We start from the raw sequence: 115,343 nt of genomic DNA on the forward strand, positions 1-115,343 counted from the left end.
TCAGTCGTGAAACCGCTCAGCGCCGATGGTAGTGTGGGGCTTCCCCATGCGAGAGTAGGTCATCGTCAGGCCCTTATCGAAACAAGCCCCGAGCACCGAGTGTTCGGGGCTTTTTTATGTGTTCGGCCTGTGTCGGCGGCTCGGGCGATGGCTCGCCTGAGACACCGAGCCGCGGCCGCCCCGCGGGCAGTGAGCGATGACGCTGACGCACCCGTGTCACGAATCTTCAAACTCCTTGCATATATATATCTGCTACTTTTCAATACAATGACTTGTGCGCAGGCACTGGAGTCAGAGCAACAGTCAAACTAGGGTCTAGGGTGCTGTTGTTGCTTTACTGCCAAGGATTATCTCAGGAGGAGATTGCTATGAAGACGAGCATGATTCGCAAGTTGGGTATCGCCCTATTGATGGCTCTGATGGTGGGTGGTCTTACCGCCTGCGATGGTGATGAAGAGCCCGCAGAGGAAACCGGTGAAGAGATTGATGAGGGTGCCGAAGACACGGGCGATGCCATGGAAGAGGGCGCTGAGGACACTGAGAGTACCATGGAAGAAGGTGCCGAGGAGGTCGGTGAGGAGATGGAAGAAGCCGGTGACGAAATGGCTGAAGCTGCCGACGAGGCGGGTGATGAAGTCGCTGAAGAAATCAATGAAATGGAAAATGCCGCTGAAGATGCCGGAGACCAGGCAGCTGACGACATGGATGCAGCGCAAGACGAAGTCTCCGAAGAAGCCGAAGACGCTGGCAATGAAATGGAAGATGCCGCGGAGAATGTGGAAGAAGAGACCGAAGAAGAAAACTGATCTGACAATCTGTTATCAGTAGGCAGTCAGGCCGGGCATTCGCCCGGCCTGCTTATTGACTATCTGCTGCTGAGGGCGTGATATACCATTCAGGCCTGCCCATGCTCAGTTGCAGCGGCGTCCCGGGTAAAAACGAGCGTGTTCCCTTCTGTCATAGCTGAGTTGAAGCGATAACCATCGAGATCAAAGTCCTTGAGGCCTTCCGGGTCGTCCAGGCGCTCGCGAATCATCCAGGAGCACATCAATCCCCTAGCCTTCTTGGCGTAGAAGCTGATGACTTTGTATTGTCCATTCTTCTCGTCTTTGAATATGGGGGTGATGACATCGGCAGTCAGTCGTTGGGTATCTATGGCCTTGAAGTATTCGTTGGATGCCAGATTGAGCAACACGGGACTGCCACTCCTGGCGACGGCCTGATCGAGCTCTGAGGTCAGCGTGTCTTTCCAGAAAGCATACAGGTCTTTCCCTGCCGGATTGGGTAACCGGGTTCCCATTTCAAGACGGTAGGGTTGTATCAAATCTAGGGGCCGTAACATGCCATAAAGACCTGAAAGTATACGTAGATGGTCCTGGGCAAATTCATTGTCGGCTTCATTGAAAGTGTCGGCTTGCAAGCCGATGTAGACATCTCCTTGAAAGGCTTGTGCCGCCTGCTTGGCATTATCCAGGTCGAAGGATGGATGCCACTCACTGTACCGAGCCGCATTGAGGCCCGCCAACTTATCACTGATTCCCATCAGCTTGGAGAGGTCCTGAGGCGAGTAATCGACGAGCACATCGATCAGTTGCTGGCTTTTTTCCAGAAAATCGGGCTGTGTATGGGTTGCCGTGGTTGGTGACGTCTCGAAATCTAGCGTCTTGGCCGGTGAGATCACGCTCAGCATAAAGGCTCCTGTCATTCACACTGTTTGTCACCAGTATACCAAGCTACCGCGGACGATGGGGGCTATCGACTCGATAGCCCATCATCTGTCAGGGGCAAGGGTTCGGGAATTGCTTGTGGACCTCCTCGATCGCGTCTATGACCTCCTGATCGAGGCGCAGTCCTTCGCTGGCTATGTTGGATTCAAGCTGATCCATCGTCGTTGCGCCAATGATATTGCTGGTCAGGAAAGGGCGAGAGTTGACGTAGGCTAATGCCATTTGCGCGGGGTCCAGGTCATGTTGCCGAGCAATTTTGACATATGCATGAGTTGCTTGCTCCGCGACATCGGACGTATAACGCTTGAAACGTTCGAACAAGGTCAAACGGCCTTTAGGAGGGCGAGCGCCATCGAGGTATTTACCGGAAAGCACTCCGAAAGCGAGCGGAGAATAGGCCAGTAGTCCTACCTGTTCTCGATGCGCAATTTCTGCAAGGCCGACTTCGAAGCTGCGATTCAGAAGGTTATAGGGGTTCTGTATGCTAGCAATACGTGGCACGCCCATGGTGTCGGCAAGCCGCAAGGATCGCATTACGCCCCACGGAGTATCGTTGGAAAGTCCGATAGCTCGGACCTTTCCCGCATCGACCAGTTCCTTGAGCGCGGACAGCGTTTCTTCCAGAGGAGTCGCATCCTCTTCTTCTTGGGGAGTATATCCTAGCTTGCCGAAGAAATTCGCATTGCGGTCTGGCCAATGCAGTTGATAAAGGTCGATATAATCCGTCGTCAAGCGGGACAAACTGTCATCGATTGCGCGATGGAGATGGCCGCGCGTCAGTCTTGGTCCACCACGGATATGATCTAGCCCTGGTCCTGCCGCTTTGGTCGCAAGAATCACATCATCACGGCAATTGCGACGCCTTAACCAACTGCCGATATAGCGTTCGGTACGCCCTTGAGTTGCGGCTTGAGGAGGAACCGGATACATCTCGGCCGTATCGATGAAGTTGATGCCAAAGGCAACGGCTCGATCCAACTGCTCATGCGCGTCGGCTTCTGAATTCTGTTCGCCGAAGGTCATCGTACCTAAGCACAGCCGACTGACTTCCATGCCGGTATCACCAAGGGGGCGGGTCTGCATCCATTACTCCTGCTTGAATGGGGTCAATTCATGAAACCGAATGGTAGCCGGGGTCGGGCTCGGCAGCAAATATCAGGGGGTTGAGTCGATCTTCAGGTGGGCGTATGCTTGCCATCCCATCGCCCCGGCGGCGCCGGTTGGCGGCTAGTGAAAGGCAGGACGACGGTGGGATCTCCCCAGCGTCTTTTTTCGCTAACAGAATTCCGGATTGTTCGTCATGTCCCAGGCATCGTCTCTGTTCACTCGCATCGAGTATCGCCTTGCAGAGCAGTTGTTCCATACACGCTGGTTGCCACGCTCGCCACGAACTCAGCGTCTAACCATGCACTTGTTTCAACGTTGCGCCGATGCCGGCCATACTGCTGCGTTGTCTCTTTATGGGCATATGTTGTTCCACCGGGCGATTAGCCCGCAGGATAGAGCCAAAGGAGCTCATTACGTGTTACAAGCGGCCCAAAGTGGTGATGGTGGCGCCCAGTACCAAGCAGGCTGTATTTTTGAACACGGTTGTACCCAATATCCGTGTCGGCACGATCATGCTGTTACCTGGTATGCCCGCGCTGGCGAAGCTGGCCATTCCTTGGCAGCCAGGCGGTTGGCCGATGCTTATCAGGATGGCGGATTGGGTTTGCCAGTCGATAACGAGAAATCACGCTATTGGAAAATGCTGGCGGACCGGAATGCTGGTAGTCCGGCCCTCGAATATCGGACTCAGCACTGACATTCGACCTGGGAGTCATGGGGCCTTACCCTAGACGTAATGTGAGTGGCGGCGACTTCGCATGGACTCGCCCCTGATCGCTTTCGAAACGAGGAGGAAGATGCCCTGTGACGTTGCCAGTACTACTCGACATCGAGGCTTCGGGCTTTGGGCGTGGTAGTTACCCGATCGAGATCGGTCTGGCGCGTGCTGATGGGAGTTGCTGTGCGTTTCTGATACAGCCATTGACGGAATGGACCCACTGGGATCCGAAAGCGGAGTTGCTCCATGGCATATCTCGTGACCGTTTGGTTCGGGAAGGCCACCCCGTGATTGAAGTGGCTCGTTGGCTCAATGATGAACTGGCCGATATTGGGGTGGCATACAGCGATAGCTGGGGATATGACAACACATGGCTGTCACTGTTGTTTCATCAGGCGGGGATGCTACCGCGCTTTCGTCTTGAGGCATTGCGTCGGCTACTGACCGAATCCCAGTTAGCTTCGTGGTCGACCACCAAGGAACATCTGATACAGTCTATCGGGATACAGCGTCATCGTGCGGGAGACGATGCACGCTTGCTGCAGCTTACCTACCAACGCACATGTGACGAACCCGGCACATTACCGGATCAGCAGTGAATCAGTTCACGTCTGAGGTTTGCAGATATACATTACCACTTGCGATCTCTCATGGACGCAAGATGTCCCTTTAAGTTGCCGTCAGACGATCAGGCTATCCTTGAACGTGTGATGACGACGGTACGATAAGTTATTACAGCATCGTTTCCACGGTATCAAGCAGGCCCTCGGGCGTCTCGTTGGAGCAAAGGGCGGCACGTGTTTGTGGCGCGAGAAAGCCATGTTCCACCGTGCCGTCCAGAAAACTCAGCAAGGAGGCGTAGAATCCAGCGACGTCGAGTATGCCAACTGGCTTGTCATGCAGCCCCAAGTACTGCCATGTCCAACTTTCGAATAGCTCTTCCAGGGTGCCAATACCGCCAGGCAAGGCGATGAAAGCGTCGGCATGTGTTGCCATCGTGGACTTGCGCTGGTGCATATTATCCACATGTATCAGTCGGGTCAGGCCATGATGTGCCTGTTCGCGTTCGATCAAGTGAGTGGGCATGACGCCAAGAACCTCGCCATTGGCGGCGAGAGCGGCATCAGCGATGACCCCCATCAGGCCGACCTTGCCTCCGCCATAAACCAGGCCATGACCGCGCCTAGCTATCTCCTGGCCCAGCATCTCAGCCGCCGAGCGGAAAATCGGCGTGTTTCCTTCGCGTGAGCCCAGGTAGACACAAATCCGTGCCATGGAAGCGTCCTTTCGAAGATGGAATGACGGACTCGGTTACGACAGACTGTCGATGACGGCAAGCTCGTTATCCAGCCATTCGCCAATAACATTGTCGCCACATAAATGATGGGCATACTGAGTATGCAGACAGCGGACCTGGTTCCAATTGCCCAGTCCGCCGATGCCGCGTGCCTCCAGCAAGGGGCGATACCCCAAACGCTCGACAGTCTCCTGCTGAGCAGTAGACATGTAATGCCAGCGCCGGGCGATATAGTCCTCATGACTTCGGTGATAGCCAGCCAAGAAATCTTGATCGCTCTGGAGACGCAATTCCAGTTGTTTGATGATGCCGCCGGCCTCCAGTCGGGAGAGTTCGATCTTGAGCCGTTTATCGCATAGCCAATACAGGGTTGGAAAGGGCTTGTCGTCGATGATCGGCGCCATTCTCAATACGAGTGGCATGCCGTTTTCATCGGTAGCGGCAATGGCTTCAGTCCCATGTGGGGTTCGCCCCAACTGTTCAGCGATAATCACTAACTGTTGTTGGCTAGGTACCTGATTGGTGCGGATCACCATGATGCGAATCTCTAACGAATTTCGTGGAGTGTCCAACCGCCAGGAAGAATGCCTTGTTGAGCTGGATCGGGGTTGGAACATACTGCCAGTGACGCTCGCAGTAGTCGGCTGCCCTGGCGATGAGCACATCATATAGGCGATTGAATGGCGCATCATAATCGTAAGGGTCTGCACCAAACAAGCGGATGTGCGGGTAGTCGGCAAACCGTTCCAGAAAATACTGCTCAAGATCGGCTTCCACACTACGGTGAAGCGCCTGGTTGTCAGGGTAGAGCCACAATGTATAGCGAATGGCCATTTCGGGTTCCTGCATCACGCATTCACATGACCTCACATCTTGGTCAAGGGCGATAGCGTGGCATCTGTCTGATGTATGAGATCGTTAGGGGCCAGGGAAATTTCCAGTCCGCGGCGGCCGCCACTGATATGGACGAGCTCCAGCGTTTTTATACTGTCATCGATGAAGGTTGGTAGTGGCTTTTTCTGGCCGAGAGGACTGATACCACCGACAAGGTAGCCTGTCACACGTTCAGCCTCGGACGGGTCGGCCATGACGGCTTTCTTTATAGAAGCGGCTCTGGCAAGCGCTTTGAGGTCCAGTTGATAGGCAACGGGTATGACTGCAACGACGAACCGGCCATTATCGAGTTTTGCTAACAAGGTCTTGAAAACTGATTGTGTCGAAACGCGTAAAGCCTCGGCGGCCTCGTCGCCATAGGCTGGTGCCTTGGGATCATGACTATATTCTGTCAGTTCGAAAGGCACTTCGGCTTGTATTAGCAGGCGTACTGCTGGCGTCATGGCGCTGTCTCGACCGTCGTTTCCTGAAGATGCTGTCCTAACGTGTCGCGCAATTCACCAGCAATGGGAATCGACTGTTTCCGGCCATGGTCATAGTTCACCAGTATGACGTTTCCGCGTGCTCCCAATGTTCCATTTTGCCACGCTTGCTGGGTGACAGTGAAAGAGCTTGTGCCCAGCCGTGTCAGATAAGTACGTATCTCTACATCATGGCCAAAGTAGAGCTCGGCATGAAATTCGATATCCAGCCTTGCCATGATGAGGGTCCATTTGGCCGGATCCAAGTCCGGCGTGAACAGCTTGAACAGATCATTACGTGCCCACTCGAACCACGCTGGCAACCGGGTATTGTTTATGTGGCCCAATGCATCGGTATCATAAAAAGCGGGTTCGATTGTCCGAACGAACATGTTGGCTTCCTAGTGTGATGTCTCATTCAGCATTACTTGGGAGGGGATGATCGGTCAAGCGTAATTCAATGCTGGTTGATACCCGTAGGATAAGGGAACGCATGACGTGTCCGACCATCGAGATGACGGAGATCCATCATGTCATCAGAGCATGAATACTCGCCGCCACCGCGCCCAGCTGGTTGCGAGCTGTGTGGCCGCACGGCATCACTGACCAAGCACCATATGATCCCTCGCGCTCTACATGGGAAACCGAAATATCGCAAGCGGTTCAGCCGCGTCGAGCGATTGACCTCAATACTCTGGCTCTGCCACGCATGTCATGGACATATCCACAATGTACTGAGCGAGCGTGAAATGGCCGAGCAATATCTAGGACGCGATGCACTGATGGCGCATGAGGACATTCGCGTTTTCGTTGAGTGGTTATCGACGAAACCCGCTGGTTTTCGGCCTAAGCGGCGGCGCCGCTGAGAGGCATGAGGAGCGGTTAGATAAGACGCAATCCTTCTTTATCGTGCCAGGCGGCGTCTAATGGTTCTGCCAGCGGTGTCTGCAAGTGGGTCGGTAGTGCGGCCTTGGCTTCGTCAAGCGTCTCGAAATGCCGGTTGCGTAGCCAACAATAGGCCCAGGCACATGCTTCAAACTCATCTTGAGGCATTGGCTTTCCGGGCATTTGCATCAGCAGAAAGGTGGCGGAACGGGCGGCCCATAATGGCGGTGTTGAGTCTCGGCTCCATGTTTGTAGTGTCGCCCCATTCGGGGTGTAGTCCGGTTCACCGAGCTTGGCCAAGCGTGCGGTATCAGCGAGAATCATGGCCAGGCGGTCCGGCGATGCATCACCCAGTAGCAGCCAGTGGCCGACCAGGCGCGTCGTACCGTGTATTGCCTTGGAGTAAAAGGGACTTTCAGCCATGTCCAATGAGCATCCTCATGAGTGTCGAGGGTCAGGAGAGTGAAACGCGTGACCGATGACAGCCAGCATTTCGATTTTGCCACGCCGATTGAGCGACGCCATCCCTGGCCGTCACAGAAATGGCAGCGATATGACCATGATGTGGTGCCGTTGTGGGTAGCGGATATGGATTTTGCCTCACCCCCGTCGGTGATTCGAGCTCTCCATCGGCGGATAGACCATGGTGTGTTTGGGTACGGCACCATTCCCGATAGTCTGCGCCATGTGCTTGTCGAATGGAGCGCCTCACATTATGGCTGGTCAATCGATCCCCAATGGCAAGTCTGGTTGCCAGGCGTGGTGCCTGCGTTACATTTAGCCTCTCTGGCGTTAACCGAGCCAGGGGAAGGAATACTGACCGTAACGCCCATCTATCCTCCCTTTTTGAAAGTTGCGACTCGTACCGGCAGATTATCTCAAACAGTACCTCTGGCGGAGCCAACGTCTTTCGGGGAGGGCTGGCAACTTGATGTCGGTGCATTGGAGGCAGCGATTACCGCGGAAACTCGCGTACTACTTTGGTGCCACCCCCACAATCCCACTGGACGCATATGGCATGAGCGGGAGTTGTTGGCGCTGTCCGAGATGGCGGAGCGCCATGACCTGATCATCGTATCGGATGAGTTGCATTGTGATCTGCTGCTCGATGAAGGGCGTCGACACCAGCCGCTGGCCAGTCGTTTCCCCGAATTGGCTGAACGTATCGTGACATTGTGGGCTCCATCCAAGACGTTCAATCTGGCTGGATTGACGTGCGCGTGTGCCATCATACCCGATACCAGGCTACGTAAGCGCTTTATCTCACAAATGCGTGGGCTGCAACCCGATGCCAACGTTCTGGGGTTGGTGGCTGCAGAAACCGCCTATGCTGAGGGCGAGAGCTGGCGTCAAGCGTTGCTTGACGTTCTCAGAAGGCATCGTTCGCTACTGCAAGATGCAGTCGCCGACTGGCCGGGGGTTTATATGAGTCGTCCGGAGGCAACGTATCTGGCGTGGCTGGATCTGCGTGATGCCGGGCTTGGTGAATCACCACCGAATGCGCTTCTGGATCAGGCGAGGGTCGCATTGTCCGATGGTGCCGAATTTGGCTGGCCAGGCTTTGCCAGGCTCAATTTCGGCACCACAACCGAGCAACTCACTACAGCACTGCAACGGTTAAGTCGCGTATTGACTTAACGTGATCAGTAGAGCATGGCGAACAACTTTCGCCGATAAGTGACCGTCAATGGGTGGTCGGCTCCCAAGGCATCGAAGACGCGTAATAATGTCTTGCGAGCCGCATCATCGCCATAGTCACGATCACTCTTCATCAAATCCAGCAGGCCATCCAGCCCCTTTTCATAGTGCCCGTCGGCGACTTGACGCAGTGCGCGTTTATAGCGAGCTTCGCTGTCGTCACGGCCTTCGAATGCGACAAGCTCTTCCGAGGTCGGGGCCTCTTCGCGGAATTCCAGACGCGCGCGAACACCTCGTGTATTAGGGGCATCACGGTGTTCCGGGGGCAGGTTGTCGAGCATGCTGCGAGCATCGTCTGCCTGCCCATCAGCCAGTAATGCGCTAGCCAATGCGATCTGATAGTCGTAGTGGCTGGGGTTATCCTGTACCAGTTGTCGATAAATGGAGACGGCCGTTGCGGCATCGCCTGAATCTAGCGCTGCTTGTGCTTGCTCTTCCGGGGTGGCTGGGGCCTCATCTGGGGACTGAATATATTGCGACAGCCATTCCCGAATCTGGCTTTCCGGTAGCGCGCCCTGGAATTGATCGTAAAGCTGTCCCTGCATGATCAGTTTGACGTCAGGGACCGAGCGGATGCCAAGCTGAGCGGCGATTTGCTGGTGATCTTCGATATTCAGCTTGGCCAACACGAAGGCACCTTGATATTCCTTGGCTAGCTTTTCCAGAACGGGCATCAGGTTCTTGCAGGGTTCGCACCAAGGGGCCCAGCAATCGAGCAGCACAGGAGTCTGCATGGAGCCTTCCAGGACCACTTGCTGGAAGTTAGTCATGTCGATGTCGACAATATAATCTGCCGGATCAGTGTTATTGCCCGTTGAAGTTTGTGTTTCATCAGGGCTGGTGAGTGGTGCGCCGCTGTTCGGGTCAATGATCGCCATGGGGTAACCTTCTATGAATTCCGGAATTTGCCGTAGTAATGCGGGCCACGATGCCCAGATTCAAGGGGGGAGGGCAGTGGAGACGCTCATTTCGGGCCGCAAGCGCTTGAACGATGCCATATGAAACGATTGACGACTATCACTCTGGCCGCGTTCCTGGTGATGGCCGTACTGCTGTGCGGTCCCCTGCTCATGTTGGCCAGCTCGCAGGTAGTCCTTGATCGGCATTGGTCCAGTGCGGACCGTTCTTCCGCTGGGCTGGCGCCGGCTGCTGATGAGGTCCATGACGCCGTTGTCCAGGTATACGCCGCCCGTGCGTATCATTGGCGTGGTGCTTTCGGAGTCCATACGTGGATAGCGACCAAAGCGGAAGGCGGGGGACAATACCGTACCTATCAAGTAATGAGTTGGCGCCGACCGACGGTCGTGGTCAGCACCGGTGTACCAGATCGTCGCTGGTACGGTAATGCCCCTAAGTTGTTGGCAGACTATCGAGGTTCGCGAGCACAGGCCATGTTGGCCGCGATCGATTCTGCAGTTGCGCACTACCCTGCCTCTGATCGATATCGAGCCTGGCCAGGACCAAATAGCAATTCCTTCGTTGCCTGGGTTGCACGGCAAGTGCCCAGCTTGGATGTTGTTCTGCCTAATACTGCCATCGGTAAGGATTATCTATTCGATGACGTCATCGCACCCACGACCAGTCGTAGCGGATATCAATTCAGTATCGGCGGTATATTGGGGGTGACCGCAGGTCTCGCAGAGGGGGTGGAACTCAACTTGCTGGGTCTGTCGTTCGGTGTGGATGTTCTGTATCCAGCATTCAAGATACCAGGTATCGGCCGTCTGGGGGTGGCGCGGCCTGTGGCTCGATGATCGTCATGCGATGGCTTTGTAGTGTGTTATGGAGCGACAAACTCGAACGGGGGCGGCATTCATCAAATGCCGCCCCCGTTCAGAAAGATGGTAGCGGGGACCGGATTCGAACCGATGACCTTCGGGTTATGAGCCCGACGAGCTACCAGGCTGCTCCACCCCGCATCAAGTTAAGCATATTTTCCATGGTTTTTTGCGCTGCGTCAATAGTTTATTCAACGGTCATGTAAGCGAGAGCAACGCATCCATACTATAGTTCCTGTGTGGGCTGATGCTGTTGACTCGGTACCAGTCGAATTCGTGACACCTCATGCAAAGGAGGCCTCTTATGACCGATACAGCACCCGTGGCCTGGGTCACCGGAGGCACCGGTGGCATCGGAACTGCGATTTGCCAAGCGTTGGCCAGGGAGGGTTACCAAGTCGTGGCTGGCTATCACAATCCGGACAAAGCCAAGGAATGGCTGGAGCATCAGCATGCCGACGGATATACCAATATCGCGTTATCAGGTGTCGATCTGACCAATTATGACGACTGTGTATCAGGGGTACGTGAAATTCGCGACACCTATGGGCCTGTCTGCGTTCTGGTCAATTGTGCTGGTATCACTCGCGACGGAACGCTTAAGAAAATGACCTCGGAGCAATGGCACGAAGTCATCGATACCAATCTCAACAGTGTTTTCAATACGTGCCGAAGTGTCATCGAAGACATGCTGGAAGCCGGGTATGGACGTATCGTCAATATCTCATCCATCAATGGCCGCAAGGGGCAATTCGGCCAGGTCAATTATGCAGCGGCCAAGGCGGGCATGCATGGTTTGACGATGTCGCTGGCGCAAGAGACGGCCACCAAAGGTATCACAGTGAACACCTTGTCCCCTGGCTATATCGCGACGGACATGATCATGAAGATTCCGGAGAATGTCCGTGAGTCGATCCGCGAGGGGATCCCGGTCAAGCGTTTCGGCACTCCCGAAGAGATTGCTCGAGCCGTCGTTTTTCTGGCAGATAAAGAATCCGGTTTCATCACGGGAGCCAACCTGGATATCAACGGGGGACAATTCATGGGCTGAAACCACTACCTACCGCCATACAGCAGGTTGGCAGCTCATGGAGGTGGTAGGCGTAGTAGGTTCGTGAGATGGGCGTCCAACTCCGGCGCTTCGCGGGCCCATGCTTCGGCCGCAATGGGTCCCGTGGCGAGCAATTCTCGCAACACATCATGCAACTCTTCGGCTTTGGAGGGCTCACTCCCGAAGTTGTCATTGAGCCTCTCGACCTGGATGGCCAAGCGTAGGGGGTCATCCTGGTGACCGACGCGGTGCCCTGCGAGTAGCGCTAGATGGACACGGAGCCGCATGAGTATGTGCTCGACATCCTGAGGGGGAGGCGGCTGGAGGCGTGCTTCATTGCGGCGTTGATGAGCCTCTAACATGTCATTGTTCAATGGGAAGCCGGCACTGTCGATTTGGCGCACCGCTTCGCCGTTGAGCATGGCGTTATCGGCCTGCAAGTGCTGCTCGAGCAGTGGCTGAATGGCTTGCCAGTGCTCTACCTCCTCGCTGACAGCCAGTCTGGCCAGACGCTCACGACGTGCACGCACGATGCCTGACCAGCGTCTCCTCATGCCTTCTGCGCGTCGCCCACTGGGGAGTGGCCCAATATCTTCGGCTTCGGCTATCGCCTGTTCCAGCACTTCGTCTTCTCCGCTGCTGACGGGCTGCCAGGTATCCAATCGGTCGATCAATGCCTGCATGGCTTCCAGGCGCTGCCTGTCATGTTGTGCCCGGTCATCACGCTCTATGTCGCGGTCAGCGAATATGCGGTCGCAAAGGGAGCGAAACTCTTTCCACAACTGCTGCTCTTCCCCTTTCGCTGCACGTCCCAGTGCGCGCCAACGTCGTTGTAGCGATTTGGTTTGTTCGGCTTTGCGCGTCGCCGGAAGGTCGGCATTGAGTAACGTTTGGGCATCATCGATGAGTGCCCGCTTGGCTGTGGCGATTTCCTGGGCTCGGCGGTCGATAAGTGCTTGCAGTTCATGGCGCAGGTGCCCGAAACGACGGCCAACGGCCTCGGCGTGATCGCGTGGAACCGGCGAGTGGTGTCGCCACTGTTCACGGGCTCGGTCACGAATCTGCCGTAACGCATCTGGGTCGGCGTTGGGGTCGGGCTGTTCCAGCAATTGTTCTAGTTGTTCGCACAACTGATGTCGAGCTTCCAGATGACGTTCGCGTTCCTGAGCGAGCTGGTCACGCCACGGGCGAAGACGCTCGTGAATGCGATCCGATGCGGCACGAAACTGGCGGGAGAGTTCTCGATCGGCAGCAGCATCGCCGAGCGCTTTCCACTCCTTGACGAGTTGGCGATGCCGTTTGTCCAGTTCCCGCTCGCTGAGTTGCTGGTCATCGGCTAATTCGTTAATGGCCTGATGCAGCTGCGATCGTTTCGGACCGGCCACGAAGCTGCGCCAATCACGGAGCTCGGCAAGTTGTGCACCTAACCGTTTCAAGGCTGCAGTATCGTCTTCGTTACCACCAGCCCCTAGTTGCTCGTGACGATGCCGCAGTGTCTGGTATAGGCGACTGGCACTCTTGAACTCACCGCGTTCCACCAGTTTTCCTAGCTCCTGGAGGTCTCTGGCGAACTGTTCGGAAGAGGCATGGAGGTCGTCGTTGTCCTCCTTCGGTTGAAGTCGCTGTTTCGCCTTGTCAAGCAGCGACGTCAAAGGTAGGTGATCGGGCCACTGACAAGCATCGAACTGCTGTTGCAAGGCTTGTTGGTCATCGTCATGGAGGGCACGTTGCAACTCAGATTCATGTTGCTTGAACCGTTCCCATGACTGCGCTATCTGGTCGTAATCGGCAAGCGCCTTGTCGTATCGCTGACGCAGGTCATCGTCTGGCGCATGATGGTCGGATAACTTTTGCCAACGGGTGGCGAGCAGTTGTTTCTGGGCACGCATGCTGGCGATGTCCTGAGCGCTCAAGCGGCTGCCTTGACGCAGACCAGCCAGGGTCTCCTCCAGGGCTTCCAGCAACTCTTCGCGCGCCAGGTCGGCATCTTCTCGCTGCTGATCGGCAGCATTGTGGGCGTGTTGCTGCGCGTCATGGTCAGTGATGATTTTTCGGCAACGTAAACAGGCATCCTGATAGCGACGCTCCTGGCTAGCGTCAGGCAAGTCACTTAGTTTTTCCCATTCACGTTGGAGGTGGCGGTAACGACCAGCGTACAGGGGTTCCCAGGATGTTCGTGCATGCTCTTCCAGTGCCTTGAGCAAACGCTCGCGCTCGGCCTTGGCGGCTTCTATCTGTGCACTGTCGGCTCGAAGTCTATTAAGACGTTCGCGAGCCATGCGAGAGACTTGCTTGTCACGTTTGGAGGAGCGTTTGGCTAATTGTCGTAATCCCGATTCGCTGGTGATCCGAGCGGCGGCCGCATGACGAACGGCAGCAATGCCATTGGTACAGGCTTGTTCAATGAGCGCCTCTTCATTCGTCAATCGTGCCAGGGCGGCCAATCGCAGTTGCTGATTGTCTCCCCGTGAGGCAATTTCCCCCAGTAGCGTGGCGTCATTGAGTTGGGTGACCAGTTCGAGACGAGTCTCGAGCGAGCCACTGGACTCACTGCCTGCGAGCAGTACCGCTAACCGATGTTGTAGTTCCGGGTTATGCTTGTCGGGGTCGTACTGCGTCAGCAGCCGGGTCGGGTCGGTCAGCTTGGCCAGTGCAGCCTGGCGTACGGCACCGTCCGGGTCCTGTACCAGCTGCTCTAGACGCGCCAAATCCGCGTCACGAGTCGGGTCGAACTTGTCGGTAGCACGCCGGCGCACACGTGGATCCGCGTGTTGCCAGCGTGGAGTGAACCAATGGCGTATCCAGCCTGACATCATATAGAGTGCATCCCTGTGAGCCTAGCTTGCAAAATACAGTCGCTAAAGCTATCTAACCATGTGCTGCCACGGTGGAAAAGTCTTTGCCATAGTGGCTCGTTGACTAGGTGTTGCCGTATGGAGACGCTGACAGTAGAGGTTGTTGATCGTATGATCGGTTGCAGGAGCGTCTACCCTCGCTTAGTTTTACTCTCATCACCCGACGTGGAGTTCGGCAATGAGTCTTAATGTGGACAGGGCGGGTCTAGCCTTCACCTTCAAGGGCGGTATGCTGCCCATGACGGTCATGGAGCTGACGAGCGCCGATCCTGAGCGAATTCGTGACCAGTTGGCTGGCAAGTTGAGTCAATCTCCGGCCTTTTTTCAGCACACGCCGGTCGTGCTGAATGTCGAGAAGCTGGATGAACCTCATCTTGCGCTGGAACGTATCTGTGCCGTATGTCGTGCCCATAAACTGTTGCCAGTCGCTGTGCGTGGCGGTCCCGATCCTGTCAAGCAATCCGCTTGGGCACTGGGGCTGGGATGGTTCCCTCCGCAGGAAATCAAGCCCCGCAACCTGGAAAGCGTTGCGGCTGATACTCAGCCTGCCAAGGAAGACACCTTTGCAGCGGCGCGGCATGAAGAAACACCAGCCTCCAACGGCGGTCGCATTTATCGTGGAACCGTTCGATCCGGACAGCAACTCACTGCTCCTGAAGGCGACCTGGTCGTCGTTGGGTCCGTCAATGCCGGGGCCGAAGTACTGGCGGCAGGGAATATCCATGTCTACGGTGCGCTACGTGGACGGGCATTGGCCGGCATTCACGGCGACCATGACGCGAGCATTTTCTGTCGTGAACTGCACGCCGAGTTGCTTTCCGTCGCCGGTAACTACAAACGCCTGGAAGATGTCGACCCTCGGTTATTGAGTCAGCCCGTGCAAGTGCGACTGAGTGATGACCAACTGAGCATCGCGTCAATGAGCTAGCTGGAATTGGCGGCGGGCAATGCCCTATAGCTCATGGAATATCGGAGCTTGCAAGGCGATGGGATCAGCGTCAATGATTGCCGCCGATAACCATGTCGATCTCCAATCAACAACAGGACGTTTATCTTGGCCAAGATTATAGTAGTGACCTCGGGGAAAGGCGGGGTTGGTAAGACAACGAGTGCCGCAGCCATTGCGACGGGGTTGGCTCTGCGGGGCAACAAGACCATTGTCATCGATTTCGATGTGGGGCTGCGTAACCTGGATCTGGTCATGGGGTGCGAACGCCGCGTGGTGTACGACCTGGTCAATGTCATTCAGGGCGAGGCCGGGCTCAACCAGGCCATGATCCGGGACAAGCGGGTCGACAACCTGCACATTTTGCCGGCGTCGCAAACCCGGGACAAAGAAGCGTTGACCAGTGAAGGCATCGAGCAGGTGCTGGATGAACTCGTCAAGGATTTCGACTATATCCTCTGCGATTCTCCTGCTGGCATCGAACAGGGAGCGCAACTGGCGATGTACTATGCTGATGCAGCCGTCGTGGTGACGAATCCTGAGGTATCGTCAGTCCGTGATTCCGATCGAATTCTTGGGTTGCTGGCATCCAAGACCCGTCGCGCCGAACGCGGTCAGGATCCAGTGAAAGAGCACTTGCTGATCACACGTTACAACCCGACACGGGTGGACGATGGTGATATGCTTAATCTTGAGGATATTCGCGAGATACTCGCCATCGACCTGATCGGCTTGATTCCCGAGTCCGAAGCTGTATTGAGGTCATCCAATCAGGGGATTCCGGTGACGCATGATCAGAGCAGTGATGCGGGGCAGGCTTATACGGACACGGTGTCACGCTTGCTTGGCGAAGATGTTCCGCTGCGTTTTCATGAATATCAGAAGAAGGGCCTGTTTAGCCGCATGTTCGGGGGAGGTCGCCGTTGAAACTTCTTGACTTTCTCAAGGGTGAGCGCAAGAAATCGGCTTCGGTCGCCAAGGAACGGCTTCAGATCATTGTTGCTCATCAGCGTAGCCAACGCGATCAGCCGGATTACATGCCGATGCTCGAGCGGGAACTGCTCGAGGTGATTCGGCGCTATGTCCAGGTGGATCAGGATGCCATCAATATCAACCTCGATCGCGATGAGGATTGCTCTGTCCTGGAACTGAATGTGACGTTGCCGCGTTCCTGACGACCGCTGAGGCGTCGTCACTAGCCTGGGCAGTAGTGGCAAGGGCTGAGTGGTGGCGTCGGTCTGTGCTAGGCTGTTGCTCCCTGGCAATGACAATTGGAGAGTACGCTCCATGGCGCAGCCCAATGCCACTCCACACACGTTCCTGTGGCACGACTACGAAACATTTGGCGCCGACCCCCGCCGTGATCGTCCCGCTCAGTTTGCTGCTATCCGCACGGACGCAGATTTCAATGAGGTCGGTGAGCCGATCGAGTTGTATGCCAAACCTGCCGACGATGACATCCCGCATCCTCAGGCCTGCCTGATTACGGGTATCACTCCGCAGCATGCAAGTCGTCATGGCCTTCCAGAGACTGATTTTGCGGGTGCCATCAATGCTGCCATGAGCGAGCCGGGGACCTGCTCGCTTGGCTATAATAGCCTACGATTCGATGATGAAGTCAGCCGCCACCTTTTTTATCGTAACTTTCTCGACCCCTATGCTCGTGAGTGGCAGAACGGTAATTCACGCTGGGATCTGATCGATGCCGTTCGCGCGTTTCATGCCTTGCGCCCCGAAGGGATCGAGTGGCCACTGCGTGATGATGGCGCTCCCAGCTTCAAGCTCGAAGACCTCACCGCGGCCAATGGCATCGAGCATGCCGGGGCCCATGATGCGCTTGCCGATGTGAGAGCAACCATCGCACTGGCCAGCCTGCTCAAGACATCCAATCCGCGCTTGTTCGCTTACCTGTTACGGCTTCGCAGCAAGCGTGAAGTGGCCAAGTTGCTGGATATTCCGGCAGGCAAGCCGATGCTCCACATCTCCCGCCGTTATCCTGCGAGTCGGGCCTGTAGCGCTCTGATCATGCCGTTGGCCGAACACCCGACTAACCCCAACGGCGTCATCGTCTATGACCTGGCCGAAGATCCCGCGCCATTGTACGAACTTTCCGCCGAGCAAATTCGCGAGCGGGTCTTCGTCAGTGCTAGCGAGTTACCGGAAGGCGATGTACGTATCCCGCTCAAGGTGGTACATGTCAATCGTAGTCCGGTGCTGATGCCTCTGACGGCAGTCGATGACCAGGTCGCCAGGCGAACCGGCATCGATCGTGACGCTTGCGAGCGTCATTGGCAGGCCTTGCGGGAACAGCCCGACATGGCTCGCAAGGTGGCGTCGGTATTCACGGAATCAACCAACAGTCACCCCGATGATCCTGATTTGATGTTGTACTCGGGAGGCTTTTTCTCTCCATCTGATCGTCAGGAGATGCAGCGCGTGAGAGAGGCCGATCCGGAGCAACTGGTGGATACACCATTCGCGTTTCAGGACCCGCGGTTGGAAGACATGCTGTTTCGTTACCGGGCACGCAATCATCCTGATACATTGACCCATGAAGAGCAGGCCAGGTGGGATGCTTTTCGCTGGTCGCGCATGAACGATGGCGCCCTGGCATCCATGACGCTGCAACAGTTCGCTCGAGAAATCGAGCAACTCAATCAGCAGTCCCTCGATGACTGGCAGCGACAGGTGCTCGAAGAGCTCGTAATGCATGTCGAGGCAATCATGCCGCCTCAGGCGTTCGAATAGCATGCGTCGTCTCGTGGCCGAGCCTCGGAGAGAACGTGGAGGCTCGGCGATCACCCCATCAGTGTTTCACTCTTCCGGCAGTGGCTTGAGATCCGTCGTGAGTTCTAGAACATCGGTTGGCTCATCACCGGGATCGAAAGTGACGTCGACAACGGCATCATTGCGCAATCTCTGCCACGCATCACGCAACTCTTCCTGCGTCACTTCCATTACTCTGGCGGCGAGACGTTCACGTCGGTCGAAGTCGGTATCACCATAGGCCAAGGCATACCATAGCCGATTGGTGCGTTCTCCCAGCGATGTATCGCGTTGCAGAAGTCTGTCGCGAACCGCTTGGCGGTAGACGTTCAGTTCTTCTTCACCCAACGTATCCAGACGCTTGCCGAATTCCTCGAGAAAGGCGTCGATATGCGACTGGATCTGCTCGCTGTCGGTATCCGGGGACTGAACCAATAGTGACAGACCCGGCGCATCCAGCATGGGAGAGTAGCCAGCATTGACGACATATCCTAGTTGTTGTTCGGTACGCAGGCGATCGTAGAAAGGTGTGTCGATCAACTGACCCAACACGGACACTATCGCTTGGCTGGCCAGACTTCTGTCCGCCCCTTGCAAGTACCTTAATACGACGGATTCCTCACGCGACGTTTGTGGATGCAGTTCCGGCAGGTCGTGATCGATGGCCAAGGGCACGAGTCGAGGAATATCCTGGGCGCCGAGTCGAGGTTCAAGCGTATCCGCGACAACGCGGGCCATACTGGCCGCTTGTTCCGCTGTAATATTCCCGATGGCCATCGACTCGATACGCAGATTGTCGAGGAAGTGGCGCCGGTATTCGCGGACATCATCGGCGTTCAGCTCGGAGATCGCGTCAAGCAAGTCATCTGTCGGCCATTGAGGGCGCACCAACGTCTGGCTCAAGGTGCGGTTGGCTTGTCGATAGAGCGCGTCCTGAGGTTCGTTGCGCCAATTTCGCTCCAGGCGGTGACGTACGCGCTCGACGCTGCTCGATTGGATCTCTCCTTCAACCAATTGGGACAGTGCTTCGTGCATGACGAGTTCCTGACGATCACGCCACCCCGAAAACGCGAGGGTGATACCGCGCGAATGGGCATAAGGGTCGAAGCTCTGGCCAGCCAGGCGAGCCGGATAAAAGGTTTCATTGAGACTATCGCCGAGCCAGCCGGCCAGCAGTCGTGCTAGCACCGCTTCTTTGGCACTCTTGGCTGCGTCGGGATGCTGCAGGCTGAATCGCCATTCGACCTTCGGGATGGAGAACGTGCTGTCAGCTTGGAGCCAGAAGGTAAAGCTCTCGTCGTCGATACGCTGTTGAGGCACGTCATCCTGCACGTCGAGCAGTGTCAGATCCTTGGCGATATATGGATTGGGGGGCGGGAGTTCGAGGCCGGATAACGCAGTCACAGAGGTATCGGTCCCGTTCACGATCTCATAAGACGCCTGGAACCAGGGGGATTGTTGGTTACCTTCGACATCCGGGCCACTATACAGCCGTATCAGGTTATCCGGTGTCAGAGCGTCCAGGTATGTCTCGATTTGTCCGGTATCATAGCCATCCATGCGATATGGTGCGTAGTTGACGTCCTCCAGAGGGTAGTAGGCCAGATTCATGGAGAGGCGCATGGCGCTTTGTAACGTTGAGCCATGTTGCTGGAAACGAAAATCCTGTTCGGCCAGACGCGCTTGTTCGTCATATCGCCACTCATCGAGTCCTTTCTCCTTGATCAGGTCGATAGTGTCGAACAGCGTTGCCTGGATTCGCGGCAGTTGCTCGGCGCCCTTGGGCGTCAGGCTGATATCAATGGTGAAGAGCGCGTGGTTGCCATCAGATCGTCCGGTCCCCGCAGAGAGTCCATCGGCCAGACCTGCATCACGGAGTTCCGCGAGTAGGCTTCCCTCCCCTTCATGCCCCAGCAGATTGGCCAGGTAGGCGGCCGGCTTGGTTCGATAATCCCTCTGGGGATCGGGAATGGGAAAGGCAAAACGCACGCTGCGACTATCCCTGAGTGAGTGCATGTTTGCAGCGATTGGAAGCTCGTCATCAACGGCCAGAGGTTCCTTGATTTCAACCCGTTCCCGATCATTGTCGGCAATACCGGCAAAGCGTGTTCGGGTCATCGTCTCGAGTTCATCGAGTGGTTGGGGAGCGACGATGGCCAACTGCATGACATTGGCATCGTAGAAACGGTGATAGAAGTCGATGACTCGCTCGCGCAGACTGGGCTCGCCTTCCGGTCGGTCCGCCAGTGTCTCGCGACTGCCCACGGAGAAGCCCGTGGTTGGATTGTGCGGATTTAAAAGTTGGTTCATGACATCGTTCGTGCGCCGGCCATCATCGCGCAGACGTGATTGGTACTCGGAATGCACTACATTACGTTCACTGCTCAATTGATCGGCATTGAACTTCGGCGCGATGAAGAAACGACTGAAACGGTCTAGCGCCCCACCCAGTGCATCGGGCTCGATGTCGAAGAAGTAATTGGTATCACGCGTTGCGGTGAACGCATTGTGATTGCCGCCATGTCGGCTGAGATAGCTCTGATAGGCATCGGGCGCCGGGTACTCGTCGGTTCCCAGGAACAACATATGCTCGAGCAGGTGCGCCAATCCTGCCAGGTCGTCAGGATCGTTGGCGCTGCCTACGCCGACGTTCATCGAGGCGGCTGCCTTATCCGCCTCAGGATCACTGACCAGCAATACCTCAAGGCCATTGTCCAACTCGAGAGTCCGGTAGTCCCGGCTATCGTGTGGGCTTACCTTGGGTGTTGCGACCTTGGTGACGCCTTCCGGCGTCTCTTCCTTGGCATGGCCGGTGCCCGGCCAGGTGGCGCCGGCGATGATAATGCCGGATATAGCAGCTGCGGCCAGATGATGAAGGATGCCTGCCAAGTGGTTGCCGGTGTGGCCATGGTGCCAAGAGTCGCGAAAAGTGGAAGGTAGCGTACGCATCATCTCTCCTGTGTGTGATGCTGACAAAGCATGGGGCCTGTGGGATGGGCACATGCCCATTCCTGACAAGCCGGATCGTTCACTCGCTTTGATACCGGAAAGGCGCCCAACAGTTCCCCCGCTGGTGGGTGCAACATCGATTCGACTTGCTGCCTGGACGTCTCGGGATGCAGCCAGTCCACTGCAGACTCCGGGGACATGAGGGCAGGGAGGCGGTCGCTCAAGGGGTCGAGAAACGGGGGGGATGCCACTGTGATCAAGGCCATGGAATCATGATAGTGATGGCCGGTCGTGGGGAAACGGCACCACAGACCCGCAAGAAGGAGAGGGCCTCGGTCGATGCGTGTCACTAGGAAAGGCTGTTTCATACGAGGCAGTGATTTCCAGATATAGACCCCTCCAACGGGAACGAGACAACGCTGTGTGTCGAGTGCCTCGGCAAACATCGGACGGGATGACAGCGTTTCCGCCCGGGCACAATGTTGAGCATGGTCCAGCACCTTTAGCCACGGGGGGGTGAACCCCCAGAATGCGTTGACCTGATGGGGATTGTGCGTCTCCCAGCGGACGATCGATAGCGGCTGGCGTGGAGCCAGGTTAGGGCTGCTATGCAATGGGGCATCGACCGTCAGGCCGGGTAGCAGGGTCTCCGTTGTCAATGAGGGAATATACAGACGGCCTGCCATGAGGGCTCCGAAAAGCGAGGTTGAAAGGCATCTACGGTTGCCAAATGCGCGTTGGTTGGGCTGCAGTCGGCCCGCGTTGGCGATGCGTTCTACAATGTAGGTCGAAAACAGTGTTCGATTGCGCTATTCTGGGCCCTGTCCGATAGTGTATCAACATGCGAGGTGATCATGGCACGTCCCAGACAGCATGCGCCAGAAGCGTTGCATGCCCAGGTCATGTCGGCATGTGATGCCTGGCTCAAGGACCATCCCGTACACTCGCTATCCTTGCGCGCCCTGGCCCGTGAGGTGGGATGTGCTCCCAGCACCTTGCTCAAGCTCTACGGTAGCTTCGGTAATCTCCTGCAACACGTCAATATCGAAACGCTTGCGCATCTGCGCAATGCGATAGAAGGCTTGAGCGATGCCGGTCCGGAATCCCGCTTGAAGGGACTGGCCACAGCGTATTGGCAATTTGCCCAGCAGGAGCCCTACCGCTGGCAGTTGCTGTTTGATTATCCCCTGGCCCAGGAAGGTGAACTCGACCAGCGTCAGAATCACCTGATAGAGGTTCTCTTCGTTCGGGTCGAAGGTACTCTCAAGGAGTACCAGCCTGCGTTGGATGATGCAGAAGCCAGACGACTCGCACGGACACTATGGGGAAGCGTCCATGGTTTGGTGCAGCTAGGCTTGAATGAGCGCCTGGGGTATTGGCAGGGACAGCAATTGGATGTCAGTGATTTGATCGATCAATTGCTGTCGACCATTCTCGCGGGCCTCGGGCAGGCATCGAGGGCAACGTGAGTTTGCGGGTGCTGCTCCAGCGCCGCTTTGCTGCTCTCTTCTTGACCCAGGTGCTGGGAGCGATAAACGACAATGTCTTCCGCCACTTCCTGATTTTGACCCTGGCTTATGCCGCAATTCCACGCCGTGAGTGGGAGTCGGGGCTGGTCATCAATCTCGCTGTCGTGCTGTTTCTGCTTCCTTACCTGCTGGTATCGGCCTGGGGGGGCGTGCTGGCTGATCGGTATGATCGAACGCTCTTGATTCGTCGACTCAAATTACTGGAGTTGGCCATCATCCTGCTCGCTGTGGCAGTGATCGGACTGGGCCATGAAGTGCTGCTATGGATACTGTTGCTGATGATGGGTGTCCAGTCGGCTCTCTTCGCTCCGGTGAAGTATGCCTTGTTACCACAGTTGGTATCACCAACCGAATTGCTGCATGGCAATGCCTGGATGGGGTTGGGGATTTTTGTGGCCATGCCTCTGGGGATCTTGCTCGTGGGTATCATGGTCTCCCTACCCGAGCCCTGGCAGCGTATCGTCATCATGAGCACACTGTTGATGCTAGCCGTGGCAGGAGTGGCGGCGAGTTTAATGGTGCCTCGTGTCGCTGAGCCCAGAGGGGGACACTCCGTCGCGCTCCTGGGCACCTCCCTTCCCCATCGTCTGATCCGGCAGGCGAGTCGTGAGCAGAAATTATTTCCGGCCATTCTGGGAATCAGTCTGTTCTGGTTTCTGGTCGTTGGCTATCTGGCTTCGCTGCCGAGCTGGGAAGCGCTGCCAGGCAGTGGTGCTGGTGAAGGCATGGCTGTCCTGCTGATGGCGTTTTCTCTGGGTGGGGCGGTGGGGGCCCTGTTCTGTGCTCGGATTTCAGCAGGACGCCTGGAAATGGGGTTGGTCCCAATGGGCGCGATATTGATGGGGGTGTCAGGCCTCTATTTGGCTGGATTGTCTACCAATGGCCGGTTGCCGGAGGCGTTGATGGACATTTCGCTTTGGCAATGGGGGGCCGGTTTTGCATTGGTGGGCGTCGGTGGCGGCCTTTTCGTCGTACCGCTGTATACGCTGTTGCAGATCATCAGCCGGGATGCGCAGCGGGGACAAATGATTGCCGCCAATAACATTGTCAATGCGGTGTCGATGGTAGTGGCCATGCTCTATGCCACTGCCATGATGGCGTGGCTGGATGTCGGACAACGACGGTTCGTTGCCAGCTTGGGCGTCATCGCCTTGCTGGTTGGCCTGGTGTTGGTTACGCGCCGTCCTCGGCCGGTGCTGCGACTGCTGGTGTTCACCTTGGTTCACCTCATCTATCGGCTACGCTTCCGCGGTCGCCATCATGTTCCTGCGCGCGGAGCCGCGCTTGTTGTCTGCAATCATGTCAGCTTCATGGATGCGTTGGTCGTTGGTGGTGCCAGCCCTAGACCATTGCGATTTCTCATGGATCGGCCAATCTATGAGTCGCCATGGCTGAATTGGTGGTTTCGCATTGTCGGTGCCATCCCCGTCGATGCTGATCGACGCGACCCGGGGAGTGTGCGTCGAGCACTGGATGAAGTCAGTCATGCATTGCGTAATGGCGAAGTGGTCATGCTGTTTCCCGAAGGTCGTTTAACTCCCGATGGCGACATTCACCCTTTTCGCCGAGGCCTGGATATCATCCTTGCACGTGATCCTGTGCCGGTCGTTCCTGCGGGGCTTGCCGGCTTGTGGGGGTCATGGACATCACACTATGGTGGGCGTGCATTGACCAAGGTGCCGCGACGTTTCCGTGCGCGGGTGGCACTGTATTTCGGCGAGCCCTTGACGCCGCAACAGGCGCGACGGGGGGAAGGGGAGGCACGTGTGCGCCGTTTGAAGGAGGAGGCGGAGCGATGGGTGGAGCCTGCTGCCGCATCCCTGTCTGATACCTGAATACGCGTGGCAGTCAGACCGCCTGTAGGGTGCGCCGTGCGTGCTGCCAGCAGCGGGCCGAGGTGATCAGCTTGTCGTGGACGTCGATGATTTCCATACGCGTGGTGCCTACCTGTAGACACGCGGGGCCATCGGGAAACGACTCCAGGTGTTCCAGGATCAAACCATTCAAGGTTTTGGGACCGTCGATGGGGAGTTGCCAGCCTAGCGTCTTGTTGAGTTCGCGTATGTTGGCGGTGCCCTCGATTACGTAGCTGCCATCATCCTGGGGGTGAATCTCTTTCTGCATGCCGGCGACATCGGTCGTGAATTCGCCGACGATTTCTTCGAGGATATCTTCCAGCGTGACGAGACCTTCAACGTCACCATACTCGTCGACCACGATACCAATGCGCCGTTTCTGCTGCTGGAAATTGAGTAGCTGTGTATGCAATGGCGTCGACTCCGGGATGAAATAGGGTTCCCGAGCTTCTTGAACGATCGCGGCTTTGGTGACCTGCTGACGCGACAGGAAGCGTGCCGCATTGCGTAAGTGGAGCATGCCGATGATATTGTTGATGTCACCCTTGTATACGGGGACTCGTGTGTGCTGACTGGTGCGGATCTGGGCCAGGATGCTGTCGAGATCGTCATCGAGATCGATCCCGGCGACTTCATGGCGGGGAACCATGATGTCATTGACCGTGACGTTTTCCAGGTCAAGGATGGAGAGCAGCATGGCCCGGTGGCGGTGTGGAATGAGGGTGCCGGCTTCGTGAACGACGCTACGTAGTTCGTCGCGGGTCAGACTATCGGCATTGCCATCGATGTGTTTCACCCCCATCAAGCGTAACAGGCCGTTGGAAATCATGTTGACGAGCCAGACGAAGGGGTAAAGAATTTTGAGCAGAGGTTCCAGGGCTATCGAGGCGGGAAAGGCAATGCGCTCGGGTTTGACCGCTGCAAAGGTCTTGGGGGTGACCTCGGCAAAGATCAGGATAGCAATCGTCAGTATGATCGTGGCTATTGCCGGCCCGGAGACTTCACCGAAGTAGTGTACGGCGATGATGGTGGCGATCGAGGCAGCCAGATTGTTGACGAAGTTATTGCCGATCAAGATGACGCCGATCAGCCTGTCGGGGCGTGACAGCAAACGTGTCACGCGCTCCGCAGCAGGCTCACCACCGTTGGCCTGGTGATTCAAGCGATACCGGTTGATTGACATCATGCCTGTTTCTGAACTGGAGAAAAAAGCCGACAGGCAGATCAGTAGAAGTAACAGACCGAATAGAAGTCCTAGCGGGAAGTCGTCGCTCAAGATCGATGGATCCTCGATGGCATGTCTGGCTGTTTGTAGGGATAACCGACCAACGTGTCAAGGTGACGGTTGTCTAAGAGCGCTGGAAAATGATCTCCAGAGCGAATTTGCTGCCAAAATAGGCAAGCAGCAAAAGCACGAAGCCGCCGAGTGTCCAGCGAACCGCAGTGAGTCCTCGCCAGCCCAGCCAGTGATGCCCCGCGAGCAGCAGCGAAAAGATCGCCCAGGCGGCCAAGGATAAAATCGTCTTGTGGGCCAGGTGTTGAGCAAACAGGTTGTCGACGAACAGAAAGCCGCTAATGATGGAGAGCGTCAGTAAGGCCAGACCTCCCCAGATGAGCTTGAACAGGGCCCGTTCCATGGTCGTCAGCGGCGGAAGTGCTTGTACGATCCCCACGGTATGATGGTGACGTAGCGCCTGATTCTGTAGCCCCAGAAGCATGGCTTGTCCCGCGGCGATGATCAGCACAGCAAAAGCCAGTACCGAACTGATGGCATGCAGGGCAATGCCCGGGGTCAGTCCATGCCCGGGCACGGGATCGTGCATGTCGGCAATTAGCAGCAGGCTGGCAGCGGCCAGCGGAAACAAGGCAACCGAGACGTTCAGCAAGGGCAGCATCAGGCTGACCAATAGCAGCAGGAAAACCACCACACCACTGGCGAAGACGACGCTGGAGGCCAAGTCCAGTCTCAGGCCACCGTGTTCGACAATCGTGCTGGTGATCACTAGCACATGGCATGATAGTGCCAGTAGACCGAGACTGCGCACGAGTATGGGGCGTTGAGATACGCGTCTTACTAGCGCCAGGCCTTGCCAAGTCGTGGCGCCGAGGTAGAGGATGATAGCCAGTAAAGCAAAAGGAAGCGCCTGCATCGATTGCTGTCCATGCGCCGTGGGTGTCGGCGTCGCGGTCGTGAAAACAGGGTAATAGAAATACTTACGCAAGCGAACACTATACCGAAGTCTCCGCCCCGCGCACAGCCGGTCGGAATCGATGCATCAGGATTGCATGGAGACTGGCCCAGGTAAGGCGTATAATCACCGAGCAAAGGCTAGGCATACCCGCCGGAGAGGCAACATGTTCGAGAGTCTGACAGATCGTCTGTCGAAAACACTCAAGTCAATCAGTGGTCAGGCAAAACTGACCAATGACAATATTCAGGATACGTTACGCGAAGTGCGTCGTGCCTTGCTCGAGGCCGATGTTGCATTGCCGGTAGTAAAGGCATTCATCGAGCGTGTGCGCGAGCGCGCAGTCGGTCAGGAAGTGTCCAAAAGCCTGTCGCCGGGGCAGCAATTCGTCAAGATCGTTCAGCAGGAACTCGAGGCGATCATGGGCGAGGGCAATGTGCCGCTCGAACTCAAGGCTCAACCCTCGGTCATTTTGATGGCCGGTCTGCAAGGTTCCGGCAAGACGACGTCGGTAGCCAAACTGGCGCGTTACCTGCGAGAGCGTGAAAAGAAGAAGGTGCTGGTGGTTTCGGCCGATATCTACCGTCCGGCTGCAATCGACCAACTGGAGTCGTTGGCTGATGAGGTGGAGGTGGACTTCTTCCCCTCGCAGAGCGATCAGCAACCGGTAGCCATCGCCAATGCGGCGATCAAGCACGCCAAGATTCAATTCCACGACGTCGTTATCGTCGATACCGCGGGTCGGTTGCACGTCGACGGCGACATGATGGAAGAGATCCGGGCGCTGCATAAGGCGGTATCTCCGGAAGAGACATTGTTCGTTGTTGATGCCATGACCGGTCAGGATGCTGCCAATACGGCCAAGGCGTTCCATGATACCCTCCCTCTGACGGGGGTTATCCTGACCAAGGCGGACGGCGATGCGCGTGGCGGCGCGGCGCTTTCGGTGCGTCATGTTACCGGCAAGCCGATCAAGTTCATGGGGATGGGGGAAAAGGTCGATGCGCTGGAATCGTTCCACCCTGACCGCGTGGCTTCACGAATCCTCGGCATGGGGGACGTACTGTCCCTGATCGAGGAAGCCGAGCGTACTGTCGACAAGGGGAAGGCCGACAAACTCGCCAAGAAAGTCAAAAAAGGGAAAGGGTTCGACCTCGAAGATTTCCGCGATCAGCTTCAGCAGCTCAAGAAAATGGGCGGAATGGGCGGTTTGATGGGCAAGCTGCCCGGCATGGGGCAAATGGCCGAGATGGCGCAGGGGCCAGGCCCTGAAAAAGAGCTCGGCAAGCTAGAAGCCTTGATCAATTCCATGACTCCCCATGAACGTCGCAAACCGGAAATCATCAATGGCTCGCGCAAGCGTCGCATCGCTGCTGGTGCTGGTTTGCAGGTCCCTGACCTCAATCGCCTGCTCAAGCAGCACAAGCAGATGCAGAAGATGATGAAGAAAGCGGGCAAGAAAGGCGGAATGGAGAACATGATGCGTGGCCTCCCCGGAATGGGCGGTGGTCCTGGGGGGCCTGGAGGAGGTCCCGGCGGCATGCCCTGGCGCTGATGTGGGCTGTCAAGGAAAAGGTTTCCAACTGGACGCGATTTCCGTAGAATACCGCGTCTTCGTGGCAAGACTGTGCGGTTGCGCGTAGTCCAATGCCCAGATATTCATTCTGCAAATCCAACTGAAGGACAGATAACGCAATGGTTACCATTCGTCTGGCACGTGCTGGCGCCAAGAAGCGTCCCTTCTATCACTTGGCGGTCAGCGATTCGCGTAATCCTCGTGATGGTCGTTTCATCGAGCACGTAGGCTTCTTCAATCCGGTCGCGCGGGGTCAGGAAGAGCGTCTGCGTATCGACCTCGACCGAATCAGCCACTGGCAGAATCATGGTGCTCAGGTCTCCGACCGCGTCGCCGAGTTGATCAAGGAAGCCCGCAAGCAAGCTTGATGCATCCCTCCGATGGAGGGACGCTACCCGGCCAGGCTGTTCGAGGCGTATGAGCGATTATGTCCAGTGAAAGATCGGCAATGACTACGGATCGCGAGTACGACGACTCGCCTGTGGGCGAACCGCAGCATGTGGTGCTGGGTCAACTGACCAGCCCCTATGGCACCAAGGGGTGGCTGAAAGTGTATTCGTACACCAGCCCGATGGACGGCATACTCGACTATTCGCAGTGGTTGTTGCGCCAAGGTGAGTCGATTGCCGCCTGGCGAGTCGTTGAGGGGCGGCGCCAAGGCAAGGGCCTAGTAGCCTGCCTGGATGGCGTCAATCGTCGTGAGCAGGCTGAGCAGTTGGCGGGAGCCGAGATTCTGCTGCCGACTGAGTCGTTGCCGGCCCTGGCAAGTGGCGAATACTACTGGTATCAGTTGGAAGGGCTGGAAGTCATCACGCGCGAGGGTGTTGCGCTGGGGCGTGTCGATTATTTGCTGGAAACCGGCGCCAATGATGTTCTGGTCGTCAAGAACCCTGGGGGCACGGAGCGACTGTTACCTTTCCTGCCCGAGCAAGTGGTGATCGATGTCGATTTGAACGCCAAGCGGATGACGGTCGACTGGGATCCCGACTTTTGACAGCGTAAGGCGGATGACCATGTGGATCGGCGTCGTGTCCTTGTTTCCGGAAATGTTCCAGGCGGTTACGTCTTATGGCGTGACAGGACGGGCCGTAAGGAATGGCCTGCTGAAACTCGCCTGTTACAATCCACGTGATTATGCGACGGATCGCCATCGCACTGTGGATGACCGCCCGTACGGCGGTGGTCCAGGTATGTTGATGAAGGTCGATACCCTGCGTCAGGCCATTCATGCTGCGCGTGACGACGCCGAGCGGCAGACCGGACTGAACGCCAAGGTGGTCTACCTGTCGCCCCAGGGGCGCATGCTGGACCAGCGTGGGGTACGCGCTCTGGCGGCGTCAGCGCCACTGATATTGATATCGGGACGTTATGAAGGGATCGATGAGCGTATTGTGGAAGCCGACGTCGATGAAGAATGGTCGATAGGCGACTACGTGCTCAGTGGAGGCGAGTTGCCGGCGATGGTCGTGATCGATGCGGCCGCCAGGTTGGTGCCTGGCGTACTGGGACATGAAGACTCAGCGGCCGAGGATTCGTTCAGTGAAGGCCTCCTGGATTGTCCCCATTATACGCGTCCGGAGTCCATTGATGGTCGTGAAGTGCCGAATGTGCTGCTGAGTGGCGATCATGGTGCGATCCGGCGTTGGCGTTTGAAAGCGTCATTGGGACGGACTTGGTTGCGGCGCCCAGAGTTGTTGCAGGGAAAAGTGTTGGATGCAGAGCAGCGCAAGCTGCTGGATGAATTCATTGAAGAATACGCCGATCAGGCGGAGGTGCAGGGTACCTCGATGTCACCATGATTCTCCGTGATCGAGGTGCGCCTGTGTCACTCATGAGACTCCCGCGTCATCGTGCCATGAGGCCGAGAGCGTCGGGATCACGACAGCCGGGGCAACCCGGTTGGCAAGAATTGACGAGGAGCTAGCAATGAGTAGCAAGAACAAGGTGATCCAGGCGATTGAAGCCGAGCAGATGACCAAGGAAATTCCGGCGTTCGCCCCCGGCGATACCGTTATCGTTCAAGTCAAGGTCAAGGAAGGTAACCGTGAACGCCTGCAGGCCTTCGAAGGTGTGGTGATCGGCAAGCGTAACCGTGGCCTGAATTCCGCCTTCACCGTGCGTAAGGTCTCCCACGGTGTCGGTGTCGAGCGCACCTTCCAGACATACAGTCCGTTGGTGGAGTCCATCGCGGTCAAGCGCCGCGGTGACGTGCGCCAGGCCAAGCTCTACTATCTTCGTGAACGTAGCGGCAAGTCTGCGCGTATCAAGGAAAAGCTGGCGTAACGTCCTGACGGTCCCGATAAGGCGGCAGCAATGCCGTATCCGTCATACCCCGTCACCGCATGCGCGGGGCGGGGTTTTATCATTTTCGGGGATCCCTGATGAGCCCAGTGGAAGATCAGGCAGCTCGGATAGATGCCTTCCTTGATGTTCTGTGGTTGGAACAAGCTGCGAGTCATAACACGCTGTCTGCCTACCGGCGCGACCTCGAGGCGTGGGCCGCTCGCCTGGCAGCGCATGGTGAAACGCTATTAGCGCCAGGTCAGGACACGTTGCCTATCTGGCTCGACGAACGGCGATCGCAAGGATACCACTTACGAACCAATGCACGTCTGTTATCCAGTCTCAGGCGATTTTATCGTTGGGCGTTGGCCTCGAACCTGATCGATCATGACCCGTTGTCCGAGGTGCGCTTGCCCAAGGTTCGCCCCAACTTGCCGGATACACTCGACGAGGATGAAGTGGAACGTCTGCTCGCAACGCCGGACGTCGCTACGGCTATCGGGTTACGGGACAGAACGATGCTGGAGGTGCTATATGCCGGAGGGCTGCGGGTTTCCGAATTGGTAGGGCTCACGGTGGATGCGGTCAATCTGCGCCAGGGGGTGGTGCGCGTCATTGGGAAGGGGGACAAGGAGCGCCTGGTGCCATTGGGTGAAGAGTCCTTATTCTGGCTGGAACGTTATCTGCGCGCAGGCCGCGGCGTGCTGATGGCAGAGACGACCCGTCCGCCACTGTTTCCCGGGCGAGCCGACGGTTTCATGACACGTCAGACATTCTGGCACCGTATAAAGCATTATGCCCAGTTGGCGGGTATCGATAAGCCTTTGTCTCCGCATACACTCCGCCATGCGTTTGCGACACATCTATTGAATCATGGTGCCAATCTGCGTGTCGTACAGCTATTGCTGGGTCATAGTGACCTGTCGACGACGCAAATTTACACGCATGTCGCCCAGGCTCGCCTGGAAGCGCTGCATGCTGAACACCATCCTAGAGGTTGATCATGAGAGCACCCTGGTTATCGGCGCTTGCCTGCTGTTCTGCCCTGACGTTCATGTCAATCGCCCAGGCGTCGTCTCACGACGCGCTAGCCGAACGCCTGAAGGTCAATGGGGAACCGATGCCGGTAAAAAGTATCCGCGATACTCCCCTGTCAGATGTTTACGAGGTTCGGTTGGAGAATGGTGAAACCTTTTACAGTGACGGTGAGGGAGAGCATTTTCTGGTCGGGGACCTCTATGAAAACGGCGAAGACGGTCTGGTGAATCTGAGTGAACGCAGCCGCAATCAAGAGCGTGCTGCGCGTATCGCTGCCGTCCCGGACAGCGAGCGTGTCATCTTTCGGGGCGCGGGAGAGGTCAAGACAAGCGTGACCGTCTTCACCGATGCCACCTGTCCTTATTGTCGCAAGTTTCATGAAGAGGTGCCGCGCCTCAATGAGATGGGGGTTGCGGTGCACTATCTGGCCTTTCCCCGTGGCGGTCTGACTTCCGAAGGGGGGCGGGAACTTAGACAGATCTGGTGCGCGGACAATCGGACGGAAGCGATGAACGCTGCCAAACGTGATGAGACATTGCCTGATACAGCAGACTGCGACAATCCGGTCGAGGATCAGTATCATCTGGGAATGGATTTGGGGGTCGAGGGGACGCCGGCAATCATATTGCCTGACGGTCGCCTGGTGCCGGGATACATGCCGGCCGAACGTCTGGCGGAAATGCTGGACGCGATAGGCTAATCGCCCCGTTGACAGCACCGCTGGGCCTTCCTACGTTGAACGGCTCGACGGCCTTTGCCGACAGGATGCTGATAACCGATCGGACACACGACACAAGCAAGGGGATGACAACATTGAAACCGGTGAGAGTGGGAATCTGTGGTCTGGGTACCGTGGGTGGCGGTACGTTCAACGTGCTCATGCGCAATGCTGACGATATTGCCCGGCGAGCCGGACGACCAATCGTCATTGAACAGGTGGCGATGCGTCGTGACAACCCGGATTGCGATACCACCGGCGTCAAGACCACCGCGGATATTTTTGACGTGGCCAAGAATCCTGATGTGGATGTGCTCGTCGAGCTGATCGGTGGTTACGATGCGGCTAGGGAGCTCGTGCTGACTGCGATACAAAACGGCAAGCATGTGGTCACCGCCAATAAAGCGTTGATTGCCGTTCACGGCAATGAAATTTTCCAGGCGGCTCATGAACATGGTGTGATCGTGGCCTTCGAGGCGGCAGTCGCCGGTGGCATCCCGGTGATCAAGTCTCTACGCGAGGGGCTGGGTGCCAACCGGATCGAGTGGCTGGCCGGGATCATCAATGGCACCGGCAATTACATCCTCACCCACATGCGTGATGAGGGACGAGCGTTCGAGGATGTCCTGGCCGAGGCGCAGGCACTGGGGTATGCCGAAGCCGACCCGACGTTCGACGTGGAAGGGATCGATGCCGCCCACAAGCTGACCATCCTGGCGTCGATTGCTTATGGTGTACCGCTTCAGTTCGACAAGGCCTACACCGAGGGCATCTCGCGGATTACTTATGACGACGTCGCACAGGCCGACAACCTAGGCTATATCATCAAACACCTCGGAATCTCCAAACGCACCGAATCGGGGTTCGAGTTGCGTGTCCATCCGGCCTTGATTCCCAAGGAGCGTTTGCTGGCCAATGTGCATGGGGTCAAGAATGCGATCGCCGTGATGGGAGATGCCGTGGGGCCGACGCTCTATTATGGTGCCGGTGCCGGTGCCGAGCCAACCGCTTCGGCAGTTGTTGCCGATCTGCTTGATGTGGCGCGTGATATCACAACGGACCATCACTACCGCGTTCCTTATCTGGCCTTCAGTGGCATCCACGAGGTCGAGAACAATCTGCCGATGCTACCGATGGAAGATATCGTCACAGCCTATTATCTGCGGTTGCTGGCAGTGGATCGTCCCGGGGTGCTGGCACGCGTTGCGACGATCCTTTCCGAACAAGGTATATCGATCGAGGCGATCATCCAGAAGGAAGCGACGGAGGGCGAACTGGTGCCGATTATCCTGTTGACCCATCGTACCCGTGAAAGACAGATGAACGAAGCGATTCGACAGTTGGAATCGTTGGCCGATGTCGCTGGGCCGGTAACTCGGATCAGGGTCGAATCGCTCGACGAGCATGAATAGTCCACAGCCATCAGCCGTACGCTTGAAGCGAGAAGAGAGAGCCGTCGGATACCGCGCTTCAAGCTGAGGGACACCGTACCTGGCCAGTGATCATGGCGGCAAGAGAACATAACATGCGCTATATCAGTACCCGCGGGCAAGCGCCTGCACTGAGTTTCGAGGAAGTCGTGTTGACCGGCATGGCCAGCGATGGCGGCTTGTATGTGCCGGAGGAGGTTCCCCGGTTATCGCGTGACACACTGGCGTCGATGGCGGGGCTATCGTATGCAGAAATCGCCTTCCGTGTCATGAAGCCCTACGTAGGCGGTGAAATCGACGACGATACCTTTCGTGACATCGTGCGTGATGCGTATACGACCTTCAGTCATGATGCGATAGTGCCGCTCAACCAACTCGACGCCAACCATTTCCTGCTGGAACTCTTCCATGGGCCAACCCTGGCCTTCAAGGACGTCGCACTGCAATTATTGGGTCGTCTGCTCGATCATTTCCTGGCCAAGCGCGGCGAACGCGCCGTGATCATGGGGGCGACGTCGGGGGATACCGGTTCTGCGGCCATCGAGGGCTGCCGCCACTGTGACAATCTCGATATTTTCATCCTCCATCCATACAACAGGGTATCCGAGGTGCAGCGTCGGCAGATGACGACGGTGCTGGCCGACAATGTCTTCAACATTGCCATAGAAGGGAACTTCGACGATGCCCAGGCAATGGTCAAGGCAAGCTTTGCTGATCAGTCCTTCCTCAATGGAACGCGGCTCGTCGCGGTGAACTCCATCAACTGGGCGCGCATCATGGCCCAGATAGTCTATTACGTGGCGGCTGGCGTCGCATTGGGCGCTCCCCATCGTGAGGTTAGCTTCTGTGTACCGTCGGCCAACTTTGGTAACGTCTTCGCCGGGTACATGGCCTATCGCATGGGGCTGCCGGTCAGGCAGTTCATCGTGGCTACCAATGCCAACGATATCCTGCACCGGACCTTGACTGACAATGACTTTTCCAAGCGAGACCTGATCGCTACGCTGGCGCCCTCCATGGATATCGTCGTTTCGTCGAATTTCGAACGCTTGCTGTTCGAAGCCTACGACCGTGACGGTGATGCCGTGCGGTCACTGCTGGAACGTTTCCAGGCTGAGCCGACAGTTCTTGCTGAAGCGCCATTGAAGACGTTGCGGAGCCTGTTCGCGAGCCATAGTGTCGATGACGACACGATTCTCGAAGTCATCCGCGAAGCGCATCAGCGCACTCAGGAGACCCTCGATCCTCATACGGCCACCGGGTATCGTGCTGCCGAGCGGGCACGCGACGACAGCTCTGCCCCCATGGTGACATTGGCGACGGCACACCCGGCCAAGTTTGCTGACGCGGTGGTCAAGGCTGGATTCCCCGGTGTGCCATTGCCGCCTCACATGGCGGATCTACTGGAACGGGAAGAGCGTTATACGGTGTTGCCGGCAACGCTCGATGCAGTGCAGCGTTTCGTGGTCGAGCAACGTCGTTGATGTCCCTGTCGCCGCATATCGAGCAACGCCCTCGCGATGAGGAACTGTATGCTCGCGCCCAAGCGGAGGGTCTGAGCGAATTACAGGCTCGGGTCGTGTCAGGCCGCCTGCTGGGTTATCGCGGTGGCATGACACCTTTGGTATCCCCCAGGCTACGCCACCTTGAACACCCGGAACGTCTGCAGGACGCACGGCGAGCGGCTGAGCGTATCGCCCAGGCCGTCAGCGAGGGTGAGCACATCGGTATCCTGACCGATTACGATGTCGATGGCATTACCTCCCATGTCATCATTCTGCGAACCTTGAATGAACTGTTCGGCGTTCCTCCCGAGAAACTGCATAGCTTGATCGGTCACCGCATCCACGATGGTTACGGCATCAGTTTGCCGTTGGTGGAGCGTACCTTGTCGCTATCGCCTCGTCCGACGCTGGTGATTACCGCCGATTGTGGTTCCTCCGATGAACCACGTATTGCCCGGCTGAAGGAGGCGGGGATCGAAGTGATTGTCAGTGATCACCACGCCCTGCCCATGGAGGGACCTCCGTCGTCGGCCTATGCCACGGTCAATCCGACGCGGGAAGACTGCGACTATCCGGATAACACCATAGCAGGCTGCATGGTGGCCTGGCTGGTTATGTCGCTGACACGTAGCGTGTTGATCGAAAGAGGGGTGATACCTGCTGCCATTCCCAAGTTGTCGCCATGGCTCTCCTACGTGGCCCTGGGAACGGTGGCGGATTGCGTCTCGCTCGGGGGTAGCGCGGCTAACCGCGCTGTCGTCACTCATGGGCTGACTCTCATCAACCGTATGGAGGCAGCTTGCTGGCGCGCCATGGCGGAACGTCTGGGTCCCGATAGCCAGCCTTTCGATGCAGAGACGTTGGCTTTCCAGATGGGGCCACGCATCAATGCCCGGTCGCGCCTTGACGACCCCTATGCCGCACTGCACTTCATGCTGGCGGCTGATGATGCGACAGCGACCCGTCATCTTGATCTGCTTGAGCAGGATAACCAGTCTCGCAAGGCCATTGAGGCCGATATGACCGAAGCGGCGCGCCGCTTGGCCTTGCCTCAGTTGGCGGATCATGTGCCAGCGCTGGTGCTGTTCCTCGAAGATGGTCATGCCGGCGTTCAGGGCATTGTCGCATCGCGTCTGGTACAAGCATTCGGCCGGCCGACAATCGTGCTTACTCGAGCATCTACGCCGGCCATGCTCACCGGATCAGGCCGTTCGGTTGAAGGCATTCATCTGCGTGATGCCTTGCAGCGCGCCCATGCGCTGGCCCCCGAGGCGCTGCCTCGATTCGGCGGTCACAGTGGTGCGGCTGGCCTGGGGCTACCGGAGGATGAGCTGGACACGTTTCATGCTGTCTTTATCGATGCAGTACGTGAGCAACTGGGGGATCGGGAACTCTATCCTCGTATTCTCACCGATGGTGAATTGACCAGTGAACAACTGTCGTTGGCAACCCTCGACGAACTGGAGCATCTGGCACCTTATGGCCGTGAGTTCGATGCGCCGTTGTTCGAAGGTGAATTCCTCGTCGAAAACCTGCGTGTCGTTGGTGCAGAGGGCAATCACCTGATGCTGGAGCTGTCAGCAGACGGCCTGACGTGGCGTGCCATCTGGTTCCGCGCTCTGACACCGGGGGAAATACCGGGATTTGGCCTGGGTACCCGGTTACGGTGTGCATACAAGCTCAGTCGCAATCGGTGGAAGGGGCGCGAATCGTTGCAACTGATGATCGACTATGCAGAACCGGCTCAGTAATTGGGCCAGACACCAGGTGTTGCCAATTCAAGCAAGTGACCATCAGGGTCGCGAAAGTAGAGACTCTCACCGCCTCGCGGCCAGTGAGTACGGCCTTCAATGGCAATGCCGTGGTCCCGCAGTTGCGTCTCCCAGGCGTCGAGTTCCCGGGTGGCAATGGCAAATGCCATGTGAATCCGGCCCTGGCCATCGTGTGGGGGAATCGTGCCCATGTCATCGGGCAGGATCACCGTTTCCAAGGTTTCGCCACGCAGGAACAGCAGTAGCACGGTTCCGGCCCCTGCATCATAGGCAGTGAAACGGTGATCGGTAGTGAATGGAGTGAGTCCCATCGCCCCTTCGAAGAAAGCGCGTGCCCTGGCCATGTCCTCGACATACAGGGCGGTTTCCAGCACACCATTGAGCTTGGGCATCGTCACTCCTGTTCAGTTGATCATCAGTTGAAGCCTAGCAGGCTTCCCCTCGCTAGTGTCTAGGCCACCAGAACCACCAGGCGATGGCGATGATCAACGCGATTCCGGCTAGATTGATCAGCCAACTCATGCGTCTGCCTCCTGTGTCTCGGGGTGCGTGGTCTGAGATGCCCCCTCTTGTCTCGATGAATGGAACCATCGCAAGCGGCTGGCATTGGTGACCACGGTGACCGAGGAGAGTGACATGGCTGCACCCGCAATCATGGGAGACAGCAGCGTTCCGGTAAGCGGATAGAGCGCACCCGCCGCAATGGGAATGCAAAGGCTGTTGTAACCGAAAGCCCCCCATAGGTTCTGCTTGATGTTGGTCAGCGTTGCCTGGCTGATTTCTATGGCGTCGGCGATACCGTGCAATGAGTTGCGCATGAGTGTGATGCCGGCACTTTCGATCGCCACATCGGTCCCCTGGCCGATCGCAAAGCCGACATTGGCTTGCGCCAAGGCCGGGGCATCGTTGATGCCATCACCCACCATGCCCACGATCTCGCCCTCCCGTTGCAGGCGCTCGATCTCGGCGTGCTTGTCCTCAGGCAGGAGCCCGGCACGGAAGTCGTCGACCCCCACACTGGCTGCGATGGCCGCTGCAGTATGACGATTATCGCCTGTGAGCATGACGATGCGCAGTCCATCGAGGCGCAAGCGTTCGATGGCTGCCTTGGTATCGCTGCGGAGTGGGTCGCTGATACCGAATACCGCTTCCAGACGATCGTTGCGCGCAAAGTAGATCACGGTTCGCGCTTGCTGCTCGAGGCTTCGGGCGATCTCCACGCTGTCACCCAGCTCCACGCCAGCTTCGTCCAGCAGCGCGGCGTTGCCTAGCCGCAGTGTATCGCCCTTTGCACTCGTCGCCATGACGCCACGTCCAGTCAGGCTATTGAAGTCATGGACAACGGTAGGGGCCACCCCCTGAACTTGCGCGTACTCCAGTAGGGCGTTGGCCAGAGGATGTTCAGAACCGCGTTCCAGGGCGGCGACATCGGCGAGCGTCCCGCGCTCGTCGCTACTGCTATAATGCGCATCGGTGACGCGCGGCTTCCCTTCGGTCAGCGTGCCGGTCTTGTCGACGATCAATGTGGTCAGCCGACTGGCAGTTTGCAGCGCCTCCCCGCTACGTATCAGAACCCCGTGTTCGGCTGCCTTGCCAACGCCGATCATGGTCGAAATCGGTGTGGCCAGGCCGAGCGCGCAAGGACAGGCGATAATCAGTACTGTGGTGGCGGTGACCAGCATGTGTATCACCTGAGGCTCTGTACCCACGTTGAACCAGATCAGGGCGGTCAACACAGCGATGATCATGACCGCCGGTACGAAGAAGCTCGATACCTTGTCGGCCAGTTCGCCGATTGGTGGGCGCGAATTCTGTGCATGAGCAACCTGTTCTGTGATCTGGCCCAGGCGAGTATCGGTACCGACCCGCGTGGCTGCGTAGACCAAGCTGCCTTTGCCGTTGACCGTGCCTGCACTGACCTCATCATGTGGCTGCTTGGCGACGGCAACCGGCTCGCCGGTCAGCATGGATTCATCGACATGGCTCTGTCCTTCGAGGACGTCACCATCCACTGGCAGCCGCTCACCGGGCCTGACACGGATATGGTCTCCCGCTTGCACGTCATCGATGGCGATATCGTATTCTTCCCCTTGACGTATCACGCGCGCCGTCTTGCTCTGAAGGTCGAGTAGGCGCTTCAGGGCATCGCTGGTCCGGCCCCGTGCCTTGAGCTCCATGGCCTGGCCCAGCAGGATCAGGCCGATGATCATGGCGGATGCTTCGAAGTAGATGCCTTGCGCGGCTGCTGGTAGATAGTCGGCTAACAAGACCACGGCCATGGAATATAACCAGGCCGTACCGGTACCCAGAGCGACGAGTGTATCCATGTTGGCTTGGTGGTGGATGAACGCTTTCCAGGCGCTGGTGAAGAAATGACGACCGGGGCCAGCGAGGATACCTAGAGCCAATGCACTCACGACCAGCCAGAAAAGCCGTCCGATGCCATCGGGCTCGGGATGAAAAAAGAACATGCCGACCATTAGCGGGATACCGAGACCCAGCGACAGAGCACTGTTGCGAAGGTGACGGCGGTAATCGCGCGCCTGATTGTCCTCGCGGGTCGATTCCGCTTGGGACAGGTCGGCGATGGGCTCGGCACCATAGCCGACGGCTTCTACCGAGGCGACTAGCTGCTCGGTTGTGGCACTGCCCTGAACATGCGCCGTATGAGTGCCGAAGTTGACGTCGGCGCTGTCGACACCTGGCGTCGTGGCGAGCGCGTTCTGAATGGTACGCACGCAACTGGCGCACGTCATGCCGGATAATGACAATCTCCGGAGGGCGGTCGTGCCGCTGCTATCCTGTCCACTGTCGTCAGGGCGACGGGAACTTGGCAATGTGGCTCCGACCTCTGTCGAGGTAGCCTCATGATCGGGGGCGCTGTCCCTGGCCGTCGGCGGATAGCCTGCCTCTGCTAGCAAACCGTCCAGCGTGGTGGCATCCAATTGTGTCTTCACCGACAGCTGCTTGCTTGCGGGCAAGCCGGAGACTTCGGCCTCGTCATCGTGTTGCTGAATCGTTCTGCGTATCTTGCCGATGCACCCTTGGCAACTGATGCCCGGTACATAGCGGTGTTGCTGACTGGGCTGACGCATCAACCGACCTCCTTGCCGTCCTGGCGAGTCTCCATGGGTTCGGGGAAACTTTCGATCAAGCGGCACAAGCTGTGGCCATCGGGTATGCCATCGGGCATGTCGGACCAACTGGCCAATGCCTGTTCCATGCGTGCCGCCAGTGCCTGGAGTTCGGCAATTTGGGCACGGATCTGAGGCAACCGACTGGCGAGCAGATCGCGAACCATTGGGCAGGGAGAGTCGCCGTGATCGGCATGCGCCAGGATATCGGCGACTTCTTTCACACTGAAACCGAGTGTTCGCGCGCGTTGGATGAAACGCAAGCGTTGCAGATCATCCTGATCATATAGCTGGTAGCCGTTACCCGGATCCCGGCGAGGTGACAACAATCCCTCGCGCGTGTAATGGCGAACTGTCTCGGCAGTCACGCCGGTGGCACGGGCCAGATCGCTGACTTTCATCTCGTCTCCCATCGTTCAATGCGTTTGAGTATAAAACCTTTGTGTAACACAAAGGTCAAGCGATGAGTGCAATCTCCCGTAAGTTCAATGGGTTAGCTAGACATCATGCTAAAGTATTAGCAAATACTCGATTAAAACGAACGTTTGGCCTTGAATGGTGTCGTGATTTAAGCCAAAACAGGAGTGTCAACCGATGCCCGATCAGGGCATGCCAGTCACAGGTTCCAGCCGTTGTCTGGAAAAGGACGTCATAACATGCATAACAAGTTCAACAAGCTGTCAGTTGGCGTAGCGATTGCTGCGTCCGCTCTGGTCACTACCTCGGCTCTCGCCGCCGGCTTCCAGGTACGCGAACAGAATGCCAAGGCCTTGGGTAACGCGTTTTCCAACGCGGCGGCAGGGGCCGAAGATGTCAGTTTCATGGCCTACAATCCTGCCGCTATCGGCAACATCGAAGGCACCCAGATCGCTGGCGGGCTGTCGTACATCGATGCCAGTTTCGAACTGACAGACGCCCAGGCTTCCAATGTTGTCGGGATGCCTTATACATCCAGAGCCTCAGGGGAAGGCGGTGAGACTGCTTGGGTTCCTAGCTTTGCCGCCAAGACACGGCTCGACGACGAATGGGATCTGGGGCTGGCGATTTACGCCCCCTATGGGCTATCGACGAAGTATGACCAGAACTGGATCGGGCGTTATCACGCCATCGAAACGGAACTCGAGACGATCGATATTCAGCCGACCTTGAACTATCGTGCCACCGACCGCCTCAATCTCGCTGTGGGGTTACGTGCTCAGTATGCCGATGCCACGCTATCCAATGCCATCGATCTGGGGGGACGTTCCGGCGACCCGGCATTGGTGGGCAACGCTGATGGCATGGCTGAGGTGACCGGCGACGACTGGGGATACGGTTATACGTTGGGCGCATTGTTTCAGGCCACCGAACAAACCCGCCTGGGGGTCAGCTATCGTTCGGAGGTCGACCTGACACTGGATGGTGACGTCGATTACAGCGCCGACAATGCTGTCGGCCAGCAGGTGCTGGCGGGGGCGCAGGCCACTGGCCAGTTGCAGGATGGGGGCGGCAAGGCGGATATCACCACGCCGGCCAATCTCAATCTGGGGGTCTATCATCAGTTGACCGATCGACTCGCCTTGATGGCCAATGCCGAATGGACCGAATGGAGCAGTTTCGATGAATTGGTGGTCCAGTTTGATGACAACACACCAGACAGTCGTACTGAGGAAAACTGGGACGACACCTGGGCCTTCTCCGTCGGTGCGAACTATACGTTGAACCCCCAGTGGATCTTGCGTGCCGGGTTGGGCATCGACGAGAGCCCCGTACCGAGTGCCGAGTATCGTACCCCGCGGGTACCGGATGCCGACCGTCGCTGGGCTTCCCTGGGCGCGACCTGGATGCCGAATGACAACCTGGGGATTTCCGCCGGCTACATGCGTGTCTTTGCCGATGATGGCGATATCGATCAAGACGCCACCCCGACCAATGAGAATGCATCACGGGGCAATCTGTCCGGGAGCTATGAAGTCGATGCAGATGTGTTTGCCCTGTCAGTGGACTACCGTTTCTGAATCGCCACGATCCTTGCATGAAAACACCCGGTTGCCGCCGGGTGTTTTCGCTCGTGAGTCCCGCTGGTGGGATGGTCGCTGCACCTGCCTTTCGCTACAATGGAGTGCTTTTCCCGACTGTCGACGATGACGGTTTCATTCCTACGAATGCTTTGGCGAGACACTCATGCAAGAGATCAATCCGATCAATCAACGCCTCAAGGACCTGTCGGATCGGACAGATGTCCTGAGGGGGTATCTTTGACTATGCCGAGAAGCAGGAACGGCTAGAGGAAGTCACTCGCGAACTTGAGAACCCCGATGTCTGGAGTGATCCAGAACATGCCCAGAAACTCGGCAAGGAGCGGGCCAGCCTCGTCAGTGTGGTGGACACACTCGACCGGCTGACGCAGGGGGTGTCCGATAACGCAGACCTTCTCGAGCTGGCAGCCATGGAAGATGATGAGGAAACCGTGGCAGAGGTCGAGCAAGAGCTGGATGCGTTGCAGCGCAGCCTCGAAAAGCTCGAGTTCCGGCGCATGTTTTCCGGCGAGATGGATGAGAACAACGCTTATCTGGATATTCAGGCCGGCTCCGGTGGCACAGAGGCGCAGGATTGGGCCAACATGTTGTTGCGGATGTATCTGCGCTGGTGTGAGCAGCATGGCTTCAAGGTCGAGATCATCGAGCTGTCTGCAGGGGATGTGGCGGGCATCAAGTCGGCGACGATCCATGTCGAGGGCGATTACGCCTTCGGGTGGTTGCGTACGGAGACCGGCGTGCATCGTCTGGTACGTAAAAGTCCCTTTGATTCCGGAGGGCGACGCCACACCTCCTTTGCCTCGGTCTTTCTGTCCCCGGAAATCGACGATAGTTTCGAGGTGGAAATCAACCCCTCGGACCTGCGTACCGATACATATCGTGCCAGCGGTGCGGGTGGACAGCATGTCAATACGACGGATTCGGCGGTCCGGATTACGCACGAACCGACGGGGATCGTCGTCTCGTGCCAGAATCAGCGCAGTCAGCACGCCAACCGCGACCGTGCTATGCAGATGCTTCGCGCCAAGCTCTATGAACGCGAAATGCAGGAGCGTAATGCGGCCAAGCAGCAGGCCGAGGATGCCAAGGCCGATATTGGCTGGGGCAGCCAGATCCGTTCCTATGTGCTCGACGACCAGCGCATCAAGGACCTCAGAACCAGTGTTCAGTCCAGTAACTGTGAAAAGGTGCTGGACGGTGATCTGGACCAGTTCATCGAGGCCAGCTTAAAGCAAGGGCTATAGCAGAGCCGGCGAACGACGAGCTGCAAGCAGGTAGCGGCGAATTGGCAGTGTGGGGTCTTCTTTCTGACGAAGCCCGAAGCCCAACTTCTTGATAGGTAATGACATGGCGAACCAGAGCTCTTCCCAGGATAGCTCCCAGCATGACGACAACCATCTGATCGCCGAACGCCGCGCCAAGTTGGCGGCGCGGCGTGAGAAGGCGGCAGAGACAGGGGGGAGTGCCTTCCCCAATGACTTCCGTCGCGACAGTCTGGCTGCCGACTTGCAGTCGGAGTTGGGGGATAAGGACAAGGAGGCGTTGGAGGCACTGGATCGGCAAGCAGGCGTCGCCGGACGCATCATGCGCAAGCGCGGCCCCTTTATCGTCATTCAGGATGTCTCCGGGCAAATACAGCTGTATGTCGACAAGAAGGGGCTACCCGCAGAGCTGCTCAATGACATCAAGAGTTGGGATATCGGCGATATCGTTGCAGGACAGGGTCCCGTGCACAAGTCCGGCAAGGGGGATTTGTATGTCCTGATGAACGAGGCCGTGTTACTGACCAAGAGCTTGCGGCCGTTGCCGGACAAGTTTCACGGCTTGACCGACATGGAGTCGCGTTACCGCCAGCGCTATGTCGACCTGATCATGAATCCCGAGTCCCGTCGTGCCTTCGAGATACGCGCGGGGGTGGTATCGGCGATTCGCCGCTTTTTCGAGGCGCGGGGGTTCATGGAAGTCGAAACGCCGATGTTGCAGCCGATCCCCGGCGGGGCGGCAGCACGACCGTTCGTTACCCATCATAATGCGCTGGACATGGACATGTACCTGCGCATTGCTCCGGAACTGTATCTTAAGCGTCTGGTCGTGGGCGGGTTCGAAAAAGTCTTCGAGATCAACCGCAATTTTCGTAATGAAGGATTGTCGACTCGTCACAACCCCGAGTTCACGATGCTCGAGTTCTATTGGGCATATGCCGATTACCGGGACTTGCTGGAGCTGACGGAAGCGATGATTCGCCAGGTCACTCGCGACGTACTGGGGCAGGCAACGCTGGAGTATCAGGGCACCCGCTATGATCTGGAATCTTCATTTCAGCGTTTGACGTTGCGTCAAGCCATACTCCAGCACGGTGAGGGGATCGGTGAGTCGGACATCGATACCCTGGATGGCGCATCAAGACTGTGCGAGCGACTGGGTATCGAGCCCAAGGCGAGCTGGGGGCTGGGCAAACTGCAGACTGAGATCTTCGAGGCGGTGGCAGAGCCCAAGCTCGATCAACCGACCTTCATCATCGAATACCCCGCCGAGGTGAGTCCGCTGGCACGCCGTAATGATGATAATCCCTTCGTGACCGATCGTTTCGAGTTTTTCATCAACGGGCGCGAAATCGCCAATGGGTTCTCCGAGCTCAACGATGCTGAGGATCAGGCCGAACGGTTCCGAGAACAGGCCGCGGAAAAGGACGCGGGGGACCTGGAAGCGATGTACTATGACGCGGACTATGTGCGTGCTCTGGAGTATGGCTTGCCGCCCACTGCCGGTGAAGGGATCGGTATCGATCGCCTGGTCATGCTGCTGACCGACAGTGCATCGATTCGTGATGTGCTGTTGTTCCCGGCGATGCGGCCCGAAGGCGACGACTGAGGGACTGACTTTCCGCCAGTCGATGTCGCGCGGATGTCCGGGTTGCTTGTGGTGTCAGTCGACTGTCGGAGCCGAAATGTCGAGAAGTGTTGGTCAGGGCGCCTCCGAGCGCCCATAATAATCAGCGTTTCGATGTCGAGGAGAGTCCCATGAAGCTGCTTAACCGCTCCGCACTGAGCGTCAAGCCGACCCAGGCATTTCTTGACTGGGTGAATTCGCTGGAGCCTACTGTTGGCGACGAGGACCTCACGCTTGATGATGTCGATCGGGAAAGTACGGTATATCTGATCCCCGAAATGGACACACCCGAGGCTCTGGAAGCCTTCGTACGCGAGCGTTATATGGAAATTCTCGAATGCGAGCTTCGAGCCTGGGAAGAGGATGAACGTCAGTGGCCGGAAACGCTGGACTGGGCGCTATTCCAGCGCTTTCTCCGTATCGAGCACAGTTATCTGGCCGTCGACCTGGATGATGAGACTCCCCTGGAAATCGCTGAAGTCGACGATTCGTTGCTGCTGGAAACCGACCTGGATTGAGGAGCTGTCGGTATGACGCGATGACTCGGGACTGGCAAAGCAGTGTTCGTGAACCGGCTATGGCCGGTTTTTTTGTCATGAATGAAAGGTGTGAATGAGCAAATTGTTCGAGACCCATCCCGGTGATGATGGGTTACCAGGGCCTGAACGTCGCCTCGCCGTACTCGTGCTGGTACTCGGTACACTGATGGCTGTCATCGATACCACCATGATCAATATTGCCCTGCCTACCATTGCCAAGGACCTGGGCGTGTCGGCATCCCGAGCTGTATGGGTCGTCAGCCTGTTTCAGGTGGTATGTGCCGCGATGTTGCTGCTTTGCGCGTCATTGAGCGAACTGGTCAGTCGGCGGTGGCTGTACATTGCCGGGCTAGCTGTATTTACGTTGGCGGCGCTGGGGAGTGCATTGTCGACGAGCCTGGAAATGCTGTTGATATTTCGTGCATTACAGGGAATGGGGGCGGCAGCGACGCTTTCCATCGGCCCGTCACTGTACCGGCGAATTTTTCCATCGCGACTTCTCGGGGCGGCCATGGGGCTGAGTGCCCTGGTCGTGGCAGGCGGCTATGCATCGGGGCCGACGCTGGGAGGCGCCGTCCTTGCCATGGCCGACTGGCCCTGGCTCTTCGCCTTGAACGTCCCGCTGGGGCTCGTCGCACTCGGGGTGGCTCTGAGGGCACTGCCGGCAGAGCCGCGTCGTCGGGGAGGGTTCGATATCTCGGGGGCACTATGGTCAGCCAGCATGCTGGCATGCTTTTTCCTCGCCATGGACTCGCTGGGGCATGGTGCCGCCGGCTGGCATGTCATGGTGCTGGTGATCGGCAGCGTGGGTAGTGCTTGGCTGTTTTTGCGTCGCCAACGCCGCGCCAGCCATCCTTTGCTTCCGTTGTCGCTGTTTCATGAACGACGTTTCTCACTGGCCGTCCTTGTGTCGGGATTGGCCTTCGTTGGACAAGGGCTGACATTCGTCGCTCTATCGTTCCTCTATCAGCAGGAAAGGGGGTATTCGCCATTGATGACGGCTTGGCTATTCACGCCCTGGCCATTGACGATCATGCTGGCTGGGCCATTGGCCGGCCGGCTGGCGGACCGGGTCAATCCGACACTTCTATCGACGCTGGGTCTGGTGGTGTTGCTGTGCGGATTGATGTCGTTGTCACTATTGGCAAGTGATTCCGGTATCGTTGATAGCTTGTGGCGAACGGCCTTGTGCGGCTTGGGGTTCGGCCTGTTCCAGGCCCCCAACAACCGCGAAATGATGAGCCGTGTATCCAAGGCTCGTAGTGCCAATGCATCGGGGGTGATGAGTACGGTTCGCACCGTTGGCCAATCATTGGGCGTGGCGTCAATGGGTGTCTGGCTGGCAGCCGGATTGGGGTCGGTGCAGTGGTCGATATGGGTGGCCTGTGTTGCTTGTGGCCTTGCCATCGTGGCTAGCCTGTGCCGTATGACGTTTTCCCTGTCGCCGACTGTTATCCCCCCGTCGTCGGCATCCGATTGAACGCGTATAATGGAAGTCCGCGACAGCAGGGCGCTGTTCGCTGATTCGTCACGAGGCACTAAATCATGAGCATTCAGGCGCGTATCGAAGATAAACTTCAGTCACTCGGCCCCGACTATCTGGCGGTCGAGAATGAAAGCCACATGCATAACGTGCCGGCCGATTCTGAAACCCACTTCAAGGTGACGCTGGTCTCGGAGCGCTTTACCGGCCTGATGCCGGTAAAGCGTCATCAGCAGATCTATGCAGCCTTGGCCGATGAACTGGCGGGCCCTGTGCATGCGCTGGCGCTGCACTTGTATACCCCGGAAGAATGGCAGGCGCGAGCCGGTAACCGCCCCGACTCGCCCCATTGCCGTGGTGGTGGTGTGCCGTCGTGATGCAGGAACCTCAACGTCTGCAATATCTGCAGGCGATGGGTTTGACGGCCTGGGTCGGACGTTATCGTCTCCCTAATGCGGCCGAGACCGACGTCTGCGCGTGGCCTGAAGAGGAGTCGGAGACACAGGCTCCCTCGTCCCGGCTGCAGGAGGCATTGGCAACCACCTCTCATCCTGTTGCGTCGTCCACCGTCAGTGACCCCCCGGCGCGTCGATCCGGACGGGCTCGGGCGCTGCTCGGCACTGAGGATAGTGAGGCATCGGGCTCGCCCGTCGCCCTGAATGAATCGTCTGCGAGCGATCGAGCCTCGCTCGCTGAGGATACCGTCGAGAACGATGGCCGGGTGCCGCTCCAGACGGACTCTGCATACGGTGTCCCACAAGCACTGCGCTTTTCACTGCATGTGGCCGCTCTTGAAGGGCGCTGGCTGGTGGTCATGCCCGGCGGAGAGTCGCCTTCTCCGCTGATGCAACGCTTGCTCAGCAATGTGTTGCGCGCGGCAGGTATCGAACAGGGTGGGTCGCTGGCTTTTCAATCGTTTCATTGGCCGATGATCGATGAATTGCCGGTTCATGCTCCCCTGGAAGAAGCACAGGACGGTGTGCGAGCGTTTATCGATGGTCGGCGACGCAGCGGCTGGCGTCTGGAACGCTTGTTGCTATTCGGGGGGGAGCCGGTGCTCGATCAAGTGCTTTCGCTGGCTGATGGACACTGTACCTTGCTGGATATCCCCGCCTGGCAAGGGCCGTCGCTGGAGACGTTAGCGTACGATCCTGCTGGCAAGCGTTCGCTGGTACCGATGTTATCGCGATGGCGGGAGCAATGGTTTCGAGCCGCTGATGGGTGATGGGGTAACGTGGTCAACCGAGATGGATTTTCGTCATCTGGATGATGACTGGCGGTTCAGCCTCATCGGTCTGGATCATGCTAGCGATACTCCTTGGTCGGCGGAACAGTGGAGCCAGGCCCTGGCCGATCAACGAGTATGGGTATGGGGCGGGATCGATAGCCGCGACGCGACGCTCGTGTCGCTTGCCGTGCTGGCTCGGTTACCCTTTGATGCCGAATTGCAGCGTTTGGAAGTACGTCCCGATTGGCGACGACTGGGCATAGCCCGCCGCATGCTGAACGAACTTTGCCATGAAGCAAGCAAGTGGGGCAGTGAGCGACTATTGCTGGAAGTTCGTGCCGGCAATGAAGCGGCGTTGGCGCTGTACCGGCAGATGGGATTCGTCGAGGATGGCCGTCGTCGCCATTACTATCCGCCAGCTCGGAACGCCACTGACGGTATACGCGAACGTGAAGATGCCGTGTTGATGTCACGGCATCCGTAGCGCAGTGGTCATGCTGATTCAGGTGTTGGACTTGTCGTTACCTTCCAGTTCCTGAAACTTGCCTAGGAGGCTACTGAGACGGCGCTCCCACTCTTCATGTTGCTGCTTGAGCCGGGCATTCTCTTCACGTAGTTCCTCGGCTTCCATCTTCAGCATCTCGATGGCCTCGACGGCATGGGTGACTTTTTGCTCGAGCTGATTGAAGAGTTCACTGCTCATCCTGCTTCTCCTGAATAACTGGCGGCTACGGCAATCATGCCTGATTGAGGCGCGTCAGGGCGCAGCGTACGCTGCGTAGCGCAGCTCAGCAAGCGTCGCTGGTTAGCGACGCCCGACGCTGGAAGAGACGGCCGATACCGTCACCGGCACGTGTCTCGCGGTGAAGGCGCCATGTCGATGGAACAACAGGCAAGAGTTCCTGCTCGGTTTCCAGATAGATCCAGGCAGACGCATTCAGCCAGCCTTGTGCTTCCAGCAGGGCACAACTGTACTCGGCCATGGTCCGGCGAAAGGGAGGGTCGAGCAGGACCAGATCGAAACGCGACGATGCCTCATGGCACAGGAAACGTTCCACGTCCGCGTTTACGACATGTCCCTGGGCGCCGAGAGTGGTCAGGTTGGCCTCGATCTGCCTGGCGGCTGCCGTATGCCGTTCGACGAAAGTCGCTTGCCGTGCGCCTCGCGATAGAGCTTCGAAGCCGAGCGCGCCAGTTCCGGCAAAGAGATCGAGGACGCATGCGCCAGGAATGGTGGTTGCCAGCCAGTTGAACAGCGTCTCGCGCACGCGGTCCGGTGTCGGTCGCAGCCCCGGTGCGTCAAGAACGGGTAACTGGCGCCGGCGATACATGCCTCCGATGATACGCAGGCGCCCCCCCCCGGGATGCCGGGATACGCGATTGGGGCGTTTGGCAGGGGGCTGCCCCCGACGGGACGACGATCTTCGACGTGACATGGCAAGGAATTGTACCCGGCGCTTATCCCCTATCATAGCGCAGTGGTAGGATAAGGCGGTTACTTTCGATTCCCAGTGCAGATTTCAACCATGTTCGGTGTATTCAAACGCAAGAAGCAGCAAGACGGTGATCAACCGACGTCACACTCGACCGAGCCGGTCGAGCAACCCATTGAAGAATCGGCGCCCGAGAGCGGGGATGGAGACACCCCCGGCGAACCGGAGGTTTCCTCCTCTGCGCCGGAAGATGAGCCATCCCGGTCAGCGAAAAAGACCTGGTTTTCACGTATCAAGGCGGGCTTGGGCAAGACTCGCTCCCAACTCAGTGAGGGGTTGGCCGATCTGTTTCTGGGTAAGAAACAGATCGACGATGAGTTGATGGAGGAGCTCGAAACCCAGCTCTTGATGGCGGATGTCGGCATCGAGGCGACGACCGAGATCATGGACCGTCTGGCTGAACGAGTGTCACGTAAAGAACTCGCTGACCCGCAAGCGCTGTATCGTGCGTTGCAGGATGAGTTGACGGCGATGCTCGATACCGTGGCCACTCCCTTGACCTTGCCCCCGCGGGGACAGGGACCGTTCGTCATACTGATGGTCGGGGTCAATGGCGTTGGCAAGACAACGACCATCGGCAAGCTGGCGAAGCACTTCCAGGCGGAAGGCCGGAGCGTAATGCTGGCGGCAGGCGACACCTTCCGAGCCGCGGCTGTTGAGCAACTCCAGGTCTGGGGGGATCGCAACAGCGTACCGGTCATTGCCCAGCATACCGGTGCCGATAGTGCCTCGGTGATTTTCGATGCGTTGTCGGCAGCGAGGGCTCGGCAGACTGATGTCCTGATCGCTGATACGGCAGGCCGCTTGCACAACAAGAGCCATCTGATGGAAGAGCTCAAGAAGGTGCGTCGGGTGATGGCCAAACTGGATGAAAGCGCTCCGCATGAAGTGATGCTGGTCCTGGATGCAGGCACCGGCCAGAATGCGCTTTCCCAGGCCAGCACCTTCAATGAGGCGGTGCCGGTATCCGGTGTGACACTGACCAAACTGGATGGAACCGCCAAAGGCGGCATTATCTTTGCGCTCGCCAAGCAGTTGGGGACCCCGATTCGCTACATCGGTGTCGGGGAATCGCTGGATGACCTGCGTCCCTTCGAGGCACGGGACTTCGTCGATGCACTTTTTTCCAGCGACGATTCCGATGTACAGAGTCGGTGACGCATGATTGCATTCGAACATGTCGGTAAGCGCTACGGCGGCCGTTTCGAAGCACTGTCCAACATCGATTTCCGGGTTCGGCGTGGAGAAATGGTGTTTTTGACCGGCCACTCCGGCGCCGGGAAGAGTTCGCTATTGCGGTTGCTCATGAGGCTTGAACGCCCCAGTCGTGGGCGTGTTCTGGTGGCCGGCCATGATATCGATCGTCTGCATGTCAGTCAGATCCCATTCTATCGACGTCAGATCGGTGTCGTGTTCCAGGACCACCAGTTATTGTTCGATCGCTCGATCTATGACAATGTCGCGTTGCCGCTGGATATTCAGGGGATGGAGCCGCGTGAAGCGGCGCGGCGCGTGCGGGCCGCGCTTGATAAGGTAGGCTTGCTGCATCGGGAAAATGCCCTGCCAGTGGAGCTATCCGGCGGGGAGCAGCAGCGCGTGGGCATTGCACGTGCCGTCGTCAATAAGCCGTCACTACTGCTGGCCGATGAACCCACAGGGAACCTCGATCCACAACTTTCCGCCGATATCATGTCGCTGTTTGAGGATTTCAATCGTATCGGTACGACGGTCATGGTTGCCAGTCACGACTTGGCTCTCATAACCGGCCTGCGTCACCGTATACTGCGCTTGAGGGAAGGGCGGCTGGTGGCTGATGAGGAGGCGCTGTGAGCGAGGAGGAGTCCCGTCAGCCACCGTCGCGGGGAGCGCGCGCCCAGCGTACCGGCAGGTCGAGTCAATTGCGTGCCTGGGGACGTCATCATCGGGCCATGTGCCGGGATAGTGCCAGGCGACTGATACGTCATCCGCTGTCCAGTGTCCTGACGATGCTAGCCATCGCCATTGCTCTGATTCTACCGGCCGGTCTCTGGCTAACCCTGGATAGTGCAAGGTTGCTGGATGCGGAACTGGATCAGAGCGCGACGCTGACGGCGTATTTGAGCAAGGATATCGGTGAGGGCGAAGCCGGGCGCATAACAGAAGCATTGCGTGCTCACGAAGGCGTAGCCGACGCTCGCCTGATCACAGCCGATGAAGGCATGCACGAATTCCAGCAGTCGCTGGGGCTCGAGGATGCATTGGCGCGCTTGGACACCAACCCGTTACCTGCCAGTGTCGTCTTGTCGCCTCAAGATACGGCACCGGAGCGTGTTCGCCAGTTGGCGGACACGCTGGAAGAGGTGCCAGGGGTCGACGAAATGCGATTGGACCTGGCGTGGCTGGAACGCTTGCGTCGTCTGGCGGAACTGGGACAGAGGCTGGCATTGGCACTGGGGGCACTGTTCGGTTTGGGGGTGCTGCTGATCGTCGGAAACACCATACGTCTGGCTGTGGAAAGTCGCCGTCAGGAGATTGAGGTAGTAACCTTGATCGGAGCCACTCACGCCTTTGTTCGCCGTCCGTTTCTTTATAGTGGTGCCTGGTATGGCCTGGGAGGCGGATTGTTGGCCTGGGGGCTACTGTCGCTCGGAGGGCAATGGCTGGCATCGCCCGTCACGGCGTTGGCCGAGAGCTATGGTGCTGACTTCCGGATGCCGACCCTTGACTGGTTAGGCTCGGCAGTGCTGTTATTATCTAGTATACTATTGAGTTGGTTGGGTGCCTGGATGGCGGTCAATCGTCATCTTGCTGACATTCGGCCCAGGTAGATTCGGTCATACGACGATACCGTTTAGTTCAGGGAACTTTCGTATACGGTCCGAGTCAAACGAAGCGATTTCGGCTGTAATACTGAGCATGATTGAAACGTTCCTGCGTAGTGTAGATATTACCTGGAACTTTGACATCGTTATCAAGGTCAGTCGTTAACGGTCATTTTTGGGCTTTTCCGGAGACATCTTGCATATGAGCACCAGTCTTCAGCCTGTAGGTCAATTATCGCCGGGTCATGATCTGAATGGATACATTCAGGCGGTCAATGGTATTGCGGTGTTGTCGGCGGATGAAGAACACGAGCTGGCTTGCCGGCTGCATGAAGACAATGATCTGGAGGCGGCTCGTCGGCTCGTCATGTCTCACTTGCGCTTCGTGGTCCACATCGCGCGCAGTTATTCAGGTTATGGACTTCCCCAGGCCGACTTGATACAAGAGGGTAACGTCGGCTTGATGAAGGCAGTCAAGCGTTTCGACCCTTATCAGGGGGTGCGGCTCGTGTCGTTCGCCGTACATTGGATCAAGGCGGAAATACACGAGTTCGTGTTGCGCAACTGGCGTATCGTCAAGGTCGCCACGACCAAGGCGCAGCGCAAGCTGTTCTTCAATCTTCGCAGCGCCAAGAAGCGGCTTGCCTGGTTGAATAACGACGAGGTCGATGCCATTGCCAAGGACTTGGATGTCAAGCCCGAGGTGGTGCGTGAAATGGAAGGGCGCTTGTCCTCCTATGACGCCGGTTTCGATGCGTCGCCTTCCGAAGAGGAAGAGCAGGGGTACCAGGCCCCGGTCCATTTTCTGGATGACGCTCGTTACGATCCTGCCATTCAGTTGGAAGACAGTGATTGGGAAGAGGACTCGACCCGTCGGCTGCAAGTGGCGCTGGAGGGGTTGGATGAGCGCTCGCGTGACATTCTCCAGCGTCGTTGGTTGGCCGAGCCGAAGGCGACACTGCATGATCTGGCTGACGTCTATGGCGTATCTGCCGAACGTATTCGCCAGCTTGAGAAGAATGCCATGAAGAAGATCAAGCAGCAGATAGGCGATGCCCTGACGGCCTGAGCGTCGACACCAGCCCATGACATGGCACGCCCTTGGCCGTCAGGTCAGGGGCGTTCTGTTATACGGCCCGTTGTCAGCCAGATGGGTCATGCTCGTGCGGCGGCCTGCGGTACGTCTCTGAGCAAGCCGGACGATAGCAGTGGCCACTGATCCTCCCAGTGCTCGGTAGGGCGCCGACGGAAATCGCTTCGCACGAATTGGGTAATACGGCCTTCGACATGTGCCAACAGCACGTTGGCGGCCGAAGAAGCCGGTAAGGTGGGACGCCGACCTTCATGCAGTTCCGCTTCCCGAAGTATCTGCTTGAGTTGCGTTTCCAGGCGCTCGAACAACTGATTGATGCGTTGCCGCAGGCGCGCGGTTTCCCCCGTCAAGGCATCACCGCCCAATAAACGGGACAAACCGGGGTTCTTTTCGGTGAAGCCCAGTAACAGCGTCAGAATCTGCTGACAGCGGGGTAACGCCTCTGGTGTATCGTCGAGTATCCGTCGAATGCGCTCGAACAGCGTCTCTTCGATGAACTCGATCAATCCTTCGAACATGCGGGCCTTGCTGGGAAAGTGACGATACAGGGCGGCTTCGGATACGCCGACCTGGCGCGCCAACGACGCGATGGTGATACGCTTGCCACTGTCTTCTTCAAGCATCAATGCCAGCGCCTGAAGGATCTGCTCGCGGCGATTGGACTTGGACGTTTCCTGCGTCATGGTTTTCTTCTAATGGATGCGATGATCTGGTCATCCTACTGAGGCGACCGGTTTCGGGCAAATCCGTAGCATCCTTAGCTGGGTCGATTCACTCGGATTTCAGGATTTGGGTACCGACCCCCGCGTTGGTAAATATTTCCAGTAAGGTGGCATGAGGTACTCGCCCATCGATGATGTGAGCACTTCTGACACCACCTTTGACGGCATCGAGTGCACAGCGGATCTTTGGCAACATGCCGCCATGAATGGTGCCGTCGGCAATCAGCGTGTCCACATCAGCCGTCGTCAACCCTGTGACCACCTCGCCTTCTCCGTTCATCAGTCCCGCGACATTGGTCAATAGCATCAGCTTTTCAGCAGACAGAGCTTCGGCAATCTTGCCTGCGACGAGGTCGGCATTGATGTTGTAGCTCCGCCCCTCGCCATCGACGCCGATCGGTGCGATGACCGGAATGAAGTCACGCTTGGCAAGCATGTCGATGAGGTCGGTGGCAATGTATTCGACTTCCCCGACATGGCCAATGTCGATAATTTCCGGTGCCGTCATTTCCGGTGTCTGGTGTTCGACACGCAGTTGGCGCGCCCGGATTTGACCACCATCCTTGCCCGTCAAGCCGATGGCCTTGCCGCCGGACTGGTTGATGAGGTTGACGATGCTCTTGTTGACCAAACCGCCCAGCACCATTTCCACCACATCCATGGTTTCGGCATCGGTGACGCGCATCCCGTTGACGAAACGGGACTCGATATTGAGTTTCTCCAGCAGCTCGCCGATTTGCGGGCCGCCGCCATGGATGACGACCGGGTTGATCCCCACTTCCTTGAGCAACACCATGTCGCGGGCGAAGGAGTCGATCAGCGTGTCTTCCGTCATGGCATTGCCGCCATACTTGACGACGACTGTCGTGCCGGAGAAGCGCTGGATATAGGGAAGAGCTTCGGAAAGCACTTCCACCGTCTGGCGAGGGTCGCGTGTCTGCTGATCCGTCATGCTGTCAAACCTTTCTTCGCAAGGGCTGGGGTATCGTCAAAAAGGCAGCTCGATTCCAGGAGCGACTTGTGTGAGGGCATCTCCAAAACGAGCCTGAATGCGTTCCAGAGCCGCTTCGTTCTTGCCTTCGAATCGCAACACCAGAACAGGGGTGGTGTTCGACGCCCGGCACAGCCCCCAACCATCGGGATAGTCTACGCGGATGCCATCCAGCGTCGTCTTGACGCCATCACTGCCGAAATCACCCTCCCGGGCTAAGCGCTCGACCAATCCGAACTTGCTATCATCAGTCACCTCGATATTGATCTCCGGGGTTCCCATATCTTGCGGATAACGCGCAAAGAAGGTATCGGCGTCGCACGTTTGCTTGGCGAGAATCTCGAGCAGGCGGGCAGCAGCATACAGGCCATCGTCGAACCCGTACCAGCGCTCCTTGATGAAGATATGGCCGCTCATTTCGCCTGCGAGCTGGGCGTTGGTCTCCTTCATGCGTGCCTTGATCAACGAGTGTCCGGTACGCCACATTTCCGGCGTGCCTCCAGCATTCTCTATGACCTGAGCCAGGTTGCCGGTGCACTTGACGTCGAATATGACGCGCGCACCGGGGTTGCGTGACAGCATGTCCTCGGCATAGGTCATCATCAAACGGTCCGGATAAATCAACTCGCCCGCAGGCGTGACCACGCCGAGGCGATCGCCATCGCCGTCGAATGCCAGGCCGATATCGGCTCCGCTGTTCGCGACGGTACGGATCAGATCCTTGAGGTTGTCGGGTTTGCCGGGGTCCGGGTGGTGATTGGGAAAGGTGCCATCGATGTCGGCGAACAAGGGGATCGTCTCGGCGCCGAGGCGCTCGATCAGTCTCGGACCCAACTCACCGGCTACGCCATTGCCGCAGTCGACGACAGCCTTGATGGGACGCTCCAGGCGGACGTCGGCCAGGATTCGATCGAGATAGGCATCACGCATATCCACTTCCCGAACATGCCCTTGCCCTTGGACGAGATTGCCCTCCTCGAGCCTTTGGTGGAGTGCGGTAATTGCCTCTCCGGATAGCGTTTCCCCCTTCAGGACGATCTTGAAACCGTTGTAGTCCGATGGGTTATGGCTACCAGTCACCATGACGCCGGAAGTGCTCGCTTCCAGTACATGAGTGGCATAATAGAGTACCGGCGTAGGAACCATGCCGATATCGATGACGTCACGGCCTGCTGTCGTCAGGCCACGTATCATGGCCGCCTGCAGCCGTGGCCCTGATAGACGGCCATCGCGGGCGACGATGACGGTGGATTCACCGCGTTCAGCGGCTTCACTGCCGATGGCGTGGCCGATGCGTTCGACGCCGTCCTCGGTGAGGGTGTCGTCGACGATGCCGCGAATGTCGTATGCACGAAAAATGGAAGCGGGAACCGAAGTCATGAGGTTCGTCCTTTACTGTGTTGCTGGGCGCAATGATGGGCCGTCCCCGCGGTCAGCAGCGGCCGGAACTGCCGAAGCCATCATCGCCTCGGAGGCTGCTGTCGAAGGAGTCCACGACCGTGAGTTCGGCTTGTACCACAGGAACAAGCACATACTGTGCCAGGCGTTCGAAGGGTTCGAGAACCACGGTGCTCTGACCACGGTTCCATACCGATATCATCAACTCCCCTTGGTAGTCGGAATCGATCAGCCCGACCAGATTACCGAGAACGATGCCCTGTTTGTGCCCCAGTCCGGAGCGCGGCAGGATCATACCGGCGAGGCCCGGGTCACCGATGTGGACGGCAAGACCGGTACGCACCAGTTCGCAATCGCCGGGAGCCAGCGTCAGCGGGGCATCGAGAAGGGCGCGCAAGTCCATGCCGGCACTGCCTTCCGTGGCATAGTGGGGAAGCGGGTAGTTGCGAACACGCTCGTCGAGAATCTTGACGGCCAGGTCAGGGCGTCGGGGGGTATGGGTCATTGGTTGTCCTGTGGGCGATTGGCATGGGCGAGGCGCTCGACGATGGTATCGAGAATTGCCTCGGCTAGCGCAGGCTTGTCCTGAGCGGGTAACTCTCGGCGTCCGGTCGTTGATTCCGCAGGTTCGTTATCGGTACGCCATAGAACCAAAGCGGCATTATGGTCGGAACCAAACCCCAACCCGGTCTGAGACACGTCGTTGGCAACGATCATGTCGAGCCCTTTGCGTTCGAGCTTGTCTCTGGCATAGCTCTCCAGGTCGCGGGTTTCAGCGGCAAAACCAACCAGAAAGGGGGGGGCGGCCAAGGCACCGATCTCAGCAATGATGTCCGGGTTTCTGACCAGTGACAGCATCATGCCATCCTGATCGGGCTGTTTCTTGAGTTTATGCGCGGCAACCGACTCGGCGCGATAATCGGCGACGGCGGCGCAGCCGATGAAGATATCGCTATCGACTGCCAGTCGGTGGGCTGCGGTGGCCATGTCGCAGGCTGTCGTTACGTCGTGGCGCGTGACTCCCGGCGGGGTGGCGAGCGCAACGGGCCCGCTGATCAGCCTGACCTCGGCGCCGCGGCGAGCCGCAGCTTCGGCCAGAGCAAAGCCCATCTTGCCGGAGCTGTGATTGGAGAGATAGCGAACCGGGTCAAGGGGCTCTTGAGTAGGACCGGCAGTGATGGTGATGATATGGCCGGTCAATGGCTGAACGTTGTCCAGACGTGTTGCTGTTGCACCGATCTCGGCGAGGATGGCCTCTGGCTCGAGCATGCGTCCAGGGCCGGTATCGCCACACGCTTGGTCACCCGCTGCGGGGCCCAGCAAGCGCCAGCCATCTTCGATCAGTTGCCGGGCATTGCGTTGGGTCGCAGGATGGCGCCACATGGCCTGGTTCATCGCTGGTGCCAGCAGACAGTCAGCATGCGTTGCCAAGCATAGTGTCGTCAGTAAGTCATCGGCTATGCCGTTGGCCAGCTTCGCCATCAAATCGGCAGTGGCTGGTGCGATCAGAATCAGGTCAGCCCAGCGCGCCAACTCGATATGCCCCATCCCGGCCTCGGCGTCAGGATCGAGCAGCGAGGTCCTGACTGCCTCGCCGGTCAATGCCTGAAGTGTCATCGGCGTAATGAAGGCCTGACCGCCTGCCGTCATGACGACACGCACGTCAGCCCCCGACTGCTTCAACAGCCTTGCCAAATGGGCACTTTTATAGGCGGCGATACCGCCACCGATGCCAAGCAGTATGCGCTTGCCAACCAGCGATGCCATGGATGTTTCCCCTTCGATGCCTGAGGCTACTTTATCATCCGCTCCAATATTTGCGTAGCGTGGGGCTGTCGCGAAGCGGGATTGCGGATACACTTCGACGGTATGCCATAGATGGCACTGAAAACGATCAAGCTAGACGCAAGGAGGCGTCGATGTCTATTCGTCACTGGCCGGAGGGAGAGCGGCCGAGAGAAAAGTTGCTGACCCTTGGTTCTGCCGGACTATCCGATGCCGAACTGTTGGCCATTTTCCTGCGGGTGGGAGTGAAAGGCCGTTCCGCGGTGGATCTGGCGCGAGACCTGCTGAGCAGCTTTGGGGGCTTGCGTCAGCTGCTGGAAGCCGACTGCGCCCGTTTCTGTGCCGAACATGGACTGGGGGAAGCCAAGTACGTTCAGCTTCAAGCGGTTCTGGAACTGTCGCGCCGGCATCTGGCCAGCCAGCTCCAGCGTGGTGGAGCACTGACCTCTCCCTCGCTGGTACGTGCCTATCTTGCTGCCCAGCTACGCCATCTCGGCCATGAAGAGTTTGCAGCGCTGTTTCTTGACACCCAGCACCGAGTGATCCGGTTTGAGTCGCTCTTTCGGGGGACGCTGGACAGTGCCTCGGTCTATCCCCGGGAAGTGGTGCGCCGGGCGCTGGATCTCGGTGCAGGGGCGATCATCTTCGCGCATAACCATCCTTCTGGCGTGGCTGAACCAAGCGATGCCGATCGGCGTATCACGACTCGGTTGAAAGACGCTCTGGGGTTGTTCGACATTCGCGTCCTGGATCATTTCGTCATCGGTGATGGGGAGGTAGTGTCCTTTGCCGAACGGGGCTGGTTATGATACGGATACAGAGACTAAACGTGGGCAAGTCTTGTCGGGGGAGGGAAATTCTGCTATAAAGTGCAGCCTTTGAATTCTCTTGGGTTCGATGACGGGGCATAAAGGCAACGAGCTGCCGTTCGCCCTACCCGTTGCCCGACAGGTTTTTGACAACTCGCCAGCGGTTGGAGGCCCCATGTCCAAAGTATGTCAAGTTACCGGCAAGCGCCCGGTAACGGGTAACAATGTATCTCACTCCCAGCGCAAGACTCGCCGTCGCTTCTTGCCGAATCTGCATACCCATCGTTTCTGGGTGGAATCTGAGAAACGCTTCGTCAAGTTGCGTGTCTCTTCCAAGGGGATGCGTATCATCGACAAGAAAGGGATCGATGACGTTCTGAGCGATATCCGCAAGCGCGGTGAAACCGTTTGAACATAGCGTTGCATCGGTGACTTGCCTCGAGCAGGGCGACAATCGCCCGGAGGCGAAAACAGGCTTTTGGAGAGTTGAGTCATGCGTGACAAGATCAGGATGGTATCCAGTGCCGGAACTGGCCACTTCTATACCACCGACAAGAACAAGCGTAACACTCCGGACAAACTCGAGATGAAGAAGTTTGATCCCGTGATTCGCAAGCACGTGATGTACAAGGAAGCCAAGATCAAGTAACCCTTGGTGACTTGATCGCTTCCACCGCAGGCGTCAGTCTGCCGTCAGAGGAACCCGGCTTATGCCGGGTTCCTGTGTCTCTGGTCGATCAGAGCGGTAATGCCATGCCTGAATTGCCCGAGGTCGAAACGACACGGCGCGGTATCGCGCCTCATCTTGAAGGACGCGAAATCGCCGAGGTCGTCGTGCGCGAGCGTCGAATGCGTACGCCCGTCCCGGAAGGACTGGAAAATGCATTGGTGGGGGCGTGTATCGGTCCTGTCGGGCGGCGAGCCAAATATTTACTGATTCCCCTCACATTTCAGGATGGTGGGACACGCTCCCTGCTCTGGCACCTGGGGATGTCTGGCAGTCTACGCATCGTCCGTGTCGGGGATAGTCCGCGCAAACACGATCATGTCGATATCGTGGTCGAGGGCGGTTACATGCTGCGCTACCATGATCCACGGCGGTTCGGGTTCATCGACTGGGTGGAAGAATCAGAAGCGCGTGACGTACGCTTGGCCAAGTTGGGTCCGGAACCGCTATCGTCGGTATTCGATGGTGAGTATCTGTACCGGGCGTCGCGTGGACGTCGCTTGGCGGTCAAGTCTTTCCTGATGGACAATACCGTCGTGGTCGGGGTCGGCAATATTTACGCAGCCGAGGCCTTGTTTCTGGCCGGCATTGATCCGCGTCGGATGGCCGGTCGTGTCGGTCGGGATCGTTATGATCGACTGGCGGCAGCCGTGCAAGAGGTGTTGTCGGCAGCGATCGCCCAGGGCGGCACTACCTTGCGGGATTTTGTCAGTGGTGCCGGAGAGCCGGGGTACTTCGCCCAGCGTTTGAATGTCTATGGGCGTAATGGCCAGCCATGTCGGCGTTGTGGTGCTGAATTGCGCCTTGCGACCGTCGGACAGCGTGCCAGTGTGTTTTGCGCTCATTGTCAAAAATGAGGCTATCGGGTGAACTGATGTGCCCGGATCTTTTCATGTTGTTATGCCGGAGAGTGTCGTGACTCAACGCCTGCGTCTGAAGAAGAATGCCGATCGTCGTCTCAAATCGGGACATCTGTGGTTATACTCGAACGAGGTGGATATCCAGGTCACGCCGCTCAAGGACTTCGAACCCGGTGCTCAGGCGGTGGTCGAAGCGGCCAATGGCAAGGCCATGGGGGTGGCTTACGTCAATCCTCATTCGCTGATATGCGCGCGTGTCGTCTCACGCGATCCTAACGTCCGGCTCGATCGTTCCCTATTGGTCCATCGTTTCAATCAAGCACTGGGGTTGAGGCAGCGACTTTTCTCTAGACCGTTCTATCGGCTCGTCCATGGCGAGGGCGACCTGCTACCCGGACTGATCGTCGATCGTTTCGACGACGTCCTGGTGGTTCAGTTGAATACGCTGGGTATGGAGCGACTTGGTGACGAGATCATTGCCGCACTGGATAAGGTGCTCTCGCCGCGAACCATCGTATTCAAGAATGACTCCTCCGGGCGGCGCCAGGAACAGCTCGGTCGACAAGTATCGGTCGTCAAGGGTGAACTGCCCGATCGTATCCTGCTCGAGGAAAATGGAGTGCGTTTCGTGGCTCCCGTACTGGAGGGGCAGAAGACAGGTTGGTTCTACGACCACCGTGCCAACCGCGCCTGGCTCAATGGCCTGGTCGCCGGGAAACGGGTATTGGATGTCTTCAGCTATACCGGCGGATGGGGCATCCAGGCCTTGGCTCATGGAGCGAGCGAAGCGGTCTGCATTGACAGCTCGACCGAGGCGCTCGAACTGGTAGCGGAAAATGCGGCGTTGAATGGGCAGCATGAGCGGGTCACTATCGCCGAGGGAGATGCCTTCGAAGCCCTGGCGGCTCTCAAGGCGGAAGGAGAACAGTTCGATGTGATCGTCCTCGATCCTCCTGCGTTTATCCGCAAGCGCAAGGACATTCCCAATGGTGAGCGTGCCTATTCTCGTCTCAACCGCGAGGCAATGCGCCTGTTGGGACGTGATGGTCTGTTGGTGTCGGCCTCGTGTTCCATGCATCTGGCGCCGGAGCGGCTGGTGGAGTGCGTACGTGGTGCGGTACGGCATCAGGATCGCCATGGTCAACTGATTTATCAGGGTCATCAGGGGCCGGACCACCCCGTGCATCCGGCGATTCCCGAGACAGCCTACCTGAAGGCGTTGGGTGTCCGTGTATTCAGGGATTGATAGCCTTTCACCATGACAGCTCGCTGCCGAGTTTTCGCTCATTCCAATGCGCTATTGGTCAGCCATATCTGCAATGTGCTGAATGCAGCAGGGATTCCTGCCGAGCTGCATAACATGACGCTCGGTGGAGGTGCTGGCGAATTGCCGTTGGGCGACTGCGAACCAGAAGTCTGGGTGGCGGCCCACAATGCCGAACGCGCCGAGCGGCTGGTACGAGATGCGTTATCAGGGGAAGGTGACTCGCAGTGCGACTGGCAGTGCAAGCGGTGTGGGGAGTATCTCGAAGGCGTATTCACCACCTGCTGGCGGTGCGGTGCAATGCGCCCTGACTGAAACGGCTATCCATCCATATTCGCGTTCAGCAAAACATCGTGTTTTTGTTCCTGCCTGTGAAATGATTTATTGCCAGATTCGGGGTATTCCGGATATCACTTTGATTTTCTCCATGATTTTATCGTGTTTGTCTTCCTGTGCTGTAATGAAACGATGAGTCTTGCATCGCCCTCATATCGTGTTGTCAGGAGGAATCATGAAGATCGCCGTTCCCAAGGAAATCAAGAATCATGAATACCGAGTAGCGCTGACACCTAGCGGTGTGCGAGAGCTGGTAGCACGTGGACACCGGGTCAACGTTCAGACCGGGGCGGGCGAAGGGGCCGGCTTTCCTGACGACGAATATCGTACGGCAGGAGCCGTTCTGGAGTCGGATGTCGCCAGCCTGTGGGACAGTGCCGAATTGATCGTCAAGGTCAAGGAGCCCCAAGCCGAGGAGGTCGCGCGACTGCGTGCCGACCAGACGCTGTTCACGTACCTTCACCTGGCGGCCGAAGAAGAACTGACCCGAGGACTGATCGGTACCGGGGCCACCTGCATCGCCTACGAGACGATCACTGGGCCCGATGGGGGGTTGCCGCTGTTGTCTCCCATGAGTGCCGTAGCGGGCCGAATGGCGGTTCAGGCGGGAGCGCATAGCCTGGAAAAGGCTCAGGGAGGAAGTGGCGTCCTGCTGCCTGGGGTGCCGGGTGTCGCACCGGCCAAGGTCACGGTGATCGGAGGCGGTGTGGTCGGAGAAAATGCAGCCCGTATGGCTCTGGGGCTCGGTGCGGATGTGACCGTGCTGGATAAGTCGATACCCCGACTGGACACACTGGATGACCGTTACCAGGGGCGGATTAAAACCGTATTTTCCACCGCCGATACGCTCGATGACGCCGTTCGGGAGTCCGATCTGATCATCGGGGCCGTGCTGGTACCCGGGGCTGCCGCCCCGAAGTTGATCACCCGGGCTATGCTGGCGGACATGAAACCGGGCAGTGTTCTGGTCGACGTGGCGATCGACCAGGGCGGTTGTTTCGAGACCAGCAGGCCGACTACGCATGCCGAGCCAACGTATATCATCGATAGCGTCGTGCACTACTGTGTCGCCAACATGCCAGGTGCCGTGGCGCGGACGTCGACGCAAGCCCTGACCCACTCCACCATGCCCTTTGTCATGGCGTTGGCGGATAAGGGATGGAAGCAAGCACTGGCCGAGGACCCTCACTTCCTGCCGGGTCTCAATGTGCATGGCGGCAAGATTACCTACCGTGCCGTGGCAGAGGCGTTCGGATTAGACAGTGTGGATCCGGCGAGTGTCCTGACTTGACCCTAATCGGTACGGAAAGTGCCATCGGGAGTGTTGCCCTGTTCGCCTTGAGCGGGGCAGCACGGTAAACTGGCGGCATCGCAATCGCAGATCAGGCCAGTTCGATCCCATGACAAAGACACGTGTACTCACCGGTATCACGACGACCGGTACGCCGCATCTCGGCAATTATGTCGGGGCCATCAAGCCTGCTATCGAGGCTAGTCAGGATGCTAGTGTCCAGTCTTATTATTTTCTTGCCGACCTGCATGCCCTGATCAAGTGTCAGGAGCCGCAACGGGTTCAACAATCGCGCTTGGAAATCGCCGCCACCTGGTTGGCGCTGGGACTGGATACCGACAATGCCATCTTCTATCGTCAGTCGGACATCCCGGAAATCCCGGAACTGACCTGGTTGCTTTCCTGTGTTTGTGCCAAGGGACTCATGAATCGAGCTCACGCCTACAAGGCGGCCGTCGCGGAAAACGAAGAGGCCGGCAATCAGGATACTGACCGCGGTATTTCCATGGGGTTGTTCAGTTACCCAGTACTGATGGCGGCGGATATCCTCATGTTCAACGCCAATCGCGTCCCGGTCGGTCGCGATCAAATCCAGCACATAGAGATGGCTCGCGACATCGCCGGACGCTTCAACCACCTCTACCGCGGGGAGTATTTCACGCTGCCGGAAGCGGTCGTTGACGACAAGGTGGAAGTGTTGGGTGGTCTGGATGGTCGCAAGATGTCCAAAAGCTACAACAACACGATTCCATTGTTCGTCTCGGAGAAGAAACTCCTGAAGCTGGTCCGCAAGATCAAGACCAACTCGTTGGAACCTGGTGAACCCAAGGATCCGGACAGTTGCACGCTTTTTCAGATCTACTCGGCGTTTGCTTCTGCGGAAGAAGCGATGGCCATGCGCCGTGAGTACGAGAACGGGATCGGCTGGGGCGAGGCCAAGAACCAAGTGTTCGAGTACCTCAATGCTCATCTGCGCGAGCCGCGCGAGCGTTATCAGGCACTGTTGGAGGATCCGGGGCACATCGAGCGCGTGCTCAAGCAGGGAGCCGAACGGGCTCGCGCCGAGGCGGCACCGCTGATGGACCGTCTACGTGAAGCGGCTGGATTGGGGCGTTTCGAATAGCCGTCGCCACGTGCCACGAAACCGCCCACATGGGCGGTTTCTTTTTGTTATTCATATTCAAAAAAAGAATTAATGTAATCGTTTTTATGCATTTCACTTTTTTAGGCTGGAGCACTAGACTACTATTTCATTAACAGGCAAATGGTTTCGACCCATCTCGGGAGGTTCGAATGAGTGAGTTGGCATTGACGCCACGGCGGCCAGCGCCTACGACCTGGATCGCCGGTGGGCTGTTGCTGGTGGGAGTCCTGGCGATCGGTAGCGTCTTTGGTATGCGCCTTGGTGCCTTGATGCTGGTCGGTGGGGCTCTGGGGATGGCCCTTTATCATGCAGCCTTCGGGTTTACCTCCGCCTGGCGGGTATTCATCAGCGAGCGCCGGGGGCGAGGGTTACGTGCTCAGATGTTGATGCTGGCAATCAGCGTCCTGCTGTTCTTTCCGGTATTGAGTGCCGGTTTCCTGTTCGGGCAGGAAGTGAGCGGTTTCGTGGCCCCGATCGGCATATCGGTCGTGGTTGGTGCCTTCCTGTTCGGCCTCGGGATGCAACTGGGGGGCGGCTGTGCTTCGGGAACTCTGTTCACCGTCGGTGGCGGTAACGCTCGTATGTTGATCACACTGGCTTTTTTCATTGTCGGTTCGCTGATAGGCACTGCGCATTTCGGCTGGTGGACGAGCTTGCCCGCGTTCCAGCCGACATCGCTTGTCGGAGAGTTCGGTGCAGGCGGAGGCATCGCCATCAGCCTTCTACTGTTTGCCACCATCGTGGCCGTGACCGTGGCAATGGAGAAGCGCCGCCATGGCCGACTGGAGTCGGCGCCGCAGGTCGATGCGGTACGGCGCCGCTGGCTGACCGGTCCCTGGCCATTGCTGATAGGTGCGGTGGCGCTGGCACTACTGAACTTTGCCACTCTGGCGTTGGCGGGCCGGCCATGGGGTATTACCTCGGCATTTGCGCTCTGGGGCGCCAAGGGGTACGAGTTGCTGGGCGGTGATGTCAGTTCATGGGTATATTGGCAAACGCCGGGTAATGCGGCGGCGCTGGAGGCCAGTGTATGGAGCGATATCACCACCGTCATGAACATTGGCATCATTCTGGGAGCGTTAGGGGCTGCATCACTGGCTGGCAAGTTTGCCCCCAACTTCCGCATCCCTGGCCGTTCGATTGCCGCGGCCGTGATCGGTGGCTTGATGCTGGGATACGGTGCGCGACTCGCCTTCGGTTGCAATATTGGTGCTTACTTTAGCGGCATCGCTTCCGGTAGCCTGCATGGATGGGTGTGGCTGATCGCAGCGTTTGCCGGGAACATGCTGGGCGTCAAGCTGCGTCCCCTGTTCTTTACCGATCCCACAAAGGCTAAATCGGCCGCTCAGCGTGGCTGACACGTGAGCTGTCCGCATGGCTCCCGACGCGTCCCGGCACCGAAAGGACCGGGGCGGTCGTCGTCATTGCCGTGTCAGTGCCGAGAAAAACGCATGGGCATTCGTTTCCAGCGTAGCGATATCGTATCCCCCTTCCTGAACCACGAGTGTGGGTACGTCGATATCGGCAACTTTCTGCCCCAGCCGAGCGAAGCCTTCAGTACTGACGCTGACCTTGGCTTGAGGATCGGCATGGTAGATATCGAAGCCCAGCGTGAGAATGAGGATATCCGGTGCATAGAGCTGGATGGCCCGTTGCGCTTCAGCAAGGCACGCGAAGAACTCGGCTTCAGACGCACCGTGCGGCATCGGCAGGTTCAGGTTATAACCATATCCCGGGCCTTCGCCGCGTTCGTCATCAAAGCCACATACTGCCGGATAGAAGTTAGTCGTATCGCCGTGAATCGAAACATAGAAGACATCAGCGCGAGAGTAGAAGATTTCCTGAATGCCCTGGCCGTGATGCATATCGGTATCAAGTATGGCGATACGGGGAACATGCGATGATAGTCGCTGTGCCGCAATGGCCGCATTATTCAGGTAGCAGAAACCTCCGGCAGCATCGGCACGGGCATGGTGACCAGGAGGGCGGCAGAGTGCATAGGCCCGCGAGTCGCCCTGAGCGATTGCATCGGCTGCCGCTATAGCGCTTTGTGCCGAAGCATAGGCAGCCGTCCAGGTATGTTCGCCGACCGGTGCGCTGCCATCGGCGAGATAGCGACCGGCTTCAGCGAGTACGCCTCGCAAGGCGTTGGGTTCACGGATGAAGACATTGGAGATGACTTCATCGCCCCAGTCATTCGGCCAGCGCTGGTAGGCGCTATCGAGAAAACGCAGATACGGCAGGGTATGCACGTCGGCGATGGGCGCTGTACCGCTATCCAACGGTGCCTCGATGGCAAAGCCCAGCGACTTCATGGCGGACAATAGGGGATCGAGCCGCTGAGGAACTTCCTGTGGCGTACGCAATTGGCCGCGGGAAAAGTAGAGAGTCGGGTGGTGCAGGCTCTGGTCGTCATGATAGAAAACGCGCATGAGTTCTCCCGATCGGTGGCGTAACTGACTGAGGGTCCATTGGCCAGCTTAGCGAGCCACGATGGCTGGCGAAAGACAATCTTGCTGCCTCAACGGGGACCGATGTGACTGGGTTCATGGTAAACTTGGCGTGTCAGTATATGCCATCGAGTGCCTGGATACCCTGAATCACCAACCGCATGAGACGTAACATGAAAGAGTCCGCCAAGCGACCATTGTATATCCCCTATGCCGGTCCTTCGTTACTGGAAATGCCACTACTCAACAAGGGCAGTGCCTTTACCTTGCAGGAGCGTATGGCATTCAATCTGATCGGGTTGCTGCCGCAGAATGTCGAGACCATCGAAGAGCAGGCTGAACGCGCGTATCGACAATACCAGCAGTGTCAGAACGACCTGGATCGCCACATCTACTTGCGTGCTATTCAGGATGACAATGAGACACTGTTCTTTCGGCTACTCGAGTCTCATCTCGAAGAGATGCTGCCGATCATCTACACCCCCACGGTTGGCGAAGCTTGCGAGGAGTTCTCGAACATCTATCGCAACCATCGAGGCTTGTTCATTTCGTATCCGGACCGTGACCACATGGATGACATCCTGCGCAGTGCGACCAAGGATAACGTCAAGGTCATCGTCGTCACCGACGGGGAACGGATCCTGGGGCTGGGTGATCAGGGGATCGGTGGCATGGGCATTCCCATTGGCAAGCTATCGCTCTATACGGCATGCGGGGGAATCAGCCCGGCCTATACGCTGCCAATCATGCTCGATGTCGGAACCAACAACCAAGCCTTGCTGGACGACCCGATGTATATGGGGTGGCGTCATGAGCGCGTCTCTCAGGACGAGTATGATGCCTTCCTGGCCGAATTCATCGCTGCCGTGAAACGCCGTTGGCCGCATGTGCTCTTGCAGTTCGAAGATTTTGCCCAGGGCAATGCCATGCCGCTTTTGGAACGCTACCGCGACGAACTCTGCTGTTTCAATGACGATATCCAAGGTACGGCAGCGGTGTGCGTCGGAACGTTGCTGGCCGCGTGCAAGGCCAAGGGTGAGAAGGTCAGTGACCAACGTATCGCCTTTGTGGGCGCCGGTTCGGCCGGTTGTGGCATTGCCGAACAGATCGTGGTGGCGATGCAGGAAGAGGGCCTCAGTGAAGTGCAAGCCCGTGCACGTATCTTCATGGTTGACCGCCATGGCTTGCTGACCCGTGATATGGCAGGACTATATGACTTTCAGGCACGGTTGGCCCATGACCCCGCATCGCTCGATGGCTGGGGCGATCGAGGCCTGCTTGATGTGGTGCAACAGGCTCGTCCGACCGTGCTGGTGGGGGTTTCCGGTCAACGTGGCCTATTCGGTCAGGAAGTGATCAATGCTCTGCATGCCGGCTGTGAGCAGCCTCTCGTCATGCCGTTGTCCAATCCAACGTCGCGGGTCGAGGCGACGCCTGATGAGGTGTTGGCCTGGACGGAAGGCAAGGCCCTGGTGGCAACCGGAAGTCCTTTTAAACCCGTTGTGTTGAAGGGAGAGACCTATCCGATTGCCCAGTGTAACAATGCCTATATCTTCCCCGGTATTGGCCTGGGGGTCGTAGCGGCACGTGCGTCACGTGTGACGGACAGGATGTTGATGGCAGCGTCCAATGCGCTTGCCAAGTCGGCGCCGATCGTTCAACACGGTGAAGGGGCGCTGTTACCGGCGCTGTCGGATATTCGTGAGATCAGCAAGTCGATCGCGTTCGATGTGGCCAAGCAGGCGCAAGACGACGGTGTCGCACTGCGCAGCGACGACGCGACGATGTGGGATGCCATCGAACGTAATTTCTGGTTTCCGCGTTATCGTGAGTACCGTCGTAGAGCGTTCTAGAATGAGGTGCGCTGCGAGTGACGACCGTGTCTCTGCAGGAGTGGATATGGCATGAGTCGCACGGCGAAAAAAGGCCCACCGACATGACGGTGGGCCTTGTGCGACACGCGAATCGATCGCTTATGCCGAGCCGATCATCTTGCGCAGCACATAGTGCAGGATACCGCCATGGCGGTAGTACTCCAGCTCATTGGCGGTGTCGATGCGGCACAGGGCCTCGATCTTCTTCTCGCCTTTATCGCTAGCGATTGTGACCTGGACTTGGCCGCCCGGTGTCAGCTCACCGAGTCCTTCGATCGAGATCGTTTCGTCGCCGGTCATACCCAGCGTTTCGCGATTCTCACCATTGGGGAACTGCAGTGGGACGACCCCCATCCCGATCAGGTTGGAACGGTGGATGCGCTCGTAGGACTCGGCTAGCACCGCACGGACACCGAGAAGACGGGTCCCCTTGGCTGCCCAGTCGCGTGACGAGCCGGTGCCGTACTCTTTGCCTGCGACGACGACCAGCGGCGTATCTTCCTGTTGATAGGTCATCGCTGCATCGTAGATGGCCATCTGCTCGCCGCTTGGCACATGACGGGTATAGCCACCCTCGACGCCGTCCAGCATTTCGTTCTTGATGCGGACATTGGCAAAGGTGCCTCGCATCATGACTTCATGGTTACCGCGCCGCGAACCATAGGAGTTGAAGTCCACCGGTTTGACACCGCGCTCTTGCAGATAACGGCCTGCCGGGCTATCGGGCTTGATGGCCCCTGCGGGAGAAATATGATCGGTGGTCACCGAATCGCCGAACATGGCCAGAATATGCGCACCATGAACGTCCTCCACTGGCTTCGGTATACGGCCCATCCCCTCGAAGAAGGGAGGATGCTGGATATAGGTCGATTCATCGGACCATTGGTAGACTTCGCTTTGCGGCACATCAATGGCCTTCCAGACATCATCGCCGTCGAAGACTTCGGCATACTCCTTGCGGAACATGTTGGTATTGACCTTCTCCACGGCTTCGGCTATTTCCGCCTGTGAAGGCCATATGTCCTGCAGGTAAACCGGCTGGCCATCCGCACCGATACCGATCGGCTCCTTGACCAGGTCACGACGGACATTGCCGGCCAGGGCATAGGCGACGACCAAGGGCGGTGACGCTAGCCAGTTGGTCTTGGTCAAGGGATGAACCCGCCCCTCGAAGTTGCGGTTTCCGGAAAGCACCGATGCGACCGTCAAGTCACCTTCCTCGATGGCCTGCTCTATCTCTTCCGGCAGGGGGCCGGAGTTACCGATGCAGGTGGTACAGCCATAGCCCACCAGGTTGAACCCCAAGGCATTGAGATCATCCTGCACGTCGCCAGCGGCAAGGTAGTCGGTCACGACCTTGGAGCCCGGTGCCAGGGATGTCTTGACCCAAGGCTTGGTCGTGAGCCCCTTGTTGCGTGCATTACGTGCGAGCAGTCCGGCAGCCATCATGACGCTCGGGTTGGACGTATTGGTGCAGGATGTGATGGCAGCGATGACGACGGCACCGTGATTGAGCTTGAAGGCTTCGCCGTTCAGGTTGACATGCTGACTGTCCTGCTGGACGAAATCATTGGCTTCGTAGCTGTCCTGCACACCGACGGCGGTCTGTCCTCCCTCGGAGAGCCACTTGCCCTTCTCGGTTGACGGAAGATCCTTGTTGTCACCGTTCATCAAGGTTTCGAAGGTGCGCTTCATATCGGACAGCGCGACACGATCCTGTGGCCGTTTGGGGCCGGCGAGGCTGGCTTCGACATCGCCCATGTCCAACTGCAGAGAGTCACTGAAAATCGGTTCAGCACCCGGTTCACGCCACAGTCCCTGAGCCTTGCTGTAGGCTTCGACCAACGCGACCTGTTCGTCGTCGCGCCCAGTCAGACGCAGGTAAGTCAGTGTTTCGTCGTCGACCGGGAAGAAGCCGCAGGTGGCACCATATTCTGGTGACATGTTGGCGATCGTGGCGCGATCGGCGATCGGAAGATCCTGGAGGCCGTCGCCGTAGAACTCGACGAACTTGCCGACAACGCCGTGTTCACGCAGCATCTGGGTTACTGTCAATACTAGGTCGGTGGCGGTGATGCCTTCGCGAAGTTTACCGGTCAATTTGAAACCGACGACCTCGGGAATCAACATCGATACTGGCTGGCCGAGCATCGCCGCTTCGGCTTCGATACCGCCGACTCCCCAGCCGAGGATGCCCAGGCCATTGATCATGGTGGTATGGGAGTCGGTGCCGACCAGCGTGTCAGGAAACGCGAAGGTCTTGCCGTCGACCTCCTTGGTCCAGACCGTCTTTCCCAGGTATTCGAGATTGACCTGGTGGCAGATACCCGTGCCGGGAGGGACGACCCGGAAATTATCGAAGGCATCCTGCCCCCAGCGCAGAAACTCATAACGCTCCCGGTTGCGTTCCATCTCGATCGCGACGTTGTCGCGGAACGCGCTAGGATTGCCGAACTTGTCGACCATGACCGAGTGGTCGATAACGAGATCCACCGGCGAGAGCGGGTTGATACGAGCAGGGTCTTCGCCAAGCTTGGCGACCGCGGCACGCATCGATGCCAGATCCACAACGCCGGGAACACCGGTAAAGTCCTGCATCAGCACCCGTGCTGGTCGATAACCGATCTCACGAGTGGATTTGGCCTCTTGCTGCCAATCGACCAGTGCCTGCATGTCTTCATTCGAGACGCTTTCATCGTCGGCAAAGCGCAACTGATTCTCAAGCAGTACCTTGAGGGTGACGGGTAGCCGGGAAATGTCGCCAAATGTCTTGGCGGCCTTGGGCAAACTGTAGTAGTGGTACGTTTGCTGACCGACGTCGAGCGTCGATAGCGTATCCGGCGTGGTAGGGGTGCTCATTGTCTCCTCCTCATCGAAGAGCGAAAGGTCATACCCTTCACTCATGGTCACATGGTCATGGCCGTGCCTGTTTTCAAGCCTAGCATGCCGGGCAAGCATTCCTGCTATTCTCAAGGGCGATGACCGATGGCGTTGATGTTTATGGACGCCTTGAAATCACTTGTGGCGAACCCCATAAACATGGGTTGCGGATGGCGAACGCGTACAAGTCGGAGTATCGGCGTGCACGAAGAGATGCTTAGCTCGCGGGACGTGAGTTGTCCTTATTGCAACACGGAATTCGAATTGCTCGTTGATGCCAGTCAGGGCAACCATGCGACTTGGGAAGATTGCCCACGTTGCTGTTCGCCGATCCAGGTCCATGTCAGCGTGTCTCCCCAGGGAGAGCTGGATAGTGTGGTTCTGGGACGAGATGACGATGTCTTCTGAGCGAGTGTCGAGCATCACGAATAGCCAGCGTGTCCGTAGATAGTGTGTCAAGCAAGCGCGAAATAGTCTCAACCTATGCGCTTCATTGCTTAGACAAATTGTGATTTTTCGGTATTTGACTTTAGTCTAACCTCGATTATATCTCTATTGAATATCCTCATTGATAAGGAGACTTTGCATGAGTGTACTGGTAGGTCGCCAAGCCCCCGATTTTGAAGCCCCTGCTGTCCTGGGAAACGGTGAAATCGTCGAGAATTTCAAATTGTCTGACAGCAACGGCAAGCTGCGTGTGCTGTTCTTCTGGCCGTTGGACTTCACATTCGTGTGCCCGTCGGAAATCATCGCCCATGACAATCGCCTGGCTCAGTTCAAGGAGCTTGGTGTCGACGTGATCGGCGCGTCCATCGACTCCCAGTTCACTCACCACGCATGGCGAAAGACGTCTCCCGAGAAAGGAGGCATTGGCGAAGTCGGTTTCCCCATCGTGGCAGACGTCAAGCACGAGGTGACCCAGGCGTATGGCATCGAGCACCCGGAAGCCGGTGTCGCCATGCGTGCCTCTTTCCTGATCGATGAGAATGGCGTCATCCAGCACCAGACCGTCAATAATCTGCCCTTGGGTCGTAATGTCGATGAAATGCTGCGGATGGTCAAAGCGCTCAAGCATCACCAGAAGCATGGTGAAGTTTGCCCGGCTGGCTGGGACGAAGGCAAAGAAGGCATGAAGGACACTGCTGAAGGGGTTGCCAAGTATTTGGGTGCCCACTCCGAGGCTTTGTAATAGTGAGTGTCGGTAGCGAGGCGGCCCTGGCGGCCGCCTCTTTCGTTGGGTTCCTGCTGTGCTATGAGTGATATAATACGGTCTTGAATGAGGTGAGTTGTGGCATGTCGGCTTTGGTCGACATGCCAGAATTCGTCCGACCCCGGTCGATGTCACCTGTTTGTCTTTAGTTATGAGGTTCTCCATGAGTGACGTACGCCATGAACGACTGATCATTCTCGGTTCCGGGCCGGCGGGCTACACGGCAGCCGTGTACGCGGCCCGTGCCAATCTCAAGCCGCTGTTGATTACCGGTATGCAAGCCGGTGGTCAATTGACGACCACGACCGATGTCGATAACTGGCCGGGCGATGAGTCAGGGGTTCAGGGACCGGAACTGATGGAGCGCATGCGGCAGCATGCCGAGCGGTTCGATACGGAAGTGTTGTTCGATCACATCAATGAAGTCGAGTTGCGCCAACGTCCCTTCACGCTCAAGGGCGATAGCGGGACCTATACTTGCGATGCTCTGATCATTGCCACGGGTGCCAGCGCCCGCTATCTTGGACTCCCTTCCGAACAAGCGTTCATGGGACAAGGGGTGTCGGCATGCGCGACCTGTGATGGCTTCTTCTATCGCAATCAGGAAGTCGTCGTCGTGGGGGGCGGTAATACGGCAGTCGAGGAAGCGCTCTATCTATCGAACATCGCTTCCAAAGTGACTCTGGTCCATCGCCGGGATACCTTGCGTGCCGAAAAGATCCTGCAGGATAAGCTATTCGACAAGGTCGCCAATGGTAATATGGCCATTGAATGGAATCATGTGCTTGATGAGGTGCTGGGTGATAACACGGGCGTCACCGGAGCTCGCCTCAAGTCGACCATTGATGGCAGTGCCAAGGAACTGGTGGCCCCTGGCGTGTTCATCGCGATTGGCCACTCACCCAACACGGCCATCTTCGAAGGCCAGTTGGACATGAGCGGTGGGTATATCAAGGTCAAATCGGGACTGGAAGGCAATGCCACTGCAACCAGCGTGCCGGGTGTTTTTGCCTCTGGCGATGTCATGGACCACGTCTATCGCCAGGCCGTTACCTCCGCGGGTAGCGGTTGCATGGCAGCGCTCGATGCCGAACGTTATTTGGATGAATTGAGTTAAGCCCTCGACACCGGCTGATATGGGGGACATAAGGCTTGCGTGGCATATGCCCCTCGTGTGACACACGTCAATAGTGCGGCGGGACTTCATCCGCCGCGCGGTACTCACTGTCTATCGGCTCCTCCTCGGCCTGCAGGGCGCGTTGATACTGACGCAGGCGTGTCTGCATCATCTCGTTGAGTCGCTCCAACTGGGTCAGGCGCTTGTCCTGGCCTGCCAAGGCCTGATCGAGCTCATCCAGCCAGTGCTCTTGGTAGGCAAGGCGGCTTTCCAGGGCCTCCAGCCTGGAGGTCAGCGAGGCGAGCGAGCCGGCTTCTGGCATGTTAGACTCTTTTCGTCGCGTGTCATCGTTCATCGCGGCACCTTCAATTATCCGGATCAGTGTCTGCTCTGATGGAGCGGCAGGCACCGTTATGATCGTTTCATTCATTGCCACAACAAGAGAAGTCGAGGTCCATGAATCGCAAGGTGTTACTTCGTTGTAGTCTGATCAGCGTGCTGCTGGCTGCCCCCGCGCCACTGCTGATCGCCCTGTTCATTTCGTTCACCGGAGGCGCGTTGTCACAGGAGTTGTTTCAGAGCTTGGAAGTGGGCGGTGTCGCCGCTGTTTATATCGCAGCCGCCGTGGCGACATTCCTGCTGCTGATGATTGCCACCCTGGCTGTGAACGTTTTGACTCCGAAACTCGCCACGCTGGCTGAGGTCGAGGATGATGATCGTGAGATCGGTGAAGTCAAGTGGTTCAATGTCAACAAGGGGTACGGGTTCATTACGCGTGATACCGGAGATGATGTATTCGTCCATTTTCGGGCCATTCGTGGTCGAGGGCATCGAACGCTCGCCGAAGGACAGAAGGTTCGCTATTACGTCGTTGAAAATGAGCGAGGCCTGCAGGCCGACGATGTGACGGTTATCACGTAACTTTCCATCCGAATCATCTCGTCTCCTCGAGAAGTGCTCAACGCCCACCGGCGACCCCGGTGGGCGTCGTCATTGGCCGGAATCAGGCCAGTCCATTTCCTCTTCCGTGCCATCGGGCAGGACTCGAATGAATCGGTCGGGATCATCTCCCGGCTGCCAGCTTCCCAAGGAACAGCGGACTTCACAGTCGAACCGCTCGACAGCTTCGCGTGCGCAATCGATATCCTTGGCCCAAGGCGTGGCATCGCTATCGAACCAGAGGCTGGCGAAACCGTCGGCGGCTTGTTCGATCAACAATACAGGGATGGTGAGGCCATGCAGATTGCCGGTCGTTCGCCACTTGCGCTTGCCTGCTCGAGACAAAGCGGGGGCATCCAAGCGCTCGCTGAGCCAGTCGTTCAGCGCGTCGACCGAGATGTCGGCCAGATATATCTCGATATCCGGATAACGTTGCATTGGGGTCTCCATGGGTATCATCGAACGGTCGGGTCACGCGAATAGACGCGACAGAATCGCTTCATAAATATCGCTCAAGGTATCCAGGTCGGCAGCGCGGACACGCTCATCGACTTGATGGATGGTGGCATTGAGCGGTCCTAGTTCCACCACCTGGCTTCCGAGCGAGGCAATGAAGCGGCCATCGGAAGTCCCGCCGGCAGTCGATAGTCTCGGACGCTGCCCGACGACGTTCTCGACACACGCAATAGTGGCCTCGACCAATTCACCATGATCGGTCAGGAACGGCTCGCCATTGAGACTCCACTCCAGGTGATAATCGAGTCCGTGAGCGGCAAGGATCGCTTCGGTACGTGACTTGAGCTGCTCGTGAGTGACTTCCGTGGAATAACGAAAATTGAAGGTGACTTCCAGTTCGCCTGGGATGACATTGGTAGCCCCGCCGCCGGCGCGAATGTTGGAGACCTGAAAGCTGGTTGCGGGGAAGAAGGTATTGCCGCCGTCCCAGCGCTCTTGAACCAAGGCGTCGATGGCCGGCATCGCTGCGTGGATCGGGTTGCGCGCCAAGTGAGGATACGCCACATGTCCCTGTACCCCCTTGATGTGCAGGACGCCACCCAGGGAGCCGCGCCGGCCATTCTTGATCGTGTCGCCGACCCTGGCTGTAGAAGAGGGCTCGCCGACAATACAGTAGTCCAGGCGATCGTGATGTTCGCGGAGGTGCTCGACCACCGCACGTGTACCGTCGATGGCCGGCCCTTCTTCGTCGGAGGTGATGAGGAAGGCGATCTTGCCCTGGTGGTCGGGGTTGGCGATAACGAAACGTTCCACAGCGGTTACCATGGCCGCCAGACTGCCTTTCATGTCGGCGGCACCGCGCCCGCAAAGCATACCGTCGTCGATACAGGGGGAAAACGGCGGATGTTGCCAATGAACCTCGGGTCCACTCGGCACCACATCGGTGTGGCCGGCGAAGGCTAGTACTGGTCCATGATGTCCACGTATCGCCCACAGGTTCTCGACATCACCGAAAGGTAGTCGTTCGATCTGGAATCCCATCCGTTCGAGGCGCTCGGCCAGCACGGTCTGGCAGCCGGCATCGTCAGGCGTCACCGATGGCCGCTGGATGAGATCGCAAGCCAGTCGTAGCGTGGAGGAAGTCTCGGCGCTGTCTGGTGTAACAGTGTCGGGCATGGTGGATTCCGGCGGGCTGGTGGCAAGTCATGAAGCGCCCGACATAGGTGGGCGCTTCTGGATCAATTGTGAGCGTGCAACGCTTCATTCAAGGCAATGGCGCTCTTGTTTGTCAGGCATTCGATACGGCCGTTAACCGAGTTGCGCCGCAGTAGCATATCGCTCTGACCGGCAAGCTCGCGAGCTGCAACCACCTTGACCTCCTGCCCCTGTTCATCAAGGACCGCGACTTTGGCGCCGGCCGTGATATAGAGACCGGCTTCCACCGTACAATGATCGCCGAGGGGGATGCCGATGCCGGCATTGGCGCCTATCAAGCACCCCTCACCGACTTTAATGACGATATTGCCACCTCCGGAGAGGGTGCCCATGGTGGAGGAGCCACCGCCCAGGTCAGAGCCTTTGCCGACCATGACGCCTGCGGATATGCGGCCTTCGACCATACCCGGCCCTTCGGTGCCAGCATTGAAGTTAACGAAACCTTCGTGCATCACCGTGGTGCCTTCACCGAGGTGAGCGCCCAGGCGAACGCGGGCAGTATCAGCGATTCTAACACCTTGAGGCACGACGTAGTCGGTCATCTTGGGGAATTTGTCGACACAGTCCACCGACAGGGCCCGGCCTTCGAGGCGTGCTTTCAGTCGACGGGCCGGCAGTTCCTCGATGTCGATGGGGCCTTCATTGGTCCAGGCGATATTGCGAAGCAAACCGAACATCCCGGTGAGGTCCAGGTCATGAGGCTTGACCTGCCGGTGCGAGAGCAGATGCAGCTTGAGGTACACTTCCGGTGCCGATTCAGGCGGTTCGTCACTGTCCAGGAACATGGCGACAAGTGGACGAGTGCTGGTGGCGAAGGCGTCGGCCAACTCCCCCTGCTCGGGGGCGCCTGCGTTTCTCAGTGCGTTAGCCAAGTCGCGGCAGTGTTCTGGAAGAAAGCTGATGGCGGCTTTGCCTTCGGGAGCATCCAGTGCCTTCCGAGCGGCGGCAACCAGGGATTCGTCGGGTTGGAAGAGCGGAGCCGGATAGTAGATGTCCAGCCAATCGCCCTGAGTGTTCTGGTGTCCGATTCCTATGGCGAAGCTCAGCATGGGCGTGCCCTCCATTGATAGTGCGCTGATACGGATTGGATCGTGGTTGATTGATATGGTCGTTCAGTGGCTCAAAGCGTCATAGTCGCCGTCTCGATAACCGACAATGATGTCGTCGCCGGTGTCCAGCAGAGGTCGCTTGAGTAGCGTGGGTGCCTGCTGCATCAACTCCTTGGCCTTGTCGGTGTCAAGCGAGACCTTGGTCTCCTCGTCGAGCGATCGCCATGTCGTACTGCGCTTGTTGAGCAGTGTCGCGAGTGATACGCGTGCCAGCAACTCATCCAGCAACGTCGCGGATACGCCGTCGTCGCGTAGATCATGCGTCCGGAAGGGAATGCCTCTGCTATCGAGCGCTTTACGCGCCTTGCGGCAGGTGTCGCAGGATTTGATGACGTACAGGGTCAGCATGAGCCTTCCTCTTCAATGAAGTGGCGAATACGCTGTGCGGCTTCGATAGTGGTGTCCAGGTCGGCCACGAGAGCCAAACGTAGCCGGCCGGCGCCGGGGTTGATGCCATCTTCACGCTCCCTGCCCATGTAGCGCCCAGGCAGCACGCTGACATGCATCCGAGCAAACAGTTGGCGAGCAAACTCATCATCCTGTCCCGTCGCGACGGCAGGCCACAGGTAGAAACTGGCTTTCGGGACGGGGAACTCCATGACCGGCGATAGGATGTCGGTGACTGCAGCAAACTTTTCCCGATAGGCTGCGCGGTTGGAACGCACATGTGTCTCGTCCTGCCAGGCCGTGATCGATGCCCGCTGCAGAGGCAGAGACATGGCGCAGCCATGGTAGGTGCGGTATCGCTTGAAGGGGGTGATCAATCGTTCGTCGCCGGCGACGAACCCGGAGCGCAGGCCCGGCAGGTTGGAACGCTTGGACAGCGAATGGAAGACCAGGCAGCGGCGATAATCATGTCGGCCCATGGCATTACAGGCCTCCAGCAGGCCGGCGGGCGGTGAATTCTCGTCGAGATAGAGTTCGGAATAGCATTCGTCCGCAGCGATCACGAAATCATGCTCGTCGGCGAGTTCGATCAGGTGCTGATAATCGTTTATCGGTGTCACAGCGCCAGTGGGATTGCCTGGAGAGCAGACGAAGACGATCTGTGTATCTTGCCAGACATCGGCCGGTACCGAGCGAATGTCGGGACGAAAATCGGTATCGGCATGACAGTCCAGAAACAGTGGCTCGCCGCCGGCAAGCCGTGTCGCTCCCTCATAAATTTGATAGAACGGGTTTGGCATGGCGACACGAGCAGGGCGGGTGCGATCCAATGTCGCCTGGACGAAAGCGAAGATCGCCTCACGTGTGCCATTGACCGGCAGCACCTGTGTCTCGGGGTCGATCGCTGCAAGCCCGAAACGTGACGCTACCCAGTCCGCGATGGCGTGTCGGAGTTCCGGAAGACCGTTTGTTGCTGGATATCGCCCCATCTCATGCAGGTGATGCTCAAGCGACGCCAATGCCTTGTCGTAAGGGGCATGTCGTGGCTCACCGATGGTCAGGGGGATATGGGCCATGTCCATAGGGGGGGTTACACCGGCTTTCAGGGCGGCGAGCTTTTCGAAAGGGTAAGGCTGCAGGGCGTCGAGATCGGGGTTCATGAGTGTCCAGGGGCCTCGCAGGAGCCTGTGTTGTTGCCGGGGTGGTAGGTGGCTTGCACGCTATGAGTCCGACGATTATAGGGAAGCCCGTAGAGCGCCTCAAACGCTCAGGGCATCGATCAAGCGTTCACGCAACCGGGACTGGTGTTGCGGATCGGTGAGCGGATTGCCTGATTTGTCGGTGATGAAGAAAACGTCTTCGACACGTTCGCCCAGCGTGGCGATCTTGGCGGTGGACAAGGCGATGTTCTGTTCCATGAATATGCGCCCGACGCGTGCCAGTAGCCCGGGTCGGTCAGGTGCTACCAACTCCAGCATGGTGCGTTCATTGGTCGGATCCTGCTCGATTGCAACCTGGGTCGGCACTTGAAAGTGCTTGAGTTGACGTGGCGTATGTCGGGAGACGATTTGAGGATAGTCGTCCGGGTCGTCGAGCTCTTCCACCAGGTGGCGACGAATGGCTTCGAGGCGTTCTGGTTGTCGAATCGGTTCATCGTGATCATCCAGCACGATGAACGTGTTGAGTGTCCAGTTATTGCTGGATGTGGCGATTCTCGCATCGTGTATCGAGAGGCCGAGCTGTTCCATGGCGGCAGCCGTCGCAGCGAACAGGTCATCTGCAGAACGTGTATGTATGAAGACCTTGGTGCCGCCTTCAGAGGTATCTTCGGCTGGTGCGCTGGTGAGGATCAGGGGCAGTGACGATGAACCACTATGAGCGAGAATACCCTGAGTCTGCCAGACGATTTCGCTGGGAGCGTACTGGAGAAAATAGTCTTCCCCCAACGACTCCCACAACCGTTCGACCCGGGATAGATCGGCTCCCGCGTTTGACAGCAGGCTGCGTGCTTCCTCACGGGTTTCACGAACCCAGTCATCCCGGTCCGGAGGGTTTTCCAGGCCACGCCGTAGAGCGCGTTTGGTTTCAGCATGCAATTGACGCAGTAGCGAAGCACGCCAGCCGTTCCATAACGAAGGATTGGTGGCGTTGATGTCGGCGACAGTCAGCACATACAGGTAATCCAGATGGACTTCGTCACGCATGCGCGTCGCGAAGTCGCGGATGACATCGGGGTCGCTGATATCGCGTTTCTGCGCTGTTTTCGACATCAACAGATGGTTTTCGATCAACCAGCTCACCAACCGCGTATCGCGGGGGGACAACCCATGTCGCTGGCAGAAAGCTTCGGCATCGCGGGCCCCGATAATCGAATGATCGCCGCCTCGACCCTTGCCGATATCATGATAAAGACCGGCAATCCACAGGAGTTCGAGTTTCGGTAGCTGATGTACCAGTACCGCCGCGACAGGGAAGGAGTCGCGTCCCTCGGGTCCGCGAAAGCGCTGTACGAATTTCAGCAATCGTAGGGTATGGGCATCCACGGTATAAACATGGAATAGGTCATGCTGCATCAATCCAACGGCCTGGCCGAATTCCGGCAGGTATTTCCCCAGCACGCCATAGCGGTTCATGCGGCGTAGCTGTCGTGCGACATTGCCGCTGGAGCGCAGCAACTCCATGAACAGGCTCTGATGGCGGACGTCATCGCGGAACTGATCATCGATCTGATGACGGTTGTCACGTATGAGGCGAATGGTCGAGGCTCTCACTCCCTCTATCTCGGGGTGCTGAGCCATCAACAAAAACAGTTCTAGCAGGGCTGCCGGCCGATAATCGAAGACGAGAGCATTGCGGGCCTGGATATAGCCCCCCTTGATCTCGAAGCGAGCGTTGAGCGGCTTGGTTTCAAGGGCATCATCGGAACGTAGGATGACTTCATCGAAATGCTGCAGCAGCATGTCATTGAGACCGGCCAGGGCCGTGACATGGCGATAGTAACGTTTCATGAATTGTTCGACGGCCAACCGCTCGGGCGTATCCCGGTAGCCGAATAACTCGGCAATGGCTTGTTGCTGGTCGAACAGCAGCCTGTCCTCGGCACGTCCGGTCAGCATGTGCAATGCATAACGCACTTGCCACAGGAATGCTTGTCCCTGGCTGAGTATGCGCAACTCGGCGTCGTTCATGAACCCCTTGTCGACCACATCCTCGTAGCTCAGCGTACCGAAGTGCCGCTTGGCGACCCAGCCAATCATCTGGATATCTCGCAACCCGCCGGGAGAGCTTTTGATGTTGGGTTCAAGGTGGTATTCGGAGTTGTTGTAGCGGTAATGGCGAGCGATCTGCTCCTGCCACTTGGCTTCGAAAAAGCGATCCGCCGGCCATAGCCGTTGGGTGGAGAGTCGTTCGCGCATGGCGCTGCGAAGATGGTCCGGTCCGGCCAGAGTTCGCGTTTCCAGTAAATTGGTAATGACAGTGACGTCATCGCGGGCCTCGCGTTCGCAGTCATTGAGCGAACGAACGCTATGGCCAATTTCCAGGCCGATGTCCCATAGGAAGGTAATGAAGGCGGTAAGTGGCTCACGGTAAGGGGTATCGTCATCCTGTTCGAGCAACAATAGTAGATCGATATCCGAGTGTGGGTGCAGTTCGCCGCGGCCATAACCACCAACCGCCAATAGAGCAATGCCGTCATCCGGCCACGCATGTTGCGACCAGGCCACTTTCAATAGACGGTCGAGGCACCATGCTCGCCCGTAAACCAGGTCGCGAATGTCGGCCCCTGCACGGAAACGGTCATCCAGCCGTGCCTGAATTTCCCGCAGGGCTTCCTTGAATGGTGTGATAGGCGACCGACTGCCGGCGAGTTCGGCACGAAAATCCTCGATGTCGAATAGGCTTTCGTCAGGCACATGGCGGTAGTGGTGTAGCAACATGATCAGCCGTCCAGGAAGGACAGGTCTTCGTCAGCACGCGCGGTGAGGACTTCCACGCCCGTTGCAGTGACCAGCAAGGTATGTTCCCACTGGGCGGACAGGCTCTTGTCCTTGGTAACGGCCGTCCAGCCATCGCGTAATACCTTGGTGCGGTAGTCACCGACATTGATCATTGGTTCGATGGTGAAACACATCCCTGCGGCGAGTTCGATATCTGCCTCCGGTGCATACCCGTTGTAGTGGAGTATCTGTGGGTCTTCGTGGAAGCCAGCGCCAATACCGTGGCCACAGAAATCACGCACGACGGAATAGCCGTTGGCTTCCGCATGTGTCTCGATCACCCGCGCCAGATCCGATAGTCGAGCACCGGGTTTGACGGCAGCGATGCTCTGGTACAGGCATTCCTGAGTCACTCTACAGAGACGTTCACCCTGAATGGTTTCGCCGACGATGAACATCATGCTGGAATCGCCATGGTAGCCATCGGATGTCTTGACGGTGATGTCGATATTCATGATGTCGCCTTTTTTCAGTTTCTTGGCGTCATCGGGGATGCCATGGCAAACCACATGGTTGATCGATGTGCAGATTGACTTGGGAAAACCGTGATAATCCAGCGGCGCCGGGGTGGAGCCCAATTCATTAACGATAAAGTCGTAACAGAGGCGGTCGAGTTTTCCGGTACTGGTGCCTGCCTGAACGTGAGGGGTGAGCATCTCCAGCACAAGCGCGGCTTGGCGGCCGGCTTCACGCATTTTCTCGATTTCGTCGGATGTCTTGATAGGAACGTTCATGAAATCTCGGATCTGGGAGGTAATACCGGTCCTTGGCCATCGTTGAGTGGCGCCATGAAAGGACCTTTGGCTTCAAATTGATGCTGAACTATGGTATAAAGCTGCGCGCTTTCCTGCAATCGTTGCCTGTCGATTCTCGAGAATCGTCGGCAATGCTGGTGAGCGTGCAAGCGAAATGCCTGAAATAACACACATGCACCGACACATGGTCCCGGGTGCTGACGAGGTGGATGCCCGTCGGTCGGATCCATGGGGTGTGTGGAGGCCTAACCCGATTCATTAGGAGTCATCCATGGCACAAGTCAATATGCGCGACCTGCTCAAAGCGGGCGCTCACTTTGGTCACCAGACCAAGTACTGGAACCCGAAGATGAGCAAGTACATCTTCGGTGCGCGGAACAAGATTCACATCATTAACCTCGAGCACACATTGCCGGCCCTCAACGAGGCAGTGGATGTGGTCGGGAAAATGGCCGCGTCCAATAACAAGATCCTGTTCGTCGGCACCAAACGCAGTGCCAGCAAGATCATCAAGGAAGAAGCCAACCGCGTCAGTCAGCCGTTCGTCAATCATCGCTGGTTGGGCGGCATGCTGACCAACTTCAAGACCATTCGCGTATCCATCAAGCGGCTGCGTGAACTCGAAGCGATGCATGATGATGGCACCTTCGATAAGCTGACGAAGAAAGAAGTGCTGATGGCGACGCGTGAGCAGGAAAAGCTCGAGCGCTCCGTGGGCGGCATCAAGGATATGGGCGGCTTGCCGGATGCGCTGTTCGTGGTTGATGTCGACCATGAGCGCATTGCGATCAATGAGGCCAACAAGTTGGGGATCCCGGTGATTGGAGTGGTCGACAGTAACTCTGATCCCGACGGCGTCGACTACGTGATCCCCGGTAACGACGACTCCATTCGCGCTATTCAGATCTATGTGCAGGCCATCGCCGATGCCTGCGCCAAGGCGAAGGAAGGGCGTCCCGACGAGTTCGTCGAAGTCTCAGAGACCAACGAAGTCGCCGAGTGATGTCGTGACTGCCGCCGATCATGGCGGCAGTCGGTTACCCGATCTTCTACCGAATGATCGACGTCAACTTTTTAGAGGTTAATACCATGGCAGCTATCAGTGCCTCTCAGGTCAAGGAACTGCGCGAGCGCACCGGCTTAGGCATGATGGAGTGCAAGAAAGCTCTCAGCGAAGCGGGTGGTGATATCGAGCAGGCCATCGAGGACCTGCGCAAGAATTCCGGCCTCAAGGCCGCCAAGAAAGCCGGCCGGACCGCCGCCGAAGGTGGCGTTTTTACTCGCGTCTCCGGTGATAATCGTTACGGCGTCATGCTCGAGATCAACTCCGAGACCGACTTCGTTGCACGTGATGACAACTTCCAGGCGTTTGGCGACAAGGTCGTCGATGCCGTATTCGCGTCCAAGAGCGACGATGTGGCAGCGTTGATGGACGACGAGATGGAAGAAGCCCGTCAACAGTTGGTGCAGAAGATTGGCGAGAACATTTCTGTGCGCCGCGCTTGCGTGGTCGAAGCGCCGGAAGGCGGCGTCGTGGGTGCCTACGTGCATGGCGGTCGAATCGGTGTACTGACCGTGCTCACAGGGGGAACTCCCGAAGCCGCCAAGGATGTCGCGATGCATGCTGCAGCGATCAATCCCATGGCAGCGACTCCCGATGACATGCCCCAGGATCTGCTGGACAAGGAAAAGGCCGTCATCCTGGCGCAACCGGACATGGCCGGTAAACCGGAACATATCGCTGAAAAGATGGTTCAGGGCCGCCTGAAGAAATACCTCGCGGAGAACAGCCTGACCGAACAGGCCTTCGTCAAGGACCCCGACCAGACGGTGGCCGAGTTCGTCAAGGCAGCAGGCGGCGAGCTCGTCAGCTTTACTCGCTTCGAGGTCGGTGAAGGTATCGAGAAGGAAGAAGTCGACTTCGCTAAGGAAGTGATGGAACAGGCTGGCCGTAGCTGAGGTCCGAACTTTCAGGCTTGTGTTGGCGTGCGTGTGAGCGCACGCCTTCGCGTATCCGGATGGCGGATTTCCGCCTTCGGCGCTTATTCACGATTTCGTGTCGACGTCACAAGGAGACGACCCCATGCCTGCGATCCCCGACCAGTCTGCGGTTCCCGAGCGCAGCCACAAACCCGAGCGTGGCGCCAAGACGAAATACAAACGCATTCTGCTGAAATTGTCCGGCGAGGCCCTGACAGGCAATGCGGATTTCGGCATCGACCCTCAAGTGCTCGATCGTATGGCACTGGAAATCGGTCAGTTGGTGGGTATCGGCGTTCAGGTGGGGATCGTGGTCGGTGGCGGCAACCTGTTCCGCGGTGCGGCATTGCACGAGGCAGGTATGGAGCGGGTGACCGGCGATCATATGGGTATGCTCGCCACGGTGATGAATGCCCTGGCCATGCGTGACGCGCTCGAGCGTTCGAACATTCGTTCGCGGGTCATGTCGGCAATCCCTATGAGTGGTGTGGTCGAACACTATGATCGACGCACGGCGATTCGTTACCTGACCTCGGGGGATGTGGTGCTGTTCTCAGCCGGTACCGGTAACCCGTTCTTCACGACAGACTCGGCAGCCTGTCTGCGAGGCATCGAAATCGATGCGGACGTTGTGGTCAAGGCCACGAAAGTCGACGGGGTCTATGATAAGGACCCATATGTACATCCGGATGCCACGAAGTATGAGCGTCTCACTTATGATGAAGTGCTCGATCAGAAACTGGGAGTCATGGATTTGACCGCCATCTGTCTGGTGCGTGACCATGCCATGCCAGTAAGAGTCTTCGATATGAACAAGCCCGGCGCCCTGCTGAACCTCGTGGTGGGTGGTATGGAAGGCACGCTGATAGAGAGAGGGTGACATCGTGATCAACGACATCAAGAAAGACGCTGAAAACCGCATGAAGAAGAGCCTTGACGCCCTCCATGCCAACTTCAACAAGATCCGTACCGGTCGCGCGCATACCAGTTTGCTGGATTCAGTGACAGTGGAGTATTACGGTACCCAGATGCCGATCAACCAGGTGGCGTCAGTCAATGTCGAGGATGCCCGTACCCTTTCCGTCTCACCTTGGGAAAAATCCATGGTCCCTAAAGTGGAAAAGGCGATCATGACGGCCGACCTGGGGCTCAACCCGTCGACAGCGGGGACGGTCATTCGTGTCCCGATGCCCATGCTGACCGAGGAAACGCGTAAGGGCTACATCAAGCAGGCGCGCAGCGAAGCGGAGCATGCCCGAGTCGCGATTCGAAATGTGCGTCGTGATGCTAACGGCGACCTCAAGGCCTTGTTGAAGGACAAATCGATCTCCGAGGATGAAGAGCACAGTGCTACGGAAGCCATACAGAAGCTGACCGATAAGTACATTGCCGAGGTCGACAAGCTGCTTGAAACCAAGGAACACGACCTATTGCAGGTATAGCATCGACGCGAGAGGATATCTCTACTTGATGCGCATTGCTCTGTGCGAGACTTCATGACGTCAACGCAGCTATCTCATGACCGCCGGCCTGGTTCCCCCCGGCATGTCGCGATCATCATGGACGGTAATAACCGCTGGGCACGCTCCCGCGGGTTGTCGGGCGTGCGTGGACACCGGGCAGGGGTCGACGCTGTGCGTGCCGTGATTCGGCGGGCCGCTGAGCGCAAGGTGGAAACCTTGACACTGTTTGCGTTCTCGAGTGAAAACTGGAAACGGCCTGCTGCCGAAGTGAGTGCCTTGATGGAGCTGTTCCTGATGGCGCTCAAACGTGAAGTGAAAAAACTCGACGACCATGACATCCGCCTGTCCATCATTGGCGAGCGGCGTGGGTTCTCGGCGACTATTCAGCAGCAGATACAGCGTGCAGAGTCGCTGACCCGTGACAATCAGGGGATGCATCTGGTGATTGCGGCCAACTACGGGGGGCGATGGGATATCGCTGATGCGGCCCGCCGCCTGGCTGAACGAGTCGAAAGTGGTGACTTGGTTGCTGCTGACATCGATGAGCAGGCCCTGGCGGCGGAGATCAGCCTGGCCGATGAACCAGCGGTTGATTTATGTATCCGTACCAGTGGCGAGCAGCGTCTGTCCAACTTCTTGCTGTGGCAGTTAGCCTACGCTGAATTTTACTTTTCTCCCTTGTTATGGCCGGACTTCGATGCCGATGCCTTTGATGATGCCCTCGATGACTTTCGTCGACGGCAGCGACGTTTCGGCATGACCGACGAGCAGGCCGAGGTTCAGGGTGCTTAAACAGCGGGTTCTGACGGCCCTGCTGTTAGCGCCGCCCATCCTCGTTGGCCTGTTCGGTCTGCAGGGCCTTCCTTATGCACTCTTCACCGCTTGTATCGTGTTGCTGGCAAGCTGGGAGTGGACCAACCTGGCTGGGGTGATAACCACGAGAGCAAGACTGATCGGTGTTGTCGTGGTGGCAGTGGCGATGATGGCGCTGTGGTGGAGTCATTCCGTGCAACAGGCTTGGCCGTTGTGGGTGGGCGCGATTGGTTGGCTGGTCAACCTTTACTGGGTTGCTCGCTATCCAGAGACGCAATCCCAGTGGGCTTCGATACCCGGGCGCCTGATGATGGGTGTCTGGGTTCTGTTGCCGTGTTGGGTGGGGTTCTTGCAGCTTCGCGATAGTGGCGCCGAATGGTTACTGTTCGTTCTGTTGCTCGTTTGGTGTGCCGACACCGGTGCTTACTTTGCCGGACGCCGTTTTGGTCGTCGCAAGCTGGCGCCGAGCGTTAGCCCGGGAAAATCCTGGGAGGGCGTGTTCGGTGGCATGATCGTCACAGCACTGTTGGCACTGGTCTTTATCTCTTGGCAGCGCCTCGATGTGGGGCAGGGTGTCCTGCTGATCACTGGTACCTTGGCAGTAACGTTGGTATCCGTGCTAGGTGATTTGCTGGAAAGCATGCTCAAGCGCACTCGCGGCATCAAGGACTCCAGCGCCTTGCTTCCGGGGCATGGCGGTATTCTTGACCGGCTCGACAGTCTGACTGCTGCCGTGCCGTTGTTTGCTCTGCTGTATCCATGGATCTGAGTTCACCAGGGGATAGGTATCGCCAATGTCTTCCAACGCAGCGTCGATGACAATGGACGGTTCGCCCTATGTGGTTACCGTACTGGGGGCAACCGGTTCGATTGGCACCAGTACACTGGACGTGATTGCCCGCCACCCTGATCGTTATCGTCTCCATGCATTGACTGCCTACCACTCACGAGAACGACTGGCCGCACTGTGTCAGTCTTACCGTCCGGAGGTTGCGGTCATCGGCAATGACGATGATGCGCGATGGCTGCGTGACCATTTTGCCGAGCTGAAACTGGATATCGATGTCCGTTGCGGCGACGCGGCATTGGTAGAGGTGTCGCAAGCGCCTGACGTCGATGTCGTGATGGCGGCGATCGTCGGTGCAGCCGGCTTGCTGCCGACATTGGCCGCGGTTCGTGCCGGTAAACGCGTGTTGTTGGCCAACAAGGAGGCGTTGGTCATGTCTGGGGCGCTGTTCATGGATGCCGTCGAGAGGCATCGCGCCGTGCTGTTGCCAATCGATTCTGAACATAATGCGATATATCAGTGTCTACCTTCCGAGCATCGCCAAGGGTTGTCGCGGCACGGTGTGACTCGGTTGCTGCTAACGGCTTCTGGGGGGCCGTTTCTCGGCTGGGGGGTCGATGAACTGGCGAGTGTGACGCCCGCACAGGCTTGTGCTCATCCCAATTGGTCGATGGGGCGCAAGATATCGGTCGACAGTGCCACCTTGATGAACAAGGGGCTGGAGTTGATCGAGGCCTGCTGGTTGTTTAATGCCACCCCTGAGCAGATCCAGGTGGTCGTGCATCCTCAAAGTGTGGTTCATTCCATGGCGGCGTACAGCGATGGGTCCGTCATCGCCCAGATGGGGAATCCCGATATGCGAACGCCTATCGCTTACGGATTGGCCTGGCCTGAGCGCATAGATGCCGGGGTGGAGGCACTGGACTTGTTTCAGGTGGCAAGACTCGACTTTCACCCTCCCGATGAAAAGGCGTTTCCCTGTTTACGCTTGGCACGTGAGGCAATGGCGTTCGGTGAAACCGCCCCTGCGGTACTCAATGCTGCCAACGAAGTCGCGGTTGAGGCCTTCCTGTCGGGGCGAATGCCGTTCAATGGCATTGCCTCATTGGTTGAGGAGGTACTAGAGAATGCAACACTAGTGAAGGCCAATGAACTCGACGTCATCCTCGAGGAAGATGCCAAAGCCAGGTGGCTGGCTCGTCGGCATCTATCGAAGCGTTTTTAGGAGAGCGGTGACATGGGGATAATCCAGAACGTAATGGCGGTCATCGTGGTGCTGGGTGTGCTCATCACGTTCCATGAGTTTGGCCATTTCTGGGTGGCCAGGCGCTGTGGCGTCAAGGTGTTGCGATTTTCGGTGGGCTTCGGCAAGCCCTTGTGGTCCCGCTTGGACCGCCATGGTACCGAGTTTGCCATTGCCGCGATTCCCTTGGGCGGCTATGTGAAGATGCTTGATGAACGCGAAGGCCCCGTGCCGCCTGACGAGTTGGACCAGGCGTTCAACCGTAAGTCCGTATGGCAGCGAATCGCTGTCGTATCGGCTGGACCGATCGCCAACTTTTTACTGGCGATGGCCGCCTACTGGTTATTGTTCGTGCTAGGAACGACGGCTGTGGTGCCGGTAGTCGGTGACGTCGAGCCTGACTCTCCCGCCGCCCGTGGTGGTCTGCAGGCGGAGCAGGAGATCGTTGCCGTGCAGGGTGACCCCGTCAGCTCATGGGACGATATCAACCTGAAACTGGTATCCATGATAGGCCATGATGGCGCGGTGGATATTGCCGCTCGGGATGAGGGCGTCAGTCGCTCTTCCAGCTATCGCTTGCCCGTGGAAGACTGGCTGGTCAATCAGGATCCCCCCCAACCGCTGGCCAGTTTGGGTATCACGCCATGGCGTCCACCCATGCCGGCCGTAATGGGCCAGGTGATCGAGGGGGAGGCTGCTGCACGCGCCGGCCTCGAACCAGGCGATGAGATACGCTCGGTGAATGGTGAGCCGGTCGATGACTGGATGCATTTTGTCGACATCGTGCGTGACAACCCCGGGGACGCCTTGTTACTGGACGTGGTGCATGATGGCGAATCCCGGAAAGTGACGCTGACGCCTGGACAGCGAGAGCTCGAGGATGGCGTATCGATCGGTTATATCGGGGCGGGTGTCGAGCCCGTCGAGTGGCCGGAGAAGTACCAGCGGGAGATTCGTTATGGGCCTGTGGCGGCCATTGGCCAATCGCTGGCGCGCACTGGGGAGATGTCGGTGCTGACGCTGGATGCCATCCGGAAGATGCTGGTGGGCCTGATTTCACCGACGAACCTCTCGGGGCCGATCACGATTGCGCGCGTGGCGGGTGAATCCGCGCGCAGTGGGGTGGAGAGTTTTGTCAGCTTCATGGCCTACCTGTCGATCAGTCTAGGTGTGCTCAACCTATTGCCGATTCCGGTTCTCGATGGTGGGCATCTCGTGTATTACTTCATAGAAGCCGTACGCGGTCGTCCGGTCTCCGAACGGGTTCAGGCGACGGGATTGCGAATTGGTTTGGCGGTGGTGGGCAGTTTGATGCTGATGGCACTCTATTTTGATCTAATGCGGCTATGACAGGCGCAATGAAGGATGTGCCGGTGAGCCAGACGGCATAATGATGCCGGCTACCGGAGAGCTGGGGATTGGACTGGCCTTGTCAGTCACCCGTACAAATGTATATGGTGCTTGTTCTACAAGCGGGTAGACCAACTCGAGCGAAGCGACTGCATGAAACTTAAGACCATCGGATTGGCGGCGTTGCTGCTTGCCGGTGCCCAGACGGCACTGGCGGATACCTTCAATGTTTCGGACATTCGCGTGGAGGGCCTGCAACGTGTCTCGGCCGCTTCCGTGTTCAATGCGTTCCCGGTCAGTGCCAATGAAGGTGTTGATGAACGCGAATTGGCGGAAGCCGCAAGGGAACTGTTTGCCACTGGGCTTTTCGACGATGTCCGGCTGGCTCGTGAAGGCGACGTGCTAGTCATTCAGGTCGATGAACGGCCTGTGATCTATGAGCTCGATATCAGCGGCAACTCTCAGATCAATGAAGACGATCTCCGTGAAGGGCTCGCCGATTCCGATGTTTCCGAAGGTGAGGTGCTGCAATTATCCACTCTGGAGGAAATTCAGCGCGAACTCGAACAGGTATATCTGAGTCAAGGGCGCTATAGCGCCAGCATCGACGCCGATGTCGAAGAGCTCGACGATAATCGTGTACGCGTCAACATCGACATCGACGAAGGCGCGGTGGCTAAAATTCGTCAGATCAACATCGTCGGCAATGAAGACTATGATGACGAGACCCTGCGTGAGTCGTTCGAGCTCGAGGATCGCCCTGGCTGGTTCTTTGGCTGGTTCTCCGATGATGAGTATGCTCGCGAACGTCTCTCCGGTGATCTGGAGCGTTTACGTTCTTTCTACCTCGACCGCGGTTACGTGAATTTCAATATTGCCTCGACACAGGTGTCCATCAGTCCCGATAAGTCTGATATCTACATCACCGTCAATGTCGAAGAGGGAGAGCGTTTTCGACTCGGAGACATTCATTTTGCAGGAGATCTGAAAATCAGCGAGGACGAGGCGCTTTCGCTGGTTGAAGCCGAACCTGGCGAAATATTCTCGCGGAGTGACGTCACGGCATCGTCCGAAGCGATTCGTTCCCGGCTGGGTGCTGAGGGATACGCCTTCGCCGAAGTCGAGGGAGTACCTGAAGTCAATGCCGATGGCGAGACTGTCGATCTGACATTCCAGGTCCAGCCTGGACGCAGGGCGACAGTGCGCCGCATCAACTTCGTGGGCAACACCACCACCGAGGATGAAGTGTTGCGCCGTGAAATGGTGCAGATGGAAGGTGCGCCAGCATCGACCGACCAAATCACTCAGTCGCGCCAGCGGCTGGAACGTCTTGGCTTTTTCCGCCAGGTGGAGGTCGAGACCGAACCGGTTCCGGGAAATCCCGATCAACTCGACGTCACTTATAATGTCGAAGAGCAGCCGTCCGGCTCGATCTCGGCGAGCGTCGGTTACTCGCAGAGTGCAGGGGTCATCTATGGCGCTTCGCTTTCCCAGAACAACTTCCTGGGTACAGGTAACCGAGTGAACGTCGGCGCTCAACGCAGCGATACGTTCACCAACGTCAATTTCGGTTTTACCGACCCCTACTGGACGCTCGATGGCATTTCGCGAGGATACAATCTGTTCTATCGCGAAACCGATTATGAAGACTCCGATATCTCGACCTATTCGACTGACGCGTTTGGCGGTGGGATCAATTTCGGCTATCCGGTCAATGAGTTGTCGCGCCTGAATTTCGGTGCCAATGTCGAGGATCTGTCGATCAAGACTTATGACGACACCGCCTCGGAGATCATGCAATACGTCGATGAACAGGGTAGCGACGCTCAGAGCTTGAACGTCACGGCCAGTTGGACACGTAACAATCTCAATCGCGGTGTGCTACCGACAGACGGCAGCTACCAGCGCGCCTCGTTGGAAACCTCGGTACCCGGTAGCGATGCCGAATATTACAAGGCACGCTATGAAGCCCAGCGTTTGTTCGCGCTTGATAATGAGTGGGCGTTGAAATTCGGTACCGAGTTGGGATATGCCGACACCATGGGGGGAGATGATCCCTATCCGTTCTATGAGAATTTCTTCTCTGGTGGCCTGGGATCGGTACGTGGATATACCTCCAATACCCTCGGGCCCCAGACGACGCCCCAACCCGGTGATGACGAAGACCGCACTCTCGGGGGGAACGTCCTGATCGAAGGGACAGCCGAACTCCTGTTCCCGCTACCCTTCATCGAGGATCGGCGCTCGATGCAGACTAGCCTCTTCGTGGATGCGGGCAATACGTTCCTGACCGACTGTTATGATGTCGAGCCGGGCCGCACGTCACAGTGCGAGTCGGGCGTCGACCTGGGAGAGTTGCGTTACAGTGCTGGCGTAGGCTTGTCCTGGCTGACACCGGTTGGCCCCCTGACCTTCAGTGTGGCTCAACCTATCAATGACCAGGATGAAGATGACACTCAGTTCTTCCAGTTCTCTCTGGGCCAAACGTTCTGAGGCGAACCTGAGACATGAACGCGTCAAGGAGTATGAGCGTATGCGTAGAATGATTGGGGGGTTGTGCCTAGGGATGGTGACGCTCTTTGCGCTGCCGGCACACGCGACTGAAGTGGCTGTCGTTGACTGGCGTGAAGCCTTGATGAACACCAATGCGGCACAGCAGTCTCGCACCCAGCTGGAAAATCGAATCGGAAGCCAGCAACAGCAAGCCCAGTCGCTTGGCCAGGAATTGCAACAATTGCAGCAGCGGCTCCAGCAGGACGGCGATGTCATGTCCGATTCGGAGCGTCAGCAAGTCCAGCAGGAGTTGCAGCAGAAAGGGCAGCAATTCCAGCAATTACGGGCACAGATACAGCAAGCTCAACAGCGTGCTGAACAGCAGTTGCTGGAAGAGTCTCGGCCGAAGTTGGAGCAGGCTATCGATCAGGTCGTCCAACGCCATGGTGTGGAAGTGGTCGTTGACGGTGAAGCAGCCATCCATGTCGATGACGGGCTCGATTTGACCGACGAGGTCACACAGATTCTCGACTCGCTCAACTGAGGCACTGGGGGGAGGTTTGACTCCCCCCATTGTCATGTATCCTGCAGGCACCCATGAACAATCCCTCACCTCAAGGACTGACGCTGGCAGAGCTCGCCAATCGGCTGGGAGCACGCCTCAATGGCGATGGTGAGCGCATCGTGACCGGTTTGGCGACGTTGAGCGAAGCCGGCCCGGATGACATTACCTTTCTCGCCAACAAGGCCTATCTAAAATACCTTGCTGACACGCGGGCAGCTGCCGTTCTCTTGCATCCCGATCATGTTGACGACTGCCCGACCAGCAGCCTCGCGCTCGCGAATCCGTACCTCGGTTATGCGGAACTGTCTCATCTTTTCGACCCCTTGGCGGCAAGGAATGTCCCGGGCATTCATCCGTCCGCTGTCGTCTCCGACCAGGCGACAGTCGGAGAAGACGTTCAGATAGGACCGCAGGTCGTCATCGAGGATGGCGTGTGGCTGGGAGCAGGCGTCATCGTGGGACCAGGATCCGTAGTGGGGGCCAACAGCGAGGTTGGCGAAGCATCACGGCTACATGCCAACGTGACGGTATGCCATGGCGTGATAATTGGCAAGCGGGCCATTCTGCACAGTGGCTGCGTGATCGGGGGGGATGGCTTTGGCTTCGCCCATGATGGCCAATGCTGGCACAAGATTGCTCAGCTTGGTGGTGTTATCATGGGGGACGATGTCGAGGTTGGAAGTTGTTCGAGTATCGATCGGGGTGCCTTGGGCGACACCATCATCGAGGATGACGTCAAGATCGACAGCCAAGTGCAGATTGCTCATAACGTTCAGATAGGCGAGCATAGCGCCTTGGCGGGTTGTGTTGGCATTGCCGGTTCCACCAAGGTCGGCAGGCACTGCATGTTGGGGGGCGGCGTTGGATTGTCGGGGCACCTGACTATCTGTGATGGTGTACAGGTGACCGGTATGAGTCTGGTGACCAATTCGATTCATGAGCCTGGCGTTTATTCATCAGGAACGGGCGCCATGGATAATGCACAGTGGCGCAAGAATGCCGTTCGTTTCAAGCAACTCGATGAAATCGCCAAGCGGCTGGTGCGTCTCGAGAGAGCCAGTCGCCGCAGCTGATCCTTGCTTTTCGCCGCAATTTCATTGCCCGTTTGTCATACAGACACTGTCATCGCCTGCCCCCTCGGGAGGGCTTTTTTTCATTCCAGAGGTCGTATCGATGGTCATGGACATCAACGAGATTCGTGAATATTTGCCCCACCGTTACCCGTTTCTACTGATAGATCGCGTACTTGACTTGAAGGTGGGTGAGTCCATCGTCGGCTACAAGAATGTCAGTATCAATGAGCCATTCTTCAATGGTCATTTCCCGCATCACCCGATCATGCCTGGTGTGCTAGTGATAGAAGCCCTGGCACAGGCCTGCGGTATTCTTGGGTTCAAGACAGTCAACAAGATGCCTGCCGATGGTTACGTATATTATCTGGTGGGTAGTGATAATGTTCGCTTCAAGCATCCCGTGATGCCCGGCGATCAATTACATCTGGAAGCCAACGTCATCCGAGCTCGGCGAGGTATCTGGAAATTCGCCTGCCGTGCCACGGTGAATGACGAAGTGGTATGCGAAGCCGACATCATTTGTGCCGAGAGGAAGGTCGCTTGATTCATCGCACAGCTATTGTTGATCCCGACGCCCGTGTGGCCGATGACGTCGAAGTTGGCCCATTCAGCGTCATTGGCGCGGATGTAGAGATCGGTGCCGGTAGCGTCATCGGTCCCCATGTCGTAGTCAAGGGCCCCGCACGGTTGGGTGAGCGCACACGTATTTTTCAATTCGCGTCGGTTGGCGAAGACTGCCAGGATAAGAAATACGGTGGAGAACGAACCTGGTTGGTGATGGGGGACGATAACGTCGTCCGCGAAGGTGCGACATTGCATCGTGGCACGGCGCAGGATCGTGGCGAGACGACGATCGGACATCGCAACCTGTTCATGGCTTATGTCCATGTCGGGCATGACTGCATCATTGGGGACGACTGTGTCCTGGCCAATCAGGTGACGCTCGCAGGTCACGTCTCCATCGGAGATTTCGCGATCCTGGGCGGGTTGTCCGCCATCCATCAGTTCTGCCACTTCGGAACCCACGCGATGGCCGGCGGTGGCTCGATCATCACCAAGGACACGCCTGCCTATATCATGATCAATGGCAACCCGGCGGCGCCGCATGGCCTCAACTCCGTGGGGTTGAAACGACGCGGTTTTTCCCGTGAGGCTATTCAGGCGCTCGGCGAGTCCTACAAGCTAGTATATCGCCAGGGGCTGACTGTAGAGCAGGCCCTTGCATCGATCGAAGCACGTTATCAACTTCCGGAAACGGCGACTTTCGTGGAGTCGATTCGTGTGTCGACCCGCGGTATAACGCGCTGAATCATGACGAACCGACCGCTGAAGATTTACGTGGTTGCCGGAGAGCTGTCCGGCGACTTTCTGGGTGCCGGCCTGATGCGGTCATTGGCTTTGCGCCACCCCCATGTCGAGTTTCGCGGCATTGGCGGTCCGCGCATGCTGGCTGAAGGGATGGATAGCCGTTATCCACTGGAAACACTATCCATCATGGGGCTGGTCGAAGTGCTGAAACACCTGCCGAGATTGGTGGGCGTTCGACGCGCCTTGCGACGGGATGCCCTGGCATGGCAACCGGATATCATGATCGGTATCGATGCGCCGGACTTCAATCTCGGTTTGGAGCGTGCGCTGCGTCGGAAGGGAGTCACGACGGCTCACTATGTCAGTCCGTCCGTTTGGGCGTGGCGGCAAGGTCGAGTCAAGGGAATCGCGCGTTCCGTGGATGCCATGCTGACGTTCCTGCCCTTCGAGGCCGCGTTCTATCGGCAACACCACGTGCCGGTGGCGTATGTCGGCCATCCGCTGGCCGATGAATTACCGCTGGATAATGATCGCCAAGGGGCTCGAGAGACCTTGGGGCTGACGATGAGCGCGCCGGTCCTGACGGTATTACCCGGGTCTCGAGCCAGCGAAATCCGCTTCCATGCGTCGGTCTTTCTCGATGCCGTCGAACGTTTGCGCTCGGAGCGTCCCTCATTGCAGGTAGTGGTGCCTGCGGCAACCCCGCAACGGCATAGAGAACTGCAGGCGTTGCTGGCACAGCGACCCGCTCTCGCGGCGCATGTCATGCTTCTCGATGGTAATGCCCGACAGGCCATGATAGCGGCGGATGCCGTGCTGTTGGCATCTGGAACCGCTGCGCTGGAGGCCATGCTCTGTCACCGTGCCATGGTGGTCGCCTACCGGATGGCACCGATGACGTACCGGTTGGCCAGGCGACTGGTCAAGACGCCATGGATATCGCTGCCGAATCTGATCGCGCGTGAGGCCCTGATTCCTGAGTTGATCCAGGATGCAGCCAGCGCCGCAGCGATTGCCGACAGACTGACAGTGCTGCTGGACGATGACGAGGAGCGCCATGACCAAGAACGTCGTTTCACGTCCATGCATGCCGAGCTTCAACGGGGAGCCAGCGAACGTGCTGCCGATGCCGTGACGGCCTTGATCGAGCGCCGTTCCTTACCTGACGGTGTTGTCAACGGAGAGGAATCACCATGAGTGATACTGCATGGCCGCCCTTGACGATTGATTACGATGGAATTCATCTAGCCGGTGTGGATGAGGTGGGGCGCGGACCGTTGGTCGGTGCCGTCGTGGCTGCTGCCGTGATCCTCGACCCTGAGACTCCCATCCCGGGGTTGGTCGACTCCAAGACCCTGACAGCCAGGCGCAGGGAGTGTCTGGATCAAGACATCCGCGAGTTCGCTCTGGCTTTTGCCGTCGCTGAAGCCTCTCCGGCCGAGGTCGATGAGTTCAACATCTATCATGCCACCCACCTTGCCATGCGCAGGGCAGTGGATGCGCTACCTGTGCCTGCGGAATACCTGCTGGTGGATGGCAACCGACTACCAGGGCATGACTTGCCTGGCCAGGCCGTGGTAAAGGGCGATGCTCGCCATCCGGCCATTGCTGCGGCATCCATATTGGCGAAGGTATATCGGGATGCTCAGATGACACATCTGGATTCGAGGTACCCGGGTTACGGGTTCGCCCGCCATAAAGGGTACCCAACGGCCGAGCACCTCGCAGCTCTGGAACGCCTGGGGCCCTTGCCGGAACACAGGCGTTCCTTCGCCCCGGTCAAGCGACAATTGGCGCTATTCTAGTGTAACGATGCCAGGCACAATGCCTGGTAGCTGACCATTATCGACAGATCACGAGTCTCATATGACTACCCCTTTTGTTCATCTTCGCGTGCATACGGAGTTCTCGCTCGTCGACGGCTTGGTAAAACTCAAGCCGCTGGTATCTGCGACCGCCCAGCAAGGCATGCCGGCGGTGTCGGTGACTGACGAAACCAACCTGTTCGGCCTGGTCAAGGCGTATACCGGCGCTGAAGGAGCGGGCCTCAAGCCGATCATCGGTGCCGATCTCTGGTTGGAGAATGCCCATGATGAGTCACACCCATACCGCCTGACGCTACTGGCAATGAATAACGAGGGGTATCGGCATCTCACCGAGTTGATTTCCCGCGCCTGGGTGGAAGGTCAGCAACGCGGTATCCCCTTGCTAAAGAAACCCTGGGTGTTCGAACGGAGCGAGGGGTTGATCGCTCTGTCGGGGGCACGGGAAGGTGAGATTGGCCGGTATCTCCTGTCCGATCATCGTGGCGAAGCCGACAAGTTGCTGGAAGAGTGGAACCGCCATTTCCCGGGCCGCTTCTATCTCGAACTGGTGCGAACGGGGCGCGCTAACGAAGAAGAGTGCCTGCACCTGTCGGTGGAGCTGGCAGCTGCAACCGGTACACCGGTGGTAGCCACCAACGACGTACGCTTCCTGTCCCGCGATGAGTTCTGGGCACACGAAACCCGCGTCGCCATCGGTGAAGGCAAGGCGCTTGACGATCCAAGACGTGAACGTCGTTACAGCGAGGAGCAATACCTCAAGAGCCCCGAGGAAATGGCGGAGTTGTTCGCCGATATTCCCGAAGCGCTCGAGAATAGTGTCCTGATTGCAGCCCGCTGCAATGTCGAGGTTCGCCTGGGTGAGATTTTCCTGCCCGAATTCCCGATCCCGGAAGGGATGACCCAGGAAACGTTTTTCCGCAAGATTTCTCACGATGGTCTCAATGAGCGCCTGGCCCAGCTCTTCGATGGGCCCAGCGCCATCTACCAGGGGCGCAACCGGGCCGACTATGAAGAAGCCTATCGACAACGACTGGACTTCGAGCTCGATATCATCTTGCAGATGGGCTTCCCCGGTTACTTCCTGATCGTCATGGACTTCATTCAGTGGGCCAAGGAGAATGATGTGCCCGTCGGACCCGGGCGTGGTTCCGGAGCCGGCTCGCTGGTTGCCTATGCCTTGCAGATCACCGATCTTGATCCGCTGGAATACGATCTGCTGTTCGAACGCTTTCTCAATCCCGAACGGGTATCGATGCCCGACTTCGATGTCGATTTCTGCATGGAGAAGCGAGATCGAGTGATCGAATACGTTGCCGATCACTATGGCCGTGATGCGGTATCCCAGATCGTGACCTTCGGTACCATGGCTGCTAAGGCGGTAGTCCGTGATGTGGCGAGGGCCCAAGGGAAGCCATACTCACTGGGTGACAAGCTCTCTAAACTGATCCCGTTCGAAGTCGGCATGACTCTGGCCAAGGCCCATGAGCAGGAAGAACCGCTGCGCGAGTTTCTCGAGCATGACGATGATGCCCGAGAAATCTGGGACATGGCACTCAAACTCGAAGGCATCACGCGTGGTAGCGGCAAGCACGCGGGTGGGGTCGTGATCGCTCCCACCAAGTTGACCGATTTCGCTCCCCTGTTGTGTGAAGACGATGGGAGTGGACTGGTTGTCCAGTTCGACAAGAACGATATCGAGGAAGCCGGGCTGGTCAAGTTCGACTTCTTGGGACTCAGGACCCTGACGATCATCGACTGGGCCCTGGAGATGGTGGATCAAGTCCGGGCGGCTCAAGGGGAGGGACCGTTGGATATCAACACCATTCCCCTGGATGATGTGCCGACGTTCGACCGCCTGAAACGGGCCGAAACCACGGCGGTATTCCAGTTGGAATCCCGCGGTATGAAAGAGTTGATCAAACGCTTGCAGCCCGACTCGCTGGAAGACTTGATTGCTCTGGTTGCGCTATTCCGTCCCGGCCCGCTGCAATCGGGGATGGTCGATGATTTCATCAACCGCAAGCATGGTCGGGCCGAGGTCTCTTATCCGCACCCGGATTATCAGCATGAGTGGCTCAAGCCGGTACTCGAGTCGACCTATGGCATCATCCTCTATCAGGAGCAGGTGATGCAGATCGCTCAGGTCATGGCTGGCTACAGTCTGGGGCAGGCCGACCTATTGCGACGTGCCATGGGCAAGAAAAAGCCCGAAGAGATGGCCAAGCAGCGCGTCGGCTTCATGGAAGGTTGTGAAGCCAACGGTATCGATCGCGATCTGGCAGGCAATCTGTTCGACCTGGTTGAGAAATTCGCGGGTTATGGCTTCAATAAGTCGCACTCGGCCGCCTATGCTCTGGTTTCTTATCAAACCGCATGGCTCAAAGCGCATTATCCCGGCCCCTTCATGGCGGCGGTACTGTCCACTGAGATGGATAACCTGGACAAGGTGGTGCCGCTGATCGAGGAGTGTCGCCATCTCTCGCTGACCGTGACGCCGCCCGATGTCAACGTCGGTGGCTACAAGTTCACCGTCGACGATGAGGAGCGTGTGGTCTATGGCCTGGGAGCCATCCGAGGCGTTGGAGAGGGGCCCATCGGTGCTATCGTCGAGGCTCGCAATGACGCTGGGCCGTTTACCGACTTGTTCGATTTCTGCCGCCGTGTCGACCCCAAGAGGATGAACAAGCGCACTCTCGAAGCACTGATTCGTGCGGGTGCACTGGATCGTCTCGGTCCCTCGCGCGCCGTTCTTACGGCTGCCCTTGAAGCGGCGATCAAAGCCGCGGCACAGAATCATGCCAATCAGACGCAGGGCATGATCGATATGTTTGGGGAGGCTTTCGCCGAGACGGAAGCCGAGGATGTGTATGCCGATTTCCGCCATGTGCGAGACTGGACCGACAAGGTTCGCCTGGCGGGGGAAAAAGAGACTCTGGGGCTGTACTTGACGGGCCACCCGATCGATGAGTATGAGCATGAACTGACTCGGTTCGTATCGACACGTATTGCCGATCTCAGACCGTCGCGTGAGCCACAACGGGTGGCAGGCTTGGTGGTGGCCATGCGGACGATGAAGTCGAAGCGTGGTGACACCATGGCATTCGTGACACTGGACGATCGCACTGGCCGAATCGAGGCCTCGCTGTTTGGCGAGCTTTATGACCAGTTGCGCGGACGCCTGGAGGCCGATCAGGTGATAATCGTCGAGGGGGAAGTCGCCAATGATGATTATACTGGTGGGCTGCGTTTGCGTGGCAAGGAAGTCACTCCCATGGTGGATGCGCGCACCCGCTACGGTGAAGCGATTGAGTTGTCACTCGATGGCCGCCGGGTCAACGGGCGATTGGTTGACTCGTTGCGGCATAGTCTGGCGCCGTGGCGAGATGCACAAGGGCTTCCGGTGCGACTTCGGTACCGCAATGAGGAAGCCAGCGGTTGGCTCGAGTTAGCCGATGAATGGCGTGTGGCACCCAGCGATGAGTTGTTGGTGGCACTACGGGATGTCGAGGGGCAGGATGGTGTCCGCCTTCGGTATCGTTAAGTGAGTGGTGGCTTGCGCCGGCGGCGCAAGCTGCGATAATGCCTGACAATGTCTCGAGACTGCCACGCAGTGGTGTGGCAGCCAGATTCCGACAAAGCTGAAGCGCTATGAATCCCAATTATCTTGATTTCGAACAGCCTATTGCCGAGTTGCAGGCGAAGATTGAGGAGTTGCGACTAGTCGGCAACGACAGCAAGATCAATATCAATGAAGAGGTCGTCAAGCTCCAGGAAAAGAGCAAGAAGCTCACCGAACAAATTTTCCGTGACCTCAGTGCCTGGCAGATATCGCAGCTCTCTCGCCATCCCAAGCGACCTTATACGCTCGATTATCTGCAGCACATTTTCAGTGATTTCGATGAACTGCATGGTGACCGACACTTCGCTGACGATGCCGCGCTCGTCGGGGGGATCGCGCGTCTGGATGACAAGCCGGTCATGGTCATCGGTCATCAGAAAGGCCGTGACGTCAAGGAAAAAGTCCGCCGCAACTTCGGCATGCCGCGCCCCGAAGGGTATCGCAAGGCGTGTCGCCTGATGGAGATGGCGGAACGCTTCAAGATGCCGGTGTTGACGTTCATCGATACACCGGGCGCCTATCCCGGTATCGATGCCGAAGAACGAGGCCAGAGTGAAGCGATCGCGTACAATCTGGCGGTCATGTCACGTTTGAAGACCCCTATCGTGACCACTGTCGTCGGCGAAGGTGGGTCGGGTGGCGCTTTGGCCATCGGAGTGTGCGATGAATTGCAGATGTTGCAGTATTCGACCTATTCGGTGATTTCGCCGGAAGGATGTGCCTCGATTCTCTGGAAGAGCGCGGAAAAGGCCTCGGAAGCAGCTCAGGCCATGGGGATCACTGCCGAGCGTCTCAATGAGCTCGGCTTCGTCGATACACTGATCAATGAGCCACTAGGGGGAGCGCATCGTCATCCGGTGGATACCGCCGCTCGTATCAAGACCGCTCTACTCGGTAGCCTGGAACGCCTCCAAGCCATGGATACATCGGCGCTGTTGTCGCGGCGGTATGAGCGTCTCATGAGTTATGGGGCGCCGGCCTGATAGTCCAGGGTGAGGCTTGTCCAGGACCGTCCTGTTTCGGTCTTTGCCGTCTGGCCCTGGAATGACTTGCCGCGTCTCTACCTTGGCCAGGCGACGTTCGAGATAGGCTCGCTGCCTTAGAGGTACGGTCATGCCCCTTCAATCCCTGATCGACGATGCCTTGGCGAAGACACCGCCAGGGCGGGCTGTCTGGATTGCCCTTTCCGGCGGACTCGATTCCTCGCTATTGCTGACGCTGGTCGCTGAGGCGCGGCATCGTCACCCACGCGATCTGTATGCCGTTCATGTCAATCACGGCCTTCAGTCGGCCGCTGCCGACTTCGAACTGCATAGCCGTCGGTTGTGTACGCAACTCGGTATTCCCCTCAGTGTCGACAGGGTCGCAGTGGCCGAGAATCATGAGTCGGGGCTCGAGGGAGCGGCGCGTGAGGCTCGTTACGCTGCTTTCCTACGGCATGTCGGTACCGACGAGGCATTGTGGTTGGCCCAGCACCGCAATGATCAGGCCGAGTCGTTTCTGTTGGCGGCATTGCGCGGCAGCGGCACGCGGGGGCTGGCGGGTATGGGGCAAGTTCGACATTGGCGTGGGCGACGGCTTATGCGTCCGTTGCTGGATGTGCCCCGGTCGCAACTGGAAGCGCTGGCTCGGCAGCGAAATATCTCATGGATCGAAGACCCGACCAACGCGGATACGGTCCAGGACCGCAATTTCCTGCGCCAGCGCGTACTACCGTTGCTGGAGCAGCGTTGGCCGGCGGCCAGCGCTTCGCTGGCCACATCGGCGCGACTGGCCGGTGACGCCGATGACCTTCTCGACGACCTGGCGGCTCTGGATCTCGCGGTGGCGGGAGGGGACCCGACTTGTCTTCCGGTCCATGCGCTCCTGGCGTTGAGTGGGCCTCGCCTTCGCTTGCTACTGCGTTATTGCTGTCAACGACAGGGCTTGCCGACACCACCCGCTGCACGCCTGGCGACACTCATCGAGCAGCTGACTGCACGGCACGATGCCAAGGTGCATATCACCTGGACCGGAGCGGAGGCCCGTCGTTGGCGTGGACATCTCTACATGATGGAGACGCGAGATAGTATGCCTGAAGAATGGTGGGCATCCTGGAATGGCGAGTCGCGGTTGCTGACACCCTTGGGGCCCTTATGCTGGCAATTGCAATGCCGATCCGGCGACGCGACCTCGTTGCATGTCTCCCCTCGGCTGGGCGGGGAGCGCCTGCATTTGCCGCGACGCGGACATCGCGATCTCAAGCGACTCCTCCAGGAGCAGGAAATGCCACCGTGGCGGCGACAGGATGTACTGGTGGTCTGGCATCACGATACGCCAGTGGCGGCATTGGAGCCGACAGGCGCATTTGGGGTGTGTGCCGAGGGATGGCAACTTACTCCGATATGATGTCCAGAGCATAGCCGGCCGAGCGCTGATAGTCGGCTTCCTGTTCCAGGTCGTTGAGCAGCAGCGCCCGTTCGGGGAGTTCATTATTCAGTATGACGCTCAGGCCTTCGCCGTCGACATGAAGCTCGATACGCGTCATGGGGAGTTCGGGCCGCGAGTGATTGAATATGACAGCCAAGCGTAACAGGCGTGCCAGCTTTGCCATGACGGCCTGATGGCTCGGCGGTAGTGACTCGAGCTCCTTGATCGGGAACTTGCGCCGATGGGCCCGGACCAGAAAAGCCAGCATCTGTTGTTCGGGGCGTGAGAAACCGGGTAGATCGGAATGTGCCAGTAGATAGGCGCCATGGCGGTGGAATTGGCTATGCGAGATGGCGAGACCGATTTCGTGGAGTTGCGCGGCCCAATCGAGAAAGGTCACCTGCCCGTCGCTGATTGACCAGACATCCTGTACCTGCTGCAAGCATGCCCGTGCTGTCTCAGCGACATTATCGGCTTGTCGGACGTCGACGCCAAAGCGTTGGCGCAGTGCATGAAGGGTCTGCAGGCGCGGGTCTTCAGCCGTATGTCGGCCAGCAAGATCATACAAGACGCCTTCTCGCAAGGCCCCATCCGAGTAACGCATGTGTGCGAGATCGAAGGCATCGAAGATGGCGCACAGAATGGCGATGCCGGCAGGGAAGACCGTGGCGCGATCTGCCTTGAGTCCCGCCATGGCGAGTTTGTCGAGACGCTTGTTCTTGAGTAGCCTCTCGCGCAGCGACCAGAGCCCCTCTCGAGTAATGATACCTTCGGGACCATCGTTGTTGGCCGCTATGACGGCGGCTGCGGCCTTGATGGTGCCACTGGAGCCGACAGGATCACTCCAGCCCAGTTCCTGATAGTGGCGGCGAATATGCGCCAGCTCCGACAACGCGGCGAGTTCCGCTTTGCGAAAGCGCTTCTCGCTGATCTCGCCATCACCGAAAAAACGTTGGGTATAAGCGACACAGCCCATGTGCAGACTTTCCAGGGCCAATGGTACGAACTGCTCGCCGATGATGAATTCAGTGGAACCGCCACCAATGTCGACGATTAGACGCCGGCCGTGCACGTCGGCCAGGGCATGAGCTGCGCCCAGGTAGATGAGTCGAGCCTCTTCGCGGCCCGACACGATTTCGATCGGATGGCCGAGCAAGGCTTCCGCGCGCTCGATGAACGCCAAGCTGTTGTCGGCAGCACGCAGTGCATTGGTACCGACGACGCGAAAACCGGAAGGCGGAATGTCCGTGATGAACGGGCAGAAGCGAGCCAGGCAGTCCAATGCCCGTTCCATGGCCGCTTCACTCAACACACCATGTTCGTTGAGCCCCGCTGCCAGTTGCACTTTTTCTCCCTGCTTGGCAACAACCTGCAATTGCCCACCGACATAATTGGCCACCAGCAGGTGGAAGCTGTTGGAGCCTAAGTCGATGGCTGCCAACCGGCGCGGTTGAGAAGTTGAGTCGGGCGTCCTATGCGTGGCCGTGGGGGTGGTCATGACGTATCCCTTCGGTCGATATGGGCATAAGGTTGCGGGGCGCTGCTGGGCTTGTCAATCGGCATCGATACTCATGGTCGGGGGCGGCGATTAAGCCAGTGAATTTACCAAGGGGGTTGCGTTTGGCGTCGTGCTTGACTACCATCGAGTCGTTCGCCTGTTCCGAATGCTTCCCGACCGCGTCGCGGTCAAATTCCAAGTCGTCAGATAGCCCGCTGATTCATTCGATGATGCCTGAGCATCATTCTTGATAATCAGGCGATACGATGATTGACTATAACGCCTCATTTGCGTCCTCCCCGGTCTTTGATTCCTCCGTGGAGAGGTCAATTGGCAGCCAGTGATCGCTTACCGTTAGTCTTAGCAGGCACGGCAAGACGTGTTGGACCAAAGTGGCGAGATTCAGGGCTCTGAACGCATCACGCGGCGTACCGTCACCGCCTCCTGTCGTTTCCCGGCGCATAGCCGCTCACGCTGACACGAGCAATTTCTGAACAAACCGATGAATCTTACCGAACTCAAGCAAAAGACCGTTCCGGAGCTTTTGGATATCGCCCGCGAGATGGGGATCGATAACCTGGCCCGGTCACGCAAGCAAGACATCATCTTCGCCATCCTGAAAAGGCATGCGAAAAGTGGTGAGGACATATATGGCGATGGCGTACTGGAGATACTGCAGGATGGTTTTGGATTCCTGCGCAGTGCCGACAGTTCCTATCTCGCCGGTCCCGACGACATCTATGTCTCACCCTCGCAGATTCGCCGTTTCAATCTACGCAAGGGCGATAGCATCGCCGGCAAGATTCGTCCTCCCAAGGAAGGCGAACGTTACTTCGCGCTTCTCAAGGTTAGCCAGATCAACTTCGACAAGCCTGAGAACGCCAAGCACAAGATCCTTTTCGAGAACCTGACGCCACTGTTCCCGCAGGAACGTCTCGTCATGGAGATCGGAAATGGTTCCACCGAGGATCTCACGGCTCGTGTTATCGACCTGACGTCACCGATCGGTAAAGGGCAGCGTGGCTTGCTCGTTTCCCCACCGAAGGCCGGCAAGACGTTGATGTTGCAGAACATCGCGACATCGATCACGCGAAACAATCCCGAATGTCACCTGATCGTGCTGTTGATCGACGAGCGCCCTGAAGAAGTGACCGAGATGTCGCGTACCGTACGTGGCGAAGTGGTCGCTTCGACCTTCGATGAACCACCGGCGCGCCACGTGCAGGTCGCCGAAATGGTGATCGAAAAAGCCAAGCGTCTCGTCGAACACAAGCGTGACGTGGTCATCCTGCTCGATTCCATCACCCGTCTGGCGCGCGCTTACAACACTGTCGTCCCCTCCTCGGGCAAGGTGTTGACCGGTGGGGTCGATGCGCATGCCTTGGAAAAACCCAAGCGATTCTTCGGGGCAGCGCGTAATATCGAAGAGGGTGGCAGCTTGACCATTATCGCGACAGCGCTCGTCGATACTGGCTCCAAGATGGATGAAGTCATCTTCGAGGAGTTCAAGGGGACCGGCAACATGGAAGCTCACCTGGATCGAAAATTGGCTGAGAAACGTGTTTATCCGGCCCTGAACATTCGTCGTTCAGGAACTCGCCGCGAGGATCTGATCGCCTCCGAGGATGAAATGCAGCGTATGTGGATCCTGCGCAAGCTGCTCAATCCGATGGAGGATGTCGCGGCAACTGAATTTCTGATCGACCGTTTGAAGGATACGAAAACGAATATCGAGTTTTTCGAGGCCATGAAGAGACGCTGATTCTAGCCGGTTACGCTTGAGTGGGCCCTGTCGGAGATCGACGAACGCAGGCGGTTTTCTGCTAGGGTTGTATCACTGGGGTCAAGCGTCCAGCATCGCGAGCAACACAACGAGGGGCGGCATGCTATGCTGCCCCTTCGTTTTTCCGGTAACGGGATAGCCCATGAAATATAAGGACTTGCGCGACTTCATCACGACGCTGGAGTCTCGTGGAGAGCTCCAGCGGGTCACCGCAGAGGTGGATTCCTATCTGGAGGTCACCGAAATTTGTGATCGGACCTTGAAAGCGGGCGGACCAGCGTTGCTGTTCGAGAACGTCAAGGGCTACGATATGCCGCTGCTTGGCAATCTCTTCGGAACTCCGGAACGGGTGGCAGCCGGTATGGGCCAGGATAGCGTGGAAGCCTTGCGTGAGGTGGGCAAGCTGCTGGCTTTCCTCAAGGAGCCGGATCCTCCCAAGGGATTCCGTGATGCCTGGGATAAACTCCCGATCGTCAAGCAAGTCATGAGCATGGGACCCAGGACGTTGAGCAAGGCCCCTGTGCAAGAGGTCGTCCTGGAAGATGAAGCCGTCGATCTGGATCGGTTGCCGATTCAGCACTGCTGGCCGGGTGATGTGGCACCGTTGATTACTTGGGCGTTGGTGGTAACCAAGGGGCCACAGAAGACGCGTCAGAACCTGGGCATATACCGCCAGCAGAAGCTTGGCAGGAACCGTCTGATAATGCGCTGGCTGGCGCATCGCGGCGGAGCCCTGGATTTCCAAGAGTTTCAGCGTACCTATCCTGGCGAACCGTTCCCGGTAGCGGTATCGCTGGGTGCTGATCCGGCGACCATTCTGGGAGCAGTGACGCCGGTTCCGGACAACCTTTCGGAGTATGCCTTTGCCGGCTTGTTGCGCGGCTCTCGTACTGAGTTGGTCAAATGCGGTCATGCCGACCTGGAAGTACCGGCATCGAGTGAGATCGTGCTGGAGGGCTTCATTTATCCGGACGACGTGGCCGAGGAGGGCCCCTATGGTGACCACACCGGCTATTACAACGAAGTGGAAACGTTTCCGGTATTCACCGTCGAGCGGATGACCCATCGCCGTAATCCTATATACCACTCTACATATACGGGGCGTCCACCAGACGAACCGGCGATCCTGGGACTGGCATTGAACGAAGTGTTCGTCCCGATTCTGCAGAAACAGTTCCCCGAGATCGTCGATTTCTATCTGCCCCCCGAAGGCTGTTCCTATCGAATGGCGGTGGTCACCATGAAGAAGCAATACCCGGGTCATGCCAAGCGTGTGATGATGGGGACATGGAGTTTCCTGCGTCAGTTCATGTATACCAAGTTCGTCGTCGTGCTTGACGACGACGTTGATGCCAGAGATTGGAAGGATGTGATATGGGCCATGACCACTCGCATGGACCCATCGCGTGATACCGTGCTGGTCGAGAATACGCCAATCGATTATCTGGACTTTGCGTCACCGGTGTCCGGATTGGGATCGAAAATGGGTATGGATGCAACCAGTAAATGGCCTGGTGAAACGGAGCGCGAGTGGGGAACGCCCATCGTGATGGACGAAGCGGTCAAGGCGCGGGTGAATGATCGCTGGAGCGAACTGGGTATCGAGCTACCTGCCGCTTACCCCAACCACAAGAGGACATCATGACGGTCAGGACATTGACCTGCCAAGTCACGGCGGTGGAAGACCTGACGCCGGATGTGTTTCGTGTACATCTGGCGGGCCGCTCAGAGGCCATGGTTCACGCGCCGGGACAGTATCTCGAACTCCAACTCGATGAGGAAACCTGGGTTCCTTTTTCCATTGCCAATGCCCATGCGGACGATGGCTACCTCGAGCTCCATATCCAGCACTGGCCGGAGCGGGAGAATTCTGCACGTCTGCGTGAAGTGGTGCTGCATGCCCATCAGTTGTCCCTGCGGTTACCTGGCGGCGATTGTGTCCTCGATACCACGAGCCAACGCCCCTTGACGTTGATCGCCGCAGGGACAGGATTTGCCCAGATGAAAGCCATCATCGAGGCAGCGCTGGAAAGCGATCCTGCGCGCGAGATCGAGTTGTGGTGGGCCGTCAAGGAGCGACGCGACCTGTATCTGGAAAGTCTACCCAGAGAGTGGGCGGCCACGTATCCCAACTTTCGTTTCCATGGAGTGATCGAAGTGGATCGGCCCGATGACTTCGCCAATGAGCGCACTTTCGCCTATCAGGGGCGGATCGACGACGTCCTGGCCAGGTCCATCGATACACTCGCAGGCTGTGATGTGTATCTGTCGGGCTCCCCCGGGATGGTGTATAGCTGCATCGACAGTCTAGCCATGCGTGGACTGGACCCTTCTCGTACCTTCTCCGATGTCTTCGCCTATGCCCCGCGCGAGCCGCTATTTCCAATCGACGTCAGTTCGCCGAGCAAGGAGTCGCTGACATGAGTGCGGCACCTATCCTGATTACCGGCGGCGCTCAGCGTCTTGGGCGGTACTGTGCCGAACGGCTGCTTGATGACGGTCACCCGGTGATCGTCAGCTACCGGCGCGAGCGTCCCGAATTGGAGGCTCTGCGCAACTTGGGCATCGTGACGCTCCCGGCCGACTTCGCTACCGAGGCCGGCATCCACGATTTCATCGAGCGGCTCAAGAGTGAAACCGGCTCGCTCAGAGCGATAGTCCATAATGCCAGCGATTGGGCACCGGATAGTCTCGACGAGGAGGCTGGGGCCAATTTCGAGCATCTATTCCGGGTACACATGCAGGCCCCTTATTTGATCAACCTGCAAGTCCGGGAATTACTCGAGCAGGGTGATGAGCCGCAACGCGACATCGTCCATATGACCGATTACGTTGCCCAGCGAGGTTCGCGAAAACATGCCGCCTATGCGGCGTCCAAGGCAGGTCTGGAGAATCTGACGCTCTCCTTCGCTGCGATGTATGCGCCGGCCATTCAGGTCAATGCCATCGCTCCAGCCATGATCATGCTCAATGACGGCGATGACGATGCTTACGCTGAAAAGGCCAAGGCCAAGTCGGCCATGCGGATGATCCCTGGACCGGATGTCATATATCAGAGCCTTCGTTACCTGCTCGACAACCGCTTCGTAACAGGCGTGACCCTGCCGGTCGATGGGGGACGCCACTTGCGTTGAGTTGATGAGCAATGGCATCGTTGTCGGCAGACTGCGCCTCGACCATGGAGTGGAGATGACTTGTCAGATAGGCTCAGCCATGTAAGATAGAGCGTTAACAGCATTAACGATTTGGAGACATCCATGCCTGCCAGGCTTGTAACAAGGCGACTGACGAGCACCGCCAAGCCAGCGGTCGGCAGTGTCGTGTACAAGCCAAAAGCGGCATTCGGCTTCTGGCGCTATTGGTTTAGCGCCGGCGCGTCGGCGGTCGGGATGTAGCATCCATACCGCGAGGCGCGCCCGATCAGCCCGGGTTGCCTCCCTGTTTCATGACCCCCGGTCGGCAACCCGACCGGGGGTTTGTCGTTAGTGGCAGCGCTTTGGTGACCGGAAACCATGCAAGGAGAATTCGACATGACCGACCGACACACTGTTAGCACCATGCCTGGCTTGACTCTCTATGCCTATGGGTATGGCAGCTGGCGATTTAGTGGCTGTCGGTCGGTTCAGTATGCCACCTCCGGCCGGCATCGCATCGGTGGCTCGACGCTTCGATGTTCTGTCATCTGCCGGAGTACCGACGATGAATGCCAAGCTTGACCTCTGTGATAACGACACCCTGCCGTCGTCGAACGCATCCACCGAGACGACGCATTACCCGCTGCCTACACCGAACGCACTGCGCGAGCGGCTACCGATTCCCGAATCGCTGAAGCATGCCATCGATGCCCAGCGCAACGCCGTGAAAGCCATCATCGAGGGCAGGGACGATCGCATGCTGGTGGTCGTAGGTCCCTGCTCGATTCATGATCCCCAGGCCGCTCGGGAATATGCCGAGCGCCTCGTCGAACTGTCACGGCGAGTCGATGATCGGCTCTTGCTGGTCATGCGTGTCTATGTCGAAAAGCCCCGTACCACCGTAGGTTGGAAAGGACTGGCTTACGATCCGCAGCTTGATGGCAGTGATGACATGGCTCGGGGGCTGCATTTGTCGCGATCACTGTTGCGCGATATCGCGGCCATGGGGATGCCGGTGGCCACCGAATTGCTCCAGCCGATGGTCGCTGCCTATCTCGACGACGTGCTGGCATGGGCGGCCATAGGGGCGCGTACTACCGAATCACAAGTGCATCGGGAACTGGCTAGTGGACTTCAGGCCGCTGTAGGTTTCAAGAATGCGACTGATGGGAGGTTAGGCGTGGCGATCGACGCGATGCGAGCGGCTGCCCACCCCCAACGTCATTTCTCCATGGGTAGTGATGGAGGGCCGGCGATTCGCGAAACGGCGGGAAATCGTGCGACTCACATCGTATTGCGCGGCGGTCATAAGGGGCCGAACTACCAGCGTGACGAGATACGGCGCTGTCGACAAGTACTGGCCGACACTGGGGTGTCTACGCGCATGATGGTCGATTGTAGTCATGCCAACTCGTGCAAGGATCACCGCCGTCAGGGCGAGGTGTTACGCGCTGTCATGGATCAGCGGTTGGCAGGTGATGAGAATCTGATGGGCGTGATGCTCGAAAGTCACTTGCGAGAAGGCAAGCAAGTGCTGGCGGCAGACTCGTTGACGTACGGCATGTCGATTACCGATGCTTGCCTGGGATGGGATGAAACGCAACGGTTACTGGAGGAGGCGGCTGAGAGCCTACGGTATTCCTGAATGGACGACGGCGGCATCGCACCAGCATAATCTCGGTCCATATTCATGACACCGGGAAGCCTTGGGCAATGATATTCCGACTCGAATCGTGTGACGCTGGCCGCTATCGGCGTAAAGCACGCATCATCAGTGTTGCCATGGCGGCCCAGATGGTCGTGCTTGGAATCGCCTTTTCGCAATGGCTGGCGTATGCCTTCGGGACGGGTGTCTGGTGCTATCTGCTGGGCATGTTGTTTGGGCTGCTGGCCACCAGTGTGATATTTGCCGTCTTGATCGAGCGTCCCTGGTTATCGGAGATGCGCTATGCATGGCAGCTCAGGCAGCGCCTGTCTCAGATCCGAGGGTATCTGCCGGCGCTGCGACAGGCTGTCGATGACGATAACCCGACCGCATTGGATGTATTGGCCTTTTATCATCGAGGGCTCGAGCAACTCGCAGTCCTCAATGGTCGGGCTCTCGATGAAGGCGCCGATCGACAGGCGGAAAAGGCCGTCGTGCAGCGGCGCCGCGAGATGCTGGGGCTGCCGCCTGACGTCGACGGCTTTGACCCCGAGGACTTGAGTGCCTTCAAGAAACGATAGTGTGGCTGCCATGTCCTATGCCTTGTGGGCGTAGGCATAAAGCAGCGTCTCCTGAGCGCTGATCGGCGCATGATCACCGGGTTCTTGCTTGACGTACGTACCGTCGCTTTGCAGCAGCCAACTCTGGCAGTTGTCGACCAGGTAGGTTTCCAGGTCCTTGCGGATGCGTGCGGCCAGCTTCTTGTCGAGTAGTGGGAAACCGGTTTCGACACGGTGGAACATGTTGCGTTCCATGAAGTCCGCGCTTGAGGCCCATGCCTCCGGTTTGCCGTCGTTGTAAAAGTAAAACACGCGAGTGTGTTCCAGGAATCGGCCGATGATCGAGCGGACACGGATGGTTTCCGAAATACCTGGTACGCCGGGACGCAAACAACACATGCCGCGGATGATCAAGTCGCATTCCACGCCGGCTTGTGACGCACGGTAAAGGGCGCGGATCAGCTTGGGTTCGGTCAAGGAATTGCACTTGATGATCAAGTGGGCGCGCTTGCCCTTCTCGGCATACTGGGCTTCGCGATCGATCATGGCCACCAGTTGTTCATGCAGGGTAAAAGGCGCGTGGAGCAATCGTGCGATATGGCGTGCCTTGCCCATACCGGAAAGCTGCTGGAACACCTTGTGGACATCCTCGCATAGCGTTTCATCGGCGGTGAGCAGGCTGTAGTCGGTATACAGCTTGGCCGTCTTGGAGTGGTAATTACCCGTCCCCAAGTGGGCGTAGTAGCGCAATTCTCCTTTCTCGCGGCGGACGATATGCAACAGCTTGGCGTGGGTCTTGTAAGCCATTACACCATAGATGACGATGGCACCGGCTTCTTGCAGGCGTGAGGCAAGCTGTAGATTGTCGGCTTCATCGAAACGCGCTCGCAATTCGATGACGACCGTGACTTCCTTGCCATTGCGCGCGGCATCGACCAGTGCGCTGACGATCGGGGAATCGGCGCCGGTGCGATACAGGGTCTGCTTGATGGCTAGCACATTGGGGTCGAGGGCTGCTTCGGTGAGCAGATCTTCAATCGGCGTGAACGACTGGAACGGGTGGTGCAGCAGGATATCGTTCGAGGCGATGGTATCGAACAAACTGCCCGACTTGTTCAGTGCCTTTGGCAGCCCGGGGGTAAACGGCCGGTAGCGCAATTCTGGACGATCGACATCGGCAAGTACCGCCATCATTCGGGTCAGGTTGACCGGACCGTTGACGCGATACAAGTCCTGCTCGTCGAGTTCGAACTGTTTGAGCAGGAAGGCTGTCAGCGTCTCCGGGCAGTTATCGGCGACTTCGAGACGAACGCCACTGCCGTAACGCCGCGCCAATAATTCCCCGCGTAGTGCCGAAGCCAGGTCGGAAACGTCTTCGGGGTCCACTGACAGATCGGCGTTGCGTGTCAGGCGGAATTGATAGCATCCGCGCACTTCCATCCCGGGAAACACCTCCTGAGCATGGGCATGAATCATCGAGGAAAGAAAGACGTACTCACTGTATCCCTCCTCGCTAAGGGATGTAGGGAGCGCAATGAGTCGGGGCAAGGAACGCGGCGCCGGCAGGATGGCCAGTCCACCCTCACGTCCGAAGGCATCCTTGCCATCCAGTTCGACAATGAAGTTGAGACTCTTGTTGACCAGTCTCGGGAAGGGGTGCGAAGGATCCAGCCCGATCGGACTGATGACCGGCATGATCTCGTCGGCAAAATACCCGCGCACCCACTCGGCTTGAGCCTCGCTCCAGTCACTGCGTCGTCGAAAGCGCAAACCCTGCTCATTCAGCGCCGGAATCAGAGTCTCGTTGAGTATCCGATACTGGCGCTCCACCTGCTCATGAGCGGTTCGGGCTATTTCGGCCAGTACGGTACGGGGAGGCAGCCCGTCGGCGCCGCTGTCTTCATGACCAAGCGCAATCTGGTGTTTTAGCCCGGCCACGCGAATTTCAAAGAACTCGTCGAGGTTCGAAGAAAATATCAACAGGAACATCAAACGATCGAGTAGCGGGTGCGAAGCATCCAGTGCTTGCTCCAGCACTCGTATATTGAACTGCAGGTTCGTCAGTTCCCGGTTGAAATAGAGCGAGGAATCATCGAGATCGGTCTCCGGCGAAGGAGCCGACTTGGCGTGGATACCGGTCCGCGTCCGGTTGATCCGCAGCGGTGTCGGCTCGCTGGAGAGGGCGTGATCGCTTCCCGCGACACTGGGTGGGGTAGCGTGCTGTGCGCTGTCATCGTCTGGGCGGTGCGAATCTTCCATCATGGCTCCATGAATTATGGAAGGGCCCGGCCCTCCCGTTCATTGCATCAACAGGCGCGCTACACGTTTGGCAAAGTAGGTCAGGATGCCGTCGGCCCCGGCGCGCTTGAAG

The 115,343-nt window shown here is 57.8% G+C and carries 109 protein-coding genes and 1 tRNA gene (1 of these 110 running past the window's edge); 72 read left to right on the forward strand and 38 right to left on the reverse strand.

Annotated features, from left to right (window positions below; translation table 11 throughout):
* Window positions 1-368 precede the first annotated feature (368 nt).
* Window positions 369-806, forward strand: coding sequence for a hypothetical protein (locus FVV99_RS18640; protein WP_201745044.1), 438 nt, complete (start codon window positions 369-371; stop codon window positions 804-806).
* Window positions 807-895: 89 nt separating this feature from the next.
* Here FVV99_RS18640 and yaaA read toward each other — a convergent pair whose 3' ends face one another.
* Window positions 896-1,690 carry a peroxide stress protein YaaA gene (gene yaaA, locus FVV99_RS06195; RefSeq protein WP_148253202.1) on the reverse strand — a complete coding sequence of 265 codons (795 nt, stop codon included), beginning with the start codon at window positions 1,688-1,690 and terminating at the stop codon, window positions 896-898.
* Between the two features lie 88 nt (window positions 1,691-1,778).
* Window positions 1,779-2,810: an NADP(H)-dependent aldo-keto reductase gene (locus tag FVV99_RS06200; protein WP_148253203.1), complete on the reverse strand. Its 1,032-nt coding sequence runs from the start codon at window positions 2,808-2,810 to the stop codon at window positions 1,779-1,781.
* A gap of 217 nt (window positions 2,811-3,027) precedes the next feature.
* On the opposite strand from FVV99_RS06200, the gene FVV99_RS06205 reads away from it, so the two are divergent.
* The gene (locus tag FVV99_RS06205; protein ID WP_148253204.1) at window positions 3,028-3,531 is read left to right on the forward strand and encodes a tetratricopeptide repeat protein; all 504 of its coding nucleotides are present in this window, start codon (window positions 3,028-3,030) and stop codon (window positions 3,529-3,531) included.
* A 107-nt stretch (window positions 3,532-3,638) separates the two neighbouring features.
* Complete coding sequence (locus FVV99_RS06210) at window positions 3,639-4,151, forward strand: 3'-5' exonuclease (RefSeq protein WP_148253205.1); 513 nt, start codon at window positions 3,639-3,641, stop codon at window positions 4,149-4,151.
* 133 nt (window positions 4,152-4,284) lie between these two features.
* Here FVV99_RS06210 and FVV99_RS06215 read toward each other — a convergent pair whose 3' ends face one another.
* The 6 genes from FVV99_RS06215 to FVV99_RS06245 all read right to left on the reverse strand — a co-directional run bounded on the left by FVV99_RS06215 (window position 4,285) and on the right by FVV99_RS06245 (window position 7,512).
* Complete coding sequence (locus tag FVV99_RS06215; protein ID WP_148253206.1) at window positions 4,285-4,827, reverse strand: LOG family protein; 543 nt, start codon at window positions 4,825-4,827, stop codon at window positions 4,285-4,287.
* Window positions 4,828-4,863: 36 nt separating this feature from the next.
* Complete coding sequence (locus FVV99_RS06220) at window positions 4,864-5,385, reverse strand: DUF501 domain-containing protein (protein WP_148253207.1); 522 nt, start codon at window positions 5,383-5,385, stop codon at window positions 4,864-4,866.
* Window positions 5,357-5,683 (reverse strand): hypothetical protein, encoded by a 327-nt coding sequence (locus FVV99_RS06225; protein WP_148253208.1) that lies wholly within the window; start codon window positions 5,681-5,683, stop codon window positions 5,357-5,359. Before FVV99_RS06225 ends, FVV99_RS06220 begins: the two co-directional genes overlap by 29 nt.
* Window positions 5,684-5,715: 32 nt before the next feature.
* Window positions 5,716-6,186 carry a Cys-tRNA(Pro) deacylase gene (gene ybaK, locus FVV99_RS06230; RefSeq protein ID WP_148253209.1) on the reverse strand — a complete coding sequence of 157 codons (471 nt, stop codon included), beginning with the start codon at window positions 6,184-6,186 and terminating at the stop codon, window positions 5,716-5,718.
* A complete protein-coding gene (locus tag FVV99_RS06235) occupies window positions 6,183-6,596 on the reverse strand; it encodes an acyl-CoA thioesterase (RefSeq protein ID WP_148253210.1) in 414 nt (137 codons plus the stop codon). The genes ybaK and FVV99_RS06235 overlap by 4 nt, the downstream gene beginning before the upstream one ends.
* Before the next feature lie 490 nt (window positions 6,597-7,086).
* Window positions 7,087-7,512, reverse strand: coding sequence for a hypothetical protein (locus FVV99_RS06245; RefSeq protein WP_148253212.1), 426 nt, complete (start codon window positions 7,510-7,512; stop codon window positions 7,087-7,089).
* Window positions 7,513-7,560: 48 nt separating this feature from the next.
* On the opposite strand from FVV99_RS06245, the gene FVV99_RS06250 reads away from it, so the two are divergent.
* The gene (locus FVV99_RS06250; protein WP_148253213.1) at window positions 7,561-8,727 is read left to right on the forward strand and encodes a MalY/PatB family protein; all 1,167 of its coding nucleotides are present in this window, start codon (window positions 7,561-7,563) and stop codon (window positions 8,725-8,727) included.
* Window positions 8,728-8,732: 5 nt separating this feature from the next.
* Here FVV99_RS06250 and FVV99_RS06255 read toward each other — a convergent pair whose 3' ends face one another.
* A complete protein-coding gene (locus FVV99_RS06255; RefSeq protein ID WP_148253214.1) occupies window positions 8,733-9,665 on the reverse strand; it encodes a thioredoxin family protein in 933 nt (310 codons plus the stop codon).
* A 120-nt stretch (window positions 9,666-9,785) separates the two neighbouring features.
* Here FVV99_RS06255 and FVV99_RS06260 point away from each other — a divergent pair, with 120 nt between their 5' ends.
* Window positions 9,786-10,541 (forward strand): DUF3750 domain-containing protein, encoded by a 756-nt coding sequence (locus FVV99_RS06260; protein ID WP_148253215.1) that lies wholly within the window; start codon window positions 9,786-9,788, stop codon window positions 10,539-10,541.
* An 88-nt stretch (window positions 10,542-10,629) separates the two neighbouring features.
* On the opposite strand, the gene FVV99_RS06265 is transcribed toward FVV99_RS06260, so the two are convergent.
* Window positions 10,630-10,706 (reverse strand) — tRNA-Met (locus FVV99_RS06265).
* Between the two features lie 163 nt (window positions 10,707-10,869).
* Here FVV99_RS06265 and phbB point away from each other — a divergent pair.
* On the forward strand, window positions 10,870-11,616 hold the full coding sequence (phbB, locus tag FVV99_RS06270) for an acetoacetyl-CoA reductase (RefSeq protein WP_148253216.1): 747 nt from the start codon (window positions 10,870-10,872) through the stop codon (window positions 11,614-11,616).
* 35 nt (window positions 11,617-11,651) lie between these two features.
* Here the strand turns inward: phbB and FVV99_RS06275 are convergent, their stop codons facing one another.
* Entirely contained in the window at window positions 11,652-13,895 is a 2,244-nt protein-coding gene (locus tag FVV99_RS06275) for a DUF349 domain-containing protein (RefSeq protein ID WP_407921335.1), read from the reverse strand.
* Between the two features lie 754 nt (window positions 13,896-14,649).
* Between FVV99_RS06275 and minC the strand changes: the two genes are divergently transcribed.
* The 4 genes from minC to sbcB all read left to right on the forward strand — a co-directional run bounded on the left by minC (window position 14,650) and on the right by sbcB (window position 18,165).
* Entirely contained in the window at window positions 14,650-15,399 is a 750-nt protein-coding gene (gene minC / locus FVV99_RS06280) for a septum site-determining protein MinC (RefSeq protein ID WP_148253217.1), read from the forward strand.
* Between the two features lie 126 nt (window positions 15,400-15,525).
* Complete coding sequence (gene minD, locus FVV99_RS06285) at window positions 15,526-16,344, forward strand: septum site-determining protein MinD (protein WP_148253218.1); 819 nt, start codon at window positions 15,526-15,528, stop codon at window positions 16,342-16,344.
* A complete protein-coding gene (gene minE / locus FVV99_RS06290; protein WP_148253219.1) occupies window positions 16,341-16,592 on the forward strand; it encodes a cell division topological specificity factor MinE in 252 nt (83 codons plus the stop codon). Before minD ends, minE begins: the two co-directional genes overlap by 4 nt.
* Before the next feature lie 112 nt (window positions 16,593-16,704).
* Window positions 16,705-18,165 carry an exodeoxyribonuclease I gene (sbcB, locus tag FVV99_RS06295; RefSeq protein ID WP_148253220.1) on the forward strand — a complete coding sequence of 487 codons (1,461 nt, stop codon included), beginning with the start codon at window positions 16,705-16,707 and terminating at the stop codon, window positions 18,163-18,165.
* Window positions 18,166-18,231: 66 nt separating this feature from the next.
* On the opposite strand, the gene FVV99_RS06300 is transcribed toward sbcB, so the two are convergent.
* Both FVV99_RS06300 and FVV99_RS06305 read right to left on the reverse strand, forming a co-directional pair.
* On the reverse strand, window positions 18,232-21,132 hold the full coding sequence (locus FVV99_RS06300; protein WP_148253221.1) for an insulinase family protein: 2,901 nt from the start codon (window positions 21,130-21,132) through the stop codon (window positions 18,232-18,234).
* Window positions 21,132-21,818, reverse strand: a complete 687-nt coding sequence (locus FVV99_RS06305; protein WP_148253222.1) for an SOS response-associated peptidase — start codon at window positions 21,816-21,818, stop codon at window positions 21,132-21,134. The genes FVV99_RS06300 and FVV99_RS06305 overlap by 1 nt, the downstream gene beginning before the upstream one ends.
* Before the next feature lie 168 nt (window positions 21,819-21,986).
* On the opposite strand from FVV99_RS06305, the gene FVV99_RS06310 reads away from it, so the two are divergent.
* Both FVV99_RS06310 and FVV99_RS06315 read left to right on the forward strand, forming a co-directional pair.
* Window positions 21,987-22,601 carry a TetR/AcrR family transcriptional regulator gene (locus tag FVV99_RS06310; RefSeq protein WP_148253223.1) on the forward strand — a complete coding sequence of 205 codons (615 nt, stop codon included), beginning with the start codon at window positions 21,987-21,989 and terminating at the stop codon, window positions 22,599-22,601.
* Window positions 22,598-24,496: an MFS transporter gene (locus FVV99_RS06315; protein ID WP_148253224.1), complete on the forward strand. Its 1,899-nt coding sequence runs from the start codon at window positions 22,598-22,600 to the stop codon at window positions 24,494-24,496. Before FVV99_RS06310 ends, FVV99_RS06315 begins: the two co-directional genes overlap by 4 nt.
* 13 nt (window positions 24,497-24,509) lie before the next feature.
* Here the strand turns inward: FVV99_RS06315 and FVV99_RS06320 are convergent, their stop codons facing one another.
* Window positions 24,510-25,793: an HlyC/CorC family transporter gene (locus FVV99_RS06320; RefSeq protein WP_148253225.1), complete on the reverse strand. Its 1,284-nt coding sequence runs from the start codon at window positions 25,791-25,793 to the stop codon at window positions 24,510-24,512.
* 73 nt (window positions 25,794-25,866) lie between these two features.
* Window positions 25,867-26,667 carry a cytochrome C assembly family protein gene (locus FVV99_RS06325; RefSeq protein ID WP_148253717.1) on the reverse strand — a complete coding sequence of 267 codons (801 nt, stop codon included), beginning with the start codon at window positions 26,665-26,667 and terminating at the stop codon, window positions 25,867-25,869.
* Between the two features lie 205 nt (window positions 26,668-26,872).
* Between FVV99_RS06325 and ffh the strand changes: the two genes are divergently transcribed.
* The 10 genes from ffh to FVV99_RS06375 all read left to right on the forward strand — a co-directional run bounded on the left by ffh (window position 26,873) and on the right by FVV99_RS06375 (window position 37,007).
* Window positions 26,873-28,261: a signal recognition particle protein gene (gene ffh / locus FVV99_RS06330; protein ID WP_148253226.1), complete on the forward strand. Its 1,389-nt coding sequence runs from the start codon at window positions 26,873-26,875 to the stop codon at window positions 28,259-28,261.
* A 140-nt stretch (window positions 28,262-28,401) separates the two neighbouring features.
* On the forward strand, window positions 28,402-28,650 hold the full coding sequence (gene rpsP, locus FVV99_RS06335; protein ID WP_148253227.1) for a 30S ribosomal protein S16: 249 nt from the start codon (window positions 28,402-28,404) through the stop codon (window positions 28,648-28,650).
* Between the two features lie 80 nt (window positions 28,651-28,730).
* On the forward strand, window positions 28,731-29,276 hold the full coding sequence (gene rimM / locus FVV99_RS06340; RefSeq protein ID WP_236645325.1) for a ribosome maturation factor RimM: 546 nt from the start codon (window positions 28,731-28,733) through the stop codon (window positions 29,274-29,276).
* A 19-nt stretch (window positions 29,277-29,295) separates the two neighbouring features.
* A complete protein-coding gene (gene trmD / locus FVV99_RS06345; protein WP_148253229.1) occupies window positions 29,296-30,081 on the forward strand; it encodes a tRNA (guanosine(37)-N1)-methyltransferase TrmD in 786 nt (261 codons plus the stop codon).
* A 127-nt stretch (window positions 30,082-30,208) separates the two neighbouring features.
* On the forward strand, window positions 30,209-30,565 hold the full coding sequence (gene rplS, locus FVV99_RS06350) for a 50S ribosomal protein L19 (RefSeq protein WP_148253230.1): 357 nt from the start codon (window positions 30,209-30,211) through the stop codon (window positions 30,563-30,565).
* Window positions 30,566-30,663: 98 nt separating this feature from the next.
* Window positions 30,664-31,566 (forward strand): site-specific tyrosine recombinase XerD, encoded by a 903-nt coding sequence (gene xerD / locus FVV99_RS06355; RefSeq protein WP_148253231.1) that lies wholly within the window; start codon window positions 30,664-30,666, stop codon window positions 31,564-31,566.
* A gap of 2 nt (window positions 31,567-31,568) precedes the next feature.
* Window positions 31,569-32,303: a DsbC family protein gene (locus FVV99_RS06360; protein ID WP_148253232.1), complete on the forward strand. Its 735-nt coding sequence runs from the start codon at window positions 31,569-31,571 to the stop codon at window positions 32,301-32,303.
* A gap of 113 nt (window positions 32,304-32,416) precedes the next feature.
* Window positions 32,417-33,733 carry a homoserine dehydrogenase gene (locus FVV99_RS06365; RefSeq protein ID WP_148253718.1) on the forward strand — a complete coding sequence of 439 codons (1,317 nt, stop codon included), beginning with the start codon at window positions 32,417-32,419 and terminating at the stop codon, window positions 33,731-33,733.
* A 113-nt stretch (window positions 33,734-33,846) separates the two neighbouring features.
* The gene (gene thrC / locus FVV99_RS06370; RefSeq protein ID WP_148253233.1) at window positions 33,847-35,235 is read left to right on the forward strand and encodes a threonine synthase; all 1,389 of its coding nucleotides are present in this window, start codon (window positions 33,847-33,849) and stop codon (window positions 35,233-35,235) included.
* The gene (locus FVV99_RS06375) at window positions 35,235-37,007 is read left to right on the forward strand and encodes a single-stranded-DNA-specific exonuclease RecJ (RefSeq protein ID WP_148253234.1); all 1,773 of its coding nucleotides are present in this window, start codon (window positions 35,235-35,237) and stop codon (window positions 37,005-37,007) included. The genes thrC and FVV99_RS06375 overlap by 1 nt, the downstream gene beginning before the upstream one ends.
* Here FVV99_RS06375 and FVV99_RS06380 read toward each other — a convergent pair.
* The 3 genes from FVV99_RS06380 to FVV99_RS06390 all read right to left on the reverse strand — a co-directional run bounded on the left by FVV99_RS06380 (window position 37,001) and on the right by FVV99_RS06390 (window position 40,563).
* Window positions 37,001-37,420, reverse strand: a complete 420-nt coding sequence (locus tag FVV99_RS06380) for a VOC family protein (RefSeq protein ID WP_148253235.1) — start codon at window positions 37,418-37,420, stop codon at window positions 37,001-37,003. The two genes, FVV99_RS06375 and FVV99_RS06380, sit on opposite strands and share 7 nt — an antisense overlap.
* Window positions 37,421-37,546: 126 nt before the next feature.
* Window positions 37,547-40,123 carry a heavy metal translocating P-type ATPase gene (locus FVV99_RS06385; RefSeq protein ID WP_148253236.1) on the reverse strand — a complete coding sequence of 859 codons (2,577 nt, stop codon included), beginning with the start codon at window positions 40,121-40,123 and terminating at the stop codon, window positions 37,547-37,549.
* A complete protein-coding gene (locus FVV99_RS06390) occupies window positions 40,123-40,563 on the reverse strand; it encodes a MerR family transcriptional regulator (protein ID WP_148253237.1) in 441 nt (146 codons plus the stop codon). The genes FVV99_RS06385 and FVV99_RS06390 overlap by 1 nt, the downstream gene beginning before the upstream one ends.
* 255 nt (window positions 40,564-40,818) lie before the next feature.
* Here FVV99_RS06390 and FVV99_RS06395 point away from each other — a divergent pair, with 255 nt between their 5' ends.
* From FVV99_RS06395 to FVV99_RS06430, 8 genes are all read left to right on the forward strand, one after another.
* Window positions 40,819-42,159, forward strand: coding sequence for an OmpP1/FadL family transporter (locus FVV99_RS06395; protein WP_148253238.1), 1,341 nt, complete (start codon window positions 40,819-40,821; stop codon window positions 42,157-42,159).
* Window positions 42,160-42,325: 166 nt separating this feature from the next.
* Window positions 42,326-43,424, forward strand: a protein-coding gene (gene prfB / locus FVV99_RS06400; RefSeq protein WP_148253239.1) for a peptide chain release factor 2 whose coding sequence is annotated in 2 segments (ribosomal slippage) — window positions 42,326-42,400 and window positions 42,402-43,424 — 1,098 coding nt in all. Because the reading frame shifts where the segments join, the coding sequence is not laid out codon by codon here.
* A 103-nt stretch (window positions 43,425-43,527) separates the two neighbouring features.
* The gene (gene lysS, locus FVV99_RS06405) at window positions 43,528-45,051 is read left to right on the forward strand and encodes a lysine--tRNA ligase (RefSeq protein ID WP_148253240.1); all 1,524 of its coding nucleotides are present in this window, start codon (window positions 43,528-43,530) and stop codon (window positions 45,049-45,051) included.
* A gap of 149 nt (window positions 45,052-45,200) precedes the next feature.
* The gene (locus FVV99_RS06410) at window positions 45,201-45,587 is read left to right on the forward strand and encodes a hypothetical protein (RefSeq protein WP_148253241.1); all 387 of its coding nucleotides are present in this window, start codon (window positions 45,201-45,203) and stop codon (window positions 45,585-45,587) included.
* Window positions 45,588-45,681: 94 nt separating this feature from the next.
* Window positions 45,682-47,088 (forward strand): MFS transporter, encoded by a 1,407-nt coding sequence (locus FVV99_RS06415; RefSeq protein ID WP_148253242.1) that lies wholly within the window; start codon window positions 45,682-45,684, stop codon window positions 47,086-47,088.
* Between the two features lie 65 nt (window positions 47,089-47,153).
* Window positions 47,154-47,468 carry a BolA family protein gene (locus FVV99_RS06420; RefSeq protein ID WP_148253243.1) on the forward strand — a complete coding sequence of 105 codons (315 nt, stop codon included), beginning with the start codon at window positions 47,154-47,156 and terminating at the stop codon, window positions 47,466-47,468.
* Window positions 47,465-48,316, forward strand: a complete 852-nt coding sequence (locus FVV99_RS06425; protein WP_148253244.1) for a hypothetical protein — start codon at window positions 47,465-47,467, stop codon at window positions 48,314-48,316. Before FVV99_RS06420 ends, FVV99_RS06425 begins: the two co-directional genes overlap by 4 nt.
* Window positions 48,309-48,803 (forward strand): GNAT family N-acetyltransferase, encoded by a 495-nt coding sequence (locus FVV99_RS06430; protein ID WP_236645326.1) that lies wholly within the window; start codon window positions 48,309-48,311, stop codon window positions 48,801-48,803. Before FVV99_RS06425 ends, FVV99_RS06430 begins: the two co-directional genes overlap by 8 nt.
* Before the next feature lie 18 nt (window positions 48,804-48,821).
* Here the strand turns inward: FVV99_RS06430 and FVV99_RS06435 are convergent, their stop codons facing one another.
* Window positions 48,822-49,022, reverse strand: coding sequence for a cell division protein ZapB (locus FVV99_RS06435; protein ID WP_148253245.1), 201 nt, complete (start codon window positions 49,020-49,022; stop codon window positions 48,822-48,824).
* Between the two features lie 85 nt (window positions 49,023-49,107).
* On the reverse strand, window positions 49,108-49,755 hold the full coding sequence (gene rsmD / locus FVV99_RS06440; RefSeq protein ID WP_148253246.1) for a 16S rRNA (guanine(966)-N(2))-methyltransferase RsmD: 648 nt from the start codon (window positions 49,753-49,755) through the stop codon (window positions 49,108-49,110).
* Between the two features lie 90 nt (window positions 49,756-49,845).
* On the opposite strand from rsmD, the gene ftsY reads away from it, so the two are divergent.
* The 4 genes from ftsY to rpoH all read left to right on the forward strand — a co-directional run bounded on the left by ftsY (window position 49,846) and on the right by rpoH (window position 53,682).
* Window positions 49,846-50,970 carry a signal recognition particle-docking protein FtsY gene (gene ftsY, locus FVV99_RS06445; protein ID WP_148253720.1) on the forward strand — a complete coding sequence of 375 codons (1,125 nt, stop codon included), beginning with the start codon at window positions 49,846-49,848 and terminating at the stop codon, window positions 50,968-50,970.
* A 3-nt stretch (window positions 50,971-50,973) separates the two neighbouring features.
* The gene (ftsE, locus tag FVV99_RS06450; protein ID WP_148253247.1) at window positions 50,974-51,642 is read left to right on the forward strand and encodes a cell division ATP-binding protein FtsE; all 669 of its coding nucleotides are present in this window, start codon (window positions 50,974-50,976) and stop codon (window positions 51,640-51,642) included.
* Window positions 51,639-52,619 (forward strand): permease-like cell division protein FtsX, encoded by a 981-nt coding sequence (ftsX, locus tag FVV99_RS06455; protein WP_236645327.1) that lies wholly within the window; start codon window positions 51,639-51,641, stop codon window positions 52,617-52,619. The genes ftsE and ftsX overlap by 4 nt, the downstream gene beginning before the upstream one ends.
* 196 nt (window positions 52,620-52,815) lie before the next feature.
* Complete coding sequence (rpoH, locus tag FVV99_RS06460) at window positions 52,816-53,682, forward strand: RNA polymerase sigma factor RpoH (RefSeq protein WP_148253248.1); 867 nt, start codon at window positions 52,816-52,818, stop codon at window positions 53,680-53,682.
* Window positions 53,683-53,768: 86 nt separating this feature from the next.
* Here the strand turns inward: rpoH and slmA are convergent, their stop codons facing one another.
* From slmA to coaBC, 5 genes are all read right to left on the reverse strand, one after another.
* Window positions 53,769-54,389: a nucleoid occlusion factor SlmA gene (slmA, locus tag FVV99_RS06465; RefSeq protein WP_148253249.1), complete on the reverse strand. Its 621-nt coding sequence runs from the start codon at window positions 54,387-54,389 to the stop codon at window positions 53,769-53,771.
* Window positions 54,390-54,477: 88 nt separating this feature from the next.
* Window positions 54,478-55,380 (reverse strand): acetylglutamate kinase, encoded by a 903-nt coding sequence (gene argB / locus FVV99_RS06470; RefSeq protein WP_148253250.1) that lies wholly within the window; start codon window positions 55,378-55,380, stop codon window positions 54,478-54,480.
* 36 nt (window positions 55,381-55,416) lie between these two features.
* A complete protein-coding gene (locus tag FVV99_RS06475) occupies window positions 55,417-56,799 on the reverse strand; it encodes a phosphomannomutase/phosphoglucomutase (protein WP_148253251.1) in 1,383 nt (460 codons plus the stop codon).
* A 52-nt stretch (window positions 56,800-56,851) separates the two neighbouring features.
* Window positions 56,852-57,322: a dUTP diphosphatase gene (dut, locus tag FVV99_RS06480; protein WP_148253252.1), complete on the reverse strand. Its 471-nt coding sequence runs from the start codon at window positions 57,320-57,322 to the stop codon at window positions 56,852-56,854.
* Window positions 57,319-58,584: a bifunctional phosphopantothenoylcysteine decarboxylase/phosphopantothenate--cysteine ligase CoaBC gene (gene coaBC / locus FVV99_RS06485; RefSeq protein WP_148253253.1), complete on the reverse strand. Its 1,266-nt coding sequence runs from the start codon at window positions 58,582-58,584 to the stop codon at window positions 57,319-57,321. The genes dut and coaBC overlap by 4 nt, the downstream gene beginning before the upstream one ends.
* A gap of 152 nt (window positions 58,585-58,736) precedes the next feature.
* On the opposite strand from coaBC, the gene radC reads away from it, so the two are divergent.
* From radC to FVV99_RS06530, 9 genes are all read left to right on the forward strand, one after another.
* Window positions 58,737-59,411, forward strand: a complete 675-nt coding sequence (gene radC / locus FVV99_RS06490; protein WP_148253254.1) for a RadC family protein — start codon at window positions 58,737-58,739, stop codon at window positions 59,409-59,411.
* Between the two features lie 175 nt (window positions 59,412-59,586).
* Entirely contained in the window at window positions 59,587-59,823 is a 237-nt protein-coding gene (gene rpmB / locus FVV99_RS06495; RefSeq protein ID WP_148253255.1) for a 50S ribosomal protein L28, read from the forward strand.
* Between the two features lie 81 nt (window positions 59,824-59,904).
* Window positions 59,905-60,060: a 50S ribosomal protein L33 gene (gene rpmG / locus FVV99_RS06500; RefSeq protein WP_092568506.1), complete on the forward strand. Its 156-nt coding sequence runs from the start codon at window positions 59,905-59,907 to the stop codon at window positions 60,058-60,060.
* A gap of 104 nt (window positions 60,061-60,164) precedes the next feature.
* Window positions 60,165-60,995 carry a bifunctional DNA-formamidopyrimidine glycosylase/DNA-(apurinic or apyrimidinic site) lyase gene (gene mutM, locus FVV99_RS06505; protein ID WP_148253722.1) on the forward strand — a complete coding sequence of 277 codons (831 nt, stop codon included), beginning with the start codon at window positions 60,165-60,167 and terminating at the stop codon, window positions 60,993-60,995.
* A gap of 58 nt (window positions 60,996-61,053) precedes the next feature.
* A complete protein-coding gene (locus FVV99_RS06510; protein ID WP_148253256.1) occupies window positions 61,054-62,244 on the forward strand; it encodes a class I SAM-dependent rRNA methyltransferase in 1,191 nt (396 codons plus the stop codon).
* Window positions 62,245-62,256: 12 nt separating this feature from the next.
* Window positions 62,257-62,577, forward strand: coding sequence for a putative signal transducing protein (locus FVV99_RS06515; RefSeq protein ID WP_148253257.1), 321 nt, complete (start codon window positions 62,257-62,259; stop codon window positions 62,575-62,577).
* A gap of 196 nt (window positions 62,578-62,773) precedes the next feature.
* Window positions 62,774-63,889, forward strand: coding sequence for an alanine dehydrogenase (gene ald / locus FVV99_RS06520; protein ID WP_148253258.1), 1,116 nt, complete (start codon window positions 62,774-62,776; stop codon window positions 63,887-63,889).
* Window positions 63,890-63,998: 109 nt separating this feature from the next.
* Window positions 63,999-65,012, forward strand: a complete 1,014-nt coding sequence (locus FVV99_RS06525) for a tryptophan--tRNA ligase (RefSeq protein ID WP_148253259.1) — start codon at window positions 63,999-64,001, stop codon at window positions 65,010-65,012.
* 170 nt (window positions 65,013-65,182) lie between these two features.
* The gene (locus FVV99_RS06530; RefSeq protein WP_148253260.1) at window positions 65,183-66,391 is read left to right on the forward strand and encodes a YeeE/YedE family protein; all 1,209 of its coding nucleotides are present in this window, start codon (window positions 65,183-65,185) and stop codon (window positions 66,389-66,391) included.
* 63 nt (window positions 66,392-66,454) lie between these two features.
* Here FVV99_RS06530 and FVV99_RS06535 read toward each other — a convergent pair whose 3' ends face one another.
* A complete protein-coding gene (locus FVV99_RS06535; RefSeq protein WP_148253261.1) occupies window positions 66,455-67,465 on the reverse strand; it encodes a histone deacetylase family protein in 1,011 nt (336 codons plus the stop codon).
* 191 nt (window positions 67,466-67,656) lie between these two features.
* Between FVV99_RS06535 and FVV99_RS06540 the strand changes: the two genes are divergently transcribed.
* Window positions 67,657-69,336, forward strand: coding sequence for an NAD-dependent malic enzyme (locus tag FVV99_RS06540; protein WP_148253262.1), 1,680 nt, complete (start codon window positions 67,657-67,659; stop codon window positions 69,334-69,336).
* Window positions 69,337-69,456: 120 nt separating this feature from the next.
* On the opposite strand, the gene acnA is transcribed toward FVV99_RS06540, so the two are convergent.
* Window positions 69,457-72,216 carry an aconitate hydratase AcnA gene (gene acnA, locus FVV99_RS06545; RefSeq protein WP_148253263.1) on the reverse strand — a complete coding sequence of 920 codons (2,760 nt, stop codon included), beginning with the start codon at window positions 72,214-72,216 and terminating at the stop codon, window positions 69,457-69,459.
* 222 nt (window positions 72,217-72,438) lie between these two features.
* Between acnA and FVV99_RS06550 the strand changes: the two genes are divergently transcribed.
* From FVV99_RS06550 to trxB, 3 genes are all read left to right on the forward strand, one after another.
* Complete coding sequence (locus FVV99_RS06550; protein WP_148253264.1) at window positions 72,439-72,645, forward strand: CPXCG motif-containing cysteine-rich protein; 207 nt, start codon at window positions 72,439-72,441, stop codon at window positions 72,643-72,645.
* A gap of 178 nt (window positions 72,646-72,823) precedes the next feature.
* Window positions 72,824-73,426: a peroxiredoxin gene (locus FVV99_RS06555; RefSeq protein ID WP_148253265.1), complete on the forward strand. Its 603-nt coding sequence runs from the start codon at window positions 72,824-72,826 to the stop codon at window positions 73,424-73,426.
* 184 nt (window positions 73,427-73,610) lie between these two features.
* Entirely contained in the window at window positions 73,611-74,564 is a 954-nt protein-coding gene (trxB, locus tag FVV99_RS06560; protein WP_148253266.1) for a thioredoxin-disulfide reductase, read from the forward strand.
* A gap of 67 nt (window positions 74,565-74,631) precedes the next feature.
* Here trxB and FVV99_RS06565 read toward each other — a convergent pair whose 3' ends face one another.
* Window positions 74,632-74,886, reverse strand: a complete 255-nt coding sequence (locus FVV99_RS06565; protein ID WP_148253267.1) for a SlyX family protein — start codon at window positions 74,884-74,886, stop codon at window positions 74,632-74,634.
* A 134-nt stretch (window positions 74,887-75,020) separates the two neighbouring features.
* Here FVV99_RS06565 and FVV99_RS18980 point away from each other — a divergent pair, with 134 nt between their 5' ends.
* The gene (locus FVV99_RS18980) at window positions 75,021-75,485 is read left to right on the forward strand and encodes a cold-shock protein (RefSeq protein WP_330859819.1); all 465 of its coding nucleotides are present in this window, start codon (window positions 75,021-75,023) and stop codon (window positions 75,483-75,485) included.
* A 69-nt stretch (window positions 75,486-75,554) separates the two neighbouring features.
* On the opposite strand, the gene FVV99_RS06575 is transcribed toward FVV99_RS18980, so the two are convergent.
* From FVV99_RS06575 to map, 7 genes are all read right to left on the reverse strand, one after another.
* Window positions 75,555-75,941, reverse strand: a complete 387-nt coding sequence (locus FVV99_RS06575; protein WP_148253268.1) for a hypothetical protein — start codon at window positions 75,939-75,941, stop codon at window positions 75,555-75,557.
* A 33-nt stretch (window positions 75,942-75,974) separates the two neighbouring features.
* Window positions 75,975-77,135, reverse strand: a complete 1,161-nt coding sequence (dapE, locus tag FVV99_RS06580; protein WP_148253269.1) for a succinyl-diaminopimelate desuccinylase — start codon at window positions 77,133-77,135, stop codon at window positions 75,975-75,977.
* 62 nt (window positions 77,136-77,197) lie between these two features.
* Window positions 77,198-78,223 (reverse strand): 2,3,4,5-tetrahydropyridine-2,6-dicarboxylate N-succinyltransferase, encoded by a 1,026-nt coding sequence (gene dapD, locus FVV99_RS06585; RefSeq protein ID WP_148253270.1) that lies wholly within the window; start codon window positions 78,221-78,223, stop codon window positions 77,198-77,200.
* Window positions 78,224-78,286: 63 nt separating this feature from the next.
* Window positions 78,287-78,631, reverse strand: coding sequence for a Spx/MgsR family RNA polymerase-binding regulatory protein (locus FVV99_RS06590; RefSeq protein ID WP_148253271.1), 345 nt, complete (start codon window positions 78,629-78,631; stop codon window positions 78,287-78,289).
* Window positions 78,625-79,830, reverse strand: a complete 1,206-nt coding sequence (gene dapC, locus FVV99_RS06595; protein WP_148253272.1) for a succinyldiaminopimelate transaminase — start codon at window positions 79,828-79,830, stop codon at window positions 78,625-78,627. The genes FVV99_RS06590 and dapC overlap by 7 nt, the downstream gene beginning before the upstream one ends.
* Before the next feature lie 99 nt (window positions 79,831-79,929).
* The gene (locus FVV99_RS06600) at window positions 79,930-82,608 is read right to left on the reverse strand and encodes a [protein-PII] uridylyltransferase (RefSeq protein WP_148253273.1); all 2,679 of its coding nucleotides are present in this window, start codon (window positions 82,606-82,608) and stop codon (window positions 79,930-79,932) included.
* 2 nt (window positions 82,609-82,610) lie between these two features.
* Window positions 82,611-83,402 carry a type I methionyl aminopeptidase gene (map, locus tag FVV99_RS06605; protein WP_148253274.1) on the reverse strand — a complete coding sequence of 264 codons (792 nt, stop codon included), beginning with the start codon at window positions 83,400-83,402 and terminating at the stop codon, window positions 82,611-82,613.
* Window positions 83,403-83,694: 292 nt separating this feature from the next.
* Between map and rpsB the strand changes: the two genes are divergently transcribed.
* From rpsB to tilS, 18 genes are all read left to right on the forward strand, one after another.
* Window positions 83,695-84,426, forward strand: a complete 732-nt coding sequence (gene rpsB / locus FVV99_RS06610; RefSeq protein ID WP_148253275.1) for a 30S ribosomal protein S2 — start codon at window positions 83,695-83,697, stop codon at window positions 84,424-84,426.
* 86 nt (window positions 84,427-84,512) lie between these two features.
* Window positions 84,513-85,382 (forward strand): translation elongation factor Ts, encoded by an 870-nt coding sequence (gene tsf, locus FVV99_RS06615; protein ID WP_148253276.1) that lies wholly within the window; start codon window positions 84,513-84,515, stop codon window positions 85,380-85,382.
* 124 nt (window positions 85,383-85,506) lie between these two features.
* Window positions 85,507-86,283 (forward strand): UMP kinase, encoded by a 777-nt coding sequence (pyrH, locus tag FVV99_RS06620; RefSeq protein WP_148253277.1) that lies wholly within the window; start codon window positions 85,507-85,509, stop codon window positions 86,281-86,283.
* A gap of 4 nt (window positions 86,284-86,287) precedes the next feature.
* The gene (gene frr / locus FVV99_RS06625) at window positions 86,288-86,845 is read left to right on the forward strand and encodes a ribosome recycling factor (protein WP_148253278.1); all 558 of its coding nucleotides are present in this window, start codon (window positions 86,288-86,290) and stop codon (window positions 86,843-86,845) included.
* A 54-nt stretch (window positions 86,846-86,899) separates the two neighbouring features.
* Window positions 86,900-87,658 (forward strand): polyprenyl diphosphate synthase, encoded by a 759-nt coding sequence (uppS, locus tag FVV99_RS06630; RefSeq protein ID WP_148253279.1) that lies wholly within the window; start codon window positions 86,900-86,902, stop codon window positions 87,656-87,658.
* Entirely contained in the window at window positions 87,651-88,448 is a 798-nt protein-coding gene (locus FVV99_RS06635; RefSeq protein WP_148253280.1) for a phosphatidate cytidylyltransferase, read from the forward strand. Before uppS ends, FVV99_RS06635 begins: the two co-directional genes overlap by 8 nt.
* 25 nt (window positions 88,449-88,473) lie before the next feature.
* Window positions 88,474-89,691, forward strand: a complete 1,218-nt coding sequence (gene ispC / locus FVV99_RS06640) for a 1-deoxy-D-xylulose-5-phosphate reductoisomerase (protein ID WP_236645328.1) — start codon at window positions 88,474-88,476, stop codon at window positions 89,689-89,691.
* Between the two features lie 12 nt (window positions 89,692-89,703).
* Complete coding sequence (rseP, locus tag FVV99_RS06645) at window positions 89,704-91,059, forward strand: sigma E protease regulator RseP (RefSeq protein ID WP_148253281.1); 1,356 nt, start codon at window positions 89,704-89,706, stop codon at window positions 91,057-91,059.
* A gap of 153 nt (window positions 91,060-91,212) precedes the next feature.
* Window positions 91,213-93,552, forward strand: a complete 2,340-nt coding sequence (gene bamA / locus FVV99_RS06650) for an outer membrane protein assembly factor BamA (protein ID WP_236645329.1) — start codon at window positions 91,213-91,215, stop codon at window positions 93,550-93,552.
* A gap of 40 nt (window positions 93,553-93,592) precedes the next feature.
* The gene (locus FVV99_RS06655; protein ID WP_148253282.1) at window positions 93,593-94,096 is read left to right on the forward strand and encodes an OmpH family outer membrane protein; all 504 of its coding nucleotides are present in this window, start codon (window positions 93,593-93,595) and stop codon (window positions 94,094-94,096) included.
* A 53-nt stretch (window positions 94,097-94,149) separates the two neighbouring features.
* Window positions 94,150-95,190: a UDP-3-O-(3-hydroxymyristoyl)glucosamine N-acyltransferase gene (gene lpxD / locus FVV99_RS06660; RefSeq protein ID WP_148253283.1), complete on the forward strand. Its 1,041-nt coding sequence runs from the start codon at window positions 94,150-94,152 to the stop codon at window positions 95,188-95,190.
* A 100-nt stretch (window positions 95,191-95,290) separates the two neighbouring features.
* Window positions 95,291-95,734, forward strand: a complete 444-nt coding sequence (fabZ, locus tag FVV99_RS06665; RefSeq protein ID WP_148253284.1) for a 3-hydroxyacyl-ACP dehydratase FabZ — start codon at window positions 95,291-95,293, stop codon at window positions 95,732-95,734.
* Window positions 95,731-96,498 carry an acyl-ACP--UDP-N-acetylglucosamine O-acyltransferase gene (gene lpxA, locus FVV99_RS06670; RefSeq protein WP_148253285.1) on the forward strand — a complete coding sequence of 256 codons (768 nt, stop codon included), beginning with the start codon at window positions 95,731-95,733 and terminating at the stop codon, window positions 96,496-96,498. Before fabZ ends, lpxA begins: the two co-directional genes overlap by 4 nt.
* 3 nt (window positions 96,499-96,501) lie before the next feature.
* Window positions 96,502-97,695 (forward strand): lipid-A-disaccharide synthase, encoded by a 1,194-nt coding sequence (gene lpxB / locus FVV99_RS06675; protein WP_148253286.1) that lies wholly within the window; start codon window positions 96,502-96,504, stop codon window positions 97,693-97,695.
* The gene (gene rnhB / locus FVV99_RS06680; protein WP_201745046.1) at window positions 97,692-98,303 is read left to right on the forward strand and encodes a ribonuclease HII; all 612 of its coding nucleotides are present in this window, start codon (window positions 97,692-97,694) and stop codon (window positions 98,301-98,303) included. The genes lpxB and rnhB overlap by 4 nt, the downstream gene beginning before the upstream one ends.
* A gap of 61 nt (window positions 98,304-98,364) precedes the next feature.
* Window positions 98,365-101,865, forward strand: coding sequence for a DNA polymerase III subunit alpha (gene dnaE / locus FVV99_RS06685; RefSeq protein ID WP_148253288.1), 3,501 nt, complete (start codon window positions 98,365-98,367; stop codon window positions 101,863-101,865).
* Window positions 101,866-101,972: 107 nt separating this feature from the next.
* Complete coding sequence (gene accA / locus FVV99_RS06690) at window positions 101,973-102,926, forward strand: acetyl-CoA carboxylase carboxyl transferase subunit alpha (protein WP_148253289.1); 954 nt, start codon at window positions 101,973-101,975, stop codon at window positions 102,924-102,926.
* Window positions 102,927-103,056: 130 nt separating this feature from the next.
* Window positions 103,057-104,331 carry a tRNA lysidine(34) synthetase TilS gene (tilS, locus tag FVV99_RS06695; RefSeq protein WP_148253290.1) on the forward strand — a complete coding sequence of 425 codons (1,275 nt, stop codon included), beginning with the start codon at window positions 103,057-103,059 and terminating at the stop codon, window positions 104,329-104,331.
* On the opposite strand, the gene ppx is transcribed toward tilS, so the two are convergent.
* The gene (ppx, locus tag FVV99_RS06700) at window positions 104,318-105,850 is read right to left on the reverse strand and encodes an exopolyphosphatase (protein WP_148253291.1); all 1,533 of its coding nucleotides are present in this window, start codon (window positions 105,848-105,850) and stop codon (window positions 104,318-104,320) included. The two genes, tilS and ppx, sit on opposite strands and share 14 nt — an antisense overlap.
* A 502-nt stretch (window positions 105,851-106,352) precedes the next feature.
* Here ppx and rho point away from each other — a divergent pair.
* The 6 genes from rho (at window position 106,353) to FVV99_RS06730 (ending at window position 112,993) form a co-directional block, all read left to right on the forward strand.
* Window positions 106,353-107,612, forward strand: a complete 1,260-nt coding sequence (rho, locus tag FVV99_RS06705; RefSeq protein ID WP_148253292.1) for a transcription termination factor Rho — start codon at window positions 106,353-106,355, stop codon at window positions 107,610-107,612.
* 163 nt (window positions 107,613-107,775) lie between these two features.
* On the forward strand, window positions 107,776-109,278 hold the full coding sequence (gene ubiD, locus FVV99_RS06710; protein WP_148253293.1) for a 4-hydroxy-3-polyprenylbenzoate decarboxylase: 1,503 nt from the start codon (window positions 107,776-107,778) through the stop codon (window positions 109,276-109,278).
* A complete protein-coding gene (locus tag FVV99_RS06715) occupies window positions 109,275-110,057 on the forward strand; it encodes an NAD(P)H-flavin reductase (RefSeq protein WP_148253294.1) in 783 nt (260 codons plus the stop codon). The genes ubiD and FVV99_RS06715 overlap by 4 nt, the downstream gene beginning before the upstream one ends.
* Complete coding sequence (gene folM, locus FVV99_RS06720; protein WP_148253295.1) at window positions 110,054-110,767, forward strand: dihydromonapterin reductase; 714 nt, start codon at window positions 110,054-110,056, stop codon at window positions 110,765-110,767. Before FVV99_RS06715 ends, folM begins: the two co-directional genes overlap by 4 nt.
* Window positions 110,768-111,332: 565 nt before the next feature.
* The gene (locus FVV99_RS06725) at window positions 111,333-112,412 is read left to right on the forward strand and encodes a 3-deoxy-7-phosphoheptulonate synthase (RefSeq protein WP_148253296.1); all 1,080 of its coding nucleotides are present in this window, start codon (window positions 111,333-111,335) and stop codon (window positions 112,410-112,412) included.
* A gap of 68 nt (window positions 112,413-112,480) precedes the next feature.
* Window positions 112,481-112,993, forward strand: coding sequence for a DUF3087 family protein (locus FVV99_RS06730; RefSeq protein WP_148253297.1), 513 nt, complete (start codon window positions 112,481-112,483; stop codon window positions 112,991-112,993).
* 15 nt (window positions 112,994-113,008) lie between these two features.
* Here FVV99_RS06730 and ppk1 read toward each other — a convergent pair whose 3' ends face one another.
* Together ppk1 and hemB are read right to left on the reverse strand one after the other, a co-directional pair.
* The gene (ppk1, locus tag FVV99_RS06735) at window positions 113,009-115,231 is read right to left on the reverse strand and encodes a polyphosphate kinase 1 (protein WP_148253298.1); all 2,223 of its coding nucleotides are present in this window, start codon (window positions 115,229-115,231) and stop codon (window positions 113,009-113,011) included.
* A 39-nt stretch (window positions 115,232-115,270) separates the two neighbouring features.
* Window positions 115,271-115,343 carry the final stretch of a porphobilinogen synthase gene (gene hemB, locus FVV99_RS06740; protein ID WP_148253299.1) on the reverse strand. Its footprint extends 935 nt past the window's final position, so 73 of the gene's 1,008 nt are visible here — the last part of the coding sequence; its start codon lies beyond the right edge, outside the window; its stop codon occupies window positions 115,271-115,273.

The organism is Aidingimonas lacisalsi (assembly GCF_008079445.1).
Taxonomy (GTDB): Bacteria; Pseudomonadota; Gammaproteobacteria; order Pseudomonadales; family Halomonadaceae; genus Aidingimonas; species Aidingimonas lacisalsi.

Coding starts and splice junctions, on each gene's coding strand:
- FVV99_RS06380 (WP_148253235.1), bottom strand. CDS start 37,420: ATGCCCAAGCTCAATGGTGTGCTGGAAACCGCCCTGTATGTCGAGGAC.
- uppS (WP_148253279.1), top strand. CDS start 86,900: ATGACGTCAACGCAGCTATCTCATGACCGCCGGCCTGGTTCCCCCCGG.
- FVV99_RS06215 (WP_148253206.1), bottom strand. CDS start 4,827: ATGGCACGGATTTGTGTCTACCTGGGCTCACGCGAAGGAAACACGCCG.
- rpmB (WP_148253255.1), top strand. CDS start 59,587: ATGTCCAAAGTATGTCAAGTTACCGGCAAGCGCCCGGTAACGGGTAAC.
- FVV99_RS06515 (WP_148253257.1), top strand. CDS start 62,257: ATGACAGCTCGCTGCCGAGTTTTCGCTCATTCCAATGCGCTATTGGTC.
- folM (WP_148253295.1), top strand. CDS start 110,054: ATGAGTGCGGCACCTATCCTGATTACCGGCGGCGCTCAGCGTCTTGGG.
- rimM (WP_236645325.1), top strand. CDS start 28,731: ATGACTACGGATCGCGAGTACGACGACTCGCCTGTGGGCGAACCGCAG.
- rsmD (WP_148253246.1), bottom strand. CDS start 49,755: ATGTCACGTCGAAGATCGTCGTCCCGTCGGGGGCAGCCCCCTGCCAAA.
- FVV99_RS06655 (WP_148253282.1), top strand. CDS start 93,593: ATGCGTAGAATGATTGGGGGGTTGTGCCTAGGGATGGTGACGCTCTTT.
- FVV99_RS06205 (WP_148253204.1), top strand. CDS start 3,028: ATGTCCCAGGCATCGTCTCTGTTCACTCGCATCGAGTATCGCCTTGCA.
- dut (WP_148253252.1), bottom strand. CDS start 57,322: ATGACCCATACCCCCCGACGCCCTGACCTGGCCGTCAAGATTCTCGAC.
- rseP (WP_148253281.1), top strand. CDS start 89,704: ATGGGGATAATCCAGAACGTAATGGCGGTCATCGTGGTGCTGGGTGTG.
- FVV99_RS06530 (WP_148253260.1), top strand. CDS start 65,183: ATGAGTGAGTTGGCATTGACGCCACGGCGGCCAGCGCCTACGACCTGG.
- ppx (WP_148253291.1), bottom strand. CDS start 105,850: ATGACCACCCCCACGGCCACGCATAGGACGCCCGACTCAACTTCTCAA.
- lysS (WP_148253240.1), top strand. CDS start 43,528: ATGGCGAACCAGAGCTCTTCCCAGGATAGCTCCCAGCATGACGACAAC.
- FVV99_RS06200 (WP_148253203.1), bottom strand. CDS start 2,810: ATGCAGACCCGCCCCCTTGGTGATACCGGCATGGAAGTCAGTCGGCTG.
- ispC (WP_236645328.1), top strand. CDS start 88,474: ATGTCTTCCAACGCAGCGTCGATGACAATGGACGGTTCGCCCTATGTG.
- FVV99_RS06415 (WP_148253242.1), top strand. CDS start 45,682: ATGAGCAAATTGTTCGAGACCCATCCCGGTGATGATGGGTTACCAGGG.
- FVV99_RS06535 (WP_148253261.1), bottom strand. CDS start 67,465: ATGCGCGTTTTCTATCATGACGACCAGAGCCTGCACCACCCGACTCTC.
- rnhB (WP_201745046.1), top strand. CDS start 97,692: ATGAGTGATACTGCATGGCCGCCCTTGACGATTGATTACGATGGAATT.
- ald (WP_148253258.1), top strand. CDS start 62,774: ATGAAGATCGCCGTTCCCAAGGAAATCAAGAATCATGAATACCGAGTA.
- argB (WP_148253250.1), bottom strand. CDS start 55,380: ATGACGGATCAGCAGACACGCGACCCTCGCCAGACGGTGGAAGTGCTT.
- FVV99_RS06395 (WP_148253238.1), top strand. CDS start 40,819: ATGCATAACAAGTTCAACAAGCTGTCAGTTGGCGTAGCGATTGCTGCG.
- accA (WP_148253289.1), top strand. CDS start 101,973: ATGAATCCCAATTATCTTGATTTCGAACAGCCTATTGCCGAGTTGCAG.
- yaaA (WP_148253202.1), bottom strand. CDS start 1,690: ATGCTGAGCGTGATCTCACCGGCCAAGACGCTAGATTTCGAGACGTCA.
- bamA (WP_236645329.1), top strand. CDS start 91,213: ATGAAACTTAAGACCATCGGATTGGCGGCGTTGCTGCTTGCCGGTGCC.
- rpsP (WP_148253227.1), top strand. CDS start 28,402: ATGGTTACCATTCGTCTGGCACGTGCTGGCGCCAAGAAGCGTCCCTTC.
- FVV99_RS06375 (WP_148253234.1), top strand. CDS start 35,235: ATGTCCCTGTCGCCGCATATCGAGCAACGCCCTCGCGATGAGGAACTG.
- coaBC (WP_148253253.1), bottom strand. CDS start 58,584: ATGGCATCGCTGGTTGGCAAGCGCATACTGCTTGGCATCGGTGGCGGT.
- rplS (WP_148253230.1), top strand. CDS start 30,209: ATGAGTAGCAAGAACAAGGTGATCCAGGCGATTGAAGCCGAGCAGATG.
- minC (WP_148253217.1), top strand. CDS start 14,650: ATGAGTCTTAATGTGGACAGGGCGGGTCTAGCCTTCACCTTCAAGGGC.
- rpsB (WP_148253275.1), top strand. CDS start 83,695: ATGGCACAAGTCAATATGCGCGACCTGCTCAAAGCGGGCGCTCACTTT.
- FVV99_RS06275 (WP_407921335.1), bottom strand. CDS start 13,895: ATGGCTCGCGAACGTCTTAATAGACTTCGAGCCGACAGTGCACAGATA.
- ffh (WP_148253226.1), top strand. CDS start 26,873: ATGTTCGAGAGTCTGACAGATCGTCTGTCGAAAACACTCAAGTCAATC.
- lpxD (WP_148253283.1), top strand. CDS start 94,150: ATGAACAATCCCTCACCTCAAGGACTGACGCTGGCAGAGCTCGCCAAT.
- radC (WP_148253254.1), top strand. CDS start 58,737: ATGTCTATTCGTCACTGGCCGGAGGGAGAGCGGCCGAGAGAAAAGTTG.
- FVV99_RS06255 (WP_148253214.1), bottom strand. CDS start 9,665: ATGGCGATCATTGACCCGAACAGCGGCGCACCACTCACCAGCCCTGAT.
- rho (WP_148253292.1), top strand. CDS start 106,353: ATGAATCTTACCGAACTCAAGCAAAAGACCGTTCCGGAGCTTTTGGAT.
- xerD (WP_148253231.1), top strand. CDS start 30,664: ATGAGCCCAGTGGAAGATCAGGCAGCTCGGATAGATGCCTTCCTTGAT.
- FVV99_RS06360 (WP_148253232.1), top strand. CDS start 31,569: ATGAGAGCACCCTGGTTATCGGCGCTTGCCTGCTGTTCTGCCCTGACG.
- pyrH (WP_148253277.1), top strand. CDS start 85,507: ATGCCTGCGATCCCCGACCAGTCTGCGGTTCCCGAGCGCAGCCACAAA.
- FVV99_RS06715 (WP_148253294.1), top strand. CDS start 109,275: ATGACGGTCAGGACATTGACCTGCCAAGTCACGGCGGTGGAAGACCTG.
- FVV99_RS06300 (WP_148253221.1), bottom strand. CDS start 21,132: ATGCGTACGCTACCTTCCACTTTTCGCGACTCTTGGCACCATGGCCAC.
- FVV99_RS06540 (WP_148253262.1), top strand. CDS start 67,657: ATGAAAGAGTCCGCCAAGCGACCATTGTATATCCCCTATGCCGGTCCT.
- FVV99_RS06245 (WP_148253212.1), bottom strand. CDS start 7,512: ATGGCTGAAAGTCCCTTTTACTCCAAGGCAATACACGGTACGACGCGC.
- FVV99_RS06475 (WP_148253251.1), bottom strand. CDS start 56,799: ATGACTTCGGTTCCCGCTTCCATTTTTCGTGCATACGACATTCGCGGC.
- lpxB (WP_148253286.1), top strand. CDS start 96,502: ATGACGAACCGACCGCTGAAGATTTACGTGGTTGCCGGAGAGCTGTCC.
- FVV99_RS06430 (WP_236645326.1), top strand. CDS start 48,309: ATGGGTGATGGGGTAACGTGGTCAACCGAGATGGATTTTCGTCATCTG.
- acnA (WP_148253263.1), bottom strand. CDS start 72,216: ATGAGCACCCCTACCACGCCGGATACGCTATCGACGCTCGACGTCGGT.
- dapE (WP_148253269.1), bottom strand. CDS start 77,135: ATGCCCGACACTGTTACACCAGACAGCGCCGAGACTTCCTCCACGCTA.
- FVV99_RS06590 (WP_148253271.1), bottom strand. CDS start 78,631: ATGCTGACCCTGTACGTCATCAAATCCTGCGACACCTGCCGCAAGGCG.
- map (WP_148253274.1), bottom strand. CDS start 83,402: ATGAACGTTCCTATCAAGACATCCGACGAAATCGAGAAAATGCGTGAA.
- dapC (WP_148253272.1), bottom strand. CDS start 79,830: ATGAACCCCGATCTCGACGCCCTGCAGCCTTACCCTTTCGAAAAGCTC.
- FVV99_RS06385 (WP_148253236.1), bottom strand. CDS start 40,123: ATGCGTCAGCCCAGTCAGCAACACCGCTATGTACCGGGCATCAGTTGC.
- thrC (WP_148253233.1), top strand. CDS start 33,847: ATGCGCTATATCAGTACCCGCGGGCAAGCGCCTGCACTGAGTTTCGAG.
- trxB (WP_148253266.1), top strand. CDS start 73,611: ATGAGTGACGTACGCCATGAACGACTGATCATTCTCGGTTCCGGGCCG.
- FVV99_RS06725 (WP_148253296.1), top strand. CDS start 111,333: ATGAATGCCAAGCTTGACCTCTGTGATAACGACACCCTGCCGTCGTCG.
- FVV99_RS06410 (WP_148253241.1), top strand. CDS start 45,201: ATGAAGCTGCTTAACCGCTCCGCACTGAGCGTCAAGCCGACCCAGGCA.
- rpmG (WP_092568506.1), top strand. CDS start 59,905: ATGCGTGACAAGATCAGGATGGTATCCAGTGCCGGAACTGGCCACTTC.
- FVV99_RS06565 (WP_148253267.1), bottom strand. CDS start 74,886: ATGCCAGAAGCCGGCTCGCTCGCCTCGCTGACCTCCAGGCTGGAGGCC.
- FVV99_RS18640 (WP_201745044.1), top strand. CDS start 369: ATGAAGACGAGCATGATTCGCAAGTTGGGTATCGCCCTATTGATGGCT.
- phbB (WP_148253216.1), top strand. CDS start 10,870: ATGACCGATACAGCACCCGTGGCCTGGGTCACCGGAGGCACCGGTGGC.
- FVV99_RS06730 (WP_148253297.1), top strand. CDS start 112,481: ATGATATTCCGACTCGAATCGTGTGACGCTGGCCGCTATCGGCGTAAA.
- FVV99_RS06235 (WP_148253210.1), bottom strand. CDS start 6,596: ATGTTCGTTCGGACAATCGAACCCGCTTTTTATGATACCGATGCATTG.
- dnaE (WP_148253288.1), top strand. CDS start 98,365: ATGACTACCCCTTTTGTTCATCTTCGCGTGCATACGGAGTTCTCGCTC.
- FVV99_RS06225 (WP_148253208.1), bottom strand. CDS start 5,683: ATGGCCATTCGCTATACATTGTGGCTCTACCCTGACAACCAGGCGCTT.
- FVV99_RS06390 (WP_148253237.1), bottom strand. CDS start 40,563: ATGAAAGTCAGCGATCTGGCCCGTGCCACCGGCGTGACTGCCGAGACA.
- ftsE (WP_148253247.1), top strand. CDS start 50,974: ATGATTGCATTCGAACATGTCGGTAAGCGCTACGGCGGCCGTTTCGAA.
- mutM (WP_148253722.1), top strand. CDS start 60,165: ATGCCTGAATTGCCCGAGGTCGAAACGACACGGCGCGGTATCGCGCCT.
- FVV99_RS06260 (WP_148253215.1), top strand. CDS start 9,786: ATGAAACGATTGACGACTATCACTCTGGCCGCGTTCCTGGTGATGGCC.
- FVV99_RS06305 (WP_148253222.1), bottom strand. CDS start 21,818: ATGGCAGGCCGTCTGTATATTCCCTCATTGACAACGGAGACCCTGCTA.
- dapD (WP_148253270.1), bottom strand. CDS start 78,223: ATGCTGAGCTTCGCCATAGGAATCGGACACCAGAACACTCAGGGCGAT.
- FVV99_RS06435 (WP_148253245.1), bottom strand. CDS start 49,022: ATGAGCAGTGAACTCTTCAATCAGCTCGAGCAAAAAGTCACCCATGCC.
- tsf (WP_148253276.1), top strand. CDS start 84,513: ATGGCAGCTATCAGTGCCTCTCAGGTCAAGGAACTGCGCGAGCGCACC.
- ftsY (WP_148253720.1), top strand. CDS start 49,846: ATGTTCGGTGTATTCAAACGCAAGAAGCAGCAAGACGGTGATCAACCG.
- FVV99_RS18980 (WP_330859819.1), top strand. CDS start 75,021: ATGAATCGCAAGGTGTTACTTCGTTGTAGTCTGATCAGCGTGCTGCTG.
- FVV99_RS06575 (WP_148253268.1), bottom strand. CDS start 75,941: ATGCAACGTTATCCGGATATCGAGATATATCTGGCCGACATCTCGGTC.
- FVV99_RS06555 (WP_148253265.1), top strand. CDS start 72,824: ATGAGTGTACTGGTAGGTCGCCAAGCCCCCGATTTTGAAGCCCCTGCT.
- FVV99_RS06325 (WP_148253717.1), bottom strand. CDS start 26,667: ATGCAGGCGCTTCCTTTTGCTTTACTGGCTATCATCCTCTACCTCGGC.
- tilS (WP_148253290.1), top strand. CDS start 103,057: ATGCCCCTTCAATCCCTGATCGACGATGCCTTGGCGAAGACACCGCCA.
- ppk1 (WP_148253298.1), bottom strand. CDS start 115,231: ATGGAAGATTCGCACCGCCCAGACGATGACAGCGCACAGCACGCTACC.
- FVV99_RS06220 (WP_148253207.1), bottom strand. CDS start 5,385: ATGGTGATCCGCACCAATCAGGTACCTAGCCAACAACAGTTAGTGATT.
- FVV99_RS06600 (WP_148253273.1), bottom strand. CDS start 82,608: ATGTTGCTACACCACTACCGCCATGTGCCTGACGAAAGCCTATTCGAC.
- fabZ (WP_148253284.1), top strand. CDS start 95,291: ATGGTCATGGACATCAACGAGATTCGTGAATATTTGCCCCACCGTTAC.
- trmD (WP_148253229.1), top strand. CDS start 29,296: ATGTGGATCGGCGTCGTGTCCTTGTTTCCGGAAATGTTCCAGGCGGTT.
- FVV99_RS06525 (WP_148253259.1), top strand. CDS start 63,999: ATGACAAAGACACGTGTACTCACCGGTATCACGACGACCGGTACGCCG.
- slmA (WP_148253249.1), bottom strand. CDS start 54,389: ATGACGCAGGAAACGTCCAAGTCCAATCGCCGCGAGCAGATCCTTCAG.
- ybaK (WP_148253209.1), bottom strand. CDS start 6,186: ATGACGCCAGCAGTACGCCTGCTAATACAAGCCGAAGTGCCTTTCGAA.
- FVV99_RS06310 (WP_148253223.1), top strand. CDS start 21,987: ATGGCACGTCCCAGACAGCATGCGCCAGAAGCGTTGCATGCCCAGGTC.
- sbcB (WP_148253220.1), top strand. CDS start 16,705: ATGGCGCAGCCCAATGCCACTCCACACACGTTCCTGTGGCACGACTAC.
- ubiD (WP_148253293.1), top strand. CDS start 107,776: ATGAAATATAAGGACTTGCGCGACTTCATCACGACGCTGGAGTCTCGT.
- rpoH (WP_148253248.1), top strand. CDS start 52,816: ATGAGCACCAGTCTTCAGCCTGTAGGTCAATTATCGCCGGGTCATGAT.
- FVV99_RS06420 (WP_148253243.1), top strand. CDS start 47,154: ATGAGCATTCAGGCGCGTATCGAAGATAAACTTCAGTCACTCGGCCCC.